Below are 115,343 nucleotides of genomic sequence, written 5' to 3' on the forward strand. Positions count from 1 at the left end.
CGAGCTGGTGCATATTCCTCCCAGTCCGCAGCGCCTTGGCGGCGATTCCGCCAAAGGCTATCAATACCTCACTACCGGCGATTACGTAAAAGGTGGTATCCCATTCAGTGTTTTTGTGATGGGGATGGGAAAAGACAGTCGCAATTATCTCCACCGGGAAGGAAAGAATGAAAAGCTTAGTCACGAATACACTGCCATCAATGCCGGTAACGGCGAAGTATTGGTGGCGCCCAATTGTTTGCAATGTCACGCACAGGTGATGGATGATCAGTTGTACATGGGACTTGGTAATTCGCTCATCGATTTTACGCAGAATGAGAAACTGAATATCAGGAACCTGAAAAAAGTGGAGGCCTGGCTCAAACTCACCGCTCCTAAAAAATACGAAGCCTCAAGATCATTCATTGAAATCACGAAAGCCATCGGTCCATATTTATCAACAGAAGTACGTGGCGTGAATGCTGCGGATCGACTGGCTGCATTGCTGGCTGCTCACCGCGATCCCGTCACTTTCAAATGGATCGATACACCTGCTCTCGAAATACCCCAGCAGTTGATCCCTACGGATGTGCCTGCCTGGTGGTTGCTGAAGAAAAAGAATGCGATGTTCTACAATGGATTTGGAAGAGGTGATTTCGGAAAGTTCCTGATGGCATCCAACCTGCTCACCGTGAACGATACTTCAGAATCGCGCGAAGTGGATTCCCATATGCCCGATGTGCTGGCTTACATCTACTCATTGCAGGCGCCAAAATTTCCCGGGCCAATAGATGAAGCACTTGCTGCAGAAGGAAAGGTTTTGTTCGATGGTAACTGCAGTAAATGTCATGGCACCTATGGCGATTCAATTTCTTATCCCAACCTGTTGGTGCCGCAGCATATCATCAAAACAGATTCATTGTTGTTCACCAGCAATTACAGCAATCCGCAATTTGTGGAATGGTTCAACAACAGTTGGTTCACGAAGGGCGATCATCCTGCCAAACTGGAGCCCTACGCAGGATACATCGCACCGCCCCTGGATGGCATCTGGATCACTGCGCCCTATCTTCATAACGGTTCTGTTCCTGATCTCGAATCATTATTGAACAGTAAGCTGAGGCCGCAATATTGGTCGCGCGATTTCGATCAGCCGCAATACAACCACAACAATCCCGGCTGGGCTTACAAGCGCCACGACAAACCAGGAAAGAAAAATATCTACAATACCGATCTCCCCGGTTATAGCAACAAGGGACATTATTTCGGCGATAAACTAACTGACAAAGAGAGAAAGGCTTTGATCGGGTACCTGAAAACATTATAAGCTGTTGCTACATTCCACCATAGGATACCAGGTGATCCGGCGCTGGCTGGATGCCAAACAATTTGAGCCCTTCCCTTTCCAGGAAGAAGCCTGGCAGCATATTACACAAGGCAATAGCGGCCTCGTGAATGCACCTACCGGTTTCGGAAAAACCTATTCTGTGTTTATCGGCGCATTGATCGATTTCATCAACAGGCACCCCGAGAATTATCTTACCAAATCAAAGAATGGATTGCAGCTGTTGTGGTTAACACCATTACGCGCGCTGGCAAAAGATATTGGCCGGGCAATGGAAGAAGCCATTGCAGAGCTCGGCATGAATTGGAAAGTAGGAATCCGTAATGGAGACACCGATGTGAATGAACGGCAGAGACAAAAAAGACAGATGCCGGAAGTATTGCTGATCACACCTGAAAGTCTGCATCTGTTGCTCGCGCAAAAAGGATATGCCGAAGTTTTTAAAAATCTCCGCATCATCGCCGCAGACGAATGGCATGAACTGATCGGCAGCAAGCGTGGTGTGCAGGTTGAGCTTGCCATTTCACGCATCGTGCATGTACAGCATCAGCATTACGGCACATTTTGTAATGTATGGGGCATCAGCGCTACCATCGGTAATATGCAGGAAGCGCAGGATGTATTGCTTTCGCCTGTGCAGGCGCTGAGTGGCAAACAGGGTGTGCAGGTAAAAGCGCATTTGAAAAAAGAAGTGAGGATCGAATCCATTCTTCCTGATGAAATTGAAAATTATCCCTGGGCCGGGCATCTCGGCCTGAAGCTGGTGGATAAAGTATTGCCGATCCTCGATCAAAGTAAGACCACGCTTATCTTCATCAATACGCGCGGCATGGCCGAGCGATGGTACCAGACTTTGCTCACGGCTGCTCCTGAACTGGCGGGAGCCATCGCTTTACACCATGGCAGTATTGAGCAGGAGCTTCGTATCTGGGTGGAAGAAGCATTGCATACTGCCAGGCTCAAGGCCGTGGTCTGCACTGCCAGTCTCGATCTGGGTGTCGATTTCCGTCCTGTTGAAACCGTGATCCAGGTTGGTTCTCCCAAAGGAGTTGCCCGCTTTCTGCAGAGAGCGGGAAGAAGCGGACACCGTCCGGGTGAAGTCAGCACCATTTATTTTCTGCCCACGCATTCACTGGAACTGGTGGAAGTGGCAGCTTTGAAATCAGCCATCGCAGAGAATTACATCGAGAACCGCGATCCCATGTTATTGTGCTATGATGTGCTGATACAATACCTCTGCACACTGGCGATCTCCGATGGCTTCAGGCCCGATGAGTTGTATAGAGAAGTGACCTCCACTTTCTGCTACCGCGATATGACGGAAGATGATTTTCATTCTGTTCTTGAATTTGTGACCACCGGCGGCTCAGCGCTTCAGCAATATGATGAATACAAGAAAGTAGAGATCATCGATGGTATTTACCGGATCACCAGCCGTCGCATTGCGATGCGACACCGGATGCATATCGGTACTATTGTGAGTGAATCCATGCTCAAAGTGAAATTCGTACACGGCGGCTGGATCGGTATGATCGAAGAATGGTTCATCTCCAGGCTCACGCCGGGGGAAGTATTCACACTGTCTGGCCGAAACCTGGAACTGGTGGGCATCAAAGATATGACGGTACTGGTGAAGAAATCGAATTCCACCAAATCCATTGTTCCCAGCTGGCAGGGAGGCCGCATGCCTCTATCCGCCAACCTCGGAAAGAAACTTCGTGAACAATTCAACAGCGTTTTCAAAATGCAGCCCGATGGCAGGATGGTGCTGGCCCGCGCCAAGGACATCGAGATGCGTGTGCTGCAACCGTTGTTCAAGTTGCAGGAAGATCTGTCGCATGTGCCACGCGCCAATGAACTGCTGATTGAACATATCGAAACGAAAGATGGCTACCATCTTTTTGTTTATCCCTTTGAAGGCAGGCTGGTGCATGAAGCGATGGCAGCTGTGCTGGCTTATCGTATCAGTCGTATTATGCCGATCACCTTTTCTTTTGCCATGAATGATTATGGCTTTGAGTTGCTCAGTGATCAACCCATTCCAGTTGATGATGCCAATGTGTATGAGCTGTTCAGTCCGGAGAATCTTCTTACCGATATCCAGCGCAGCGCCAATTCAACGGAGATGGCCAAACGAAAATTCAGGGATATTGCCGTGATCGGTGGATTGATCTTTCAGGGCTATCCAGGTGAACAAAAGAAAGCAAGACACCTGCAGGCATCCGCGAGCTTACTGTTCAATGTGTTCTCCGAGTATGACAGGAATAACCTGCTCATCCGGCAGGCCTTCCAGGAAGTGTTCGACAGAGAGATGGAAGAAGCCCGCTTACGCAATATGCTGGAACGGATACAGCAAAGCAATATCATTATCAGGTTCCCGGAAAGATTGACACCATTCTGTTTCCCGATAAAAGTGGATAGTTTAAGAGAAAGTTTAACGTCAGAAAAGCTGGAGGACAGAGTGAAGAGGATGCAAGAGCTGGGAGGATGAGGGAAGATCAATAAACTCACATACATGCATAACCTAAATTTTTTATTTACTTAACAAGGCATGCATATACGAACAACTCCAGATTCAGGTTTTCAAAAACCTCCGGTTTTATTCCCGCTCAAAATCCATGGTTATCTCAGAATTTTTGTTATCAAAAGCAGTAAGAAATCAGCATTTTCTTCTCTTTCGCGGCCACTCGCATTTTCCCTAACTTTGCCCTCTCATGCAACCCCCTGTTCCATATTCCATCCAGCAGCAGAACCTCTGGCTTTCATCAGAACGGTGCATTTTCTGGGAAGAAGAAAAAGCACTGATCCTGGCAGACCTGCATTTCGGAAAGACCGGCCATTTCAGAAAATCCGGCATTCCTGTTCCCCAGGCTGTTTACAAACAGGACCTCCAAAGGCTGATCCAGCAGATCCAATACTTTCAGCCGCAACAACTCATTGTAGTGGGTGATCTCTTCCACAGCCGTGAAAACAAGGAACTGGAGCTGTTCCGAAAATGGCGGCACGATCTGCCGGACATCAATATCAAACTGATCCGCGGCAACCACGATATCCTGCACGATCAATGGTACCAGCAAAGCAATATCACTGTCACCGATAATATACTTGCACTTAACAACCTTTTCGGATTTGTACACGATCCGGAGGAAACTGACCTGCAAACCTACAGCGATCACTATTTCTTTACAGGTCACCTGCATCCCGGCATACGGATATCCGGGCAAGGCAGACAGTCCTTATCCTTCCCCTGTTATTATTTCACATCCACCCATTGCATCCTCCCGGCCTTCAGTGAATTCACGGGACTGGCCATGGTGAGCCCGGTTAAGGGAGAAAAAGTATTTGCGATCGTTGATAAAAAAGTAATGCAATTCCATTGATACGCATGGTTGCACCAACATTACATATCGCTTTCGATCCCATCTATGCACATCCCCTGCCGGAAGGTCATCGCTTCCCGATGCTGAAATATGAACTGATCCCGGAGCAATTAATGTATGAAGGCACCATCAGTTCTTCCAATTTGTTCAGGCCGTCGCCATGTGCGGATTCGATCGTTTTACATACGCACGAAGCTGATTACCTGCAACGATTACATCTGCAAACCCTTTCCGCCAAAGAGCAACGGCATATCGGATTCCAGCAATCTCCGGAGCTAACCCTGCGCGAACTGGTGATCACACAGGGAACTATCGACTGCTGTCATTATGCACTTCAACATGGCGTGTCTTTGAATGTGGCAGGTGGCACCCACCACGCGTTTGCCGATCGTGGAGAAGGGTTTTGTCTGCTGAATGATTTTGCCGTAGCCGCCAATTACCTGCTGCATGAGCAACTGGCCAAACAGATCCTCATTGTTGACCTCGATGTACACCAGGGAAACGGCACTGCCAGCATCTTTCAAAACGAACCCCGCGTGTTCACCTTCAGCATGCACGGCGCTCACAATTACCCTTTCCACAAAGAACAAAGCGATCTCGATATCGGCCTGAAAGACGGCACCAACGATGCACTCTACCTTGAATTGCTTCAGTCAAATCTTAATACGCTTCTTCACCAGGTGAAGCCTGATTTTGTTTTCTTTCTTTCAGGAGTTGACATACTGGAAACAGATAAGTTCGGAAAACTAAAAGTGACCATGCAGGGATGTAAACGAAGAGATGAAATCGTTTTTACTGCGCTGAAACAACAAGGCGTTCCCTGCACAGTAGCGATGGGAGGAGGCTACTCACCAGATGTAAGAACCATTGTGGAAGCACATTGCAATACTTTCAGGCTGGCAAAAGATATTTATGGATTGAATTAAGGAACCAGCTCATCTTCCGGCTCTGCAGCCTTTCTCCTTTTGTCTGTTAGCCAGGTGAAAACAGATGTAAGCACAAATCCCACCAGTAAAGTCAGATGGATCATTACAAACATCCATTCCACTTTATTATTTCCATGACTAAAAAAAGGGTGGAATGTTTCTTCCGTAAGAATTGTACCATCATTCAACCAGGGGAGGATATTCCAGATCACCAATATCCATAAGAATGAAAGAACAGATTTCAGCGCCTGATGTAACTGAAGTCTGTTCAACAATAAAACAAAAGGAGGGAAAAGCAGCAGGCATAGCACAGCATTGATGATATAAAACCAGAGAACATAACTCATGATCCCGGTACTCAACTGGTCATCAAGCGGCCGGCAAAGCCAAAATAGAAAACAGGAGATGGCTGTATTGAGTAAAACAAAACTGGCGGCCTTTTTCATGCTGAAAAGATAAGACTATTGCCTTATTTTCTTTTTCTCAACTGCTCATAATTGAGGAAGTAGATGAAACGCAAAGTGAATTCATTACCATGCGGAGTGGCAAACACGCGTTTGGCATTATCTGAATAACTGTGATAACGCGCTCCATTGATGTATTCTTCATAATCCCTGCCCAGCCAGTTCTTCCATCCCAGTATGATACGGCTGCCCAGTCTGAAATCCCAGGTATAGAACACATCCAGGTTGAAAGCATTGTAATTGATATTGTAATCCTGTGGCTCCAGGTCTGAACGTTCATCCCAGTATCCATCAGGTTTGATATGATAGAGATTCGTGTTCAGCAGCCTGTTCCAGAAATGACGTGCACGGAAAGTGATATTCATCCTCGGTGTGAAATTGTAAATACCGCTGAGCTGTGTGCTGATATCTGTGTATTGTCTTCTTGCCAGCAAAGGACTGTTATCAGATCCATCACGAAAGAATGCATAGCCCCACTGGCCGTTGTCGTACTGTTTCGAGAAACTGCCGGTGAGGGAGAACCTGTCGCTGAATCGGTAGCGGGCAGACAATTCGATCTTATGATAAGGGTCATTTGGAAGCGGTCCTTCTGCAAATCCCAGGCTCCAGCCCACGAACAATCTCTTCCGGCTGTCTGTGCTGCCATCTGTGAAAAACGAATAATAAGGCGCTTTCTTCAAAGGCTGACGGGGAGTAGACAACAGATCGTAAGGTGTCTGCATCTCGAAATAATCATTGTACCAGTGTGGCGCGATATCCACCGAAATCCGCAAGTCCCAGAAATTTTTAAAGAGCCAGAAACCAAATACTTCCATTTGCGTTCGCTCGTACAGGAATGGCTTGAACAGGTAACGCTGTTGAAATGACAAACCATAACTCTGATTAATGAACCATTTGCTGGCCTCATAAATATTGTAGCTTACTTCAGCCTTATTGGCAAAGCGGTTGGGCGCCGTGAGAAAGCCAAGATCATTGGGATCATATTTTGCCGTCTGCAATTCATTGCTGACGCTAAACTGCAGCTTACCGCTCACTTTTCCGAATTCCGCATAGTTGGAGAAACCATTGTAGCCGCCACTGGAATCGAAGATGGCGCTGAACCTTGGTTTCAAAACCAGACCGTACAAATTCTTTTTATCGTACAAAGCAATATCGAGAGCGCTCACATTGGCATCACGTTCATTCCCTTCACGAAGAACATTCGTATTGGTGAAAGTAATATAGGACCTGTTCTTCAATGCCTGGTCGAGCACTATGATATTGTAATTGGCAAAAGGTTCAGACAGAATGGAGGAATCCTTTCCGGTGAGCGGATTGCTCAGCCTCGCCTTCACCGGTTCTGTGATGGAATTGAAAATGCCAATACCCAGATTGCCATCGGTCCTACCAGAGAATTTAACGGCATTGTATAAGCGCGTAACGGAAGGGTTCTTGCGCAACACAAAGCCCGGATACTCTCCATAACGTGCATTGTATTTGATCTCTTCATACCTGTCCGGCACTTTACCGATGCGGCGGGAATAAAAGATCCCGGCCTTGTTGAACAACTCAGTGCCTTCCGTGAAGAAAGGTCTGTTCTCTCTGAATTCGATTTCAAACGGCGTGATATTGTTCACGATATCATCTGATATCACCTGTCCAAAATCTGGTATCAGCGTGGCATCCAGCGTAAAGCTTTCACTGATGCCATACTTTACGTCCATTCCGCCGCTCTTGAGTGTTTCGTATTGTCCGTTCTCTCCCAGTTGCGGCGTGGAGCGGTAACCTCCGCTCACGTAAGGCGAAAAGCTCAATCGGAGCGGTGGTCTGATCTCCTGTAAACCGGTCAGTTTTCCGAACTGCAATACAAATCCATTCACGTTCGGATTCACGGGATTCCAGAAAGTGGTTTCATTGTTACGGCGGCTGAAGCGAAGGAATTGAATGCCCCAGTCCTGAATATTTTTACGGGCAAAACGGATAGCGAAAAAAGGGATCTTCATTTCCACTACCCAACGGTCTTTCTCAAAACTCACTTTACTATCCCAAACGGCATCCCAGGTGAGATCGCCATAAACGCCGTAACCGGTGCTGGCATTGGGAGAGACCCTTGCATCACTTTGAACATTGCGTGTGGTGACCTGGAACTGGAAAGCATTCTGCTGATCATTGTAGGTATCGAAGAATACAGAGAAATAATCTACGTCGGCAGTTTGTGCATTGTCGCGCGCCGTGAACTGGCGACGGACTGCTGCCGGATCGTCATAGAGGTAAGCACCTATATAGATGGCCGTATTGTCGTACAACACCCGCACTTCCGTTTTGGAACTGGCGGGCAGCCCGAATACGGGGCCATTGGTGATAAAGTCGGTGGAAACGGGAACCTGCGCCCATTCAGGCTCATCGAGGGTTCCGTCTATATGGATACCTGCTGTAGACTTGACTGCCTGAGCAATTTTCTTCTGCGCATGCAGTTGCATACCTATGCAGGAGATGATCAGTATTGCAGTTAGTTCACGTCGCATGTTGGCGTTTGGGGGTGCAAAGTTAGCCGATCGATCGGAAAAATCCGCGTAAATCCCCCAATTCATGAAACGTTTATTAACCAGCAGACATATCGTACTATTACGAGACGCCGGGTTACGGACTATAGCAGATTTTCTCTTCGTTGGTAACGGTGACCAGTAAGCTATCAAGACAAACGCGATCTAAAAACTGCTGCTGCCTAATTCATTTTCTTCTTCATGGTACTCACCTGCTCCTGCAGGGTATTCACCATACTGGCAAGCTGATTCACATCCCAACGCTGCTGCTGATTGGCTTTGCCCATGATATAAGCCGCCTTCCATAACTCGAGAACATCCTCGGAGTTGATGGTATATGGTTGGTAAGAAGCGTTATCACTGATCAGGGTGAGCTTGTTCTTTGTGCGATTGCTCTTCATCACCCTTTTATATACGATACCTTCATTGCGGGTGACCACAATATAAGTGTTGTTGTTGCGCAGGTCATCGATCTCATCTACCTTTTCACAAACGATCACGGAGCCACTGGCTGTGGGCGCCATTGAATCCCCGATGATCTCGAAGGCGCGGTAAGAACCGGGAGAAAGCATGGGAAGTGTAAAGGTATTCAGCTCATCGATAAATTCAGGGTCTGCATATCCTGCCAGGTAACCGGCTGCCGCTTTTACCGGAACGAACTGGATCTCTGCAGTACCTGCTGCCATTTTCTGTGCGCGGCGCTTACTGAGGTAATTGCCCTTGGTATCTCCCAGATCTTTGAGCAAAAGATCATCCAGGGTCAACTTGAAAATATCACCCACCAGTTCAAGCACTTCGATGCGGGGCTCTGCCCTCTCCTCTTCATACGCGCCCAGCAGGGATCTCTTGATTCCCAGCCTGGTGGCAAATTCCTCCTGGGTCCATCCCCGGAGCTTGCGGAGATACTTGAGATTCTTACCAGCTTGAGACATAGACTAATAAATTTAGCGCTAATATACTAACTTTTTTATCAATACGCCCAAAACTTTATTTTCTTACCTTTGGCATCCTGTCAAATTGGCTAGTTATCAAAGCCTAGCATCTTTTTTGACAACCATATCCGGATTTCACCGGCTCCTCTGCCTCCCTCTGCGCAATTGGAACCCGTGTGAGGTTAAGGTGATTTCATTTAAATTAAACAATTAGCTATAACATGTTAGGTTTTATTTCCAAGATCTTCGGAGGCAGTAAGTCGGAAAAAGATATCAAATCCTTCCTTCCTCTGGTAGAAAAGATCAATCAGCATTTTAGCTCTTACCAGTCACTTTCCAATGACCAGCTCAGGAACAAAACCCAGGAGTTCAAAACCCGCATCAGCGACCATCTTCGTTCCATCGACGATGAGATCACCAAACTGAATGCAGATGCAGAAGCGCTGCCCTTCAGCGATATCAACGGAAAAGAGGCCCTCTACCAGGAAGTGGACAAGCTCCGCAAAGACCGGAATAAAGCCATCGAGGAAGTACTGAAAGAGATCCTCCCCGAAGCTTTCGCCGTAGTGAAAGAAACTGCCCGCCGCTTCAAGGAGAATACCCAGATAGAATCTACCGCAACTCAACTGGACCGCGACCTCAGCGTGAAGAAAGATTATGTGCGCATCGAAGGGGATAAGTCCATTTTCAATAATTCCTGGACAGCCGGTGGCAACATCGTTACCTGGAACATGGTGCACTACGATGTACAGCTCATGGGTGGTATCGCACTGCACCAGGGCAAGATCGCAGAGATGGCTACCGGTGAAGGTAAAACGCTGGTGAGTACGCTTCCCGCCTACCTCAACGCACTCGCAGGAGCAGGCGTTCACATCGTAACCGTGAACGATTATCTCGCCAAACGTGACTCCGAGTGGAATGGCACCATCTTCGAATGGCTCGGTCTCACCGTGGATTGTATCGATAAACACCAGCCCAACAGCTCTGCACGCCGCAGCGCTTACCTGGCCGATCTTACCTACGGTACCAATAACGAATTCGGTTTCGATTACCTCCGCGATAACATGGTGCACACACCTGAAGAAATGGTGCAACGCAAACACCATTACGCCATGGTGGATGAGGTTGACTCCGTATTGATCGATGATGCGCGTACACCATTGATCATTTCAGGTCCGGTTCCCAAAGGAGATGATCAGCAATACCATATTCTCAAAAGCCGCGTTCAGCAACTGGTGGAAGCTCAGAAACAGGTGACCAACAAATACCTGAACGAAGCCAAGAAGTTATTTGCCGATGGAGATGATGATCCAAAGAGCGGAGGTCTGGCGCTGATGCGCGCTTACCGCGGTCTGCCCAAGGCCAGCGCCCTCATCAAATTCCTTAGCGAGCCCGGTGTGAGAGTGAAACTTCAGAAATCAGAGAATTACTATCTCGCCGACCAGCAGAAACAAATGCCTACTGTTGACCAGGAACTGTACTTCCATATTGATGAGAAGAACAACCAGGTAGACCTTACAGATAAAGGTATCCAGGCCATCACAAGAGCAGGTGAAGATCCTGAATTCTTCGTACTGCCGGATATCAGCGTGAACCTGGCAGAGATCGACAGAAGCGAGGACTCTGCCGAAGAGAAACTCGCACAGAAAGAAGCTATCCTCAACGAATACACTGTAAAAGCGGATCGTATCCACACCGTTCAGCAATTACTGAAAGCCTATACCCTCTTCGATAAAGACATCGAATACGTGGTAATGGATGGTCAGGTGAAGATCGTTGACGAACAAACAGGCCGTATCCTGGATGGCCGCCGTTATTCCGACGGTTTGCACCAGGCGATCGAGGCAAAGGAAAATGTGAAGATCGAAGCGGCTACCCAAACTTACGCCACCATCACCCTGCAGAACTATTTCAGGATGTACCACAAACTTGCCGGTATGACCGGTACTGCGGTTACTGAAGCAGGTGAGTTCTGGGATATTTATAAACTGGATGTAGTAACCGTTCCCACCAATGTGAAAGCGGTCCGCAAAGACCAGGAAGACCTCGTATACAAAACGAAACGCGAGAAATATAAAGCGGTGATCGATGAGATCGAAAGACTGCGCGCTGAAGGCCGTCCCGTACTGGTAGGTACTACCAACGTGGAAGTGAGTGAGCTGCTGGGCAAGATGCTGCAGGTGAAAAAGATCCCGCACAATGTATTGAACGCAAAACAACACGCCCGTGAAGCGCAGGTGGTGGCTGAAGCCGGTTTGGCCGGAGCTGTAACCATCGCTACCAATATGGCGGGTCGTGGTACGGATATCAAGCTCGGACCTGGTGTGAAAGAAGCAGGCGGTCTGGCCATCATCGGTACAGAGCGTCACGAGAGCCGTCGTGTAGACCGCCAGCTGCGTGGCCGTTCAGGCCGTCAGGGCGATCCCGGCACCACACAGTTCTATGTATCACTCGAAGATGAGCTGATGCGTCTCTTCGGAAGCGAGCGTATCGCCAAGATCATGGACCGCTTCGGATACAAAGAAGGTGAAGTGATCCAGCACAGCATGGTAACACGCAGCATCGAGCGCGCACAAAGGAAAGTGGAAGAGAACAACTTCGGCATCCGTAAACGCCTGCTCGAATATGATGACGTGATGAACAAACAACGTAACGTGATCTACGAAAAACGTAACCACGCGCTGTTTGGAGACCGTCTCGCAGTTGACCTCGATGAAGCATTCTACGGCGTTTCACAAAGCATCGTGGGCGGCTTCAAGGAGCAGAACGACTATGAAGGATTCCGCATGTCGGCCATCATGGGCTTCGGTATCGACAGCACCATCACCTCCGAAGAATTTGAAAAAGGAAACGATCAGCAACTGTCTGATAAATTATACAATGAAGCTACCGCGCGCTACCAGCGCAAGATCACAGACCTGCAAACCCAGGCTGTGCCCGTGTTCCGCAATATCCGCCAAACGCAGGGAAGCCATATCGAGAACGTGGTAGTGCCTTTCACAGATGGTAAAAAAGGAATGCAGGTACTCGCCAATCTCGACAAGACCATCCAAACGGAAGGCCGCGAGCTCACCGGCGCACTCGAGCGCCAGATCACCCTGGCCGTGATCGATGATGCCTGGAAAGAGCATCTCCGCGCCATGGATGATCTCAAACAAAGTGTACAGACCGCTTACCTGGAACAGAAAGATCCGCTGGTGATCTACAAACTCACCGCCTTCGACCTGTTCAAACAAATGGGTAGCGAACTGAATAAAGACATCGTTGGATTCCTCGCTCACGCTACAATTCCTATCGAGCAGGACAATCCGCAGCAACAACAGGCGCAGATCCGCGAAGGTCGCGAGCAGAAGACAGACATGAGCCGAATGAAAGCCAACAAGGAAGAGATCGACGCCAGGGGCGATGATTATGCAGCGAATGAGAACGATTATTTCGATCCCTCCGGAGCAGATCCAAAACAGGAGCCTGTGAAAGTTGGACCGAAGATCGGAAGGAACGATCCATGTCCCTGCGGAAGCGGTAAGAAGTTCAAGAACTGTCATGGTAAGGATGCATAAGCAGACTTACTGTATCAAATAAAAAAACGGATGCACTTTACCAGTGCATCCGTTTTTTTATTTTGCACACTCTATGTTTATTCCATCATTTCAAGAATCCCTTCATTCTCTATGATCATCAAGGAAGGGCGACAACCGCTTCTGCTACATTACGCTTCAGCTCATTATAGGCAATATCATCTGTATTTGATAATTCGTCCGAGGGGCCAATTACCTGCAATACTTTCTGCTCAATCCCTTTTCTTTTCAGGAAATTGAATGCTTCATTGCTGGCCACCCGGTAGATCCAGGCGGAAGGATTTTGAATTTCTGTCAACTGGAAACGATGCAGCCAAACGGATGAATGTGTTCTGCACCAGTTCTTCCTCCGCTGTTTCAGATTTGGTGATCCCCGTAAGATAGGAATGTAAGCGGGGGCCAAACTGGTAGAATAAGGAAGCGAAAGCGGATTCGTCGCCCGAAGCGATGCGCTGAACCTGGGTAAGCAGATCGTATGTTTGGTTGGTTTGCAAATACAGTTGTTAGCAGAACTGCAAACTACAATAAAAAAATAATAAAAAAAGATGCACAACAAGGTGCATCCTTTCCATTAAGCCTCAACCATAAAAAAGGTATCAACTAGTTCTTATATATTTCAATAGCTATCTTTCCTTCAGCTGTTACCGTTCCCCTGTACATACCTTCCGTATTGAAAGGCATTGCCACATTGCCATTCACATCCAGTGCAATCAATCCGCCATCTCCGCCGAGCTTGCCCACTTTTGCAATTACAGATTTTCCGGCATCCTGCACAGTAAAGCCTTTGTACTCCATCTGTGCGGCCAGGTCATAAGCCACTACAGAACGGATGTAGAATTCACCCCAACCGGTGCAGGATATTCCCACTGTTCCATTGGCGTAAGTTCCGGCGCCGATGATCGGCGAATCGCCCACACGACCATATTTTTTATTCGTCATACCACCAGTACTGGTGCCTGCCGCAATGAAGCCACTCTTATCCAGCACCACACAACCCACTGTTCCAAATTTGTTATCTACATTGATGGTCCCGGCTTTATGATAGCTATGATCCAGCTTTGCTTTCTGTTCATCTTCTTTGATCGCTTGCTGCAATTGTTTCCAACGCTCTTCTGTACGGAAGTACTCAGGTTTCACGATCTCCATACCTGCTTCTTTGGCAAACTGCTCTGCACCGGCTCCTACCATCATTACATGTTCTGATTTCTCCATCACTGCGCGCGCCGCAGAGATTGGATGGCGCAATGTTTTCACACCGGCAACGGCCCCTGCCTGTAATGTTTTCCCATTCATTATCGAGGCATCCAACTCATTCTTTCCATCATGCGTGAATACCGCGCCTTTACCTGCATTGAACAAGGGATTATCTTCCAGCACACGAACGGCTGCTTCCACTGCATCCAGTGCCGGCGCTCCTGTTTTCCATTTTGCATAGCCCGCTTCGAGTGCCTGTTGTAATCCTTTTTTATAGGCCGCTTCTTTTTCAGGAGTCATTTTACTTTTGAGGATGGTGCCGGCGCCGCCATGCACAACAATTACAAATTTATCTGCGGGGCTTTGCTGCCATACACCTTTATCTACCCACCACCAGTACCAGGTACCGCCTTTTGCTTTGGCTGCATCAAAGTCTGCAACAGAGAATGATCCGGCTCCTGTTGCGCTGCCCTGGATCTCATACACGCGGATCGCTTTTTGATTGGCCTTCCATTGTAGTGATTCGCCGGCTTTCACCTGTTCAGGCGCAGTGGCAGCATCAGTGATGAGGAAATAGGCTTTGCCTTCTCCTATCACTTGCGCTTTACCGTTATCATCGATGCAAACAGCCGTTCTTTCATCAGGCGCGATGCCTTTTGGAAATACTTTCCAGTCGTTGATGATCCGGCTGAGAAATGTTACATGCCTGCCCTGGCGTCTGCGTTGCGTATAGTGTTGATCCGTGAGAACATTCTTCAGGTAAGGAGGCTGCAGGAAATCGTTATTGTAAAGTGTTACATTTTTATCGAAAGGATCATTCAGTATGTCGGCAGTAGCGCTGCCGGTCTCACCGCTGTAATAGAATCCACTGAGTACGGCACAACCTGCGCTGGTGCCACCTACAGGCACTTTCTTTTGGTTGAGCAGGTAGTTGATGGCTTCGGATGTTTTTGTATTTCTCCAGAAGTTCATGTAATTGCTCTGATCACCGCCGGTAATGAATAACATCTCTGCATTACGGATAGTGTTGGCTACTTTATCATCATTGGCAACATCGCGGGAATTGATCAGTAAAGTTTCCACGGAGTTCACTTTTCCCAGTTTGGCGATATCATCGTTATACAGATAATCACCTGAAGCTCTGATCACCACTACATCTCCTCCACCGCTTCTGTCGATCATCCATTTGAAAGCACCATCCACATTGCCACCTCCGCCGATCAGTACCACACCGCCTCTGGTGGGAGTGGTAATATCTGCGGGATCGCCAGTGATTTTCAGAGAAGGATTCGATTGTGCATAAACGTTACAGGCTGCCAGCAAACCTGCTGCAGCCTGTAAAACGTATTTATTCCATTTGGTACGTATCATGATCAATAAAAAGGATTTTGTTTCAGATTTGGGTTTACCCGGAGCTCGGAGTTGGGGATCGGCCACCTGTACTGTGCTTTGGAGGGAGGCAGGTTCACTGCGCCCAATGCATTCACTGCATCCTGCGGCAGCCTTGTGATAGGCAGGTTCCATCTTCTCAGATCGTGGTGACGATGGCCCTCAAATGCCAGTTCCTTGAATCTTTCCTTTTCGATGGCATCCAGGAGAGCTTCTTTGTTAGCAAAGGTCTGATCAACATAACCACTGATCCTGGCGGCACGCAGATCATTGAGATCATCAACGCCAAGGCCCCACTGACCGTCGCCCGCATAGGCTTCGGAACGGATCAGGTACATTTCTCCGGTGCGGAATAATTTAATATCTACCAGGTTACGGTTGGTGGTTCCGTTGTTGGTGTATTTGATCACAGCATTGGGCATTTTTCCATCAGCCAGTCTTTGCGGATCGATCACGATATAGGAAGAGAAGCGGATATCATTAGCTTTATCGAAAAGATCAGTGAGCTCATGAGAGGCAGCATAATAGATCCTGGAGCCTGCGGGATTGGTGAGGAATGTTTCTTGCGTGTACACATTGCCCAGCGGTGTTTCCTCATCGGAAGGCACTCTTTTCAGCTTCCAGACCACTTCAGCGGGCGCTTCTTCATGCCAGATCTTTGGGAAATTGGCCCTGGAAGCAAGTGGCATGCCGTTGATCACTTCTGTAGCGTATTTAATGGCATTGGGCCAGTTCTTTTCATACAGGGCAACACGGGCCTGCATAGCCGAAACTGCCAGTTTCGTGATCCTGGTATTATCATCAAAACCTGAAGGGATCAGGTCCTTTGCCGCTACCAGGTCTGCATTGATCTTTAACATCGTTTCCCCAAAACTGAGACGCGCAGGTTTGGTAAGCTCAGACTTTTCCATATAGATCACTCCCATCGAATCTGCCACATAACCGGAAGCAAAATTCCTGATCAGCTCAAAGTGGCAATAGGCGCGCATCGCCAGCAACTCACCTTTATACTGTGCTTTCAATTCGGTTTCTTCACCGGGTAATGACTCGATCCCATCGATGGCAGCCAGCACGCGGTTTACCCTGTCGATAGCCTTGTAATTATCGTAGTATGCATCATGCTGGAAGCTGCCGTCATATTGCCAGCGGTAGGTTGCCACGCCACTGCCGGTGCTGTTTTCAGACGGAAGCATCACTTCATCTGTGATACGGGTAGTATAAAAGATGCTGCTGAAATAATTCAATGTACTGTATGCACCCAATAGTCCCGCATTCACATCTTTCACATTCCTGAAGGCTTTTGATGGGTCGATATCATCTGAAGGCTTCAGATCAAGTTGCTTGTTACAGGAACTGAGCGCCAGTAATGCAGTAACTGAGCCCAGTATGATATTTCTATAAAAAGTTGTATTAGTCATGATCAGGGCAATTAAAAGTTAACATTTAATCCTACAACATAGGTTCTCGGTGAAGGATAGCTGAACCTGGCATATTCATTACCATTCTCAGGATCGAAGCCTCTCCATTTTGTCCAGGTGAGCAGGTTCTGCCCCTGCAGGTTGATCTGAACACCGGTAATGAATTTCCATTTACTGATCAGTGATTTGGGCAGGTTATACCCGATGTTCACATTTCTGAGACGCACGTAAGATGCATCCTGAATATCCCTGGAGGTATAGTTCCTCGGTGCATCGATCCTGGGAAGGATGGCATTGTCACCGGGCTTTTTCCAACGGTCATACAGGAACCTTACTGATTGGTTGCTGGTAGTGAAGCTGGGATTTTCATTGAAGTAGTCTTCATTGTTATAGCGCATCACTTTCGCATTGAAAGAGAACAATGCATTGAAGTAAAAATCCTTCCAGGTAACAGCCGCATTGAAGCCACCGGTGATCACAGGAATATAAGTACCGAACTCGGCCACACTAAGCGTATTGGCATCATAGTTAGTTGTGATCTGTCCGTCGCGGGTATAATATTGAGGGTCGCCATTGGCAGGATTTACACCAGCCCATTTTGGCGCATAATGGGCGCCGTAAGGAAGACCGGGCCTGAGAATACCGGTATACTGGAACTCCATTTCTGTTTCACCACCCAGCTCAAGCACAGTGTTTTTGTTGTACCCCATATTTCCACCCACCGTTACTACCAGGTCCCTGTTCTTCACAACGTCTGCCTGCAGATCGATCTCCACACCACGGTTCCGCATTTTTCCGGAACTGACAGACAGTTCTGTGAATCCTGAAGGAGCAGGTATTTTCTGATCGAGGAAAAGATTACTGGTGATCCTGTTATAGTATTCGGCAGTCAGTCTGATCCGGTTCTGTATCAAACCAAGGTCAAATCCGATATTCAGCTCTTTCGCATACTCCCAGTCGTAATTAGGATTGCCCATGGTAGTAGGTACAATGCCATTTTCACCACCATAGGTAGCAAGACCGTAAGTAGCCAGGTAAGCGAAATCCAGGGGAAACGGACTGGCCGTAGTACCATAGCTGGTTCTGAAGCGCAGGTTGGAAATCGCATTCACATTGGCGAGAAAATCCTCACGCTTTGCTTCCCAACTCACACCAAAGGAATAGAAACCATGCCAGCGGTTATGTTCAGGCAGCGTGGAAGATCCGTCATACCTGTAACTGGCATTCAATGTGTATTTATTCATGAAAGTGTAACGGGCCAGACCGATCAGGGAAGACATGGCATTCTCCGTTCTGCCGCCACCAAGTGTTGGAGTGTAGGTAGAAGGATCACCAATGCCTGCCGGCGTATGAGGCAGTCTTGAATCCAAACCAAATCCTGTATAGTTGAACCTCCTGTATTTATTGCTCAGGAATTCATACAGGGCCGATACTTCAATATCATGATCATCATTGAATACATTATTATAGGTAAAACCTGAAGTTGATACCAGTGAAGTACGACGGCTGATACCTTCTCCGAAAGAACCAAGTCTTCCATTGGACACCCTTCTGCCTGCATAGGAATCGGGATTGATCCACTGTTCAGAAGTGATATCCCGGTAATCAACGCCCAGCCTTGTTTTGGCAACCAGTCCTCTTGCGATGGTATAGCTTAAAGACATGCTCATCACCGTTTTCAACTGGTCCTGCTTGTTGGTGGTATTCAGCATGCGTGCATATGAATCACTTCCTTCACGAAGATCGAAAACCGGATACTCATCTCCATCCTCGGTAGTTACCAGCTTGCCATCGGGCGCATAGGGGTACTCGTAAGGCAGTGCATAATAAACTGCAGACAGCGGGTTATTGGCGCCGGTGCCGTTCTCATTCTGAATGAGATTGGATTTTGAGTACCCAATGTTCAGGTTGAGGTTGGCAGAAAATTTTCCATAGGTGAAATCGAGATTGTTTTTCAGCGTGTATCTTTTCAGATCGGAAACTTTTACAAGCCCCTGCTGATCGAAATAATTGAGCGAGGTATAAAAGCGGATATTCTGATTACCGCCACTGGCGCTGATCTGTTGTTCCATGAACTTACCATTACGCATGAAGAGATCGCGCCAATCGGTATTCATGTGGAGGAGACTATCTACGATACGATCTGCCGCCGCTTGTTCAGCAGGAGATTTTCCGGAATAATCAGGATTCAGTTTTGAATAGGTCCAGAAAGGTCCGGCTTCAGATCCGGTTTCAAGGCCGATCTCTTCTTCGAACTGTTTTCTTTCCGCAGAGTTCATCATCCTGAACTTGGTGGAAGTAAGTGCAGACACTCCGTATTGTGACCTGTATTCCAATGCAAGCTTTCCTGCTTTTCCTCTTTTGGTGGTGATCACAATCACACCATTGGAACCGCGGGAACCGTAGATGGCTTTGGCAGATGCATCTTTCAGTACAGTCACTGATTCGATATCACCAGGGTTCAATGCCATGAAAGCCCCTGATTCAATGGGCACTCCATCCATCACATACAATACATCATTATTGCCTGCAATGGAGCCTACACCACGCAGCAACACCCTGGCGCTGGTTCCCGGCTGACCTGATATGGAAGAAATATTCAGGCCGGGAACACGCCCCTGCAAAGCCTGCTCGAAAGTGGCCGCAGGCACATCGTTGATCTTATCGCCTCCTATTGTTGTAGCAGCGGAAACTGATTTATTCCTTGAATAACTGGTATAACCTGTCACCACCACTTCATTGAGATTGGTAGCAGACAATCTCATCGTTACATTGATCACTGGCTTGTTGATCGATACCAGTTCTTCAACATAACCAACCAGTGTAAACTCCAGTGTTTTCGCTTTGTCGGGAACCTGAAGACTATAATTACCATTGGCATCGGTAGTGGTGCCTGCGGATGTTCCTGTTACAAGCACCGATACGCCGGCGAGCGGCTTGCCATCAGGACCGGTTACGGTTCCTTTTACAGTTTTATCCTGCGCAGGATTTTGAGCAGTGGAAAACACTACCACCAGGTTGTCTTCTTTTACAGAATAATTCAGCGGCAGTCCTTTGAAAGCCTGCGACAGTACCTGGTCCAGGTCTGCATCCCTGACGGAGATGTCGAGTTTTTTATCTGCCGGCAATGTACCGGTATGATACACGAACCTGTACAGGGTTTGCTTTTCCACCTCATTCAATAATTGTTTGAGTGTGGCCTTGTGCAGCTTGAGATTGATCTTTTGCTGGGCGAATCCATTGGCCTGTACCTGCATACAGACCATCACCAGTAAGAATGTAGTGAGCTTAACAAAATGTGATAACGGCCTCAACGAGATTCCCGGGCCGGTTGTATGGGCAGTCTTCATAACACAGTTTGGTTTATGATGATCAAATCAATGGGGCGAAATATCGATGCAAGCACCCGTTATTTACTGATAACGATACTGTCTTTCCGGATGTCGAAATTGAATGGATACGATAATTGCAATGCTTCAAGCGCTTTCAGCACAGATTCGCTTTCGAAAGTGCCTGAATAACGGTATGCTTTTACTTCTTCACTGGCAAAGCCGATCGGGATACCGTACCATTGCTGTAACCGGGCTGCAATCACCTGCAGGGGTTCGTCTTCTATCTTGAGCCGGTTCCTCACCCAGGCAATTTCTTTGGCCTTATGGTTCACGGGATCAGGGAGCATGCTCAGCACCTGGAATGGTTTGTTCTTATCTCCTTCAGTCTTATTTTCTTTATGTGTGAACACGATCTTCTGGCTGGGTGAGAGGATCACTTTATCTTCCGGATGTCCATTCCTGGTAACAGCTACTTTTCCCCTGAACAATGCCGTTTCTGTTGAATCATTGCCGGGATAAGCACTTACATTGAACACGGTTCCCAGTACCTCGATATTCACTTCTTCGGTATGTACAATGAAAGGCCTGTTTTGCTGATGGGCCACATCAAAAAATGCTTCGCCGGAAAGATGCAATTCACGGGACGATGTATTGAAATCTTTTGCCAGCACCAGTTTACTGTTGCTGCGAAGGGTTACAACAGAACCGTCTGGCAATACCACCGTTTTGCGGGGCTCATTGCCAGATACGATTCCTGTTTCGGTTGCTATGTGTTTGAAAGTTGCAGAGCTATCTGGTTTGGGGGACGAAGGTTTGAAGAAGAAATAACCGGCCGTTGCCAATGCAAGCACAGATGCAGCGATGCCGATGCGCCACCTGAACCTGTTGGGATGGATCTGGCGAACAGACTCCTGCACAGGTTCATCTTCTTTTGCCAATGCCACTTTGAGCATATCGAACCGGCGGATGCCATCTTTCAAATGCTCCAGCTGAATTGAGAGATTGCCTTGTTTGGCGCTGATGACTTCAAAAAGCCGGGCAGCCTCCTGAATGATTTCTTTTTGCTGTGGGTTCTCCCTGATCCAGGATTCCCAGAATTGAGTAGCCGAGGGATCCTTGCCCAGGCAATAGCGCTGAAAGGATTCATCGCACACAAGATCTTCAACAGTGTAGTTTTGATAATCCATGAAGGAGCCCTTTTATATACAGAGGGCGCATTCCCGGATTTTTCCCTGAAAAAAATGGAATATTTTTTTAGAATCTTTATTAGGGAAGCTATTTCAATACTTTACGCAATATTTTGATGGCGTTGTAGATGGTATTGTAGGCTGTTTTGATGCTTTGTTCCGTAGTGGCGGCCACCTGCTCATAAGTATAGCCTTCAAAGAACATGAGTCTGATCAGTTCCCTTTGTTTGGGCGTGAGTTGTTCAATGGCCTTGTGCAGTTTTTGTTTCAGCTCTTCATCATGCTGCACGCGGATAATGATCTCTTCATAAGGCAGTTCTTCGATCAGCTCTTTTTCCGTGAGTTTGTGAATAGCAGCATCGGTTTTGGAAAAATAGACCAGCTTATCTATCAGTGATCTTCGAAGTGATGTAAAAAGATAGGCCCGCACCTGCTTTACTTCATTGAGGCGTGCATGTTTATCCCAGAGCTGAAAGAACAACTGGGTAACACAATCCTTTACCAGCTCATCATTGGCCGTTATCTTCAGACCGAATCGAACGAGATGGAAATAGGTATTATTGTACAGATCGAAAAGGGCCTGCTTGTTGCCCTTCCTGATCTCTTCCCAGTAAATTATGTTCTGTTCATCATCTGTCATTCGCAGATAGTTTCGATTGGCGGATGGCTTCTTCGAGTTGCTGGTCCTGTCCCCTGCTTACCTTCCCATATTCGTTCATTACGCGTATATCCGGCTCTGTCTGGTAGTTTTCCAAATACTTTCCCCCATTCGTTTTTACGCCCATGGTTGGTACGCTGAAGCTGAGTGTTGGGTCAAGCAGGGTTTGTCCTGTCATCCAGGTACAACTGCCGGGCACCGGCATTCCGATCAGTTTGCCCATATGAAGATATTGATAGTCGTACACAAAGCAGTGACCATCGCTGTAATTTGATTCTCCTGCCAGCACCAGACTGGGTTTGGTCCAGCGGAAACCTGGCTCGATACCGGCAAGGAAATGATCGTTGGTATTGGTCCTGGTTCTGGTACCGCTCAGGAAAGTGATCAGCTCCGGAGCCAGATCGCCGCCACGATTGAAGCGGGTATCAACAATGATGCCTTTACAGTGATTGTATCTGGACAGTATTTCTTCATACACGTTACGGTAGGCTGCATCATTCATCCGGTAGAGATGAACATAACCCCATTCGCCATTGGTGCTTTTTTCTGTTTCAAGGCGATTGCGCTCTACCCATCTTTTGTAGAGCAGATCGGCTTCTTCCGAAGGCGTGAGTGCTGTTACAGTAATATTGCGAACTTTCCCTCCGCCTTTCACTTGCAGGTTTATTTGTTTACCTGATTTTCCTGTGAGATAAAAATCAATGTCTTTATCTGCTTCTATCGTTGATCCATCAACGCTGATAATGATATCACCGGGCTTTACCTCTAAGTCAGACCGTGAAAGCGGAGAATTAGAAATAAGTTCTCCGATCTTCATACCTGCCCCTTCATATTGCTGGTCATAGAAAATCCCGAGTGATCCCGTTATTTCAATATCCTTTCGCTTGTTGTTGAATGCTGCGCCGGTATGGCTAACATTCAATTCACCCAGCAACTCATTGAGCATTTCAGCGAAGTCGAAATTATTATCGATGCCGCTAAGGTATTTCCGGTAATCAATGCCAAACTGTTCCCAGTTGGCGCCGTGGTAGCCGGCAGTATAGAATGTCTGTGCTGTTCTGCGCCATACATGATCGAACATTGCTGCTCTCTCTTTTGCAGGATCGATGCTGATTTCCGTTTTTATATTCACTTTTTGTTGCGAGGCTGTTGCGGGATCGATGCGGATCACATCACCATCCGCAAGCAGGTACAACCATTTTTGTTCTTTGTCCCATTGCAGGCTTCCTCCTGGCACTTTCAGCTGTAGCAGTCTTTTTGTTTCTTTTGTACGGAGATCTATTTGCCACAGATCATAATTCTTTTCCAGTTTTGCGAGATAGAATAATGTTTTTCCATCATCACTCAGCACAGCATCCGATAATATGGCGGATGCGTTGGTAAGCCTAAGCTTTCTTTCGTTGATCCTTTCCCAGGATGCAGTTGGACCGTTGGTTGCAGACTTTACGTTCAACGTATCGGCTGAAGGAACGGAGGCATCCGCTTGTTTAATTTCATTGAAATTTCTCCAGTCCTTCTCATCGGGGAACAAGGCAAAAATATCGGTTTGTGCTGTGCCGCTGTTATCGAAACTATGTAAACCGAAACGGTCACCAGAGAAAAGGACCATCTTTCCATTCATCATCCACTTTGGTCTGGCTTCATTGAATCCGCTTTTTGTCAGATTGATAAGTCGGCCATTGCCAGAAGCGTCGATGATGCCTACTTCATCATTGCCGGCACCCTGTTCTGAAAATTGAACCAGCAGCCAGTGGCTATCCGGGCTCCATTCAAAATACTGGTCATGGTCGCGCCTGCTCACCAGTTGCTCTGCCGACAATATTTCGCGGGACTTTCCAGTTGCGATATTGTAAACCCTGAGTGTATTCCTGTTGGCGATAAAAGCGATCTCTTTCCCATCGGGCGACCAGGCAGGTTGATAATTTTCCTGGTCATTGCCGATCAATTCTTTTTCTACTATTTGCCTGGCACCGTAAAAATTCTTTCCAGTCGGCATTGCAGCCTGCATGATCTTCCAGTTACCTGAATTTTCGCTGGCATATAACAGTGAGTTGCCATCAGGAGCAAAGCTCAATCCCGCTTCCTCTCCCGGCGTTGTTGTAATTCGCCTGACATCTTTTCCAAGAATATTGCTCACAAAAACTTCGCCGCGTGCAATAAATGCCATTTCCTTTCCGGAAGGAGAAACTGCAATCTCACTGGCTTCTGTGATGGATACCTGTTTAAGTGACTGTTGTGGGGAGGCCCGAATTCTGATCAGTACTTTCTTCGGTGCAGCATTATTCTTTTTGATCCAGATCTCCCCATCGTATCCAAAACAAAGGGTATTGCTTTTTGCAATGCTGAGAAAACGAATGGGATGGTCTTTGAAAAAGGTTAATTGCTTTGGCTCGTCTTTTCCTGAAATTGAAGATTGAAAAACATTGAAGCTGCCGGACCTTTCGCTCAGATAGAAAATGGTTTGCTGGTCGTTGGAAAAAACAGGGCTTCTGTCTTCTCCTGTAAATTCACTGAGCTGACGATGCGTGTCAGTTTGTTGATCATAGACCCAGATATCTCTTGCGGCGGAAGAAACCTGGTGCTTACGCCAGGGATTCTCTCTTGCCTTTCGGTCGTGATAAATGATGATATTTTCATCTGCACTGAGTTTGGCGTCTTCAGCAGGAGTGGTCAGCAATTGTTTTACCCTGCCGCCCGCAGCGGGTACGGTATACAATTCAGGCAATGATTCGGAAGGAAATTGCCGGCACTCAGGAGCATCCATTCTTGCTGCTGAGAAAACAACGGCGTTTCCATCAGTAGTAAAATCTGAAGGGAATTCATCGGCAGCATGCCAGGTGAGTTGCTTTGCTTCTCCACCTTTGGCAGGAACAATATACAGATCAAAATTACCGGAACGGTTGCCGGCAAAGCAAACATGTTTCCCATCCTTACTCCAGACCGGCATCAGCTCCTGCCCATTCAGCTGTACCAGTAGTTTTGCTGTTCCTCCAGATGCCGGAACAGTGTAAAGATCCCCATGATAAGCAAATACAATCGTTTTTCCATCTGGTGAGAGTGCAGGGTATCTTAACCAGCTGGGGCTGTTTTGTGCCGTCAGTATTGAATTACACAATACAGAAATCAAAATCAGAACAACGCCTTTCATGTGGGACCATGCATTGATGAGCGGGTAATTTACAAAAAGGCGCTCAAAAAAAATGCCTTTAAAAACTGATACAGCTTTTAAAGGCATTCCATTATTATATTATTGCATGGACTATTTTTCTGCCTTGATAAGACCAAATTTCACACGAGCGTTCATGACTTTACTTTTATTCATCGGTGACTAAAACATTTCCACTCCCGATCATTTCAAGAATGCCTTCATTACGGATGATCATCATACCCTGTCGGTCTTCCGTGATCCCTTGCTCCAGCCGGTAGGTATACTTCGGCCTGGATCCTTCCATGATGGTAGGCAGGAACCTGAACTGTATATTGGGCGTGGCTTTCAATGCCTCTCCCACTTCGATGATATGAGTAGATACAACAAACAGGCAATCGGCATATTCCGCAAAGGCTTCCGTTACGGAGAGTGTGCCATCGTAAGCATCCTTCACATTCGTACCCTTGAACAGCTCGTCGAACATCAGCATCAGCCTCTGTCCGCTGGCAGCGGCTTCCGCAGCTTGTTTTACTCTCACCACCTCCGCATAGAAATGCGAATAACCAAGACCGATATTATCCGCCACATTGATACTCGAATACAATCCTTCACGAACGGAAAAATCAAAACGGGCCGCAGCAACGGGGAATCCCATATGCGCGAGATACAATCCAATGCCTAATGATTTCATCAGCGTAGACTTCCCGGCCATATTGGCTCCCGTAAGAAAAAGCACATTGCTGTTCTCTTTCAGCACCAGGTTATTGCCGATAGCTTTATCGATACAGGGATGCCGGAGATCATTTACAGCAAGTATATTTTTTTCAGGCGCTAACGCAGTTGCATAGTTGAATCCTTTAACAGCCGCAACATTACTCACTGCCATATTCAGATCGAGCTGATAGATGAAGGATAAAACAGCTTCCATCTCTTTTTGCATTCTGTTCTTGAGCAGGTACTCGTAGAATGCCAGTGTTTTCAGCGGTAAGTCCTGATAGATATCTGTATCCGCCAGTTTTTGCAATTGCGGCTGTGCAAGTATTTTCCTGATCTCCTCCACGCTGGCAGCAAATGGTCCGCCCAGATTACACAGCAACTCAACAATAGCAACAGTTTTTTTGATGGTAACGATAGTTGCCTGCAGACCCTGGATATTCTTTTTATACCGTTCATCTCTCGTGAGGCTCGCCAAAGTTTTTTTCACCACAGTGGAGAACAAGACCATTGCGGCACTTTTGCCGCTGGAAGTATCGATATATTCACGCATGAGATTGATCTGCTGCACATCAAATGGAAAGGCCAATGCCTGTTGCTGGAAGAACCGTAAGATGCTGCTTCGCTGGTTGATCTGTTCTGCATTGGTGAGCGGGTTGCGGAACATCTCGTCCAGCAATTGCTCCCCCCCTCTCGTTTTCACCTGATTGAACAAATGGTAAACGGATCCCTGACGGAATTTTCCGAGTAAATTCAGTTCCTCCAGCGTTTGCCTGTCTATTTTGAAACTCATAACATTTATTTTTACTCATGGTGTGGCAGTCGCTCGCCGGGAGGCGAGCGACTGCCACACTCCGATTAATTTTTACACAGCGCGCCTGCGGCCACTCTTCAGTATTTCAAGTATCCCTTCATTCCTGATAATGATCATCCCGTGACGGTCATTGGTAACGCCTTCCTCTAACGTATAGGTATATTCGGGAATATTACTTTTCATCTTCGTTGGTAAGAACCAGAATCCGATGGAAGGATTTTTCGCCAATTCATCCGCCGCTTCCACGATATGGGAAGAAATGATGAAGCGGCTGTTCTTTCTTTCCGCAAAAGCCAGCGTAATGGCCACCGTAGCTTCATGCGCATCTTTCACATTGGTGCCGCGGAAGAGCTCATCGAAAATGACAAATACAGATTTACCGGATTTCAGTTCCGCCGCCACTTTCTTCACCCGCAATACTTCCGCGTAAAAATGACTGGCTCCGATACCCAGGTTATCCGGCAGATTGATAGTAGTGTACATGCCATCCATCACGGAAAACTCCATGGAAGTGGCTGCCACGGGAAACCCCATATGTGCGATGTAAACGGCCGTTCCCACTGATCTCAGGAAGGTGCTCTTACCGGCCATGTTGGCGCCGGTAAGAAACACTACTGTCCTGTTTTTGTTCATGGCTATGTCATTAGGGACGGGATGCTGCAATTCAGGATGGTAAAGCCCCTCGATACTCAATTCCCCTGTTCCTCTTTCCAATGCTTTGGGGAAGATGAATGTCCGTTTGGCTGCTACTTTCGCAACAGAGATATACACATCCAGGGTATAGATATACGATAGCAATCGCTCTACTTTTTGCCTTTCACGCACACGAAGCAATACATCAAATGCCGTTATAGCGGCATAAGCTATCTTTCCTTTACTTTTCTCGCTAAGCACAGGTACAAAAACCGGATCGGCCAACAGGCTCTCCATCAATCCTCTTTCCTCTTCGTACGCAGCGATGTTACGTATACTACTATCTTCAATGAATTGCTTTGCCTGCTGCATCAGGGCAATAACAGCGGTAACGCCATTCTGTATATCTTTTTCACTCAGAGTCTGCTGCATTCCGTGATTCGACTGCTCATTCCTGTTAGTCAGGTATTTTTCCGCCATATCGAAAGTGGAACCTTCAAACGGGAACAAAGTATTAAATTGACAGAAATGCCCGATGATACTGCTACGCCGGTTGATGGCCTGCTTATCTGCCAGCGGCATCCGGAACATTTCCTGCAATAGCAATTCACCCCCACGGGTATGCGTATTATTATAGAGATCAAAGATGCCGGCTGTATCACGCTTGCTGAATAATCTCAGGTCATCGATGGTTTGATCGTCTGTTTGTAAGAACATGTGTTGCGTTTTTTATTTTCTTTTTCTTCGGACCAGGATCACAATTCCCAGTAAGAGTAACAGAGCAGGTAATATCCAGATGAAGAAAAACGATTGCGTTTTCGCCGCCTTACCTGAGATGGTAAAGAGTTGATCAGCAGGATCAGGCATCGGCGTATAAACAGGGAACCTGTTAGTATCCAACCAGCTAAAGAAAGAAATATTGATGGGCTTAACTCCGCCCCTTAACCTGCTCAGGCAGTCCGCATCTCCGGCAATGATGATACGTTGCTGCTTATTGGCCAGATCCCTGGTGAGCCGGGCCATCACGGTAAAAGGCGTTTTTTTCACATCGCCTTCTGCAGGGTTGAATCCCGGAGCTGTTGAATCCACCACCAGCCGGCCTGCTTTATTGAAAGTGCCCTCCCTGGTAAGCAACAGTGGTCTGTAGGTGTACGAGGTTTCACTGGTAGCCTGCACGGCTGCAGCGCCATGCATCACTTCCCGCACGGTGTCTTTGTATTTCGGATTATTCAACCGCGCCCTTAGTTTTGGCATACCCTGGGCATCTGACATGAAATACAGGTCTGATGTAAAATACGTGGGCAGTACGTTCGGTACTTCATGTTTAGACACATACACAAGGCTGCCGTTATCCAAAGCTGTGCCGAGGTGGGATAATAGCGGATTGAGCATTTCCTGCTTACCGGGTTCGCCGAGGATGAACGCATTGCCTCCCTGATCCAGGTATTTTTTTATTCTTTCTTCTTTCAACGGGCTCATCCGGGTTTTAGGATCGGCCAGTATCAGGCAGGAAATTCCTGCAGGTATATCACGGAAGTCCGGAGAGATGGTGTCTGCATCGAAACCAACGTTTATGAGCGATGTTCTGGTTATTTTACTGAATGCGTGTGAATAGTATTCCCGCTCCCCCATCTTGAAAATATCCCTTTCCAGATTACCAGTTGTATACAAAACTTTTGGCATCTCTTCAACCTGTAATCTTTTGAATGCGGCTGAAACCTGAATTTCATGAGGCCAGAAATCAGTATCGGGGAAAGTCCGCAACCAGGTGGTTCTGCCTTTGTATTTCAGCTCCATCACGGCCCGCATGTCTTCCGGCTGCAGGTCAGCCATCTTTCTGATCTCTTCCGGCGTTTTGAACCTGGAGAGATCAGCTTCTTTTCCTTCAGCCTCGATCGCAGCAATTTCTTTCAGCGTTTTTTTCGGATATCTCCGGAATAAACTACTGTCTCCATCCACCACATCATAATAATAAACATATCTGAATTTGATATCAGGCTTGAAGCGCAGGTATCTTTCCCAGAGTGTCCACATATAATCGTTGCGTGCTGCGGGTGAAGTTTTGCCGTAACTGTTATCGAGCAGATTGCTGTACAATGTTACTTCCAGTGGCTCTCCTTTTTCAAAATCATTGAGTACTTTTTGTGTATTCGGATGGATCGTGAGCAAATTATCACGTGTGGTATCCCAATAACCGATCATACCGGGTCTTGAACTGATATATCCAACGAATAAAACCACGGCTATTGTCAAAACATAACGCAGGGCTTTTCGATACCAGGGTAGAAACTCACGGGTTCCTTTCAGTTTGAGTACCGTAAATGTCAGGAACATTCCGGTGATGAGCAGGTAATAGATCACATCGGCCGTAGTGATCAATCCAACAATCATTTTGGAGGCCCTGTTACCCATCGCCAGAAACCAGGTAAGATCACGCACCAGGTCGTATTGTTGCCAAAGTCCGCCGATCCTGTTCAGGATAAAGATCACCAGAAAGGTAGCGATCGCACTCACGATCTGGTAGGTAGACAAACTGCTCATGAAAATACCGATGGCGCCGAAGGCACAGGTGATCAGGAAAAATCCCAAAGTAGCCGACAATACCATGCCTGTATCTACATTTTGGATATTGAGCATACCGGTGATCATGAAAATGCCTATCACTGCAATCAGCATGAGGTTGTAGATCAGCAGCGCCAGGTATTTTCCGAACACGATATTTTTTGTTTTCACCGGCGATGAATACAATAATTTGATGGTGCCATTGTTCATCTCTCTGCTGATGATGCCCATCGTGAGCAGAGGAAGAAAGAGATAAAGGTTATTGATGGCGCTGGAATAGATCCCTTCGCCGTTGAGAAAAACGAGTTGGGTAAGCGAACGGTTGAAGCCTTCGAAATCCGGACTGTTCTCCAGCATCAGCGATTGCCATTTGGTGAACTCCTGTACAACACGACAATAGAAATACGCGCATTGCACCAGGAAGGCCACGAATAAAAACCAGGCCACAGGGGAATAGAACAGATTACGGAGCTCTGTCCGGGCGATCTTGAAGATCAGTTTCATATATCAGTCTTTTAGTGGGATTGTGTAGATAACTGCTTGAACACATCTTCAAGCAATCCTTTTTCAAGGTTGATCTCGCGCAGTCGCCATCCATGTTCCATGCTGGCAGCGATGATCCTTTCGGTGATCTCCTGATCACCATCGAAATAGAGACGTACTTTCTTTTCGGTCAGAAACTCGGCCCTGGTAGCACCTTTGATGGCTTGCAATACATCGGGTGTTGGTGGGTTTTCCATACTCATCAATACACTACTGGCCTGCATGTAATTGTTGAAAGCATCCATCGTATCTGAGAAGATGATCCTCCCTCCTTCGATCATTACCACTTCGCGACAAAGCAGGTGGATCTCACTCATCACATGGGAAGAAAGCAATACGGTGCTATCCTGCCCGATCTCCCTGATCAGTTTTCTCACTTCAATGAGCTGGTTGGGATCGAGCCCATTAGTGGGCTCATCCATCACTACCAGACTGGGTTTGTGAATGATGGCCTGCGCAATGCCCACGCGCTGCCGGTAACCACCGGAAAGATTTTTGATAAGCCTTCCACTGAAATGTGATATCTGACATTTCTCTTTGGCTTCTTCCACTGCCGCTTTGATTTTGGAATTATCCATCAGGCGAAGTTCAGCAGCATAGCTGAGGTATTCATCCACTGTGAGATCGGTGTACACAGGAGGATTCTGGGGAAGAAAGCCAATTTTTTTCCTGGCTTCTTCTGGTTTGAGGCGGGTGTCGAGCCCATCGATGAATACATGACCTTCGGACTGGTTCAATACGCCACACACGATATTCATGGTGGTGGATTTGCCGGCTCCATTGGAGCCGAGCAATCCGATCACACCTGTCTGGTTTAACTCAAGGTTGATATCCCTGATAGCCCAGGAGGCGCTGTACCTGTGTGATAAGTTTTCAATTTTTAAGATACTCATGTTAAGCTTTTTTTCTGTGCTCATCCATTAATTCAAACACGTGCATAATTGATCTTTATAATTTTGGGCGCAAGCACACCAGTAGCACCATTTACTCCCACCAATGCCAATGCGAAGTTTTTATAAACCCAGGCATTGGCAATCAGCTTGCCGTCATTGGCAATACCGGTTGTAGTATAGGTAGCCAGCACCACACCGGTATTGGCATTGCGGAATTCAAAAACATAATCGGCTACCGTACTCTTCACTTCATATTTTTTGAAACTGGTGACGCCTTTGAAAGGAAGGTTCATGGCTTCAGAACCCTCTTCCTTTGTGGTGAGATTGATGCTTACAGGAATATCACCGTTCATCAGGTTCACAAAGCGAATGCCCATAGCGCTATCGCCTCTGGGAAGTGGCAGTGGCTCATCTTTCACCAACACATAATCAGGAGCGTCAGGTGTTCCTGTCAGGAACAGGCTATGCATCGATCCTGCCGGCAGGTCGAGCTCCAGTTTAAAAAGTGGCTCAGCCTTGGGCATGGTGTCAGGCAACTGATACAAATGCAGCGGCACCTTACCTGCCACCGGCGCCTGGATATTAGCCATAGGATGAAAATTGGCATAGGTAAGATTGTTCAGCAAATAATAAAATGCAGGTGCTGTGTCAGAAAAAGATGTTCTCAGGTTATTGGCTCCAGCCACGCCATGGAATAACACAAGCGATGTTGAACCAGGCCGCACGGGCTCTTGTTTGGAGCAGGCGATGAACAACATCGACAATAAGATCCCAGATATGATTTGTTTCATTTTGATTCGATTGATAAAGTGAAAGAATGATCTGCTTACCTGATATAGCCGTTATTCTGCAGGATATTCCTGTTGGCTTCGATCTCCGGAACGGGGATCGGATACAGGAGCTGATAATCTCCTTCCCAGGGCTGTTTGGCAGGCATACTGCTTAAAAGAGCGCTGGCCTTTCCTGTTCGTTTGAGATCGAACCAGCGGTTTCCCCCTTCAGCAAATAATTCGATCTGACGTTCATGGGCAACCGCTTCTTTCACAGCCTCTATATCCAGGCCCATTGAAAGGCCGTCCAGTCCCGTTCTCAGGCGAACAGCATTCAGGTCTTCAATGGCTTTGGTATGACCACCATCGGCTCCATTGGCCCTGGCTTCGGCCCTGATCAGGTACATTTCTGCCAATCTCAGCACCATCGTATACTCAGGTGAAGGCGCATTCAACACGGCATTGTACCTGCCTGTTTTGTACTTGGTAGGATACCATACTTTAAGGGTAGTTCCGGTATTCGACTGCATGGTACTGTCTGTCCATATTTCCCAGCGTTGGTCACCTGCTTCAAAAGCACTGATCAACTGATCGGTCAGCCATAGTTGAGCACCGTCTTTATAGCGGTCATTGGGAATAAAAAAGAATCCCTGCGGCGTGGCATTGCGGAAATCGGTTCCCTGGTTGGTCTGCTTCAGTTGAAAAATGGCTTCCTTACTGGGGGCCAGAAATACATCCGACAGGGGCACCATTTGAAATGTTCCTGGCTGGGCGATCAATTCCGATGCTTTGGCAGCAGCCTGCGGATAGTTCCCCATATACAGGTGCACTTTCGCGAGCATGGCTTTGGCCACCCATGAATTGGCACGTATCCTTTCCATTTTACCAGCTTCATAATGAGCGGGCAGGTCGCGTTCTGCATCCTGCAGGTCGGAGAGTATCTGTGCATATACTGTCTGCACCGATGACCTGGCAATGCTCTTTGTTTGGTTGAAATCAGTAGTAAGGGCTATTGGCAGTTCACCGAAATAATTTACCAGATTGAAATAACAAAATGCACGCAGGAATTTCGCTTCGGCTGTATACTGCACTTTCACACTGTCGCGCATGGAAGAATTCTTTGCGTCGGCAATTCCTTCAATCACAGCGTTGGCGTTGTAAATGGTATGGTAGGCCGAGTTCCAGATTCGGGTAACAAAATCATAATTCGTCAACGTGACCTTACTGATGGCCAATGCATAGGCTGGTTTGTTCGCTGAACTGACATTGAATTCGTCTGACGATAAACCACTTGTGTAGACAGACAAGCCCGCAGCAAAGCTGTTGAGAAAAGGATCTGGTCTGGTACCATAACCATTGATCAGCTCGTAGTACACGCCAGCGAGAGCAGTCTCTGCCTGCGTCTCATTCTTGTACATTTTTTTTGCCGTGATGGAGTCGATCGGTTCATCTACCTCCACCAGTTTATTACAGGAAATGGCCGACACAGCCAATAACATATATATTGAAGACCGGAGTATAAGATTTGATTGTTTTCGCATATCCGTTCGGTTTATAAAGTGATACTTAAGTTGCCAACAATGATCGTTGGCATGGGCATGAATGAGCCAGACCTGCTGGATGGGTCCATCTTATGCCTGGTGATCGTAAAAATGTTGGAAGCTCTCACAGAAAAGTTACATGCCTGCAAACCGGCCTTCTTCGTTAATTTTTCCGGCATGGCATAGCTGAACTGTACAGCAGTCATACGCAGGTAGGATGTGTTTACAAATTCTGTTCCGCGGGCATCCGTGATCATACTGAATTTCGCATACTTCACCACGTCGCCGGGTTTGCGCCAATGATTGGCCAGCATATCCTCTGGCAGAATAAGATTGGCCATTCCTCCGGGATTGACTCCCACATAAGCGGGGGGGCCGATTTGATTCGAGTAGGCAAAGTTCAACGAAAGGCTGTATCGTTTCCAGGAGAGATCGGTACCGAAGCCTCCAAAAAATTTCGGATTGAGGTCGTATGCAAGCGACCTGTCATCATTCCCTGTTCCCGGAAATACATTGTAATTCTCTACGATCTGTCCGTCTTTATTATGATCTTCAAAACTATACTCTCCGGTGAGTGGGTTAACGCCGGTGACTTTTTTGATGTATACCATGTTCAACGATTCTCCGATCTTCAGCCTGGAGGCAAAGGGAGAGTTTTCCAGTCCGGGATAAGCGATCAGGGTATTGGTATTCCTGCTGATATTTCCGAATACTGTAAGCCGCAGGTCTTTTTTACGGATAATATCTGCTCTCACGGCAGCTTCGATACCCTGATTCCGCACAGTAGCTTCCCAATTGGCTCTCACTCTTGAAAATCCTGTGTACAGAGGAGTGGGTAATTGTGTGAGCTGGTTGCTGGAACGTTTGTCGTATGCGCTGAGATCGAGCGTGATCCTGTCATCCATAAAACCCAGGCTAAGCCCGGCTTCCAGCGAACGCAACGCTTCCCATCTGTATTGCTGATTCACGGGGATGATAGACACATAAGCCTGCACATCGCTGTAGGTGAACATCCGGCGGGTAGCACCTGCCGACGAAGTTGAATACCTGGGCAGGTATTCATAATCGCCTACATTGTCGCTACCAGTAATCCCATAACTGGACCTGAGTTTGATGAAGCTGAACCAGGATGGTAAAAGTTTTTGCAACCATTCTTCTTCTGTGGCAATCCATGAGGCACCTATCGACCCGAAATTGCCGAACCGGCTCCCTGGCGCAAAGCGGGAAGAACCGTCACGTCTTGCCTGCAGATTCAGGATATATTTCTGGTCCCAGTTGTAATTGATACGGGTGAATAAAGCTGCATATTTATAGTCGAATGCAGTATTGGATATTTCAGTAAAATTTGCCTGTGACACACTTTGCATCTGGTCGTCATTGGGAAAGTCCGCAGCCTGGACTGTGTTTGTTGTAGTGCTGGTAGTTTGCATGGTGGCTGCCAGCAAAACCGAAAGCCGGCCTTTGGCAATGGAGCGGGTGTAATTGAGTTGCGGCTCAAACGCCAGGTTATTATTTTTTGTACCACTGAACATGGCACTGCCTTTAAAGAAAATTCTTGCCCGGGGATCTTCAGCAGCGTATGGCTCCAAAATATCGTTGGTGTTCTGCATGTTCTGGTAGCTGAGACTTCCAGTCAATGTCAGTCCTTTGAACAAAGTATAATTGAGCGATAGATTGCTGTTGAGCACATTCGTTTTCTGCGTATTGATCTTAAGCAGTTGACTGAAAGGAAAATTATTGATATCCGGATTGGGATTGTAGGCCAGGTAGTTGAATTTGCCTGTTTCATCGAAAATCGGTGGTGCATTGGGAGGATTCACGAATCCGGCAGCAATATTATTGGTAGCCTCCACTTTCGATGCTGTGTAAGCAGTGGTGATACTGATACTAAGTTTCTGATTGATGCTGGTATGCCGCAGATTCAAATGAAATGTTGCCCGTTTATTACCACCTGACCTATTGAGTTCATCCTGTTGGGTGTAACCTGCGCCCAATCTGAAACTGGTGCGCTGATCGCCACCATTGAGAGACATAGACAGGTCGGTATTCTTACCCGGACGAAGCAGTTCTTTGATCCAGTTGGTAGAGCGGGTAGTGTCCCAAAACTTAAGATCCGGTGCATTATCCACGGTAGGAGTAATACCATCGTTCCTGAATGCTTCATACCGCATGTCGAGATATTCGCGCAGACTCATCATTTTCGGCATACGTGACACCATCGTTATCCCCTGTTGTAAATCCACGCTCAGCGACGTTCTTCCGGCCTGCGCTTTTTTTGTGGTGATGAGGATAACACCATTGGCCGCACGCGAGCCATAAATGGCCGTGGCATCGGCATCTTTCAGCACCTCTATGCTTTCGACGTCTCTCGGATTGATATTGAAGAACGGACTCTGTCCCCCGGTAAAATTCTTAATCCCGCTCTGCACATAACCATAAGAAACGCCGGTAGTATTGTTCAGTATGATGCCAGATTCCAATACCGTCTGCGGAATGCCATCGATCACATATAAAGGTTCGCTGATCATATTCGCATTAATAGAATTTCTTCCCCTGATCTGGAGCTTGACGGGAGAGCTGGCATTAGGTTCCATATAAGAAAATTCAAGACCAGTTACTTTTCCCTGCAGGGCTGCCATGGGATTCATAACGGGTTGACGCCGGATTTCCTCGCCACTTACCCTGGTGATATTTCCGGTAGCCAGTCTTTTGCTGGTGATGCCGTAAGCCTGCACCACGGCCTGATCCAGTTCATTGGTGGCTACTTTCATGGATTCAAGAATGCTGGTAGCATTTTTGGAGATCTTCACCACCTTTTTTTCATAACCAATACTGGTAAGTGTGATAGTGAAATCACCCTCCATACCTTTCAGGATAAAGCCTCCCTTTTCATCGGTCTGCGTGGCTTTGTTGGTGCCATTCACGGTAATGGTTACACCGCGGATAGGCGTACTGGTCTTTTCATCGAACACAAATCCTGTTATGTCCCTGCCTGCCGGCGCGAACAACTGAATGGGTGGTGGTAATATTTTTTTAGGCGAAAGCACAATGGTAGTGCCTTCTATGAGGAACTCGAAGGGTTGGTCTTTCAACACGGCGTCGAGAAATTCAGCCAGCGGCATTTTGGTAGCGGAGATGCTTACCGGTTTTGCATCATCGAGTGTGTTCCTGTTGGCGAACACCACATAGCCGGTTTGTTTTTCGATGGCAGTGAATACCTGCTTCAACGGAACATCCTTTCCGGAAAAAGTAACTGACTGTGAAAGACCGGTGGCAGCGGCACAAGTCAGCATGGTGGTGAGTAGTACGATTGTCAGCTTCATCGCAAGTAGCAGTTTGGTCAGGGGCCGGTAACCTTCATGAACGCTAAAAGGCAGCGCCACACCGGATTCCGGCCGGAATGCAGTTTTTAACATAAATTGCGTCAGTTTTACCGCCTGCTCATAATCAGGCGGGAGTTGTGAAAAAATGAACAAGGATTCTTCTGATCAACTCAAAAACACAGCCGGAGGTGTTGCAACCACTTCCGGCTTTTTTAAGCCGATCACCAGGAAAGGTTGATAATGACAGGTAAGGTTAATGATCGCAGATAAGGTTGGTCAATTACCCTGGAGCACTGTCAGCTTCCTTCCATCCAGTCGGAACTGCACTCCGGTCTTTTCAAGAATTTTCAATAGTCCTGCAAGATTGGTCTCCCGGCTGATCTTGCCCGAGAACCAGATATTGGGGATCCCATTTTCATATGCTACATCGATATCGTACCAACGCTCGAGTTGCAACATGGCATCAGCGAGACTGACATTTTCAAAATTGAAGAGGCCATTCTTCCAGGCCATCACTTTGCCCAGGTCTGCATCCTGCACGATGATCCTTTTGCTGCCATCGTTTTTCAGGGATGCCTGCTGACCAGGTAACAACATGGCCGTTTGTGCAGGCTCTTCATTCGTTCTCACCCTTACCACACCTTCTGTTAATGTGGTATTGATAGCTTTTTCGTTCGTATATGCATTCACGTTAAACTGCGTACCCAGCACTTCCACATCCATTTGTTTGTTCACGTTCACCACAAACGGGACCTTGATGGCAGGCCTTTCATTGAAAGCTGGCAGTTTGAGGCTCTTCACATGGAAAAATGCCTCGCCTGTTACCTCTACCCTTCTTTCTGTTGAATTGAACTCCACCGGAAAACGAATGGAGCTTGCTGCATTCAACCAGACTTCGGTGCCATCAGGAAGCGTGATCATGAACTGGCGCCCACGCGGAGTAGTCATGGTATTGTACTGTATTTCTTTATTGGCAGATTCCAGTTGGGTGTATTGGAGTTTTCCATTTTTCAGCGTCACCTGTGCGCCATCTTCCATGGCAACAATGCCATTACCAAGACTGTCCAGCACCATTTGCCTGCCATCTGCAAGGGTAAGTACAGCGCCATCTTTACCCGGAGCGATTTCCTGTTGTGTTGTTGCAACAGGCGGTGGCGTGGATTTTTTATTGGTAAAAAGATAAAAGGTCCCAGCTGTCAGTAATACCAGTACTGCTGCGGCAGCCCATGTCCATTTACGCATGCGATAGATCCTGCCAGTTTGTATTTCTTCCTTTGCATTCGCCTCAGGTTGATCCAGGCTCAGAATGCGCGCCAGCACCGGCTTCCAGGGCTGCATATCGAAATCCCCGGAAGCTTTCATGGCAAGCATCTCTCCTTCCATCAGTTGCTGCAGCAACTGCCTGGTTTCCGGCAATTCCATTGTCTGCTCCCATTCAGCATTTTCTGCTTCTGAAAGTTCACCGGCCTTGAAGCCCTGCAACAATTGTTTTATCCTGTTTTCGTCCATACGGGTAATAATAGAAACGCGGGTAAATGGATAGTACCATCGGATCTTAAAAAATTCCAAGAAAAGTCCAGAACACAACGGCAGGGATAAGGATGCCGTTATTCTTCAGATGCTCGCGGATCAGTTCCAGACTGATGCCCAGCGTATTCTTGACGGTCTGCACAGACAAGCCCAACTCCTCTGCGATCTCGGAAACAGGTCTGCCCTGCAGACGGCTCATTTCATAGATCTTTCTTCTTTGAGGCGATAATTTATCGATGGCCTGTTGCACCAGTTCCCGGGTCTGATGGAATTGTGTATCTGTTTCGATACCTGATTGTGAGGGAGCAATTTCCTGCCATTTGTCCAGCGCTTTCTTTTCCGTTTGTTTGCGCCGGAGCATATTGAGACATTCATTGACGGCGATACGGGTGATCCATGTCCGTGGAAATTCAACATCGGTCAGTTTATCCCGTTGCAGCCAGATGCGGATGAAGGTATTCTGGATAGCGTCTTCAACAGCCTGCTCTGATTTCAGCATGTTCAAAAGGTAAGGTTGCAGCAGGGGGACGTATTGATTGAACAATTGCTCAAAAGCCTGTTCATCTCCCTGACTGATCAGCAGCAGCAGCTCTTTTTCATGATATGATGTGGGCAGCGACAATAGTACGGAAGCTAAGTTTAGGTCTTGCAAACTAGGGAAAAAACAAATGGCAGCGGAAATAATTGTCGCGATTTTACAATTTGGAGCGATGGGGAATCTTTAACTTGAAGCGTATATACTTTAAAATGGTAAGTTTAAAAACTTTCCGTCAGTTGGCGCTTGCATGTCCGGAGACAGTGGAGCTGCCTCATTTCGAAAAAACATCTTTCAGGGTGAACAAGAAAATATTTGCCACGCTCTCTGAAGAGAAGAACCTGGGCATGATCATACTGACGCCTGAAGAACAATATGTGTATTGCAAATTCGACCCCCTATCTTTTTCTCCTGTTCCGGGGAAATGGGGATTGAAAGGTTGCACGCATGTGAATTTGAAGAAGGTGAATAAAGATGTTTTGAAAGAAGCGATGGATGCGGCTTATGAAGGAAAGCTAAGCAAGAAAAGTAAATGATGAATCTTCGCCTGGAGGCGAAGAAGTAGAAGCGACTGGGCACTGCGAAATAAAAAAGAGGCACACTGTGAAAAGCATGCCTCTACTCTTTTTTGAAGATGAATTATTTGATACCGTATTTGTGTTTGTAGCGATCAGACAATTGTTTGTGCTTGTCTGTAAGTTCAATTTGTCTGCCCTGGATGAAAGCAAGACTGATCACGTTGCCGCTCATGTCCAGGATATCACCATCAGCCACAACTATATTCGCTTCTTTCCCTTTCTCGATTGATCCTGTTTTATCAGCAACTCCAAGAATAGTAGCAGCATTCAGTGTAATGGCAGACAAAGCCTGCTCCCTGGTTAGTCCGTAAGCCGCAGCAGTACCGGCATTGAAAGCCAGGTTGCGCTGACGTGTATTGCCATCATCATCATTAATGGAAAACAATACACCGGCTTTTTGCAAAATGGAAGGTGTTTTGAAAGGCTGGTCCACATCATCATCGGCCATCACCGGCAGATCATGCAACTGGTTCAGCACAACAGCAATATTGTTCTGCTTCAGGAGGTCAGCAATCTGCCAGCTATCGGCAGCGCCCACCAATACTACATTGAACCCGAACTCTTTTGCAAAATCGATCGCGATCAGCATTTCCTTCACAATATTGCAATGCACGAAAAGCTTTTTGGATTGATCGAACAATCCTTTAACCGATTCAAACTTCAGATTGGTGGCTTCATGTTTGCTTTCTGCATAATAAGCTTTTGCTTCGCGGAAGAATGCTTTCACTGATTCGATCTGCTCCAGTCCGCGTTTCACCGGATCACCGGCAGGTTGCTGTGCAAACTGGAATCCCCGGCCACCGCCCCTTCTGTTCAATAAGGAAGGCATCCTGAAATGGATACCATTGTCTGCAGACACAACAGCGTCTTCCCAGTTCCAGGCATCGAGCTGCACTACTGAGGAAGAACCGGAGATCAGTCCTCCCTGCGGAACGATATTGGCTAAAAGAATTCCATTGGTGCGCAAAGTGTTGGTCACTTTTGAATCTGTGTTATACGCTACAAGACTCCTGATATTGGGATTGAGTTCGCCCAGCTCATTAACATCTACAGTGGCGCGAACGCTGCCCACTTCCACCAGTCCGAGATTGGAAGAGCTCAGGATCAGTCCGGGATAGATATGCTTGCCTTTGCAATCATAGATCTTAACATCCGCGATGGCGGCATTGGGACGTACATCCACGATCTTTCCTCCGCTCACTACCACCATTCCGTTTTCGATCACCTGTCCGTTACCGATATGCACCGTGGCATTAGTAAGGGCGAAGGTAATGGTCTGTGCAGGCGCAGGATACACGGTCTCCTGTGCAGAGAGCGCTCCCATCGATAACACAGCACTTATGAATAAAAAGATTCGTTTCATTTGTTTCAGTTTTCTGTTTGATTACTCGTTGATATTGTCTACGTCGATGGCCAGGAGACCGTGGCTGTGGAAATGGTCCATACAGGTATGGATCAGCTCCATTCTCGGCCTTGCGCGCTGGAACTGAGCAGCGCCTGCAGGTCCGGCAGTTCTTTTGGCTGCAGCCAGCTTTGCGATCAGCCTTGTTTTTTCAGCCTGGATCTGCTTGCGCAATTGTGCATCGCGCTCGCGATCGAAATAAACAGTACCATCTACAATCGTTTTCTCTGCAACGGCATAAATGGTGAGAGGGTTATGGCTCCAGAGAACGAGGTCTGCATCTTTACCCACTTTGATGGAGCCCACTTTATCATCCACATGCAGCATCCTGGCAGGATTGATAGTTACCATATTCAGCGCATCGATCTCACTCATTCCTGCATACTTGATACTCTTGGCTGCTTCCTGGTTGAGGCGGCGCGCCATTTCGGCATCGTCTGAGTTGATGGCAACATTCAGTCCCACCTTGCTCATGATGCTTGCATTCTGAGGGATGGCATCCACTACTTCCATTTTATACTGCCACCAGTCGGAGAAAGTACTGGCATTGGCGCCATGTGCTTTCATCTTGTCAGCCACTTTATAACCTTCAAGAATATGCGTAAAAGTATTTACCGGGAAACCGAATTTCTCCGCTACGCGCATGGTAGCGGTGATCTCGCTTTGCACATAGGAATGACAGGTGATGAAACGTTTTTGTTCATGATCTCAACCAATGCGTCCAGCTCCAGGTCGCGGCGAACAGAAGTGGAAGATGCCACTGGTGTTGCTGTATTTTTTTTGCCTTTTGCAGGAGCAGCAGCTGGTGCAGCGGCTTTCAGTGCAGCCTGGTAATCAGATGCACGCTGGAATGCATCGGTGAGCACCTGCTCAACGCCCATACGAGAATCGGGGAATCGTACATTCTGTTGAGAAGAGGAACGTTTTACATTCTCACCGAGGGCAAACTTGATGAAAGGATCAGCCCCCTGGAACTTCAGTCCTTCTGCATCCGCACCCCAGCGCAGTTTGATCAATTGTGTTTGTCCACCAATGGTATTGGCCGAACCGTGAAGGATATGCGAAGTGGTAACACCGCCGCTAAGCTGGCGATAGATATTGATATCCTCGGGATTGATATTATCACCGATGCGCACTTCGGAAGTAACGCTTTGCCCGCCTTCATTGATGCTCATCGCAGCAATATGTGAGTGTTCATCGATGATACCGGCTGTGAGATGCTTGCCTGTTCCATCTATCACGCGCGCGCCAGCATCGGAAAGATTTTTTCCGATGGCTGCGATCTTTCCATTTTTCACCAGCACATCAGTGCCTTCCAGTTTTCCATCTTTTTCAGAAGTCCATACCGTGGCATTCCTGATCAGGATGGTTTCCTGTGCGGGCATGGTCTCAAATCCATAACCTATAAAAGGATAGGTGACTTTCCCGAGATCCGGTGCAGGCTTTGGTTTGGCAGTATCAGGTTTGGCAGTGGCCTCTTTTGAGAAACTGGCCGTCCAGGTGAATGCATTGCCTGCACCATCCCTGCCGGAGCCGTTCCACACATTTCTATGAGCAACACCACTCATAATGGTTTCAACGGCGCGTGGTCCGCGGCCTTCAGTGAAACTGAGTTTCACCAGTTTACCATCATAAGAATATTTTCCTGTGAGTGTATCATTAGCGATGAAAGCAGCTGTGCCGCCATCTTTCAGCTCGAGTGTAAAACTCTTTGCATTGCTGGCAGTGAACTGATAAGTTCCTTTCACATCAAACCAGTTCTCATCTTTCACATTATACCTCGCGCCCTGCACCCAGTTTTGCAGGATCACCGTTTTGGCATCGAAAACATTTCCGGAAGTGATGATGAAGTTGGCGAGTTTGCCGACATCGAGGCTTCCTACTTTTTCGTATACACCCAACAGTGAGGCCGGAGTTTTTGTGAGCGCTTCCAGCGCCCTGGTTTCGCTGAGACCATATTCGATGGCTTTGCGAAGGTTGGCGGTGAAATCTGAAATATTGGAGAGGTCGGAAGTGGTGAAAGCGAAAGTCACGCCTGCTTTTTCCAGCGCTGCCGGATTGGTGGGCGCCAGTTCCCAGTGCTTGAGATCATCCAGCCCCGTGAAGCGGAGCTCATTGGGATCATCCGCGTCCATGGGCGCCGGGAAGTTCAGGGGAAGGATGAAGGCTGCTTTGGTGGCGGCGATCTCGCTTACGCGCTGGTATTCGTTGTTACCGCCCTTGATGATGTATTGAACGCCGAACTCTTTTGCGATGCGGTCTGCACGGAGATCGGCCCATTTATCGCCGGCTTCGAAGATCTGTGGCAGTGATTGTGTTTCGTTGAATGATTTGAGTGAGATATTCACACCTTCTTTCACGGGAGCAGTCTTGTACCACTGTGCATCCAGGTAGGTCTGGCGCAGCAGCGCGATGGTGCCCATCAGACTGCCGGGATAGCTTTGTGTGCTGGATCCTTTGCTGAAAGAATAATGGGCAGATGCTTTTTCCTTCACCATTACCAGGTTCTCTTTCTCATTGGCCAGTGTTACCACAGTGCCGGTACCGCGGGCGATACCATCTTTGGAATGCGTGAGCACGGTGCCGAAACCGAGATCACGGAGTGGCTTGGCTTTTGCATCATCTGCATTGAAGAGTTTGTCGCCCTCCACATCCGCGCGGATGGCCTGGTTCCAGCCGAATGCTCCTTTCTGGTTGCTGGTGAGCTGTTGCGGGCCAAAGAAATTGAAACCGCCTGCAGGACGTTGCGGGATGGCAATGCCATAATCACTGTAGATATCGATGAAAGAGGGATAAATGAATTTCCCTTTACAATCGATCACTGTTGCATCGGAGGGAATACTCACATTGGCCCCGGCCGCTACGATCTTTCCCTCCCGTATCAACAGCGTGGCATTGGGGATGGTGGTTTGTGCGTCGCGAACGAGTGTTGCATTGGTGAAGGCATAATGACTGGTCCTCGGATCAGCCACGCCGTTTACAGGCCAGGTGGTTTGTGCAGTGAGACTGACATGGAATAAACATATCAGCCACACCAGGAATAAAGGTTTCCCTGGTGGGTAGAACCCGGATTTTCTCATGACGTTAATTTTAGATATGAAAGATGAAGAACCAAATTACTCAAATGAAGTAATTTAGTCGGGTAAAAATTTGCTTAACCGGTCAATAGAATACATGAACATAGCTCCGTATATCGATCACACAATGCTGAAGCCTGTTATGACGTTGGAAGATGCGCGCAACTTGTGCGCAGAAGCCACTCAATATGGCTTTGCGGCTGTTTGCCTTCCACCGCCATTGGTGCGGAATGCAAAAGCTTTCCTGGATGGCAGTTCCGTAAAAACCGCTACAGTGATCGGTTTCCCTTTCGGTTACTCCGCAGCGAAAGCTAAGGTGTTTGAAGTGCAGCAGGCCATTGAAGACGGTGCCGATGAACTGGACATGGTGATCAACCTTGTTGCACTCAAGAACAAAGCCTGGAGCTACCTGGAAGGAGAAGTGAAACATATTATAGAAGCCGTTCATAAGAATGACCGCATTCTGAAAGTGATCATCGAGTCCGGTGTACTCACCGATGCAGAGATCATCGAGTGTTGCAAATTATATGGCGGCATGGGCGTGGATTTTTTAAAGACTTCCACCGGTTATGCAGAAAAAGGCGCCACACTGGAAGCCGTGCAACTGATGAGGTCTCACCTGCCGTCATCCATAAAGATCAAGGCTTCCGGCGGTATCCGCACGGCACAGTTCGCCCGGCAATTGATCGGAGCCGGGGCAGACAGGCTGGGATGCAGCGCCAGCGTGGCAATTGTTAAAGAAGAACAGGGCACTGAAGGCTATTAAAACATTGTTGTACTTTAGCGGCACAAATCGTCTCCTATATGAAACTGATTGGCGGCATACTGATACTGTTCATTTCATTGAACGCCACTGCACAGACCGATACCGGTACTGTGGTAGTGCATAAAGATCCGCGTATCGAATTACTGGTGAAGAAACAGATCGAGATCAATGAATTCACCACGCGCAATGCACGCAGGTCCGCGCCGGGATTCCGTATCCAGGTAGTGAGTACCAACGATCGTAACAAGGCTTTCACCGCCAAGTCCACCATCTACCAGCAATTCCCGGAACTGAAAGCATACCTGTTGTATCAAAGTCCTTTCTATAAACTCAAAGTAGGTAATTTCCTCAAGCGCGAAGACGCTGAAGAATACCTCACTGCCATCAAACAATACTTCCCTACCGGTGTATATATTGTGCGCGATGTAATTGAAGTAAACCCCGAGAAGAATACGGAACTGGAATAAATCACCGGTTTCTTTATATTTTTGACCCATGAGTACGCTGAAAGAAAAGATCCATAGCCTGGCAAAAGCCTTTGCACCTGATTTCATTTCCATAAGGCATCACCTGCATGCACATCCTGAGCTCAGCTACCAGGAGTTTGAAACTTCAGCTTTCATCCAGCAAAAATTACGTGATTTCGGTATCCCATTCTCAGTAATGGCAGAGACCGGGGTGGTTGGTGTAATAGAAGGAAAGAATCCCGGAAAGAAAGTGATCGCGCTCCGCGCAGATATCGATGCACTTCCTATCCAGGAAGAAAATGATATTCCCTACAAATCAACACGTCCGGGCGTTATGCATGCCTGCGGCCATGATGTACATACCACCTGCCTGCTTGGTGCAGCAAAGATCCTGAATGAACTGAAGAATGAATGGGAAGGCACGGTGAAACTCATCTTCCAACCCGGCGAAGAACGCAACCCCGGTGGTGCCAGCCTTCTCATCAAAGAGGGTGTGCTCACCAAAGCGCCCGTTCCGCAAGCGATATACGGACTGCATGTGCATCCGCAACTCGCCATCGGGCAACTCAGTTTCCGCGGTGGACAGGTAATGGCCAGCGCCGATGAGATCTATATCACTATTAAAGGTAAAGGCGGTCATGCTGCTGCCCCGCACCTCACTGCCGATACTATCCTTATTGCCTCACAGCTCATCGTGAGCCTGCAACAGATCATCAGCCGGAACAGGAATCCGCTGAACCCTTCTGTACTCAGCATCTGCTCCATCCAGGGTGGACATACCACCAATGTGATCCCGAGCGAAGTAAAACTGATGGGCACTTTCCGCGCACTGGACGAAGAGTGGCGCTTCAAAGCACATGAGCTGATCAGGCAGCAGGCTACCGGTCTCGTACATGCGATGGGCGGAGAGATCGATCTGCATATCGATGTAGGCTATCCTTCTGTATACAATAACGAAGCGCTCAATGCAGTAGCCCGCAACCTGGCGGAAGATTATGTTGGCAAAGAAAGAGTGGAAACCACTGAAGTGAGAATGGGAGCCGAAGATTTCGGTTATTACACGCAGCATATCCCCGGCTGCTTCTACCGTCTGGGTGTGATGAACGTGGAAAAGGGCATCACTTCCGGAGTGCATACCCCTACTTTCAATATCGATGAGAGCGCTATCGAAACCGGTATGGGAATGATGGCCTGGCTCGGAAGCCAGACCACCGGTTCGTTCTAAATTATCCGCGTTCCTTTCTTCTTGCAATATTCCAGAAGCCGAGCAACAATGCCGTTGCCGCACCTGCCAGCGAATTCCATTCGTGCGTGGCCAGGCCTTTTACCTGTCCTGCCTTGAAATAAGTCAGCGCCGGGTAGGCATAAGGGTAATACACCACTTTATCCCATTGCAAAATGATGAAGGCAACAATGGTAAGCCCGATGCCCAGCCCCATGCTGGTGATAAAATTCCTGAAACGAAGACTGAACCAGTATTGAATGGCTGTGATACAGAGTGATGCGATGTACATTCTCGCTGTTAATCGCAGCATCATTTCCAGCGGCGGCGCTTTTTGGAAAAAAGCATAATTGGAATGGAAAATATTCGCGATATAGCCTGTGGCCAGAATTGCCAGGTTGTAGAGCAGCAATGAAGCAAGCAGCAACAACTGGATCACCACGAATTTTGAAAAGAAAATATCTGCATGGCTGCGCGGCTGCATGTACACCATCTTCCAGGTATTGTTCCGGTACTCCGTCTGCACAACAAGGCTCGCGAGAATGGTCACATACATCGGGAAGAAGGCAGCGCCAAACTGCCAGACATTTTTCATATGGAATTCCCAGGGAATACTGGCCAGCTCATTAAATGCTCCGGGCTTAAGGATATAAGCGATCATGAAGAGCACCGGCATGGCAACGCCGGCAATGAATGCTACCCTGTAAGCGAGCGTACGCCTGCTTTTCAGGAACTCTGCTTTTGTATTGATCAGAAAACTGGCCATAACTATTGATTGGTGATTTGAACGAAAAGGTTTTCAAGATCGTGCTGCGCCACAGATACCTGGTACACATCAATGCCCTGCTGCACCAGCGCTTTATTGAGTTGTGCAGTACGCTCCCTGCTTTCGAAGCTCACGGAGAACTGCGTGCCGTTCACCTGCTGTACGGGGAATTCAGACAAGAGGGCGGCAGCTTTCTTTGCATCGCTCACTTCCACAGTGATCAGGGCTTTGTTGGCCTGCAGGCGTTGCAGTTCCTGCATCGATCCCTGGAATAACAATGCACCCTTGTGAATGATGCCGATATGCGTGGCCATCTTTTCCATCTCAGTCAACAGATGGCTACTCACAAGAATGGTCTTGCCCTGTTCCTTGTTCAATGATTTAATGAGTTCCCGGGTTTCGATGATGCCGCTGGGATCGAGGCCATTGGTGGGCTCGTCCAGCACCAGCAGTTCGGGATCGTTCAACAGGGCAACGGCAATGGCTAATCGCTGTTTCATACCGAGCGAGTAAGCGCCGGCTTTTTTGCCTGCGGCATCGGTGAGGCCTACGATGCGCAGGACCTCACCGATGCGGTTTCGCGGGCTGCCGGAACTGAGGCGGAACAGTTCCAGGTTCTCCTTTCCGGTAAGATGAAGGTAGATGGAGGGCGATTCTATCAACGCTCCGATCCGCTTCATGACAGGGATCCGATGGGTGGCTATACTTTCCCCGAAGATCTTTATGTTGCCTTTTTGATTTTTCAGTAAGCCCAGGATCAGCCTGAGCGAGGTGGTCTTTCCCGCTCCGTTCGGGCCGAGAAAGCCGTAGATACTGCCTTCAGGCACCTGCAGGTTCAACTGGCGGAGGATGGGTTGTCCGGACCGGAACGTGTAGTCCAGTCGCTGGGTTTCAACAAGAATGTTTTGCATGCTATTTCTTTTGGATGACGCTTTTTAGTTGCTGACCGCTGAGATGGATGGAAGTGCTGGAATCCGCATTCAGCAGCAGGTTGCCGATATTACTGTTGCTTATATCCAGGCTTGACCTGTTCTTCAGGCTCAGGTCCATTTCTCCTGCCTGGAAGTGGGAGCCGAATCCAATCAGAGACCTGTCACCAGTGATGGTAAGCTTACGGAAACGAACACCCGAACTATCTTTAATATCATCGTTAATGGAACTATTGATGAGTTGCAGGCTGATTCCTTCCGGCTCAGCTTTCTTACTATCTGCGCTAAGCGTTACCCCGCAATTTTCGATCAACGCGGTGTAGGCTGCGGGCAGGTAGAGCCAGACCGAATTCTGCCTGCGCTGATATTCCTGCTCATTATTCCGTGGATCGTTTCCGTTGAACCGGACACTATCAGCGTAGATCAGTACAGCATCTCCCTGGATGCTGAATTTCACGGGCTGATAATTTTCGTTTGTTGTGATTTCTGCATAGAGTGAATCCGATGGAATGACATACAGGTTTCGCAGATCCCTGAGGGTAATATTCTTTATTCCAGGAAAAGTTTGGGTGATCATGCCAGACTTTACATCCAGCCTGGTGAAATTCCCTGACTTGTATTTAATAATGATCGTGGCCACCACCAGCGCAGGAATGAGAATGAGGAGGCCGAAGATCAGCGCGATTATTTTATTACTCGTTTTCATGCGAAGTGTTGTTTCTTGTAATGATCAAAACGGGGTTTCAGTTCTTCCGTATTCATACCCAGGAGGTACATATTGCGGAATACCTGCGGCAGTTCTTTTTCCAGGAAAGCATCTTTCCGGTAATGGAGCGCCTGTTGCAATGCTTCCGGCGCAACAAAATAGCCGATGCCCCGCTGGTTCTGAATGATCTCCTGCTGCTGCAGGAAATCGTAGCTGCGCATGACAGTATTGGGATTCACTTCCAGTTGCACGGCCAGTTCGCGCACGGATGGCACCCGCTCGCCGGGTTTCCATTCCTTCAGCAGGATACGTTCGCAAACGTAGTCCGCAATCTGGAGGTATATAGCTTGTGATTCTCGGAATTGCATGATGAATGTTTTAAATCCTCAGATCTCTTTTTCTTTGAGCCTGTGAAAAGATGCCAGCCATAACAATGGCGGAAACCCATATTGCAGCAGGTATTTGCCGGTGTAGATCAGCCAGGCAGGCAAAGTGATCAATGCTTCACCGGAAGCATCAACAACTTTGTAAGCCAACAGTCCCTCATCTGCAAAATCACCTTTCGGTACCAGGTTGGTGGCTGTAAGGAAAATGCTGAGCCAATAAAGCAACCCAACTACCAGCAAAAGGATGAAAGTTTTGATGAAACTGAATTTGCTGAAGAAGATGGAACCCGCCATGAAAACGGATTGTACAGCAAAGTAAGCCAGGAGAACATAATAAAGGAAAGTGATCGGCACAGGCTCTCCCATGAACTCCTCCGAGCTGAATACATTGGCCAGCTTCACCCAATTGTACTCTCTGCCTCCTGAGGCAGCAACGAAATTACTTTTGGCAATGGGGTTGAAGATCTGCAAAGTGATGATGTCTACCACATAAAACACCAGGGTGTAACTGATGAAGAACAATACCACCGAATAAAGAATGGCCACCAGCAGCTTTTCCAGGTGCGATGCCGGCACACTCAGATAATTAATACCCCTGCCCTTGGAACCCAGTGAGCTGAAAATGGTACTGGCATATAAACAGCCGCTGGCAAACAATACAAAGTAATAAGTGCCGGTCTGAATCTGAGTGGGAACAGCGGATTCTCTTCTTTCCATCAGGAATAAAAAGATAAACCATAAAAGCACCAGGCCGCCAATAGCACTCAGGCTTAGAATATACCGTTGCCGGTTCTCCACCCAGTGCCTGCCCACCAGCAACCTGAATCTTGAAAAATCGAATACCTGATTCATGAATAATTTTTTCTTGGTTGAACAATGTTGATCAGGCGGCGAATGCCTGCTGTACCTGCTCACGGTTAAGGATAATCGCTTTATACAATAATTCCAGATCCAGCCTGCTCTCTTCTTCCCCGTCATTTTTCAGGATCACGGAATGCCCGCGCAAAGCGGATTCAGCATAGATAGCGCGTTTCACTTCTTCAGGATCGAAGCTCACGGAGAACTGGAGCTTACGGCTGATGTCCTCAATGGTCTGATCAAACAGGATACGGCCTTCGTCGATGATGGTGATGCGGTCTATCAGGCTTTCCAGGTCTTTCACCTGGTGTGTGCTGATCACCATGCATTTGTTCTCATCCAGCGCGCCGGCCATCACTCTGCGGAACTGGCTCTTGCTCATGATGTCCAAACCATTGGTGGGTTCGTCCATCAACAGAACAGAGGCATTGGAAGCAAGACCGAAACTGATCAGCACTTTCTTCTTCTGTCCATAACTCATATTGTGCAGGCTGCTGTCTGTTGGTATTTCGAACTCCTGCACATATTTATTGAACTGCTCCACACTGAAGCGGGGATAAAATGGAGCATGGTATTTCAATAAATGCTTCAGCGGAACATCACTGAGATAGAATTCTTCGGGAACCATGAATACTTCCTGTAAGAACGCCGGGATCCTTTTGCCGGGATCGAAACCAAGTACATCTATCGAGCCCTGGTCAGGAAATAGTAACCCTGCAATATTGCGAAGCAAAGTGCTTTTGCCTGTTCCGTTCTTACCCAGCAATCCGTAAATATGGCCGGACTGCAATTGAAGGTCGAGTCCGGAAAACACTTTCCGTTTCCGGTAGGAGAAATGCAGATTTTGGACCTTGATCATTGCTTGTGTTTTAGTGTACTACTTCAATAGTACACCCAAACATAAAATAGTTTTTTGGTTCCTGCAATTTTTTTTTCGAAGATTTTATTGGCGGTTCAACACGGGTTTATTTTTTACGCAGAAAAAGCGGGATGAACGGAATGACGTACATTGCAAACCTGTTTTTGGCAGGGTGCACTGGTTGAGGAAATCTCTTATTAAACCGCATTGTCATGTACTAAACTCGCCAGCGTTCCGTTAACTGCCTGATTAAAAGAACTTTATGAAAAAAGAACTCATCAGGGAGCAAGCCCTGGAATACCATTCCAAAGGAAGACCGGGCAAAATAGAAGTTGTACCAACCAAAGAAGCAAAAACCCAGCGCGACCTTTCGCTGGCATATTCACCAGGCGTAGCAGAGCCCTGCAAAGAGATCGCCGCCAATCCCGAAAAAGTTTATCAGTATACCGCCAAAGGCAATCTCGTTGCTGTGATCAGCAATGGAACAGCCGTTCTTGGTTTGGGCGATATCGGTCCCGAAGCCGGCAAGCCCGTGATGGAAGGAAAGGGTGTACTCTTCAAAATATTTGCAGACATCGATGTATTCGATATCGAGATCAATGAGAAAGACCCCGAGAAGTTTGTACAGATCGTAAAAGCACTGGAACCTACTTTCGGAGGCATCAACCTGGAAGACATCAAAGCGCCCGAGTGCTTTTACATAGAGCAGAAACTGCGCGAAGAGATGAAGATCCCCGTGATGCACGATGATCAGCATGGCACAGCCATCATCTCCGCTGCTGCACTGCTGAATGCGCTTGAAATACAGAAAAAGAAAATAGAAAAAGCTTCTTTCGTGGTGAATGGCGCCGGAGCCGCAGCCATGGCCTGCGCCAAACTCTACGTGAGCCTGGGCGCACGTCCTGAGAACTTCCTCATGTTCGACCGTAAAGGCGTGCTGCATAAAGACCGTGCTGATCTGGATGGCGACAAGAAACAATTTGCCACTACTGATAAGGCAGGGATCACACTTACAGATGCAATGAAAGATGCCGATGTGTTCATCGGCCTGAGCGTAGGTAATGTGGTAAATGAAGAGATGGTGAAGAGCATGGCGAAGAACCCTATCGTATTTGCGATGGCCAACCCTGATCCGGAGATCGCTTATGATGTGGCTACTGCTGCGCGCAAAGACATCATCATGGCCACCGGCCGCAGTGATTTTCCCAACCAGGTGAACAATGTACTCGGCTTCCCCTTCATCTTCCGCGGAGCGCTGGACGTACGCGCCACGCAGATCAACGAAGCCATGAAACTGGCCGCAGTACGCGCTTTGGCAGAACTGGCAAGAACGCCGGTTCCTGATATCGTGAACACCGCCTACAACGAAAAGAACATCGTTTTCGGTCCTGAATACATCATTCCAAAACCTCTTGATCCCCGGCTCCTGGCCACCGTATCTCCGGCAGTAGCGAAAGCCGCCATCGAGAGCGGGGTGGCGCAGATCACCATTCCTAACTGGGATGATTATGCGATTGAACTCAACAAACGCCTCGGGCTAGACAACCAGGTGATGCGCGTACTCGGCAGCAAGGCCCGCAAGGACCCAAGACGTATCGTATTTGCTGAAGCTGACAATCTTAAGATCCTCAAGGCGGCTCAGATCGCCTATGATGAAGGTATCGCCTTCCCTATCCTGCTGGGTGATGAGAAAAAGATCAAGAGCATTGCGCTGAGCAACAAGATCGATATCGACGAACTACCGATCATAGATCCACGCAGTGATGACCAGGAAGAAAAAAGAAAAGAATACGGCGAGCTCTTCTTCAAAAAGCGCCAGCGCCGTGGTATCAATAAATATGAGTCTGCCAAAATGATGAAAGACCGTAACTATTACGGTTGCATGATGGTGGAAACCGGCGAAGCCGACGGTATGATCTCGGGACTTACCCGTAATTATCCTGATACCATTCGTCCTGCCCTGCAGGTGATCGGCACCGAAGAGAATGTAAAGAAGATCGCAGGCATGTACCTGCTGCTCACCAAGAAGGGACCATTGTTCATGGCGGACACCACCGTGAACTTCAATCCCACTGCAGAAGAGCTGGCAGAGATCACGCTGATGGCGGCCAAGGAAGTGCGCAACTTCAACCTCACTCCGCGCATCGCATTGCTCAGCTATTCCAACTTCGGCAGCAGCGACAGCCCTGAAGCCAGACTGATGAGCAAGGCCCGCGAGATCATCAAACAAAAAGATCCCACCCTGATGGTGGATGGTGAAATGCAAGCCAGTGTGGCATTCAACCAGGACATCCTTCGCGAGAACTATCCGTTCAGCGAGCTGATCGGACAGGAAGTGAATACCCTCATCTTCCCCAACCTGGCTGCCGGAAACGTGGCATATAATTTACTGAAGGAAGTAGGTGGCGCCGATGCTATCGGGCCAATCCTGCTTGGACTGAAGAAACCAGTGCATGTTCTGCAACTGGGCAGCAGCGTGAGAAGTATTTATAATATGGCGTTGGTGACAGTGATAGATGCACAGCTGAAATGCGGCAAGAACCCGGAAGACGCAGTGAGGAAATCTCCCTGGTGGAAGCGGAACAAAAAGTAAGCTTGGCAATAAATCACTAATTTTAGCCGGTTATTGCTGTTGACACCTGTATAGAATTGTAGCTATGACGTTATTTACAGAATTTGGCCGTTACCTGCTGATGATCAAAGGCATGTTTTCCAAACCGGAAAATGGCAAGATGTATTGGAAAGAGCTCATGCACCAATGCGTTGAAATTGGCATTGGTTCATTGGGCATCGTGGTGATCATCTCTTTCTTCATGGGTGCGGTATCCGCACTCCAGACCGCTTACCAGCTGGTAAGCCCGGTGATTCCCAAGAGCACCATTGCACAGATCGTACGCGATACCGTGATCCTGGAATTCTCCCCCACCCTGGTTTGTATCGTACTGGCCGGTGTGGTGGGCAGTAAGATTGCCAGTGAACTAGGGAATATGCGTGTGAGCGAGCAGATAGATGCGCTGGAGATCATGGGCATCAATACCAAATCATACCTGGTAATGCCGAAGATCCTGGGAGCCCTGATCATGATCCCTTTGCTGGTAGTGATCTCCATGGCCCTCGGTATTTATGGCGGCCGTATTGCCGGTGTTGCATCCGGGGTACTTTCTGCCGCCCAGTACGATAAAGGTCTGCTTGGCAGTTACCAGCCTTACAATGTATTCTTCGCGCTGATCAAAGCCTATACATTCGCTTTCATCATTTCCAGTATTCCTGCTTACTACGGATACTACGTGGAAGGCGGGGCCCTGGAGATCGGGCGCTCCAGCACCAAGGCTGTGGTAGTGAGTTGTGTGGCCATCCTGTTTGCTGATTATGTACTGGCAGCACTGCTGTTACAATAAATTTCCCCGGCATGATCGAAGTAAAAAATCTAAAGAAAGGATTCGGTGATAAAACGGTCATCAATGATGTGAGCGTGGTGATGCAGGCAGGCAAATGTAACCTCATCATCGGCGCCAGCGGCAGCGGTAAGACGGTTTTCATGAAATGCCTGGTAGGATTGTTTTCGCCAGACAGTGGCGAGATCCTTTATGACGGACAGAATTTCACAGACATGGACGATGAGGCGCGCAAGGAAGTGCGTAAACAGATCGGCATGCTCTTCCAGGGTTCTGCACTGTTCGACAGCCAGACGGTAGAACAAAATATCATGTTCCCTCTCAATATGTTCACCAAAGACAGTTACCAGCAGAAACTGAAACGGGTGAACGAAGTTCTCGACAGGGTGAACCTGAAAGACGTCAATAAGAAATTCCCCGCCGAACTCTCAGGCGGTATGAAAAAAAGGGTGGGCATTGCCCGGGCCATTGTGCTCAACCCGAAATACCTTTTCTGCGATGAGCCCAACTCCGGCCTCGATCCGCAGACATCACTGGTGATCGACAAACTCATCAATGAGATCACCAAGGAATACAATATCACCACCATCATCAACACCCATGATATGAACTCCGTGATGGAGATCGGGGACCATATCATCTACATGCACAAAGGCGTGAAGGAATGGGAAGGAAGTAACAAAGAGATCATATTCAGCAAAAATGAATTGCTGAACGAGTTCATTTTCGCTTCCGAGTTCCTGAAAGATGCCAAGGACATGCGGATGCTGGAACAGACCGGCAAGATCGATAACAACAGGAATATGGACGACCTGATCAAATAACCCGTCCCTTCCTTTCCATCTTGACCCATTTCCCTTACTTTTGCCCAACTTTTAAATACCCGCTATGAGCATTTTAGTGAATAAACAATCCAAAATACTGGTGCAGGGCTTTACCGGTACGGAAGGAACTTTCCACGCTGTGCAGATGATCGAATACGGAACCAATGTTGTGGGCGGTGTTACCCCCAATAAAGGTGGTACAACCCATCTCGACAGGCCTGTGTTCAACACCGTAGCTGATGCCGTAAAAGAAACTGGCGCCAATGTTTCTATTATTTTCGTTCCGCCTGCATTTGCAGCAGATGCTATCATGGAAGCAGCAGAAGCAGGTATCGGCCTCGTGATCTGTATCACGGAAGGCATTCCTGTTCAGGACATGGTGAAAGCCAAACTGTACCTGCAGGGAACCAAAACAAGACTGATCGGTCCCAACTGTCCTGGTGTGATCACAGCGGGCGAATGCAAAGTAGGTATCATGCCTGGCTTCGTATTCAAAACCGGTAAGATCGGTATCGTATCCAAATCAGGAACTCTCACATATGAAGCTGCAGACCAGGTGGCGAAAGCCGGACTGGGTGTATCAACTGCAGTAGGTATCGGTGGAGACCCCATCATCGGGACCACTACCAAAGAAGCGCTCGAACTGTTCATGAACGATCCCGAAACTGAGGCCGTTGTGATGATCGGTGAGATCGGTGGCGGCATGGAAGCTGAAGCAGCACGCTGGTACAAAGAGCAGCCCAACAAAAAACCTGTGGTAGGTTTCATTGCTGGTCAAACCGCTCCTCCCGGACGCAGAATGGGCCACGCAGGCGCCATCATTGGCGGTGCAGAAGATACTGCTGAAGCCAAGATGACCATTCTTGCAGAATGCGGCATCAATGTAGTGAAAAGCCCCGCCGACATCGGCGCTACCATTGCAAAAGTGATCAAGAAGTAAGCGAAAGCTGAACCCGATATTGAAAAAAGGATGAACGCACTGTTCATCCTTTTTTCATGTACATATATCACGCCGGGCCGCTCATATACAGCCGTTGTTGAAAAATCTTCGTACATTCGGTTACTCCCGGCGCAGATTCCGCGCCAAGCTCCACTGTAGAATATCTCCATTTACTATCATTCCTTCTGCTGATCACACATTCGCAGATGTACACTTCGTGTCCGGATTTTCATTGCTTATCACTAATAACCTGATATATGAAAAATCGCTACACACCACTGTTTCTCTCCCTCTTCCTGGGAGCCAGTATCACTTTACATGCGCAATGCCCGCGACTGGCGGGAATTATGGTAGATGCCTGCGCCACCGGTAATACTGAAAGTCGTAATGAATTTATTTTCTGCGTGAATGGAAATACAAATTTGAATGTGGATGATCTCCGTTTTACCTTTCCAACCGGAGCTGCTATTGGCGCAGGAACAACAGACTTTGCTCCCAATACAGGCCTTGCCCCCATCGGCACCTGCCTGACTGTGCTGGATGATGGTGATGTGATCCCTGCCAATGCTCCTTTCATCATCTTCATGTCGAGCAATGTGGCGGTGGCTTACGACTTCAGTTCCTGGTGCACGGAATTTGGCCAGGTTTATCTATTGTACAAAACCAATCCGGCTCCGGTCCCTCCCGCTTTTCTGAATGAGACCAGTGTAGTGGGTGGTGAGCAACGCAGCGTAACATTCAATGTAAACGGCTCACCTGCCTGCGGCGCTACGTATACTTACGATGTTCCTGTGGGAACGGGCGTTTCAGTGGATGGCAATTTCTTTCGCTTCCCCGAGCCCACTGCAGGCGTGAGCCTGAGCCCTGGCTTTGTCAACAACGGATGCGCCTCTCCTCCCTTTGAGCTGCTGCCGGTTACCCTCGAAGGCTTTACCGCCAGTTACCGGAACAATAATGTGCAGCTCTCCTGGTCAACCGCCACGGAACTCAATGTCAGCCATTTTGAAATACTTAGAAGTTCCGATGGCATTCACTACGCCACTATCGGCACTGTTGCCGCCGCAGGCAATACATCTTCGATTACACGGTACAGTTATAACGATAATAATCCGTCTCCCAGCAGGAATTATTACCGCTTGAAGATCGTTGACCTGGATGGCAGTGCTGAATTCTCGAAGATCATTAGTATCCGCGCCAATGCCAGCGGCATTACCCTGAACAGTCTCTATCCCAACCCGGCCAATGAAGAGCTGGTGATCGAATGGAATGGGATCAGCAATCTGAAAACACAGGTATCGGTACGAAACCTTCAGGGACAGTTGCTCCAAACCCAAACAGTAACAACCCTTGCAGGCTTCAACCAATTGAAACTAAACACCAGTAAGCTGCCTGCAGGACAATATTTCCTCACACTTGATTTCGGCACAGATAATATGGTGCAATCATTCCTGAAACGATGAGGAACAGCAAAGTTGGACTGAACATAAATAAATTGAGAAGCCCCACGCATACTTTACGCTGGGGCATTCTCTTTTCCGCCCCACAGAGTGCCCTGTCGGAGCGGGGGTAAGGCAGAGCGGTCTTGAAAATAAAAGCGATAAAGCCTGGCTCTCCAATACAGCCCAATCCTCACCACAACCTCCAGCCTTCATTCTCCCGCGCCGGTTTATTTTCTCAACCGCAAAGCCTTACCCCTCCGACAAATTCCCCCTCCGGCAAAGGAAAAATCGTAAATTACAGTTACCCCCTCCTCCCTGGTCCCGCAACTAAATTTATTGTGTATGAAACATGTCTACCTGCTTCTCTTCATAGCATGTTACGCCCCCCTGATCCTGCCAGCGCAGCAATGCCCGCGCATTGTAGGCATCATGGCCAACGGATGCGGCACCGGCATCCAGGAAAGCCGTAATGAATTTATCGTTCTGGTGAACGGAAATGTGCCGTTGAACGTGAACGATCTCAATATCATTCTTCCCGGCAACGGCGCTATCACGCCCAGCAATGATGATGATTTTGCCGCCAATACCGGAGCAGTGCCTACCGGTGGCTGCATCTCAACGGTAGATGATGGCGCTATCATTCCGCCCAATACACCTTTTGTGATCTTTATGTCTAACCTGGTGGATGTAGTGTATGATTTTTCGTCACTTTGTGAACAATACGGCGCCGTATACCTGCTGTACCGGAACCTTCTCGAACCCCCACTGCCAACTTTTTTGAGCCAAAGCAACGCTGACACCATTAAAACTGTCACACTCGCGGTAAACGGTGTGGCTGCCTGTTACGCCAATTTCATTTGGAAGCAACAGGTAAAAGGTCAAAGCTCCAACGACGGCGATTTCTACCGGTTCCCGGAACCAGTAGATGGCAAAAGCGTAAGCAATGGATTTGTGAACAACGGTTGTGCATCCCCGGTACTGTACCAGAACTCGAACCCGCTATCCGGCTTCACAGCCACTTATGCAGAGCCAAGCGTACAGCTCAACTGGACCACCGCCATGGAGCTGGACGCCGCTTACTTTGAAGTGAACAGGAGCATCGACGGTTACAATTTTGCCAACGCAGGTACTGTTCAGGCGCAGGGAGCGGCAGGATCGGTTACCCGGTACAGTTATAATGATCCCGGGCCCGTACTCCGAAGAACTTACTACCGGCTAAGGGTCATCGACAGACAGGGCAATTCCGTCTACTCCCGGACCATCAGCGTACGCGCGGGGAACAGTGGCATAACACTGAACAACCTGTACCCCAATCCTGTCAGTGATGTGCTGATCGTTGACTGGACGGGCACCAACAGTGTGAAAACACAGTTGTCTATCCGAAGCCTGGGAGGAAAGATCCTTCAAACCAATACCGTAACCACTGTACAAGGCTTCAACCAGTACAGGCTAAACACTGCACAACTCAGTCCCGGCCAGTATTTCCTGAGCCTGGACTATGAGAATGATAACATAGTAGAGGTTTTCCTGAAGCGATGATTCGCTGAAGCTTAACCAGTCGGCAAGTCATATGGCCCCATGTTTGTACTGTAACAGCATCTCACATGGGGCCATAGGCTTTTTTTAACTTTTTGACGGTATGCAATCCTTTTTCATACCGCATCCCTTTCACGGAAATAAGAACCAGAACCATCGAAATTTGACGACCGGTAGTTCTGATTAGATTTAATACCTTGATTAAAATTTGAATGCATGTTGCTGAAAAAAATCCTGTTACTTATTCCATTATCCTTTTTATTGGTCCTAACCACTACAGCACAAAAAATGAATGCTTACGACAAACTATGGAAAAAAGTGGATTCCCTTCTCAACAAGAGCGGGCTTACTGAATCCGCACTCAAAGAAGTGAACCAGATCTATGCATTGGCCAAAAAAGAGAAGAATGAACCGCAGCAGATCAAAGCGCTTACCTATCGCATAGCACTCGACAGGGAAAAACAGGAATCGGAGCAGGCCGCTACTGCTGCTTTTGCCGCCTTCGATAAAGAGATCGCCGGCACTACAGGCAATACAAAGGCCATCCTGCAAAGCATTGCCGCAGCCAACTACTGGCAGTATTACAATAACCAGCGCTGGCGCCTCCGCAACCGCACAGCTACCGTTAACTTCGTGAAAGATGATGTGAACACCTGGTCAGCGGATGATTTTCATAAAAAGATCACCGAACTTTTCCAGGCATCACTCTCCAATGAAGCGCAATTGCAGCAGACAAAACTTAGTGGCTATGACGCCATCATCCGCAAAGGAAATGTACGCGAGCTTCGTCCTACCCTTTTCGACCTGCTGGCTCACCGTGCACTCGACTATTTCAAATCAGACGACCGCAATATCACCCGCCCGGCTTATCTCTTCGAGATCAACCAGGCAGAAGCACTGGCAGATGTGAACAGTTTTGTGTCGGCAAAATTCCAGACAAAGGATGAACTGTCCAACCAGTTCAAAGCGCTTCAGCTCTTTCAGCGCCTGCTGAAATTCCATCTCAACGATGCAAAACCAGAAGCACTGGTGGATGCCGATATCGAACGTATCGAATTTGCCAACACTTACGGCACCATGTCCAATAAGGATGAACTGTACAAACAGGCGCTGGAAAAGCTCACGGCAAAATATGGCCGCCAGCCCTTTGCAGCACAGGCATGGTACCTGCTGGCCAGTTACTATTCCGGCCTGGCAGGAAGGTACAATGCGCAGGCGGATACAGCCCATCGCTATGAATATGTAAAAGCAGTATCCATCCTTAACCAGGTGCTGGAAGACAAAACCCCATCTGAAGGAAGGGCCAATAGTTACAATCTCCTGCAACAGATCAAACAACCGGTCCTTGGACTGCAGGCAGAGAAGGTGAATGTACCCGCTCAAAACTTCAGGGCCCTGGCCACTTTCAGGAATATTTCCAATTTACAGGCGCGCATCATCAAAGTGAATGATGACGAGCTCGATGAAAACCGCTGGGATGATAAATACTGGAACAAACTCATCAAACAACCTGCATTCAAAACATTCGTGCAACGCCTGCCCGACACGAAAGACTATCAGCAACATACAACCGAAATTCCCATAGCCGGCCTTCCCGTTGGTAAATACATCCTCCTGGTAAGTCCCGATGAATTCTCCCTCACCAGGCCGATGGCAGCACAGCATTTCTATGTTTCCAATATCGCTTACATATCAAGTGAGCACAATCACCATGTATTGAACAGAACAACCGGCGAACCCATCGCCCGCGCTGCCGTTCAGATCTGGAACAGGTATTATGATTACAAGGCCAGCAAGTACCAGGACAGGAAGGGCGAGCAATTCGTAACCGATCAGTACGGCGCCTTCACCGTGTCCCGTTCAAAGACAAGGGATGATAACCAGTACCGGATCGAGATCAGTGCAGGAGAGGATCGCCTTGCCATCCAGGACTATCAATACAACGGCTCCTACAATCCGAATGACAATATTCAGAAAGAGACCAACAGCACCTTCCTCTTCACAGACCGCGCTATCTATCGTCCTGGTCAGATCATATACGTGAAAGGGATCATGGTGAACAGGAATAATTTGGGCAACAAATCATCCATCATCACCAATCGCGCCACTGTGCTGGACCTGATGGATGCAAACGGACAGAAGGTGAGCAGCATCCCCGTAACCACCAATGCTTACGGCTCCTATTCAGCCCGCTTCACATTGCCCACAGGTTTGCTCAATGGCAATTTCAGGATCGTGGACACTTTCACTAAATCCGATGTCAACTTCAATGTAGAAGAATACAAACGCCCGAAATTTGAAGTCACCGTTGATCAGCCAACCGGCACTTACAGACTGAATGAAACCATTACCGTGGAAGGAACTGCCAAAGCCTATGCCGGCAATAATATCGACGGAGCCAGTGTGAGCTATCGCGTAGTTCGCCGGAATATCTATCCTTTCTATGATTATTATTTGCCCAAGATCTGGCCTCCCGGCAGAATGGATGAAGTGGAGATCACCAATGGCACCACCACTACAGATGCCAATGGTAAATTCAAGGTTAGCTTCAGTGCATTACCGGAAAGCAATGCAGATAAAAAATCGATGGTCAGGTTCATTTATCAGGTAAGCGCAGACGTTACTGATATCAATGGCGAGACCCGAAGCGGCAATACCAGCGTGAGCGTGGGTTTCCAGGCTTTGGTGCTTAGTGTGGATGCTGAAAATGAATTGCCTGTTGACAGTCTTGCTACTATCCGGGTCAACAGTACCAATCTCAACGGCGCATTCGAAAAAGCAACCGTAACACTGAATGCTTATCCTTTGCAAGCGCCCCAGCGCCAGTTCCGCAGCCGTTACTGGGAGCAACCCGATGAATTTGTATTGACGGAAGAAGAGTACCATCGCCTCTTCCCCAATGATATTTATAAAGATGGGAACCAGCCATCCAAATGGCAACGCGGCGCCAGTGTACTGAACATTACAGACACAACCAGCACCGATGGTAAATTTGCTACAGGCAAACTGAAACTGCCCGCAGGATGGTATGTGATCGAAGTGACCACCAAAGACAAGTTCGGAGAAGAAGTGAAAGCACTCAAATACCTGCTGCTTTCCGCCGCCACTGATCTCCATCCGGAAGCCTACTTCGCCATCGATTCGAAGAAACAGCCCTATGAACCGGGACAGACCATTCAGTATACCATCAAAACCAACCTGGGCAAGGCTTTCATCATTCGAGACCTGGTTCGTAAAGATGAAAAGTATGTAAAGGACTTCATCACCCTCACACAAAACAAACAATCCTTCACCATTCCCGTTACCGAAGAAGACCTCGGTAATATTGGCGTAACGATGGCTTTTGTGAAGAACAACAGGTTCTATACCGCCAGTGACATGTTCGCAGTTCCTTACAGTAATAAGGAACTGAAAATAACATACGAAACCTTCCGCGATAAAACGCTTCCCGGCAGCCAGGAAAAATGGAAAGTGAAACTGAGCGGCTCGAAGAATGAAAAAGTAGCGGCAGAAATGCTAACAGCCATGTATGATGCGTCCCTGGACCAGTTTGTGGACCATAGCTGGAATAAGCCTTCGCTCTATCCACAGCTTTATATGAACAAATACTGGAACGGCCGGGCCAATTTCGCATCTGTTCAGGCAGACAGGAAAAATATCAATACAGACTATCAAAGTTTCCGCAAGGAGTATGATGAGCTGGAAACGGGAGTTGATGTAAATGGATATTTCGCGGGAGTTGGAAACGAAAGACTGATGTACATGCGCAGTGCCGCGCCGGCAGCAGCAAAGAAGGAAATAACGCTTGCAGATGGCGTCCCCGTTGCACTTGAGGCGAGTGCAGAAGCAGGCAACAGCAAAGATGAGGCTTTTGCTCTTGCTGATTCAACAAGCAGCAAATCTGCTCCTGCTCCTTCACCATCCGTTCGCACCAATCTCAACGAAACCGCCTTCTTCCTTCCAGAGCTTCAGACAGATGCCGATGGCAATGTTGAATTCTCATTCACTATGCCTGAAGCCCTCACCACCTGGAAATGGATGATCATGGCGCATACCAAAGAGCTGGCCTTCGGCTATAGCACCAAGAACATTATCACTCAGAAGGAGCTGATGGTTCAACCCAATGCGCCCCGCTTCCTTCGCGAAGGAGACCGCATCGATTTCAGCACCAAGATCGTGAACCTGAGCGGTAAAGAGCTCACCGGACAGGTACAGCTGCTGCTCGTCGATCCATCTACCAATCAATCCGTGGACGGCTGGTTCAACAATGTAATGCCGAATCAGTATTTCACAGTGGCAGCCGGACAAAGCACGCCCGTGAGCTTTTCCATGCTGATCCCTTATCAATATAACCGTCCGCTTACCTACCGTATAGTAGCTGAAGCCAAAGGCGGAGAGCAGAGCCTTTCCGATGGAGAGCAAGCCATCCTGCCCGTAGTGAGTAATCGTATGTTGGTCACCGAAAGCCTGCCACTCCCGATGCGTGGCAATGGCAGCAAGGATTTCAGCTTTACCAAATTGTTGCAGAGCGGTGGCAGCGAAACACTGGGCCATCAATCCCTCACTGTTGAGTTCACCACCAATCCTGCCTGGTATGCAGTGCAGTCGCTGCCCTACCTGATGGAGTATCCTTACGAATGCGCAGAACAATTGTTCAATCGCTATTATGCCAATGCACTTGCCACCAATATCGCCAATTCAACCCCAACATTGAAAGCCACTTTCGAGCGTTGGAAGAATGCGGACACCAGCGCCCTCCTGAGTAACCTGATGAAGAATGAAGAACTGAAATCAGTACTCCTGCAGGAAACGCCCTGGGTATTGCAGGCGCAGGATGAAACCAAACAGAAGAAACAGATCGGTCTGCTCTTCGATATGGTTCGCATGAGCACCGAGCTGCAATCATCCCTCAATAAACTGCTGGACCTCCAGAGCAGCAATGGCGGATTTGTGTGGTTCAAAGGCGGTCCTGACGACCGCTATATCAGCCAGTACATCGCAACCGGCATCGGCCGTTTAAGGCAGCTCAATGCATTACCGAAGGATGCGGAAGGTATCACCGGTTTGATCGAAACCATCGTTCCCTATCTCGATAAAAAAATAAAAGAGGATTACGATTACCTGGTGAAGCATAAAACAAAGCTCACTGATAACAATCTCGGCTATACGCAGATCCAGTATCTCTACATGCGCAGCTTCTTCCCCGAGATCAAGGTTCTGGCTGCCAGCAAGACTGCCTACGATTATTATCGCAAGCAATCGCAGCAGTTCTGGCTGAAGCAGAACCGTTACATGCAGGGCATGATCGCCATTGCGCTGAACCGCACAGGCGATAAAACTGTGCCCAAAGCCATCATGGCTTCCCTGAAAGAAAATGCGATCAGGAACGAAGAGATGGGCATGTACTGGAAAGAGACCAATACTGGTTACGGATACTACTGGCACCAGGCGCCAATCGAAAAACAGGCACTGCTCATCGAGGCATTCAAGGAAGTAAGCAACGATACAAAAGCAGTGGAAGACGCCAAAACCTGGTTGCTGAAACAAAAGCAAACACAGAATTGGCGCACCACCAAAGCCACTGCCGACGCGGTTTACGCTTTATTGTTGCAAGGTAATAACTGGCTCGCATCAACACCGGAAGTGCAGGTTACACTCGGCAGTCAAACGCTCCGCAGCAATGAAAAGAACCAGGAAGCAGGCACCGGATACTTCAAGGATGCGATCGAAGGCAGCAAGGTGAAACCTGAAATGGGCAATATTAAAGTGACCGTGAGCAATGCAGCCAACAGCGCCGCTCCCAGCTGGGGCTCTGTATACTGGCAGTATTTCGAGGATATGGACAAGATCACACATGCAGCCACACCGCTCAACCTGCAGAAAAAATTATTCGTTGAAAGGAATTCAGATCGCGGACCGGTTCTCCAGCCCGTGAACGAAGGCGATATCCTCAAAGTTGGAGACAAAATAAAAGTACGCATAGAACTGCGAGTTGACCGTGATATGGAGTACGTGCATATGAAAGACATGCGCGCAAGCTGCATGGAGCCCGTGAACGTGCTGAGCGGCTTCAGATACCAGGGTGGCCTCGGTTACTACGAAAGCACCAAAGATGCCAGCACCAATTTCTTCTTCGGATATCTCCGCAAGGGAACCTGGGTGTTCGAATACCCGATGTTTGTAACCCATACCGGTAATTTCAGCAATGGCATTACCACCATCCAGTGTATGTATGCGCCGGAATTCACTTCACACTCCGAAGGAGTAAAAGTTGTAGTGGAAAAATAGAAAGGGCGACATAATTTTGCCCTCATGCAAATCGACATCCTCATCATAGGCCAGGGCATTTCAGGAACCTTCCTCAGTTGGTATCTCCAACAGGAAGGTTTCTCTTTTTTGGTGATAGACCAACCACAATCCAATACAGCCTCCAAAGTGGCGGCAGGAGTTATCAATCCCGTTACCGGCCGTCGCATCGTCAAAACCTGGATGATCGATGAAGTATTGCCCTTTGCATTGAACGCTTACCAGTTGCTAGGTGAAGCAATCGGCGTAACGGCCATCGAACAGAAGAATGTGATCGACTTCTTCCCAACTCCACAGATGAAGGTGAGTTTCGATAAAAGATTTGAAGAAGACCAGCAATACCTCGCGAAGCCATCAGACGAGAACAATTTCCGCCCCTGGTTCAATTACGATTTCGGATACGGGGAAATACAACCTGCTTACCTGGTAAATCTCCCCGGTATCCTACCTGCTTACCGGCAGCGTCTGCTCAATAACCAGCAGCTCCGCGAAGAATGGTTCAACCATGAACAATTGCAAGTGAGCAACCACAATATTCAATACAAGGATATAACGGCTACGCACATACTATTTGCAGATGGTATCACCTCCGCATCGTCTCCTTACTTCAACGCTTTACCCTTCGCTCCCAACAAAGGTGAAGCCCTCTGGCTGGAGATCCCCGGCCTCCCTGATACGCACGTATTCAAACGCGGCTTCAGCCTGATCCCCTGGAGCAGGGATGTGTTCTGGCTTGGCTCCACCTATCTCTGGGAATTTGATAATATCGATCCCACGCCCGGCTTCGGACAGTTTGCGGAGACCTGGTTGAAACAGACAGTGAAGCTACCTTACAAACTGCTGGACCATAAAGCCGCAGTTCGTCCGGCCACCCTGGAACGCAGGCCATTCGTGGGCTTTCATCCGGTTCACTCACAGGTGGGGATCTTTAATGGAATGGGAACGAAAGGATGTTCACTGGGTCCCTTCTTTGCCCAACAATTGGCAAAGCATCTGCGTTATGGAACCAGCATTACGCCTGAGGCGGATGTTCAAAGGTTCAAAAGGATCCTTTCCAGGTAAGACAATTCAAAAGATCACTATCGCTGTTCCTGCAATGCCGTAGGCGCATAACCGAACTGCTTTTTGAAAGCGAAAGAAAAATGGGACAGGTTTTCAAATCCTACTTCATAGCATACATCCATTGGCTTCACCTTCTTTTGTGATAACTGGAAATGCGCCAGCTCCAGCCGTTTCTGCGTCAGCCATTTTTGCGGAGTGGTTTGAAATATTTTCTTGAAATCCCTTTTGAAAGTGGTGAGGCTTCTGCCCGTGAGATAACCGAATTTTTCCATCGGCATATTGAACATGTAATTCTTCTCCATGAATCCCAGCAGGTCTATTTTCCCGGGCTCTTCAAAATTACCCAGCACTGCATCGATCTTCTTATCGATGGAACGCAGGATGGTAATGGCTTCTGTGATCTTCAACGAAGCAATATCTTCCGGAAAAGGATCTTTCATTTCAAAATAAGGGATCAGTGAAGCAAGGCAACTTTTCAATAACGGATGCTCTTCAAAACTCATGATCCTGGGCTGCGGTGCAGCCGCTGGTTTGAAATGAATATTATCATAGAATCTTTTCAGCCTTTCAGTAGTCAGGTGCATCACCACTGTTTTGTGAGGCAGACCATCCTTTGGATAATTGATGATGGTGGCCAGTTGATTCCTGGGGATGAGAAAAATATCCCCGGCCCTGAAAATCCTTGTGCCATCGGGTTGCACAATTTTGGTTTCTCCCGATATGAACCAGATCAGCATATGATGTTCGAAAGCGATCTCCGATTTGAAGAATTTGTCATCATAACAGCTCAGCTTGATATCCGGTGTAATGTATTGCGCCTGGTACTCCATGATAAATAAGATTCAAAAGTTACGTAAAGTTCAGAAGAAATTTTCGCGTACGCTTTGTTGAGGAGACCTAATTTCTTTGTTGAGAGGAGCAGGTTTTTGCGCAGGAAGAACTACTTTATGGAGCCGGCCCAAACAGGTCAGCTCCATAAAGTAGTGTTGGTTCACTTGAATTTATCCAGGTAAAACATGATTGAATAGATACTACATCCGATAGTTAACAAGTAGTATAAGAACAAATGAAATTTACCTGGTGGTTTATTAAGTTCAAGTTTTGCAATGATCGGCCAGGTACTCACTAATCCTATCAACTTCAGGATATGAGTAATTACCACAAATCCCAGCAGAAGGACCATGAAACCTTGAGCAATGTAGGATAGCATATTCAAAGTATTTTATAGTAACGAATTGTTATGGATTTGGCGGGCCACCAGGACCGGGACCGGGGCCGGGCACAGGGCCGTCATCATATGATCCGGCTTCACTAAAATAATCTTCTACCCAGGCTGTGCCTATGACCGCTGGATCTCCCCCGCAGGTATATACCATTTCAACTACTTGCTCAGCAACCAATTGACTCATGCTTTGTTTTGTCATCAGATAATTAATGATGTCATTCTTATGCTGATCAAAGAATTCCCGGTCGCTATTGAAAAAACTATGTGGAATATAACTAAAGCCGGAACCAGCACCAGAACCGCTACCAGGATTGGGATTAGGCGTAGGCGACGAAACAAGCGGCGGTGGCGGAGGAGGTTCTTCAACACTTGGCCAAAAGCACTTAATAACATTATACACCATTATTGCAACGTTTACTACTGTTGCCACCCTTCGGCCAATCAATTTCACTGCCGCTATTACAGTTTGCCTTGAAGCTCCGGCAAGGACTGATCTATAAAGAGCTTTTGCGTCAGCTATTCCAATAACTGCTGAAATAGCACTTAAAACACAATCCATAGGGTCACCGGATGGTGTTAAATAATATTCTGGAGCAGGAAACTGATCGTAAGTACCAATAGTACCTCCTCCCTGGATATGTCTTTCTTTCGCAACTTCAAGTAATCCAAACAGGAGAATACCAATATTGTCTGTGCCGAATTCCAGTTCCAGATCAATGTTGTGCTTCACCAGTGCAGCATATTTGATTTCTGACAAGGTAGCGTTTACAACTGCCAGTGCTGACTGATTACTTGGATTTGTTGTTATGATTTGAAGGTATCCCTCATATTGGCCGATCGCATTGGCAAAGATGGGTGGTGGTGGATTGAGCAATGAATTTTTAGCGCCTGAAGAAACCGGGGTATAATCACCAGTTTTTGAACAACCCACAAGAAAAATTATGATACAGATTGTAATCGATAACTTGGAAAATTTCATAGCGGTTTAAATTTTGGAAGGACTAGAATAGGTTTAATTCATTTGATTACTATCAAATACTTCGAATATCCATTAATTAATATAAGAAGAAATCCCAGGATACCCAACAAAAAACCAGGAGCTATCCTTTCGGACATTCCTGGTCTCTGATAAACTGTATTCTCAATAAAATGTAGAAAAGTAAAATCTATTCGCTAGGCAGCAATTTTATTCATATTCAATATTACCAGCGGATCCTGCTTCAGCAGTTTACTCATAGCCGTGAAAAGCGCAGGCAGTTCTTCGCGCATGCGAAGCGGGTTCTCAAAGAACACTTCCACGCTCACGGCCCAGAACTCGTGATAGTTGGTGCCGGCATAATCTCCGAGAATATTCTTCTCTCCCCTTTGCATACCTTCAAAAATGGGGCGCGCAACCTTGGAGAAATTTTTGAATTCCTTTTTGAAATGTTTGTCCTCTTCCGTTTGTGTGATGAAGTTCACATACGTCAGCGCATGCCCCATTTCATGAAGGCCCACATTGCAGTTGGGCATTTCGCCACTCACGCCTTTCATGAAATTATCCCAGCTGAGATAAATGCCGCTATGGTCCACATGGCCCTGGAAGGGACGCGAATAAAATCCATAGTGATAATCATCTTTCAACACATAGATATCGCGGAAATAGTTGAGCAGGAATTTATCGAGCCCGAAAGTCAACTGCACAGAAACGGCACTGATCAGGATCGGCATTTCGCTGCTTTCCTGTACTTCTATATAATGAAAGCGCTTGGCCTTCCGGAACAGGAAAGTGCGGAACAGGAATTTGCGCTGCTCCTCCAGCGTGAGACGATTGTAAAATTTCAGGTGTTGGGAAACAATAGAATGGTAGAAGGGTTCCTGGGCAAGGAACGATTTGTGTTGCCGCTTTACATAAAACCGGTTAAAGCACTCGGTCACCGGTCCATGAAGCAGGATAATAGCAATCACCACCAGGGAAATGACCAAAATTTCCATAAGGCTCATTTTTCTTTTCGTGAATAGAGAGGTACGTTGCGTCAACGGTGGCTTTCACAAAGAATGGATTCGTTACGGTGGCGTTTCAGGGGAGGTGGAAGGAGAGTTTTTAGTAACTGAATCGGGAACAAAATAGAAAGAATAATTTGAAAATGGAAGTACCCCCACACAAAATTATGAAAGCATTACCTTTGCCTCCCCCACTGCTCCCAAAGCATTGGTTTACCATTGATATTATAAAAAATCAACATAAGCATGTACAGAACTCATACCTGTGGCGAACTGCGCATCGCACAACAGGGCCAGGAGGTTACGCTGGCCGGATGGATACAGAGCGTTAGAAAATTCGGAAGTATCACATTCGCCGACCTGCGGGATCGATATGGCATTACACAACTGCTTTTTGGAGAAGAACTTAACCAGCAGCTGGATCAGCAACCACTCGGAAGGGAATTTGTGGTACAGGCAAAAGGTACAGTTACCGAAAGGACCAATAAGAATCCCAATATCCCTACAGGTGATATCGAGATCAACATCACATCTTTTACCGTTCTCAATAAATCAGCAGTGCCTCCCTTCACCATCCAGGATGAAACCGATGGGGGGGACGATCTGCGTATGAAATACCGTTATCTCGATCTTCGCAGGAATATCGTAAAGAAAAACCTGGAGCTGCGTTTCGCCGTGGCCAAAGCCGCCCGCGAATACCTGAACAATAACCATTTCATGGATATCGAAACGCCCTTCCTCATCAAGTCTACTCCCGAAGGAGCGCGCGACTTTGTAGTGCCTTCCCGCATGAATCCGGGTCAGTTCTATGCACTTCCCCAAAGCCCGCAGACCTTCAAGCAACTGCTGATGGTGAGCGGATACGACCGTTACTACCAGATCACCAAATGCTTCCGTGATGAGGATCTTCGCGCTGACCGCCAGCCTGAGTTCACTCAGATCGACTGTGAAATGAGCTTCGTGGAGCAGGAAGATATCCTCAATATGTTCGAAGGCATGGTGAAACATATCTTCAAAGCCGTCAAGAATATCGACTATACAGAACCGGTAGCCCGCATGACCTGGGAAGACGCCATGTGGCAATACGGCAACGACAAGCCGGATATCCGCTTCGGCATGCAACTGCTCAATATCAAATCCGCATTCACACTCAATAATGAACTGCCTGCAAAAGGACAATTGCTGGAAGGCACAGACTTCAAAGTGTTCAACGATGCAGAAACGGTGATCGCTATCGCCGTTCCGGGCTGCGCCGAATACACCCGCAAACAAACCGACGAACTAACGGATTGGGTTAAGCGTCCGCAGATCGGTATGCAGGGACTGGTGTATATCAAATGTACTGCCGGTGAAAATGGAGCCATCAGCTACAAGAGCAGTGTAGACAAATTCTTCAACGAACAACAGCTGGGCGCCATTGCTACAGCCGCAGGCGCCAAAGCCGGCGACCTGGTGCTGATCCTGGCAGGCCGTGAAGAACGCACCCGCAAGGCAGCCAGCGAGCTCCGCCTGGAAATGGGTGAACGCCTCGGCTTCCGTAAGAAGGATGAATTCAAATTACTCTGGGTAATGGACTTCCCGCTCTTCGAATATGCAGAAGATGATAACCGCTGGGTTGCCCGCCACCACCCGTTCACAGCGCCCAAGCCTTCCCATATCCAGACCATGATCGATAATGATCCTGTGATCCACGATGCAGCCAAATACCTGGAGCATCCTTACAATCATATCAAGGCCAATGCCTATGATATGGTGCTGAACGGAAACGAGATCGGCGGCGGCTCCATCCGTATCTTCCAGCGCGAACTGCAGGAGAAGATGTTTGCGGCACTGGGCATGAGCAAGGAAGAAGCCCTGCACAAATTCGGATTCCTCCTCGGCGCCTTTGAATATGGTGCACCTCCACACGGTGGTATCGCATTTGGCTTCGACCGTACCTGCGCCATCCTCGGTGGCAGCGAAAGTATCCGCGACTTCATCGCTTTCCCCAAGAACAACAGCGGCCGTGATGTGATGCTGGATGCACCCGCCTCCATCGATGATAAACAATTGGATGAATTGTCCATCAAACTGGATGTGAAATAAGAAGCTTCAAACTCTTTAAATATAAGGCTGCTCTAAAGGGCAGCGTTTTTTTATGGAATTTTATAACCCAGAATCAGTTAAATTAGTAATAGAGATCAGATGATCATTCCCCTTTCCAAAATCATAACGCCCATGAAAAGTTTTTTTTCCCTGATTGTCCTCGTTTTACCCTTGACGTTATTGGCCCAAAAACTGGTGGTTACCATTACACCCGACACAACGCAGGTTTCTCCTTTCCTGTTACTAGCGCGCGACTTTGCTTCCGGTGAAAACGATACCCTGCTGAACTTCTCCGGCAAACAGGGAAAAACAATTGATACGTCCATTCAGATCAGCAGAGTATTTGTATTGACGATGGAAGATCCCAACTTCCTGATTGGACCATCCGACTCCATTGCTTTCGCCTATGATTACCAAAAGAAAAAATACAAACTGCTGGGCGGAAGTTGGCCGGAGAACTACTCTATCTTACAGGATATAAAAAACCTGCTCTTACCATATAAGCGGTACAATCCCGCGGGAGACAATTACGAAGAGTATGTCCGGGCCCTGGACTCAGCCAGCTTTGCCAGGCTCAGCCTGCTTGATAATAGCATGGCTTCCGGTAAACTTTCCAGTGATGCATTCAATTACATGAAGCATTACATTCGATATGTACATGTAAATTCACTGATGCGTTTCACCAATTCACGATCTTTCAAAGCCAGGTACCCCGCCACTTTCAGTAAATTATCAGACAGCCTGTCCATCACAAGTTTCGATAAGGATAAAGCTGAGATCTTCTACGAGCCCATTTATCAGATGTCGCTGCTAAGATCCCTTACCCTTCAATTCCGGAAACAGGACAGTCTGAATTTCCCCCAAAATGCCATTGACTACGTGCTGAACAAATACAAGGGAATTGAGAAAGGAACCCTGCTGCATCTGTTACTTGTCAACTCGCCCAAACTGGCTGCTGATCTCGATCTCAATTATTTCGGCAATCTGGTTGCCAGCCTTCCATCGCAGGATATTCCGGAACGATATTCCCGGCCGGTGAGGGAGGCTTACAAGAAAAGGATAGTTAATGGCAAGATGATCCCCGCAGATATCATGCAGCAGGCTCAGTTGAGAACAGCGGAAGGAACTGTTCACCGCCTTGATTTGCTACTGGAACAATACAAAGGGAAAAAGATATTGATCGATTTCTGGGCAAGCTGGTGTGGTCCCTGTATTGCTGCTATCGCTGAGGTAAAGAAAATTGAAAAGCAATACGAAGACAAGAATTTGAAAGTGCTGTATTTTTCGCTGGACACCAACGAAAAGAGCTGGAAGGCTGCCGCATCGAAGCTGGGCCTGGGAACATTCCAGTACCTGCTGGAAAGTGATTTTTCAAGTTCACTGGCTACTTACTTCAATATACAGGGCATTCCTTTCTATCTGCTACTGGATGAAACGGGCAGGGCTCAAATACTGGAGCCATACGAACTGCACAATCAATTTTGAGCATGCAGTAATACCTGTTCCTTTTTTAATATCGTTCATCAGTCCATTTTTTCGCATCTTGCAGCCTGAAAAACACGAACTGATGAAATCATTGCTCCTGTATCGTATCCTCAGCTATGCGTTGATCCTGGTAGCCGGCTTTCTTTCGCTGATGCTTCTGGCTGTGATCCCTGCCGCCCTGGCCAATCCCGTGCTGCTGTTGTTCGTGTTCCTCATTGCCTGCGTGATCATTTACAGCTATACCAGTTTCCGTTTCCTGACACGCGGCATCGACCGCAGGATGTACTGCAAGCCACAATTGCGCGACCTGATGAAAGTGAACAGCTACTTCACAGTAGGCATCGCTGTACTCTTCATCATGCAATCCATCACTTTGCTGGGAAATCCACACCTGGCCGATGAAGCAGCTACCCAGGCCCTGGATAATATGCCTCCCGAAGCCAATTTCGGAAAAGAAGATATCATCAAAACACTGCGGTTCATCGAGCGTTTCTTCCTGATCTACGGCATTGTGCTGCTCACTCATATTTTTATCACTTACTATTATCTGAAATTGTTCAAAGGGGTTTTCGAACAGCATACGGATAATCCTGAATAAGGCTGCAGCTTACCAGTTCTCCGGCCGGGCCCACTGGCCTTACCCTGTTTTTTTGCCATTTCATTAGCTAATATTTTTAGTAACTTCGCCCTTCCTATGGCAGCTACATCCATTCCTTTGGCGGAGCGACTGAGACCTGAAAGCCTCGATGAACTGGTGGGACAACAACATCTCGCCGGCAAAGGCAGCATACTGCGTACTTCTATCGAGCAGGGCAAAGTACCCTCCATGATCCTCTGGGGCCCGCCCGGCACCGGTAAAACCACTATTGCCAATATCATCGCGCATACCCTGCAGCTTCCCTTCTTCACCCTCAGCGCCATCAGCGCCGGTGTAAAGGACGTTCGTGAGGTGATCGATATTGCAAAGCGAACAGATAAAGCGATCCTCTTCATCGATGAGATCCATCGTTTCAACAAAGGACAGCAGGATGCCCTGCTCGGAGCAGTTGAAAAAGGCACTATTACGCTGATCGGTGCCACCACCGAGAACCCCAGCTTTGAAGTGAACAGCGCCCTCCTCAGCAGGAGCCAGGTGTATGTGCTCAAATCACTGGATGAAGCAGACCTGGTGAAACTCCTGCAACATGCCATGAAGGATGATGAGCTCCTCAGTCAAAAGCATATCGATCTCAAAGAAACTGCAGCTCTCATCAATATCTCAGGCGGCGACGCGCGCAAACTGCTTAACCTCTTTGAACTGGTGATCGATACACTCAGTACCGGGAATGCAGGAGATGCGGATCATCCCATCGTAGTCACAGACAATGCAGTGATGGAAATTGCCCAGCAACGCATTGCCATGTACGACAAAAGCGGCGAACAGCATTACGATATCATTTCCGCTTTCATCAAATCCATCCGTGGCAGCGATCCTAACGGTGCCGTATACTGGCTCGCGCGCATGATCGAAGGAGGGGAAGATGTGAAGTTCATCGCCAGAAGACTGGTGATACTGGCCAGTGAGGATATCGGCAATGCCAATCCCACCGCACTGGTGATGGCCAATACCACTTTCGATGCCGTGAATAAGATCGGCTATCCCGAATCAAGGATCATTCTCAGCCAGTGTGCCGTGTACCTTGCCTCATCACCTAAAAGCAATGCTTCCTATATGGCCATCAACGAAGCCATTGCTGCTGTACATCAGCATGGCGATCTGCCGGTACCACTGCATATCCGCAATGCTCCCACCAAACTGATGAAGAACCTCGACTATGGCAAGGGTTACCAGTATTCCCACAGTTACGAAAATAATTTCGCTCAACAGGAATATCTCCCCGATGCTCTCGCAGGCCGCGCATTCTACACTCCCGGAAAAAATGCAAGGGAAGAAGAACTGCGCCGTTATCTGAAAAATCTCTGGAAAGACAAATACGGCTATTAAACATCATCAAACTTGCATCATGTCATCCACTACCTGGTCAGTTAAACCATTTGCAGCACTCACACCCGCTGAACTCTATGCCATCCTTCGCCTGCGCAGCGAAGTCTTTGTTGTAGAGCAGCAATGTGTTTTCCTGGATATGGATAATAAAGACCAGCAATGTTTGCATCTCATGGGATGGCAGGGAGAATTGTTGGCTGCATCCACCCGGCTGGTGCCACCGGGAATTTCCTATGAGCTTCCTTCAATCGGTCGCGTGGTATCCTCACCGTTAGTTCGCGGCACAGGAATAGGAAGAGAACTGATGCAAAGAAGTATCGATGAGGTAAAATTACGATGGGGAACATACGATATCAAGATAGGAGCTCAACTATACCTCATGCAATTCTACAACTCACTTGGGTTTGAACAATCCAGTGCAATCTATATGGAAGACAATATCGAACACATAGAGATGATACGTTATAACTCACGCTGAGCAAGCTTTTCCACAATTCCTTCACAACAATAATTTTTTTTGTGCGTCACACACAAAAATGAACAATTCTGCGTTTATACTTCGCATAGCGGTGTTATTGATGATATAACACATGATCCATTGACCGTCTGAAAACTAAAAATCTAATATCTCATGAAACAGCATCTACGCTTTTCTGTAGGGAAGCGCTGGGTATTATCGCTTGCGGTTCTCTGTGGTAGCCTGCCCGCATTCAGCCAGTATGGAGAGAAGTCTTCTTCCTGGGAAATCGGAGCAACCATCGGCCCTTCCAACTTTTTGGGTGACCTTGGTGGTAACGCAGGAAAGGGAACCACCTTCCTCAAGGATAATAACTTCCCGATGACCAACCTCACCTTTGGTCTTTATGTAACCTATCAACCCACCGAATGGCTCGGATTCAGGCTGGCAGGGAATTTCGGAAAGCTTGAAGGTGATGACGCCATCATCAAGGGCAAGGGCGGATATGAAGAAGCCCGTAAGAACCGGAATCAGAATTTCAAATCAAAATTCACTGAAGGCTTATTGCTTGCGGAAGTGTATCCGACCGTATTCTTTGAATATGATCAGTCAGACACATGGCATAAGATCCGCCCCTATGGCCTGATTGGCGTGGGTATGTTCAAGTTCAATCCCCAGGGTCAGGATCCGCTGACCGGCAGATGGGTTGACCTCAACCCGCTGAGCCTGGAAGGACAGGGATTTGCAGAGTATCCCGACCGTAAAGTAGCCAAGCTAACGCAGATGAATATCCCAATGGGAGTTGGTGTGAAGTTTTTCCTGAATGAAAAAGTGAGCCTCAGTGCAGAAGTGATCCACAGGAAAACCAATACAGACCAGATCGATGGCGTGAGCACAACTTATATCGATCCTGCATTGTTCTATAAATATTTCCCGGTAGCAAAAGCACAACTGGCAGCAAGAATGGCCAACAAGGCCCTTGATCCGGTAAACCATGCTCCAGGAAGAAAAAGAGGAACCGAATCCAACAACGATGCCTATTATACATTCGGTATCAAGCTGGGCATCAGGTTAGGCAGTGGTGAAAGTTATAACAACTCAACCCGTTGTCCGATCAGGTTCTAATCCGAAATAAATTTTTAGTTGATCCGTACCCTTTAATAATTGCGCTGTTCAATTAATGATATGCCTATGCAATTATTTGTACCCTACAGAAAACATCGATCGTTTCATATTGTATCAGCCCTGGCGCTTTCGATAACGCTGGCAACAACATCCTCCTCTGCCGCAGCACAACCAGCTTCACCGCAGGCTGCCACGCGCGACTCCATTGTTGTTCAGAAGAAAGTGACCAGTAAAAAACATAAGGTAAAACTCTTTCCAAACGCAAAGCACGAAGCCTTGTTCTTCAATGCTGAAGGCGTGGAAGGCAGAGTATACCAGTTCTACCTGTTCAACGTGGAAGGAAAACTCGTTAAGCAGGCGAATATCAAAAACAATCAGACCACTATTGTGCGCAACTTAGAAAAAGGTAATTACCTGTTTGAAGTGTTCAGTGATGATGAGCGGATCGAAAACGGGCAGGTGATCGTACTATAAGATAGTTCTTTGCTTTTCCATAACTAATAACCAGTAAGCAGCAGGGAAATTAGTAAAATCCAATAATCCGGTTGAGTCAAACCTGATCCGTTCCCTATATTTTCAGTACCCAAATCAAAAAAGATTTTATTGATCACTCCCTGCTCTTGCTTATTGGGAAAAGCAAATAAAGTTCTTCTGGTTCTTCCAGTATCCTCAGTGGCCGGCGATGAGTAATTGCCGGCCATTTGTTTTTTTATTAAGCGGGTATTTTTCACAGGAGGGCATTGGCCACTTCTTCCCAGTTATGCAGCCTTTCATATTCCTTCACATCTTTGTTATGCGCAGCATCGAAAAGATAAGGTTTGCCGGCAAAATGCACCAGGTTCTTCGTATGATCATCAATGAGATAATCTCCCACACAAAGACGCTTGTCGCCACAAAGCACAACCTGTTTCCAACTGATGAAGGAGAAATGATCTCCCAGCCAGTCGATCTTATCTTTCAGTGAATTGGGAAATTCCGTAGCAGCTGATACGATGAAGAGTTCATACTTTTTATTGATCTCAGCCAGTACGCGCTGGCTGTTTTTCATCACCGGCAAATGGCGGAAGAAACCGGGTTCATTCAATCTTGCACGGATCAGGTGCTGGTGCTGTTCCGGGAATCCGTTTGCCCAGGAGCCTTTCATTTTCGTGTAATCCACATCGAGACCATATTCTTTCCTGTACCAGTTGATCATTGCAGTCATCGGATCTGCAATCACCTCATCCATGTCAACCAAAACTCTTTTCATAATTATCGTTCGTCTGAATTTATAGTTCGTCTTTCAGGAATTTGCCGGTGAAACTTTCTTTTACAGTCACCAGGCCTTCAGGAACTCCTTCATATAGAATACGGCCGCCGCCATCACCGCCTTCCGGGCCAAGGTCGATCAGGTGGTCAGCTACTTTGATCACGTCCATATTGTGCTCTATCACCAGCACTGTATTACCACGCTCTACCAGTTTGTTGAGCACGTCCAGCAGGTGCTGGATATCTTCAAAGTGAAGCCCTGTAGTGGGCTCGTCAAGAATATAGAAGGTTTTACCAGTATCACGCTTGCCGAGCTCCGTGGCCAGCTTCACACGCTGTGCTTCGCCACCACTAAGGGTTACAGCCGATTGTCCAAGTGTGATATAACCCAGTCCTACTTCTTCCAGCACTTTGATCTTGCGATAGATGTAAGGTACATTCTCGAAGAATACCACGGCATCTTCCACCGTCATGTCCAGCACATCGCTGATGGATTTGCCTTTGTAACGGATCTCGAGGGTTTCCCGGTTGTAACGTTTACCCTGACATTTTTCGCAGGGCACATACACATCCGGCAGGAAATTCATTTCAATCACACGCATACCGCCGCCTTCACAAACATCACATCTTCCTCCTTTTACATTGAAAGAGAAACGACCTGCGTTGTATCCGCGGATCTTTGCTTCTGGCACAGCTGCAAATAAAGTTCTGATATCTGTAAAGAAACCACAGTAAGTGGCGGGATTGCTTCTGGGTGTACGTCCGATGGGCGACTGATCGATCTCGATCACCTTATCGATATGCTCCAGTCCTTTTACGGACTTATAAGGCATTGGCGTCATGCGGCTGTTGTACGCATGTTTGCTGAGGATGGGATATAATGTTTCATTGATGAGCGTGCTCTTGCCACTACCGCTCACACCGGTCACCACAATGAATTTCCCCAGCGGGAATTTCACACTCACATCTTTCAGGTTATTGCCTTTGGCTCCTTTGATCTCCAGGAATTTTCCGTTTCCTTTCCTTCTTTCTTTGGGCACTGCAATGCCGCGATGTCCATTGAGGTAAGAAGATGTAAGGGTATCCAGTTTCAGCAGGCTCTGCGGATTGCCCTGCGCCACTACTCTTCCGCCGTGATAACCGGCTTTGGGGCCAATGTCTACCAGGTGGTCCGCAGCCATCATAATATCTTTATCGTGCTCCACAACCAGCACACTGTTGCCGATATCCCGGAGGTTCTGCAAAGCAGTGATGAGGCGCTGGTTATCGCGTTGATGCAGTCCGATACTGGGCTCGTCCAGAATATAGGTGATACCCTGCAATTGTGATCCGATCTGCGTGGCCAGCCTGATACGCTGGCTCTCTCCTCCGCTCAGGGTGCGGCTGGCGCGGTTCAGCGTGAGATAGGTCAGGCCCACGTCAAGCAGGAACTGTACTCTTTCACGGATCTCTTTGAGGATATCTTTCGCAATCACATTTTGTTTATCGCTCAGTCTGTCTTCAATATTATTGAACCAGACCATGAGTTTATCGAGATTGAATTCGCTGAGTTCGGAAATATTCTTTCCGTCCACTTTGAACCAGAGACTTTCTTTTTTCAGCCTGGCCCCATCGCAGGTGGGACATGCTTTCAATTCCATGAACTGCTCTACCCATTGGCGGATGGCATCGCTGGAACTGGCCGCGAACCAGCGTTTGAGCTGGGGCACGATACCTTCGAACTCCGTCATGTATAAGTTAGCCTCAGTATCCACCGTATCAAAATCGAGGTGCTCATCTTCTTCCGGGCCGGTTTCGTTGCCGTACAACAAAATATTCATGGCTTTGGCGGGAAGGTCCTTTACCGGCACATCCATTTTGAATTTATGTTTCTTCGCCAGTTGCTGTACCTGTTTAAAGATGGTGTTCTCCCTTTCTTCGCCCAATGGTGCGATACCGCCTTCATTAATACTGCGTTCAGGATCCGGTATGATCGCGTCCATGCTTACCTGGTAGACTACCCCAAGTCCTTTGCAGGTGGGGCATGCTCCGTAAGGACTGTTGAACGAAAATGAGTTGGGAGAAGGTTCTTCGTAACTGATGCCTGTGTCTTCGCACATCAGTTGTTTGGAGTACTGGATCACTTTATCGCTGTCGTTCACCAGGAGGAACATCAGGTCTTTGCCGGTCTGCAAGGTTTTCTGAACACTCTGGCTGAGGCGGAGTTTCATATCAGGTGTAACAGGGAGTCTGTCTACCACTACTTCGATATCATGGATCTTGTAACGGTCAACCTGCATCTTCGGCACCAGGTCTTTCACTTCACCGTCTACCCTCACCTTGAGGTACCCTTTCTTACGGATATCTTCAAACAGCTCGCGGTAGTGTCCCTTACGGCCACGCACAAGTGGAGCCAGGAGGGTGATCTTTTTTCCGGTGAAACGCTGGAACACGTTGCTCACGATCTCCTCTTCGGAGAACTTCACCATTTTTTTCCCGGTATTGTAACTGTAAGCTTCGCCGATACGTGCGTACAGGAGACGCATGAAATCGTATACCTCGGTGATAGTGCCTACGGTTGAGCGCGGGTTTTTATTGGTGGTTTTCTGTTCGATGGAGATAACGGGGGAAAGCCCGGTGATCTTATCTACATCCGGTCTTTCCATATCGCCGATGAACTGTCTGGCATAAGCGCCGAAACTTTCCATGTAGCGGCGTTGCCCTTCGGCATAAATGGTATCGAAGGCGAGGGATGATTTTCCGCTGCCGGAGATACCTGTGATCACCACTAATTTATTTTTTGGAATACTGATGTCGATATTCTTGAGATTGTGTACCCGGGCTCCAAAGACATCGATCATTTCCTGCTGTGTGGTTCCGTTATTTTGTCCGTTTTCACCTGACACTGCCTTGTTTACTTTCACATTTGCCATAATTGCAGAGGCTGTATTTAAATTTTTTCCGGGATGAGGTTTTAGTGAGATATATACACAAATTGCAGTCCCAACCGGGAAAACATCAAAGATAAGAACAAAAGGCGGGCGGAAAAGTTGTAGAAGTCTTACTACTTTTTAGCATTCAGGTTCAATGAGATAGGTGACAAAATGGGAATGTGGTACAAAAATTGAAAGCGCAAGGATGAGTTTTCAAGATCAGGTGGATATTCTGATTTTCGGATTGTAACTAATTTTGATGAGTTTTGCAGCATCATAAAGCCCGCTCTGATAATTAGCGAACACTCAGTTCATTAGAAAGTTACCTTGATTACATTAAAAAAAAAGACTATGAAATTACTTAAAAACACCCTGACAGGACTTATGGCAGCATCAGTTTTATTAGCTGGCTGCAGCAGCATGAACAAAACTCAAAAAGGAGCAGTGATCGGAACGGCAGGTGGCGCCGCGGCAGGTGCCATCATCGGTAAAGTGGCAGGTAATGCGGCACTGGGCGCTATCATTGGTGCTGCAGTAGGTGGTGTAACCGGTACTGTGATCGGTAAGAAAATGGACAAACAGGCTGCTGAGATCAAGAACGAAGTACCAGGTGCTACCGTTGAGCGTGTTGGCGAAGGTATCGTTGTTGAGTTTGCAGACAAGAATGCCGTATTGTTCGGTTTCGACAAGGCAGACCTCACTCCTGCAACAGAGAACAGCCTGAACAAACTGGTTCAGATCCTGAAAGAGTATCCTGATACCAATATCGAGGTTCAGGGGCATACTGATTCAAGAGGTACCGATGAGTACAACATGCAGCTTTCCCAGAGAAGGGCAACTTCAGTGGCCGGTTACCTCACCAGGAATGGTGTTGCTTCAGGCCGTGTAACTACCAAAGGTTATGGTGAATCAGCTCCCGTGGCTACCAATGACACAGACGAAGGCCGCGCACAAAACCGTCGCGTGAACTTCCTGATCACAGCCAACGAGAAAATGAAATCTGATGCCAAGAAAGAATCGAACAATTAATTAGCATATTATACGTTTTTGCATATTGTGCTTATTAACATGGGAAAATTGAAATTAAACAGGGCATCCGAGATCAATTACTTATTTATAATCCAGCCCTAATTTCAATTCTTAAATAAAAAAACCAAAAAATGAAAAGGAAATTTTTGGCTCTTAGCGCAGTTTTAGCTCTGATGGCAGGTGCAGCAACCGCACAGAACAAAACCACTTTCGGTGTTCGTGCAGGTGTGAACTTCACTAACTTGAATGGCGAGATTGGAGGAAATGATCTAGATCTCAAAATGAAAGCTGGTTTCCACGTAGGTGTGAACGCTGAAATTCCTCTTGCAGATGAATTCTTCATTCAGCCAGGTGTTCTGTTCAGCACAAAAGGAGCGAAAGCAGACGAAGGCGATGGAAAAATCAACATCTCCTATGCTGAAGTTCCTGTGAACTTCCTGTATAAACCAGAAGTTGGAACAGGCAGGCTTCTCCTTGGTGTAGGCCCCTATCTTGGAATCGCTGTAGGCGGTAAATTCAAAGGAGATGGAGATGACATGGATATTGAATTCACCAATGATGTTGAGAATGAGAATGAATATTTGTATTCAATGAAACGTCTCGACTTCGGTGGAAACCTTTTGTTTGGTTATGAATTTACCAACAAATTCTCAGTTCAGTTGAACGCTCAGTTGGGTATGGCAAACCTGTCCCCAAAATTCCAGGGCGAAAAGCTGGATGACACCAAAATGAAAAATACTTCATTTGGTGTATCTGTAGGCTACAGATTCTAATCGGTCTCATTCCGCCGTAATAACAACCTGGAGACTTCGGTCTCCAGGTTTTTTTGTTTATTTCGATTTGCTCATTATCTTTGCACCAGTTCTTTTTACATCTCTTATCAAGAAAGGCAGAGGGAAATGGCCCGATGAAGCCTTGACAACCTATTCTTTACGACAGCAATGCCGGAAAGAAAAAGGTGCCAATACCACCGTTTAACAACGGACTGATAAGTCAGATAATAGCTTCAAACAATACGACCTCAAAACATATTGAAAAGCTCTTCCTGACTATCGGAAGAGTTTTTTTTTGCCCCTACCGGCACGCTTGCCAGCTCCGGTATCTCCGCAAATCAACGCTCTCCGATCGTTCTCCACTCTTGATAATGGCTGTCGCAGAACACTGTTTATTCAACAATCATCAACGATGGTGCTGACTGAAAAAACACAACAACAAAAGCACTCATCACAAAAACTGTTTATCATGCAAGCGACAACACAACTCATTCACAGCATCCCCGTTGATCCATTGACCGGAGCTGTATCCGTGCCCATCTATCAGACTTCCACCTTCGTGCAGGATGCACCGGGTGTGAATAAAGGGTACGACTATGCGCGCAGCGGTAATCCCACACGCGCCACACTGGAATCACTGATCGCGCAGCTCGAAGGCGGCGCAACCGGCCTCGCATTCGCATCAGGTCTCGCAGCCATCGACGCCGTTGCCAAACTTCTCAAAACAGGAGACGAGATCGTTGCTGTAGATGATATCTATGGCGGCGCCTACCGCCTCTTCACACAGGTGTATGAACAATTCGGTATCAAGATCAATTTTGTTGACACATCCGATCCCGCCAAAGTACTGGATGCCATCACACCAAAAACAAAACTGATCTGGCTGGAAACACCTACCAATCCCACTTTGAAGATCTCAGACATCGAAGCCATTGCGAAGATCGCCAAAGCAAGCAATGCCTGGCTTTGTGTTGACAATACTTTCGCTACTCCCGCCCTGCAACAACCGCTGTTGCTCGGAGCCGATATTGTTGTACACTCTGCCACAAAATATCTCGGAGGCCATAGCGATCTGATCGCCGGACTGGTAGTAACCAAGGATCCCGAGCTCGGCGCACGCATCAAATTCTATCAGAATGCAACCGGTAATATCCTCGGGCCATTCGACAGCTGGCTGGTGATCCGCGGCATCGAAACATTACACCTCCGCATCCGCCAGCACAGTGAAAGCGCACTCGCAATTGCAAAATACCTGGAGCAGCATCCTGCAGTTGACAAAGTGTATTATCCCGGCCTCGCATCACATCCCAATCACGCAACAGCTAAAAAGCAATCTAAAGGTTTTGGCGGTATCGTAAGCTTCTCACTGAAGCAGGACCATCTCGATGCAGCCACTGCACTGGTTACATCCACTAAATTATTCAAGCTGGCCGAAAGCCTCGGCGGCATCAAGAGCCTTGTGAGCCATCCGGCCAGCATGACGCATAAATCCATCCCCGCTGAAAAGCGCCAGGCGGCGGGTGTTTCAGACAGCCTCATCAGACTCAGTCTCGGACTCGAAGATGTTCAGGACCTGATCAGCGATCTCGATCAAGCATTCAATACCAGCGCTGCCAAACTCGAAAAATCAAATACTCATCAAGTAGCAGCCTGTTAAGTTTCAAATATTATGAGCCAGGAAATAATCAAAACGTACAAAGACATCGACCGGACCATTTTGAAAGGCATCCCGAACCCTACAGACCAGGCGTACGAGATCAAGATCAAAATCCCCGAATTCACCTTCCTCGGTGTAAAAGAGCAACCGGACTTTGCAGTGATCTACCTCACCTTCTATCCCGGAAAAAAAGTGATAGAACTGAAATCACTCAAACAATACATCTTCCAGCTGCGAAACATCGTTGCCTCCTACGAGCGACTGATCAATATCATTTATGATGATCTCCAGGCAGCTTACGAACCAGCGCGAATGCGGCTCGTAATGATCTGCAATCCCAGAGGCGGCATCAGCTCCAAGCTGACTATCGACTCAGACTGGAAGATCCGCGGCGGAAAAGAAGCCTTCAATGACTGGAAACTCATTGAAGACGAATGGGAAGTAACCATGTAATCTGTATCTAATAAAACACTCAATATATAATCATCAACGATGGACGCACACAAACAATTGACGATCGGCTTATTCGGTTTTGGCGTAGTGGGCGAAGGACTTTACAAAGTGCTGCAGCAAACGCCTTCACTGAAAGCCAGCATAAAGAAGGTATGTATCAAGAACCCGGAAAAGAAACGCAACGCACCCGATTCTCTCTTCACAACAGATAAAGACGTTCTGCTCAATGATCCCGAGATCAATGTGATCGTGGAAGTGATCAATGAATCCGAGAATGCTTTCCATATCGTTTCCACTGCTCTGAAGAATGGAAAAGATGTTGTAAGCGCCAGCAAGAAAATGATTGCAGAACACCTGCCTGAATTGCTGGAACTGCAAAAACAAACAGACCGCTCCTTCCTCTGCGAAGCCGCCGCCTGTGCGTCTATTCCCGTGATCCGCAACCTGGAAGAGTATTACGATAACGATCTCCTCCATTCTATCAAGGCTATCGTGAATGGCTCAACCAACTTCATCCTCACCAAGATGTTCGAAGAAAACCTGAGCTTCCGCGATGCTCTCATCCTGGCGCAACAGCTCGGCTTTGCTGAATCCGATCCCACACTGGATGTGGAAGGATATGACGCCGTGAACAAATGGGCCTTCCTTCTCACGCACGCTTATGGCATCATCGAACATCCCGACAATATCGTGTTCAATGGTATCCAGAACGTACAGGCAGGAGACGCCAATGTTGCCCGCGAAAAACATTACGATATCAAACTGGTAGCCCAGGCAAAAAAATTACAGAATGGAAAAGTGGCGGCCTTTGTACTGCCACAATTCATCAAACATGACGACCACCTCGCTTTCGTTAAGAACGAATACAATGGTGTGGTGATCGAGAGCGGATTTGCCGACAAACAATTCTTCTACGGCAAAGGCGCAGGCAGCTTCCCTACAGCATCCGCTGTACTGAGCGACCTCTCCGCACTCCGCTACCAGTACAAATACGAATACAAAAAACTCTACCACCATACTCCGCAGGAACTCACCAACGATTTCTACGTGCGCGTATACGTTAGCTTCGACGACTGGAAATACATCCCCAAAGACAAGTTCGAGTGGATCGAAGAATGGCATGCAGAAACCGATCGAAAATACCTGGTTGGCGTGCTGAGCTTCGATGAGCTGCGCAGCAATAGCTGGTGGAGAGAAAACAATACTTCATTGATCCTTTCGCCGGATGCCATCATCGAAGATGTGGAGATCAGGAAACTGAAAAAGAAAAGCCTGGAACTGGCAGGGATCGTATAGTGATGTGATCGAATGATTGAATAATAAAAGCCGGCAAGTTTTGCCGGCTTTTATGCTCTTCTCAATTAATCACCGTACTTTTTTTTGTAGCCTTTGATCTGTTCGATCTGTCTTTCAATATTGGCAGTTGGTTTTCCTTCGCGTGCCATATAATCTTTCCACTCATGGCAGACAGCAAGGGCCTTTTCCCAATGATGATTCCTCCACAGGATATAGATGTATGTGCTGAAGTATTGTGGATTCCGGTTCCTGCTCAGCAACTCTTCCATCCATTGAATGCCTGCCAGCCCCTGGTCCTTTCCTCCGGTGTAATTGCCGAGCATACTTGAAAGCGAAACGGTGTAGCTATCATTTTTCTTTCCATATTTGGCAAGGAATGCCGATCCCCTTTTCATGTATTCATTGATGTCATCTTTTCCATTATTGTCCTTTGCATCGAATACATTATAGAATTCCGCATACTCATCATAGTAAGGATAATTCTTTGCTTTGAATTTCTTCATTTCAGCATTGAACTTTGTAAGATCCTTATTGATAAGCCCTGTATACTGAATTCCTTTGAAATACCAGAGATAAGTGGAAGCCAGAAAGCTGTCGATTGTTACCTGACCAACGGACTTGTAAAAATCTTTCTTATTGTTTTCCATATACTCGAAAGGAACAGAGAAAGGCGCACTCTTCACCAATGCAAGCAAATCAAAAGTATTTTTTGCAGCCTTCTCCTTTTTAGCCAGCGTTTTGAACCAGGTTTCAAAATCAGCAGTAGCTTTTTCGTTCCGGTAAGCCTTCTTCATTGTATTGAAGTAGTTCACCAGGAATGCATGCTCCCTATTGCCGTTCTCCCATTCATGTACCAGGGAAAGCTGATTGTTGTTGGGGTCCAGCGCTGTTTTGCCCAATTCGATCAACCCTTTGCTATCCGGCGCACCAGCCATGGAATGGATATTGTTGCCTTCCGCATCCATGAACATCAAAGTAGGATATGCGTTGATCTTATATTTTTTCCCAACCAATTCTCCTGCGCCTTTATCATCACACTGCACTTTGCAGTTGATGAAATTGGAATTATAGTACGTTCCCACTTCAGGCAAAGGAAATACGGTAGTTGATAGTATTTTGCAGGGAGCACACCAGGAAGTATAAAAATCCACAAATACCATCTTCTTTTCAGACTTTGCTTTCGCCAGTGCGGAATCGAGGTTATGCATGAATTCAATCCCCTGCGCATTTGATGCTGAGGAAATGAAAAGCAAGCTTGCTAAAAAAGCCAGCCTGCATTTTATGAAGTTGAAAGTAAGATTCATCTAATTCTCTTTTTACTTGTATGCTTCGTTCTGTTCCAGTTTAGGGTTTGCCATGATCTCGAGGCCTGGTATGGGGAACCATACATCACCGGCCTTCCAGGTGTTTGGCGGCGACACAGGTTTCAGTACAGCTTCTGCTTTATCCGTTCTTTTCAGATCGAACCAGCGATGACCGAATTCTGCAAAGAATTCAACACGGCGTTCCTGTTCGATAGCATTCAGCACTGCAGCCTGATCAGCAGCGATAGCAGGAAGCAGACCTGCACGTGTACGCACCACATCGAGATCCTGCTTTGCCGTCAGTAATTTCCCTGCACCCTGCCTTGCCCTCGCCTCACTGCGGATCAGGTACTGCTCGGCCAGTCTGAACATTACATAATATTCAGTTACTGCTCCGGTAGCAGCCTTATACTTTGCCGGGAAGGCCCATTTGGGATTATTCACGGGATCACTGAAGCCCACCCATTCCTGTTTGCGATCATCATCCGTTTCAAAAGCATCGAGCATTGCCTGGGTGAGCTCGTAATTGGGACGGGTTGCACCCACTACCAGGAATTGCGAGCCCTCGGCAGTATTGAAATTGGCGCGTACCGGTTGCAACTGCCAGATGGCTTCAGGACTGGCTTTTTTGAATACTTCATTCAAGGCAGGCAATCCTGTTCCGTATTTACCTGACTCAATGATCGCATTTGCTTCCATCTCTGCATCTTCCCATTTACCGAGATAGAGATAAGCGCGCGACAACAGTGCAGTGGCTGTATAAAGATTGGGACGCAGCCGCTCCGCAGTTGGATAAGTTTCTTTCAGCAAAGCTTTCGCATCTTTCAGATCTGTGATGATCTGTTCCCACACTCTTGCAGCGGGTGTTCTTGGCAGCAACATGTTTTCCTGGTAATTAGTCTGCAGTACCAGTGGCACATCTCCAAAGAGGTTCACGAAATAGAAATAACAGAAAGCGCGCATGAATTTCGCTTCTCCTTCCAACTGGGTTTTCACAGCATCGGTCATACCTGTTGCATTAGTCAATCCCTGCAACACTTCATTGATACGATAAATATACCTGTAGCCATCTTTCCAGATGGTATGTACATAGATATTCTCCGGTGTCAGTTCATGATCTGTGTATTCCTGGAAAATGGGAGCCGTGGTATTGCTTTGTGTCCAGATCATTTCATTGGCCGACATGCCGGCGAGTGAGCTCATGGAGAAGCAAACGAAAGAGCCTGCATTACCATATTGATCGTTCATGATATCGATATAAACCGATAACATGGCGGAGGTAGCGGAATTATCGTTGGTGAATACCTTCTCTTTTGTAAGCTGATGCGGAGGGTCTTCCACTGCTACGAACTTCTCACAGGAACTGAGCAGCATTCCGGCAGCCAGGCAGGCAGCAAGCAGCCTGTTGCCGGCTCCGGAAAAAATATTATTGATGTTTGATGCTATTCTTTTCATAATTGCAACTTGAATGGGTCTGATTAAAAAACAACCTGTACGCCAACAGTGATCAGTCTGATGGGAGGCATACTGGAAAGGTTCATCGTTTCAGGATCACTGATCTTGTATGATGTGAAAGTGAGCAGGTTCTGCCCCTGAACATACACTCTCAGATCCTGCGCTTTCATTTGCTGCACAATGGATTTATTGAAGCGATAGGAAAGCGAGAGATTCCTCAGTCTGATATAGGAAGCATCAACGATACGCGCTTCGGAATAGTTAGCATAATAGCTGTAGGTTGTTACAGCAGTGCCGGTTGTAGAGTATTTCTGAACATCAGTATTGTCGCCGGGCTTTTGCCAGCGGGCCAGCATTTCAACCGGCTGGTTGGTGCGGCCGCCCGGAGCCTGGAACAGCAGACTGCTTCTTCCTTTCTGTTTGTTGAAATGGAAAAAGAAGTCGAGTGAGAAACCTTTGTACTCGATGGTGTTCTGCAATCCTCCGTAGAATTTCGGCGCCATATTGTTGATGGCCGTCTGGTCCCTGGGGGTTGACATACCTGCTAATTTATAAATGCCTGTTTCCGGATCAACACCATACATTGGGATCGATTTGTTGATAGTGATGGGCAAACCAATTACCAGTGAATTTGCATAGGAAGTATTCTCAAGTCCCGGATAAGCGATCAATTTATTCTTTGGTAAGGAGATATTGAAAGATGTTTTCCAGCTGAAATCTTTTTGCCGGATATTGGTAGTGTTCAACATCAGCTCCCAGCCATTGTTCTGGATGATGGCGTCCCTGTTGGCAGTGATGTTCAGAAAGCCAACCTGTGCAGGCAGCACAAGACCTGTCAACTGATTATCCGTTCTGTTGAGGTAGTAGTCGGCACTGAAGAAGATCCTGTCCTGCAAAAATGATAACTCGATGGCTGCTTCCCATTTCCTGTTCCGTTCCCAGGCAAAATCAGGATTGTATAATTTTGAAGGGAGCAATCCATTCAGATTTTGATAAGGAATAGCTGCAGTAGTAGCGCTCCATAAAGGCAGATACTGATAATCTCCGATACGGTCGTTGCCGGTAACACCCATACTTGCTCTTAACTTACCGAAATGCAGGAAATGGATATCTTTCATGAAGCCCTCTTCTGTGAAAACCCAGGCTGCGCCAACAGCGCCAAAATTACCGAACTGCTTGCCCGGACCGAACCTGCTGGAACCGTCGCGGCGGGCTGAGAAATTGAGCAGGTATTTACTATCCCAGTTGTAGTTGATACGTCCGAACAATGCTGCATAATGGTATTTGCTGAAAGAATTGGAAACTGCTTTGGAAGAAGCGAGTCCGGGGAATTCCATCAGGTCATCATTGGAAAAGCCTGTGGCGGTAATGGAAGTACCTTCATTCAATTGTTCCTGGAAACTCGCACCTACCATTACCTGCAGTTTTCCCAATCCCAGTTTCTTAGTGTATTCTGCCTGTGGCTCGATGATCCAGTTCTTGTGGATCTGATCATAAAAATCAGCAGAGCTGGTAGGGTTAACGCCATAAGGACTTTGTGCTTTCAACGGATTGGCCGTACGCTGATCCAGGGTCATTGCTGTGTAACCCGCATCCAGCCTCAACTGCAGACCTTCCATCACATTGTACTTCAGGTTCAGGTTACCGATCAGGTTGTCCGTTTTTCCAACATAGGTCTTATAGAGATTGGCCATCGGATTGAGGAAATTGATCCCTTTATCTCTCCAAACCAGATTGCCCTGCTCATCATATGGTTGAGGGGAATTGGGCAGGGTATTGAGTAACTGCGTGAGATCAGTTGTGATGATATTATTCTTGTCTGAACTGTAACCAACATTGAAAGCAACCTGGAACTTATTATCCTGTGAACGATGCTGGAAATTTGAACGGAAGCTAACCCTGTCGTCGTGCATATTGCCGGTAAAAACGGGAGATTCACGATGATAGCCTGCCGCTATGGAGAATTGCGTTTGCTGGCTGCCGCCTGATAATCTCACCTGAGCATCTGTGCTTCTTGCTTTATTGCCCAGCAATGTTTTGCTCCAATCTGTATAGCGTGTAGTATCCCAGAGCGTGAGATCCGGTGCATTGGTTTCATTGGGTGTGAGATTATCATTCTTCAAAGCTTCCAGCCTCATGGCCACATATTCTTTTGTGTTCATGAACTCCGGCAGCCTGGTGGGCCTTCCCCACCCCGTATAGAAACTGGCATCTACTGAAGCCTTCCCGGATTTCGCTTTTCTGGTTGTGATCAATACCACACCGTTGGCGCCTCTTGAGCCGTAGATGGCCGTAGCATCGGCATCTTTCAATACTTCAATACTTTCAATATCTGCGGGATTGATAGCAACGAAAGGATTGGTACGAACATTGGCATTGATCAAACCTCCGAGAGATTGTGCAGTAATGCCACTGGCGAATGTTACACTGGAAAGCGAGTGGGCAAAGGGAACTCCATCTATCACATACAATGGATCGGAAGACGCTCCCAATGAATTCTTACCACGGATCACCACACTAACGGGAGCCCCTGCCAACCCGCCTGTCTGTGCAATCTGCACCCCGGGCAATCTGCCACCCAGGGCCAGCAATGGATTGTCTACAGGCTGTTTGCGGATATCTTCCCCTTTCATTTTGGCAACAGTACCAGTATTCATTCTTACCGTGGTAGTTCCATAAGCGATCACCTGAATTTCATCGAGCTTTGAATTGCTCAATGGCAGTTGAAAAGTGAGATCAGCTATTTCAGTTGCCGGGTCTTGTTTTGCTTTTTCGATAATCGCCGCAGATATTTTTAACTCACGGGTATCGTAGCCAACGAATGACACCAACAATACATCACCCTCTTTCACCTGGATCCTGAATCTTCCTTCCGCATCGGTCATTACCGATGATTTTCCATTCTTAACCATCACGGAAGCGCCGCCAAGCGGTTTACCATCGGCAGATAATACGCGTCCGGAAACAGGCTGCAGGTCCTGCACATACAGGAGTTCAGAGATCGGAGAACTGATCACAGGTTTTGCAGAGATGAAAATACTATTTCCTTTGATGATATACTTGAGGGGCTGGCCGCGGAATACATCAGCCAGGAATTTGTCGAGAGGAGTATTCACAGCTTTGATGCTTACAGGTTTGGCTGTACGCAACAATTGTTCAGTATACATGAATACGAAGCTGGTCTGCTTTTCAACAGAGCCGATCACTTTTTCGAGAGAAACATCCTTACCCGAAAAACTGATCTGTTGCGAAACGGCATTCGCAGCAACAGACATGATTCCAGCCATTAGAAAGAATGCAGTTAGTTTCATTACTAACAGAAATTTGGTGACGCGCCGATACCTCCAGCAGGTTGCCGGCATGCAAATCGAGACATTTTGCATAATTTTGCAATGTTTGGGTGATGAATAAGCAGTCCAGAAGACTATATATGAGTTGCCCAACCGCCGGCCAGAGATGTGACAGCATTTCTGGCTTTTTGTTGAACTACTGTTCTAACAACATTATTTCAAGGGATGGTATAATGATTACTTGTTGTCCTTTGCGGACACGATCAGTTGCTTTCCTTCCAGTCTGAACCGGAGGCCCATTTCCTGCAGCACTTCCAGCACATCGGCGAGATTTACGTTCCTGTACATTTTTCCTTTGAAGGTGAAAGCTGGCAATCTGCCTTCATAAGCCACCGTGATGCCATACCAGTATTCGAGCTGGCGCATCACTGCAGGCAGATCTGATCCTTCGAAATTGAAAAGACCATTCGTCCATGCCAGCACCTGGTCCATATTGGGATCATCAACCAGTGATACAGTTGAGCTATTGGTTACAACAGTTGCCTGCTGGCCTGGTTTCAGCATTAGCCCCTGCCCTCCTGCATTCACCATAACTGATCCTTCTACAAGCGTTGTACGGATATAAGGTTCTTCTTTGTATGCATTGATATTAAAAGCAGTGCCCAGCACCGTTATAGCCGTATTATTCACAGTCACCACAAAAGGCTGAAGCTGATCCTTTGTTACATCGAGAAAAATCTCTCCTGATACAGTCACAGCGCGTGTTCTACCTGTAAAAGCCGCGGGGAATGTGATGGAGCTGCCTGCATTGAGCCTTGCCTTTGTACCATCTGGCAGCGTAACCTGGTATTGTCCACCCGCCGGTGTACTGATGGTATTCATCATTATCTCCTTATTCTTTCCTGCTTCATATACCAGTTCACCATTTCCATTCTTCAGGATCTGTGTATTCCCCTGGCTGGCCAGCATTCCATCACCAGCGCTATCGAGCAGGATGATGCTTCCATCGGCCAGTGTCAATACAGCTTTATTACCGCCGGGTGCAAATTCACTGGCAGCCAGTGGTACAGAATTGTTGTTTTGCAGTTTTGCTGTACTTGTTCCTTCCTTTTTATTTCCCTGGCGCCACAAAAAAGTGGCGGCGCCTGCAAGAACTATCACCGCTGCGGCCCAGCCTGTTCTGCGAAGCCATTTCAATCTTCTCACCCTGCCACTATCCTTCTGCATTGCTGACGACAAATGCAACTGGCTTTCCAAGCGCTGATAACTTTTGCTTTTCAGTTCTTCGTCCTCTTCCCCAATCAACGACCTCTGGTTGATATATTCTTCAATAAGCATCTCCAGTTCTCCCTCATAGCCTTTATCCTCCAGCATTTTGCGGAAACCGACCTTCTCTTCCGGAGAAAGGGATTCGGACAGATACCTATCTAAAAGCTCACGAAGCGATTGTTGCATATTGCAGTGATTGACGGGAAAAATGAACCTCCCGGATTGAAGACGCAAAATATTCCGGGTACACCCGAAAAAAAATAAAGTATTTTTAAAAGGCTACATAGAGACGATGAAGTACCCTACCCCGGCCAGCAGGAGTTCATTTTTATAGAGCTGTTTCCTGATCAGCGCCAGAATAATAGTGATAGTATTGGACACTGTTTTCTTAGACAGATTCAGCCGGGCGGCAATGTCATCATGACTAAGTCCTTCTTCCCGGCTCATCCTGAAGATCTGTTGCTGTCGGTCTGGAAGTTTTGAAATGGTTTTCGAAACGAGGCTGATGGCTTCCTTCACCTCCGGAGCAATCGAGTGCAATTCAACCGGATTGGCCGTATTGATGAAGGCCTGAAGGTCTTTTTCCTGTTTTTTATTTTTTCTCAGAGCAGATATCAGTTGGTTCCTGACCATTATCCTGAAAAAGGCGTTGAAATTTTCTACATGACCGAGTGCATCCCGCTTCATCCACAATCTGATAAATACTTCCTGCACCATATCTTCTGCTACCTGGGGGATTTGGTGAATGCGATTGCCAGGGAGTATACCTCGTTCCAGTACAGATCGTGCAGCTCCCTGAATGCAGCTTCATCTCCGGCAGCTATCAGGGAAAGCAAAGTTCTTTCTTTATGGTGGGTACAGGAAGCAATTGGCTTTGGGTTCTGCGGTAAAACTAGAAAAACTTTGGGAACTAAACGCTGAATAGGTTTTGCCGCTAAAAAAAGAAAGGCCAGCCCTGCGGCCAGCCTCTTCGTTTCCATAGCAATACCTTTCAATTATTTTACAAACAGTTCATTGAGCTTCTGTTCTATTTTTCCATTTCCATTTTTATCGAATCCGATCTCTTTCATCAATATCTTTCCTTCCGGACTGATCAGGTATATGGTAGGAACACCTGTTACGGCAAACTCACTGATGTAGATCTTTTTGGTGTCCAGCAGCTGCGGCCATGGCAGTTGTTGCGTGTCCAGCTCTTTCAGCCAGGCATTTTTATCTTCATCGATCGATATGCCGAGGATCTCGAATTGATCGCTTCGATATTTCTTATATACTTCTTTCATGTGAGGAAATGATGCTTTGCAGGGACCGCACCAGCTGCTCCAGAAATCGATCAACACATATTTCCCGCGAAAACTGCTGAACGCGATCGGTTCATCCTTCGGCGTATTCAATGTAAACTCGCCTACCTGATTTCCTATAACGGCTTTCCTCATTCCTTCCAAGCGAATGGCCACAGATGCTCCGGCAGCAGAATTCTTTTGGTCAGGACCCAGTTTGTTATACAATCTTTCCAGTTCATCCGATGCAATTACCGGCTGATAACGGGCAAGTATAAAGGTGCCGATATATGACCCGGCATTGGCATCCACAAAACGGCTGATATAGGGCATTAAGCACTCACGCGTCATTTCAAGATATGCCAGATTCCAGGCTGTATCAAGCTTTCCTCCACCTCCCTGCTTACGCGCGTCCATCACGGCTTTTATGGAATCCCTGAGTTTTACCCTTCCATATTCAAAATTTTGAAAAGCCATAGCAGAACGGCTTCCACTGATCTTTCCTGCATTAAGCCCCTTCGTTACATCGTCCAGTTTTATGTGAACAGTTCCAGGACCATCCACCACTACAGGGAAGGAAGGAGGACCCTTTCTCAGTTTTGAATCGTATTCGGAATAAATATAGGGAACTGCATCCTTTACCCAGGGGAAACTGATCTCAAAACGGCCATTCCTGATCTCAACAGAATCCTGTTCCATATTATCACCAAATACATACACTTTCTTACAATCTTTCAAATCTCCCTTTATGGTTCCTTTGATAATAACTTTCGGTTGTGCTATTACGGTAGTAACAGACCCTGTCAGTAAAAAGATCGATAATAGTTTTCGCTTATTCATAGGGTATCAATTAAAATGGACGGGTATCGAGCGGAATACCCCAATTCGGATTGAACTTCAGTACAACATTGCTGATGGGCAGAATGAAATCTTTTGAATCGATCGTACCTGTGTAACTCTGGCCTCCAATCGTATGTGTGATCTGTGTTTTTGACCAGGGTTTACCAGCATCCAGCGTAAAACGTTTGAGATCGAGGAATCTTTTGTAACCGCCCATGGGCAATTCACGTCTTCTTTCTTCCAGCACCCATTTGATCACTTCATCCTGCGTGCCGGCGGTCAAAGGCGGAGTACCGGTCTTGAACCTGTATTGACGAAGGGTATTGAGATCAGCAATAGCCAGGCCGGTCTCATTCATTCTTGCATAAGCCTCTGCCCTCATCAGCAGCACTTCAGGCCAGGAGAATCCTTCTGTCATTTTCGTTTTGCGGAAGCGATAATTGCTGATACGCATGCCATCATCGTACCCGCCGCCCAGTGGCGTTTTGTAGCCTGCTGAATTCAGGTAGAATAAATTGAATCGGAGATCTGTTGCCTGATCATACAATGCAATCAATTCGGCAGAAGGATAGGAAAGCGATCCGCCGATTCCAGCATCCTTGTCGGTTCCCCGGAAGAACAGGATCTCCCTGCTGTTCACAGCGTTTGTATAGGTATCCTGCGGCGATAGTAAAAGTGTAGTTGTTCTCTTTGAGGGAGTTGAATCAGCCAACTTGTATTTATTGTAATCATAGATAACATTCGAGGCATTACCCACAGATGCCAATGCCAGATTTGTATAATGCAACACGCTATCGTACTTGCGGGTGAAAAGATGGTAATAGGCCAGCATAGCTTCACCCGTGGCCTTATTGGCGCGTGAAGGCCAGCCCGCTCTTGCAGGAAGATAAGGCAACGCTTCATGCAGTTCCTTCAATACTTTGTCAAACACTTCCTGAGTGGTTGACAGATTGGGAAGTTGCTGATTGATATCTGTTCCCAAAAGGTAAGTGATCGTTTTAGCAGAATTGTCGGCGCCAGGTTTGTAAACCGGTCCATAGATCATACTGGCATTGAAATAACACCAGGCTCTTGCTACCAGCGCCTGCGCAATGGATCTTTTACCCGCCAATTCCTCTTCCTGTGTTTTCTGGCCAATGCCACGAATGCCTTCAATCAGGTTATTGAAATAAGATACCTGTGGATAGATGCCCAATACGCCTGAGCTCCAGAATTGATCATGGTTGTTGGGGTCTTTATATGGCTGACGGAAAATGTAGCCATAATACCGCTCAACATTGGGATGGCTGTTGAGAATAAAGCCCACTTTGCCCTGTCCTTCGGTAATCTCGATATTGTCACCAAGGGAAGTGAGCATCGAACCCTTATTATGGTCCAGGAAATTGGATTCAGCAGTATTCGTATTATCGAGCAGTTTATCAAATTCAGCTATCGTTGAGGGAATCAACCTCCCTTTAGGTTTTACATCCAGATACTTTTTGCAGGAACCCAGCATGAATGCTGCAGCGATGAATATATAATATTTTCGATTGAACATAATAGTTAGATTAGAGGTTTACAGAAAGTCCGATGTACAGTTCGGGTCTGAGAGGAAGCTGCCTGTTGACAGAGAATCCGGCACCCTGCGCGATCGTTTCAGGGTCCACTCCCACTTTATTGGCCGTTACCGTTAAGAGATTGCGACCCTGGAAATAGATCCTGGCATTGTTAAGTCCGGAATTGCCCCATAATTTGTTATCGAGCCTGTAGGAAACTGTCACATCCCTCAGTTTCAGGAAGTCGGCTTTTTCAATCATCACATCAGAGTAAGGGAAGTACCAGGCGTCTGTACTGAATGCCGCCAGTTTGGGAAAAATTGTATGCGCTTCATCTCCGGGTTTTCTCCAGCGATTGGCTACATCTTTATGCTCGATATTGTCGCCATTGAAACCATCCCTGCGGAATACAGCTCCCAGTTGAGAGATCATCATGAAAGAGACGTCGAATCGATCCAGGGTGAATGTATTGGTAAGGCTGAGAATGAACTTAGGCCGGGCCGTACCGGAATTCTTCATATCATTTACTGCCAGATCGTTTCCATACACCTTTTTATTCTCTGAAGAAAAATACTGAGGCGTACCGGTATTATCGAGCCCCGCAAAACGATGAGTGAATATTGCGTCCAGCGGATAGCCTGTTTTCAGCACTGCTCCTGCATTGCTGCCCAGTACTGAAGCCGATGTACTGAAGGTGAGGAAATTTGGATTGAGATAATCATAATTGAACTGCAGCACTTTGCTCTTGTTGTAGCTTCCGTTGAAGAGTACATTCCATCCAAAGTTCCTGTTCCTGATGATGTCTGATTCCAGTGACAACTCAATACCTGTATTCCTGGCAGATCCTGCATTCCTGGTAACGGTGAACCTTCCGAATGTTGGATCGATGAAGTCAGGGGCCAGCAGGTCTTTGCTGAGTTTATTGTAGAAGTCGAGCGTAAGATTGAGCTTACCGCCGAACAGGCCCAGGTCTGCACCGATATTGGTAATGATGGTACGCTCCCATCTCAGGTTATTATCGGGCAGTGAAGCAATGGTATAGTTGATAGCTCCGATAACAGGTGAGAATACATTGCCTGCCGATACCAGCAGAAAAGGTCCCTGCGTAAAGGAAATATTTCCGTTGATGCCATAAGACCCACGGATATTCAGTTTATCGATCCCGGGAATATTGAAGAATTTCTCCTGGCCCAGTTTATAAGTACCGCCTACAGACCAGTTGGGTTTGTACCTGTATTTGGGATTGGTGCCGAACAGGTTGCCCTGATCCATACGCACACTACCACTCAGGATGAAACGGTTATCGTATTCATAGGAACCATTGGAGTATACAGAAACAAACCTGTTATCACGTAATGAATAGCTTCCATTGATCACGGGCATCATACCATCCGGGAAGAGGAAATCAGGATAATAGGCCATGCTGCTGTAATCTCCATAATTGAAAGGCGAAAAAGTTCCGGCCTGTTCATTGTACCCCACTCTTGTTGGAGAAGTGTTGTTATCGATCAGGTCTTTGTTGATCTCACCTCCTGCAATAACCGAAATTCTGTGTATCCCGTTGAAGGTCTTTCCATAATTGGCCTGAGCCCTCAGGGTGTAAGCTTCGTTCTGGGCGCGGGACTCATACACCATGGCGCCATCAGGCACATAGTGCTTTCCGGGAGTGGATACGGAAGAAGAGGCATTATAAAGTGAGCGTACATAGAAGGAATTGGCATCACGCAGGCTGCGGGTAAGACCGCTTCCTCTTGTCCAGGAGCCGCCTACTTCTGCCGTCAGTCCATCGATGATGTTCACAGAAACACTCGCGCCAAGTCTTGCCAGGAAGTTCTGGTTCTTCGTCATATTCAATCCGAGATCGTTAAGCGGATTGTACTCCATCGATTTGAGGCCGCCGTAGTTGGTATAAGTTTCGATCAGGTCTGGTCTTACTGTTGGAATATTTTGCGCGTTCCCATGCTGGTCAACGATATTGTAGTAGGGCTTCATGATGTCCCAGTTGGAAAAACTCAGCATATCGCTTCCTTCCATGGGCGTGGAGCTGTTATTGAAATTGATATTGGAGAACATTTTTACAGTCACTCCATTCAGTGGTTTCCAGTCGTTCTTCAGATCGAGGATCATCCTGTTATCGCTGTTGTTCACCATATTGTTCTGATTGGTGATATAGCGAACCGCCGCATTGGTAGCGAACTTCTCTCCGCTGGCAGAGATAGAAAAATTGTGTTGCTGGGTGAACCTGCTTCTGAACAAATGACGTTCCAGCTGGTTGAGAGTATTGTTACTTCTCAGCTGATCAAGCTCTGCATTCACTTCCTCTTCTGTAAGCAGGCCCTGGTCCTTCATTACCATCAGCTGCGTTACACGGCCATAGGTTGCATAAGATTCATAGTCCCAGGCTACATTGGCGGCGTCACTGTTATAATAATCCACTTCCGCGTCTACATAATCTTTGGCGCTTGCTTTATTGAGGTAAGACAATTGTGGACGAAGTTGTACACCTGTACTTCCCTTATAGCTCAACTGGAGTTTTCCTTTTTTCGCATTTTTGGTAGTGATCACGATCACGCCGTTGGAAGACCGGGCGCCATAGATCGAGGCGGCCACGGCATCTTTCAATACGGTAATGCTTTCTATATTGTCGATGTTCACAGTTTCAAGTCCTGCAGTAGTGGGAAAACCATCGATTACCAGCAAGGGATCTCCATTGGCAAGAAAGGTGGACCTTCCGCGCACTTCTACCCTTCCATCTTTTGTAACACTTACACCGGCAGCCTGTCCTTCCAGTGCAGTGAGTAAACTTGGCTGCAGTTTATTTTCGAGACGTTTTGTTTGAACAGAAGAATAGGAACCCGTCATCCTTTCCCTGGAAATGGTCTGGTAGCCTGTATTTACCGTAACGGCTACTTCTTCCAGTTTGGTTGTGATTGGGGTAAGCATAACTGTGAGAGGTTCTGTTCCTTTTACCATTGCGGCAGTAATGGTAATAAGCTGTGGTGCGTATCCAACAAATGAGAAAACGAGAATATCCCCTTCATTGGCGGGAATGGAAAAGCTGCCATTAGTAGTGGTGACAACTCCTTTGGAAGTACCTTTCACCAGGATATTCACGCCTCCCATCGGCGTACCATCTGTGTCCGTCACCTTGCCGGTGATGGGAGCAATTGATTGAATGATGCGCAATTCAGGTACAACGGGAAGCTGGGGCTTGCGGCTCAGGATAATGGTCTTACCCTGGATCACGTAATTAAGTCCCTGGTCTTTCAGGATCAGGTCAAGCGCATCTTTCAAGGGGCTGTTATTGACGGAAACAGAAACTTTGCCGGCTCCTGCAAGCAGTTCCTTATTGCTGAACAGCACATATCCTGTTTGTTTCTCGATCACAGAAAAAGCCTGTTTCAGTGTCAGGTTTTTTCCTGAGATGGTTACGGTCTGGGCATTGCCAGAGGCGTGGGCCGACATCATCGCTGCAAAAAGAAAGATCGATAGCAGTCTCATCACTCTTGAAATTTGTGCAGGCAACCTGCATCCGGCCAGGGCACGGAGATACAGGCAACCATTCGCAGTTTTTTGCATAACTTGTGAACTGTTTTGGTTGTTAATAAAAGTGGTTGCGAAACCTTTTAGGATCAACTGAAATTTCAGCCGGCAACGGGGCCAACCGTTACCGGCCTTTTTATGTACATAGGAACCAAGGCGGATAAGTTATTTATTGTATCAGGGAGTAACGATAAGTGTTCTTCCTTCGAGGCGGAAATGCACGTTTGATTTTTTCAGTGCAATCAGTAATCCGTTCAGGGGAATATCACGGGTCATTTTTCCAACGAATTCAATGTCAGGAATACCGGATTCATACTTCACATCGATATCATACCAACGTTTGAGCTGGCGCATCACTTCGTCGATCCTGGCATCTTCAAAATCGAATACGCCGTTCTTCCAGGCCATCACCTTTCCGGCATCTGCTTTTCGAACGATCAGCTCACGGCTTGCACCGGCCTGGGTTTGCAATGATGCCTGTTCTCCCGGTTGCAGTACCACTTTCTCTCCACTGCGCGTACTGGTAACCGCTACCTTTCCTTCCAGCAAAGTGGTATTCAATACGGGTTCATCGGTATAGGCATTCACATTGAAATGAGTGCCCAGCACTTCCACTTCAAACCTGTTATCAGCATTCACCACCAGCGGCAGCTTCTTTCCGTTACGCATTACAGTGGCTGCTTCAAAATATACTTCTCCTGTGATCTCCACCCTGCGGACATCTTTTGTGAACCTGGTGGGGAATCTGATTGAACTGGCAGCATTCAGCCAGGCCACTGATCCATCCGGCAGCATGATGCGAAACTGTCTTCCCTTCGGTGTGTTCAGTGTATTGTATGTTTCTTCTCCGGCAGCTTCTCCTGCCAATTTGTATTCGAGTTGTCCGTTCGAGAGCATCAGGTCTGCTCCATTCTGGTGAGACAGGATTCCATTGCCCATCGAATCCAGAATCATTTTCGATCCATCTGCCAGTGTGAGTACAGCTCCCTCCTGTCCTGCCGGGATTTCTATTGCTGGTTTCGGTTGTTCCGCTACTATTTGCGTTGTTTTTTGGTTGCTGTTGAAGAACCAGACTCCTGCAACCAGCACAACTACTGCCGCAGCCGCTGCCCACCAGAACCTGAACACCCTTGCAGGCTCAGGCTGAACGCGGCTTTGCAGCTCCCTGCGCATTGCATGGTAAGATTCCTCAAACTCTGCCTGCATTGCGTACCCCTGCTGTTGCTGCTCCTTCATGATAGCATCAAGCTGCTCCTGGTATTCAGGGAGCATCAGCAGTTTGCCCAGTTGTTTTCGACCCTCTTCATTTAAAGAGCCATCCAGCCAGGCGGTAATGATCTGTTTAAAGTCCACAGGATTCATATTTACATCAGTTGAGCATGCGCTATTGAAAGGACGCATGAAAAATGAAGGATAAGGGGTGTTGCCGAAAAAAAATTATTTTCTTCCCAGCCAGCAATCTGAGATGAGGAGTAAGGCGCTGAAGAGGCCCGGATAAGCGGCCAGTTTCGATTTCAAAAAGGATAATGCCTCGGTGATATGTTCGTTCACCGTGGATTTGGAGATCTGTAATTGTTCGGCAATTTCCTGGTGAGTGAGGCCTTCCTGCCTGCTCAGCTGGAAAACCTGCCGTCGGCGGGGAGGTAATTGATCGATGGCCTGCTGCAACAGTTCGCGTGATTGTTTGAAATCGAGCTGACTTACCGGTGTATCTCCCGGCATGGCAGCCAGTTCCGGAACAATGCCGGAAATACCATTATCTGACTCCTTCAATAATTTACGGAGACCGGAGATAGTGCGATTGCGTGTAACAACATGCAACCAGGGCTCAAAATCCTCTACAGTGGCCAATTTGGTGCGATTGAGCCAGATACCGAAGAAAATATCCTGGGTGAGATCCTCTGCCTGTGATCTGTCTTTAATGTAATTACGCACATGGGCAAATACCTGCAGCCAGTATTGATCGAACAACTGCGTAAACGCTTTTGTATCGTCTTCAGCAATACGGATCAACAGTTCCCTGGGGTTATATGCCATGTTAGTAGACAACTGCTGCAAACTAAAATAAAAAATGCATTGCGAAAGCAATTTGAATATATGAATGGCACCGGAGCAAAAAAATCAGGGCCGGCAAAATGCCGGCCCCGGTTATATTTTTAGCGTCTGCGGCTATTTCTGATCTGTTCCGCCCTGGGGAGCTTCGGGCGACTGCGGCGTTTCAGGAGCTTGTGCAACTTCGGCTACTGCCGGCACAGCCTCTGCTTCCTGAATATATTCTTCGGTTTGCTCTTCTTTCTTTTTGCGGAACCTGCTGAACAACCAGCCGCCGATGGCGATGATGCCCAGCACGATGAATTTGCCGAACTTGGCAATCACAGCCCAGAGGCCCACTTTGGTCAGGATCTTACCGGCAACCAGGCCGCCGATGGTCCAGGCAGCCACTTCATCCACATCAGGATTGAAATCGCTGTAAGTATTGCCACTGGTAAAATTGGCGATATGGATCACTTTCGGAATATCGGCTTTTACCAAATTGAGCTCATCCATGGTTGCCACTGCATTCAACACCAGAACACCTTTTCTTCCGAGGATACGAACACCATAATTCAATGTATGATCAGTGCTTGTTCCGAATTGCAGTTCTTTTGCCCAGTGAAGGATCTTGTTCTCTTTATCATAGAAAGGTTTGGAAGCCCAGCCGATCATGTGAATGGCTTCATAGCCTGCCTTTTTGCGTTCTTCATTCTCTGCTTTCTCTCCCTCGCGCAGATCTTTCAGGAGATCGTCATAATTGATCTTGTCTGCATCTTCATCTTTTACATAACCGATGGATTCATAGCTCACCACAAATGCGTAGCTGCCTTCAGTCATGGGACCACCGTTCTCCGGGAAGATCATTCCCAGGGTTTCCTTACTGGGAGGGTTACCCCAGAATTCAGTCAGTACTTTCTGGGATTGTGCCGCATCGAGGAATTTGAAACCGGCAGGAACTTTCAGTTCTATAGTGCCATCAGGCAGCTTAATGGTTCCGGTGCTGTATTTCATACTGGCATTGATAGAGTCGTACACTTGCTTCATCAATGCTTTTTCCATTGCCAGTGAATCTTCTTCATTTGCCCAAACGGCAATGGAAAAGAAGACGGCGATAAGGGATAAAATAGCCTTTTTCATATTAGTTTTTTCGGGTTTCGGTAAAAGAACAACCTTTTCCCGGTATTCAAAAATCCCGCTGCCTTATATTTTTCCACTTTTCAATAAACAGGAATGGCGCCCCATACTGAGACGCCATCCATTCATAACAAATCCATTTCTATCGTTCCACTTCCTGTTTCAATAACAATAATTGTGCTTTCAATTCTTCATAATTTTTATCTATCTGAACACTATGCTTCGGTAAATGCATCACTCCGCGAACCGCATCCGGCAGCGGAATATTGCTATGTATAACCGGTTCAACCACATCATAGAACTTAACAGGATGCGCTGTTTCCAGGAAAAATCCCTTATTACCGGGATGTTCCTGCAGGTATTGCTGCAAAGCCTTATATCCAACAGCCCCGTGCGGATCAGGAAGATAGCCGTAAGAGCTGTACACTTCCCTGATGGTCTTTTTCGTTTCCACATCACTCACGCTGTAGCTGGTGAGTACATTCTTCAATGGGCCCAGTTCCTGGTTGAAAAGTTCAAGCACACGAACGAAATTGCTGGGATCGCCCACGTCCATCGCATTGGAAATAGTTGCTACGGCAGGTTTCGGCTGGTATTCGCCCGTCTTGAGAAACTCAGGCACCACCGCATTGGCATTACAGGCTGCAATGAAATGTTGTACCGGCATGCCTGAAACATGCGCCAGCAGCCCCGCACAGATATTCCCGAAATTGCCGCTGGGTACAGAGATCACGGGAGGATTGCTTTTGTCCACCCATTGCTGCCAGGCAAAAAGATAATAGAACTGCTGTGGCAGCCAGCGCGCCACATTGATGGAATTGGCGGAAGTGAGGAACAATTGTTCTGTCAGCGATGTATCGGCAAATGCCTGCTTCACCAGTTTCTGGCAATCATCAAAACTGCCATTCACTTCCAATGCACGAATATTCTTACCCAATGTGGTGAGCTGTTTTTCCTGCACGGAACTTACTTTACCGGAGGGATAGAGGATCACCACTTCCACACCAGGCACATCATAGAACCCATGCGCCACTGCGCCACCGGTATCACCGGAAGTAGCTACCAGCACCACCACTTTTTCTGAAATGCTTTTGGAAAAATAACCAAGGCAGCGGCTCATGAACCTGGCGCCCACATCCTTGAAGGCCAGTGTGGGGCCATGGAACAATTCCAGCGTGCTGATATTTTCGTTTATACGTACCAGTGGTATGTCGAAGTTGACGGTCTCGCTCACGATCCTCCGGAGATCTGCTTCGCGAATGGCATCTCCAACGTATGGACTGATCACATTGAACGCAATCTCCTCTTTGCTGAAAGCTTCAATATTATCGATGAAGGATTTTTCAAACACCGGAATGCTTTCAGGGAAGTACAAGCCTTTATCGGGCGCTTGTCCCCTGATAGCTGCTTCTTTGAAGCCAACTGCCGGTGATTGCCTGTTGAGACTATAGTATTGCATGATGATTGATTAAGGTTGATGAACCGTTACAGGCGATACACGCACGCCTTCGTAACTGATACTGGTTACATAAGTTTTGAAATCGATGCCCAGTTTGGTATATACATCCTGCATCAGCTGCTCTACTGCATTGGCAGTGGATTCTTTCTCACTGAGCATGAAGATGGATGGACCGGATCCGGAAATACCACCGCCCAGTGCGCCTGCTTCGCGGCTCTGTGATTTCACGTCGTCGAAACCGGGAATGAGGATGCTGCGTACGGGCTCGATGATCACATCTTCCAGTGAACGACCAATGAGTGCATAATCCTGTTTGAGCAGTCCGGCAACCAGTCCTGCAATATTGCCCCATTGTTTGATGGCGCTCTTCAGTTGCACTTCCTTGCGCAGGATCTGCCTGGCATCTGCTGTGCGCACTTCTATCTGCGGATGCACAACAGTTACAAAGAGCGGAGGCCCGCTGAGCTGCACAATGTCCAATGGGAAAATGGAACGGATCAGGGTGATGCCTCCATAAATTGCCGGCGCGATATTGTCTGCATGCTTCACACCGCTGGCTACTTTTTCTCCGTTCATTGCGAATCGTACCAGGTCTTCATTGGAGAAAGGTTTGCCCAGTAATTCATTGGCCGCAACTACTGCACCGGCAGAGCTGGCTGCGCTGGAGCCCAGTCCGCTTCCGGGTTTGATTCGTTTATCCGTTACCAGGTGAAAGCCCGGAGGATGATCCAGCTCTTCCAGCATAGCCAGCAAAGCTGCGCCGGCCACATTCTTTTCCGGCTCTGTGGGCAACTGGTAAATATCTGTATGTTCGATGGTGATGCCGGGCTCTTCCTTCAGGGTAAGGGTCATTACATCATCCGGACGATGCAGCGCCATACCCAACACGTCGAATCCGCAAACGAGATTGGCCACAGTGGCGGGAGCATGTACCTGAACTGATTTACTCATGGGTTGTTTGTTTTAGATGTGTTAATGAGCTGCGCGAAGGATATCTGCAAATACACCTGAAGCAGTTACTTCAGCGCCGGCCCCTGCACCCTTGATCACCATCGGTTGATCAGGATAACGATTGGTGTAGAACAACACCACATTGTCTTTTCCATAGAGATGATACAGGTTATGCTCCGGCCCGATATGTTGCAATCCTACAGCTGCCCTGCCATTATCATAGCTCGCCACAAATTTTAGTTTCTTCCCTTCTTTGGCAGCTTTAGCGTACAGCGCCTTGAAATGCGCTTCCTGATTAGCCATCTCTTTATAGAAATCAGCCACGCTTCCTTCCATACAACTGGCAGGCATAAACGATTCATTGGAAATATCTTCCATTTCCAGTTGCTCACCGGACTCGCGCGCCAGGATCATGATCTTGCGCATCACATCGGTACCACTGAGATCCAGGCGTGGATCGGGCTCGGTATAACCTTCGTCCTGCGCCTGTTTCACTACTTCGGCAAATGGCTTCTCTCCATTGTAATTATTGAAAACGAAATTGAGGGTTCCGCTGAGCACCGCTTCGATCCTGTTCACCACATCACCGGTACGCTTAAGATCATTCAAAGTTCCGATCACCGGCAATCCTGCTCCCACATTGGTTTCGAAGAGGAAACTTGCATTGAACTCGCGGGCCAGGTCCTTCAGTTTGCGATAGTACTCAAATGAAGAGGAACAGGCCACTTTATTGCAGGCCACAACAGAAATACTTTTCGACAACAGCTGATCATAGACTGTTGCCACTTCACCATTGGCGGTAACATCCACAAATACGGAGTTGCGGAGGTTGCGGGCGCGGGCCTGATCAACAAATTGCTGAAGGCTCATGGGCTCTCCGGCTTCGAGCGCTTCTTTCCAGTTGGCCAGATCGATGCCTTCCTCTTTGAAAAGCATTTTACGGCTATTGGCCATTCCTATAACCCTCAACTGTAAGCGAAGGTTTTCCTGCAGGTATTTTTGCTGCTGTTGTAACTGTGCAATCAGTTTTCCTCCTACATTGCCGGTACCGGCCAGGAAGAGGTTCACCTGCTTGTAAGTGGTTTCGAAGAATTCCTCATGCAATACGTTGATGGCTTTGCGCACATCCGACGCTGCCACCACGGAAGTGATATTCCTTTCAGAAGATCCCTGTGCGATGGCGCGCACGTTCACACCGTTGCGGCCCATCGCTCCAAACATCTTACCACTTACACCGGGATGGCTCTTCATATTATCGCCCACCAGCGCCACTACTGCGAGGTCTTTTTCCACTACCAGCGGGTCCACTTTTCCTGATTGTATCTCAAAACGGAAAGTATCGTCGATTACCTGTTTTGCTTTTTCAGCCAGTGCATCTTCGATGCCCACACAGATGCTGTGCTCTGAAGAGCTTTGTGTGATGAGGATCACATTGATCTGTTCACTGGCCAGTGCTTCGAAAAGTCTTTTCGAAAAACCGGGAATGCCCACCATGCCGCCACCTTCGAGACTTAGCAGCGTGATCTTGTTGATGCTGGCGATACCACGGATATGATTACCATTGAGCATCACTTCCCTTTCAATCAAAGTTCCATAGGCGTCCGGATCGAAAGTATTCTTCACCCAAACCGGGATATTCTTTTTCATTACAGGCTGAATGGTAGGCGGGTAGATCACTTTGGCGCCGAAATGCGAAAGCTCCATGGCCTCCTGGTAAGAGATATGCGGTAATGCCTTTGCATGCGGCACCAGGCGCGGATCTGCGGTCATCATGCCACTCACGTCGGTCCATATTTCCAACAGGCCTGCATCCAGTGCAGCAGCGAAAATAGCGGCAGTGTAATCCGAACCGCCACGACCGAGCGTAGTGGTTTGACGTTCAGCATTGGAAGCAATGAAACCGGGAACAACAAAAAGCTGATCATTAACAGAAGCAAAGTATTGTTGTATTGCATGATCAGTTACATCGCGCACTACTGCTGCATTGCTGTAATTGGAATCGGTAAGGATCAACTCACGTGAATCTTTCCACACAGCACCGTGCTCGTTCATACGTGCAGCAATGAGATGTGAGCTCATGAGCTCGCCGAATGCTGCAATGCGGTCTTTGGTCCTTGCACTTAATTCACCGAGCAGGAAAACGCCGTTGCAAATATCTTCGATCTCATTGCATCGCTGTTTCATCCAGCTGAGCACACTGCTCTGTTTTGCAACGGGGATCAACGCTTTCACGGCTTCGAGATGACGCTGTTCTATAACCTGTAAAACATTCTTGTATTGTTCATCGCCTGCGGCAGCCAGGGCGCCGCTCTGCAACAGCAGGTCTGTAACGCCTCCCAGTGCAGAAACCACTACCACCGTTCTGTCTTTTTTCAGCGCCTCTTGAACTATACCCACTACTTTATTGATGTTGACGGCATTGGCTACTGAACTGCCACCAAATTTCAGGACCTGCATATATTGATTGTTGAAATGATTGAATGATAAATGAATAAAGAATAACCTTTTCGGTATCGATGTGTAGCTAAAAAAGCCCAGAAGGTAATATGGAATATGACAACCCTTAGCGGGTTGTTGTAATCGTAATAATAGTGGACGTAGCCGTGGAAGCTACGGAGGCAGAAGAGATGATATGGTTGATAATTGCCACTATTATTCTACTAGATAGGTCAAATATACAAAGGGCCTTTCATAACATCTGTTAGTTTCAAAAAATAATTTTCAGAGAAGGGCCGAATAAATTTTATGGCGTAATTTCAGCACCCATCAATTCTAAAATGCTTTAAAACATGGATCATCAGTCGTCGAGAGGGTTGCAGCAATTCAAGAACTATGTAGGAATCAAGTTCCAGTTATACAACAGCTTATTCACTTCACTGCCCTTTCACCGCATCGAAAAGACCGGTATTCTTCTTTCTCTCTTACTCAATAACTGTGAAGAAGGTTTCAAGCGAAAGCTGAGCCCTGTTCAGATCATCGACGAATTCTTCGAGAAACATACATCATACATAAAGGAACAGGAGAAGATCGATCTTCTCTTCCGATTCATTCAATATGTAGAACGCCAGGTAGTGTTGTTCGATGCATTGGAAGATGCGGCTTTCCGCGATGTGAACGATATGAACGGCATCGGTACACTCAAGCATCTCGAATCAGAAGTGTTGCAGGAAAATGCGCAGGAACAACTGGTGGAGAAACTGAAAGACTTCTCTATCCGCCTCGTGCTTACCGCTCACCCCACACAGTTCTATCCCGGCACCGTACTTGGTATCATCAATGATCTCTCCCGCGCATTGCAGGAAAACAATGCAGCACAGATCAATACATACTTACAACAGTTGGGCAAAACACCTTTCTTTAAAAAGAATAAGCCCACGCCGTATGATGAAGCCATCAGCCTGGTTTGGTATCTGGAAAATGTTTTCTACCAGGCAGCTGGCCGCATCATCAATTTCATGAAGCAGCAGTTCCCGGATGCAGTGCCTGGCCATAACCCCGTGATCACAATGGGCTTCTGGCCCGGTGGCGACCGCGACGGCAACCCGAATGTAAAAGTGGACACCACCCTTAAAGTAGCAGACGTGCTCCGCGGCAGCATCATCAAATGCTATTACCTCGATGTGCGCAAACTCAAACGCAGGCTCACTTTCAAAGGGGTTGACACTATCCTCAACGAACTGGAAAGACAACTCTATAACAATATCTTCATTCCCGGTCAGCGCACCGCACTCATCAAACAGGGCTTACTGGATGAGTTGTTCAAGATCCGCGATATCCTCGTGTATCAACACAATGGCCTGTTTCAGCATTTGGTTGACAGCCTGATCAACAAGATCCAGGTATTCGGTCTGCACTTCGCCTCACTTGATATCAGGCAGGACAGCTCCGTGCACAACACAGTACTGGAAGCCATTGCAGAAAAAGGCGACGGACTTCCGGAGAATTATGCATCCCTCAGCAATGATGAAAAAATGGAAGTACTAACGCATCTGAATACACGAAGCACCCCTTCCAACTATGAAGAAGGTGTTGTGAAAGACACACTCGATACCATTGCTGCTGTAAGAACTATTCAGGAATATAATGGACAGGAAGGTTGCAACCGCTACATCATCAGCCAGTGCAACAGCGTGCTGAATGTGTTGGAAGTGTTTGCACTTTTCAATCTATGCGGATGGGAAAAAGATAACCTGAGCATCGATATCGTTCCACTTTTTGAAACCATCGATGATCTGCAAAAAGCAGGAGATATCATGGTGGCCCTGTACAAGAACCCGGTATACAAAGCGCACCTGGATAAACGCAAGAGCCGTCAGACCATCATGCTTGGTTTCTCTGATGGCACTAAAGATGGCGGCTACCTGATGGCCAACTGGAGCATCTTCAAAGCAAAAGAAGAGCTTACGCGGCTCTCCAAAGAATATGAGATCGATGTGGTGTTCTTCGATGGCCGCGGCGGCCCCCCCGCACGCGGTGGTGGCAAAACGCATAAGTTCTATGCGAGTATGGGAAGGAATATCTCCAACCAGGAGATCCAGCTCACTATCCAGGGACAGACAGTCAGCTCCAATTTCGGCACCATCGATTCTGCGCAGTTCAATATCGAGCAATTGCTGAATGCAGGGATCTCCAATGATCTCTTCTCCACCAAAGAAAGAACGCTGGATGCTGCAGAAGAAGAACTGCTGAAAGAACTGGCAAGGGAAAGCCTTGATTCTTACAAGGAACTGAAAGACCATCCTGATTTCCTGGAATACCTGAGCCATGTGAGCCCGCTGAAATTCTACAGCGAGACCAATATCGGTAGTCGTCCTGCCAAGCGCGGCAGCGGCGGCAAACTTAGTCTGAAGGATCTTCGCGCCATTCCATTCGTTGGCGCCTGGAGCCAGCTGAAACAGAACGTAACTGGTTATTACGGCGTAGGCACTGCCTTGCAGGTGCTGGACAAAAAGGGGAAGACGTCAGAGTTACGTCAACTCTATCAGAATTCTCTTTTCTTTAAAACGCTTATAGATAACTGTGAGATGGCGATGAAAAAATGTTTCTTCCCGCTCACTGAATTCCTTTCACAGGATCCGCGCTACGGGGAGATCTGGAATAAGATCTACAATGAGTACGAGCTCACGCAACGTTTCATCTTCCAGTTGACCGGCAAGAAGGAGCTGATGGCAGATTATCCTGTTGAACAACTGAGTATCATGATGCGCGAGCGCATTGTATTACCACTGACCACCATTCAGCAATATGCGCTTTGCAGGATCCGTCAGATGGAAGAGGAATTAGCACCTGCACAACACCGTGAGATCCTGGAGAAACTGGTGATCAGAAGTGCATTCGGTATTATCAATGCGGGTCGGAATTCAGCGTAACAGACCTTAAAAAGGCACCACGTTTGCAGTTCCCCGATACCGGACTGATAAATTATTCCCTCGGGATACAAGCATATAAAAGAAAAGGCACCGGAGACCCGGCACCTTTCATTCTTAACAAAACAACACAAGAGATTTTAAGCAGTAAGTAGTGGTTGTTTTGTTAGTGAGCTGTAGTTGTAGTTACTATTACGTATCGTTAATCCATGTTTAGAATTTGTAGATCGCTGCGATCAGGAAACTGGCAGTTGATTTTGTTGGCGCCAGGTCTTTGTCAACAAAGAGGTCTTTATTCGCATTGTCGAACCTGATCTCGGGAATGAATGTGAATCCTTCCACTTTGAAATTGGCTGATAGTGTGGTTGCAATGATGGAGCCTCCTTCAGGAGAAGCAGCATACACTTTCATTTGGTCTTTATCATCGAAATATTCACCGCGCAATGTGAGACCAAACCAGGGTTTGGGATCCAGGTTCAGGTAAACAGCGGAGCCCCACCAGTTTTTGGCATCGATATTCTTTGTGCCATCCCAAAGTTTTGTACTGTTGTACGTTGCGTTGAAGCCTACATTGAATTTATCGCTCACTTTGGCCGTGGCTACAAAATCCACCTGGTTCACTTTGGCAGTATCCGGTCCTTTTCCGCCAACATAGTTGAGGAAGAACTTGATATCTTCTGTTGCAGCCAGGCTATATTGTGCAAGAACGAACTTCTTGTTGATCTGCTCATCCGGAGGAATACGATAGTCTGTTGCATTGGCAACACCGAGCATGAAACCATGTTTTCCTTTGGTGATTTCAGCTTTGAGGCCGGTATGTCCGAATGGTCCATTCGTGAACATATAGCTCATGCTGTAGTTGCGATTGAGATATGGGTCCAGCACTTCGTAGCCCACATGCGTGCCCCAGGTGCCGGCGCTGAACTTCAGCCAGTCTGTGGGCGCATATGTGATATAAAGCTGTTTTACAGCAGCCAGCAAAGTGCCTTTATCGTTGTAGGCGAATTCTTCGGCGCGTGGTCCAAAACCCAGATCAGCCACCACTCCTACTTTACCGGCAGTATGTTCCAGTTTGATGGATGCCATACCCAATGCAAAGCTGTTATGTGTGCCGGTGAAGGAAGTGAGGTTGTTATAACCCACAGCCTTTGTGGGTTTAGCGAAATTGTACCTGTAATAAACATCAGCATATCCTGAAATTACAGTTGCCGGCTTTGGTTCTTCCGGGGCGGAAGCAGCCTGCGTTGCGGGTGTGGTTGTGGGAGCTGAAGCTTCCTGTGCAATCGCAGGGATAAAACAAGCCATAGCAAGGCCTGTTGCAAAAAATTTTTGTAACATTGCGATAGATTTTAAGTGTTAAAGGAAAAGGGTACGGCGGTCAGCGTGTTCCAGACGCTGGTCAATCATCCGTACCTTTTTCTATTTTTAGTGAGCTTCTGTTTCGATGATTTTTTCTTCCTTGATATTTCCATTGCTGTGAACCAGCAAAGTTCCCTGCAGATACTTCTCGTTATGCTGAGTAGCATCCAGACCGAGCTCTTCTTCTTCAGAAGTTACACGAAGAGGGAGGATGAAGTTGATGAATTTGAAGATGAGCCAGGAAGCAACAAAGCTGTAGGTCACAGCAATCAGCATTCCTTTCAGCTGCGTGAACAGGAAAGCGCCATTGCCGAGCCAGAGGCCATCGGCGCCTGCGCCATTCACAGCCTTGGTAGCAAATACGCCGGTGAGCAGCATACCTACCATACCGCCGATACCATGACAGGGGAATACATCCAGGGTATCATCCAGTCTGGATTTCTGTTTGTAGTAAACAGCTATATTGGAGATCAGTGCAGCAACCACACCGATAGTGATACTTTGAGGGATTGCAACAAAACCTGCAGCAGGAGTGATAGCCACCAGCCCTACTACTGCGCCGATACAAAAGCCCAGCACAGAAGGTTTCTTACCACGAAGCACATCAAAGAACATCCAGCTCAGACCTGCAGCAGCAGCGGCTGTATTGGTAGTAAAGAACGCAGACACAGCCAGTGCATTGGCGGCGAGAGCAGACCCTGCATTGAATCCGAACCAGCCAAACCAAAGCAGCCCTGTACCGATCAATACATAAGGAATATTGGCAGGAGGAATTTCCTTGTGCTCCTTATGCACCTGGCGGCGCTTCAGCACAAGAACTCCAGCCAATGCGGCCATACCGGCAGAGATATGCACTACAGTACCACCGGCAAAGTCAAGTACGCCCATCTTGAAGAGGAAGCCTTCAGAATTCCAGGTCCAGTGTGCAAGCGGAGCATACACCAAAAGGCTGAAGAGCGCAATGAAAAGAATGTAAGAAGTGAAACGGATACGTTCAGCCACTGCACCTACTACAAGACCAGGTGTGATGATGGCGAACATGAGCTGGAATACAGCAAAGAGTGAACGCGGGATCGTTCCCCAGGGTTCACCCGAAGCAACTCCCTTGAAGAAGAAATGTGCAGTAGGGTCGCCGATGAATCCGGCGCCGCCGACACTTGGACCAAAGCAAAGACTGTAACCAACAACCACCCAGAGTACGCTAACCACACCTGCGGCAGCCACACTCTTGATCATGGTGGAGATCACGTTCTTCCTGTGCACCATGCCGCCATAGAAAAAGGCCAGGCCCGGTGTCATCAAAAACACCAATGCAGCAGCAACAAGTACCCATGTTGTGTCCGCAGCATTATACGCTCCCTTGGAATCCACGAAGTCGGGAACCGAAGGAACAAATATCGCAGCTATAGCCACTCCTGCAAGAACCAGGAATGGAGCTACCGATTTAATCGTGATCTTTTTCATACCAGTTGATTTTAGTGTTGTTATTAAGAATAATTATATGTGTGTTGTTTAGTTAAAAATACCGCTAAATCCTTTCGAAATCAAGCATACTATTTAAATAACAAATATTAATAATATTAACATTTATTAGTTTTTAATGCTTGAAAACAACGATCCTGTCTGAATTCTATAGATTTTTCAAAACAGAAAAGCAAAAACATGCAGTTATTGCATGCCTTCTAAAAAAACTTTTTTTCAACTATTTTTTTCACATGCCATTATTGGTGAATACGGGGCTCATGGCATTGAATGAAACCGCAGGAGCTGCGGTAACTGAATACGCCCTGGCGGGCATTTTTGTATGTATCGGGATATGAAAAGAGAAATGTAAACAATCTTCGGTGCGGCTCACTTCCAGGTTTTCATTGTAAAGTTTCCGCAATCGCATCTGGATATTACGGAGCCCTACGCCCCTCGTATTAAACATCAGGTTCAGGTCCTTATTCCGTACCAGGCCGGTATTACTCACCCTGATCAGCAGTTT

At 47.4% G+C, this 115,343-nt stretch carries 82 protein-coding genes and 1 riboswitch (2 of these 83 cut by a window edge); of the genes, 30 read left to right on the forward strand and 52 right to left on the reverse strand.

From position 1 onward, the window contains the following. The 4 genes from FSB84_RS01175 to FSB84_RS01190 all read left to right on the forward strand — a co-directional run. A protein-coding gene (locus FSB84_RS01175) for a c-type cytochrome (protein WP_158643737.1) crosses the window boundary here: on the forward strand, window positions 1-1,306 show its 3' portion. It extends 77 nt beyond the left edge of the window; 1,306 of the gene's 1,383 nt are visible here — the last part of the coding sequence; the start codon falls outside the window, past its left edge; the stop codon is at window positions 1,304-1,306. Window positions 1,307-1,310: 4 nt separating this feature from the next. Beyond that, complete coding sequence (locus FSB84_RS01180) at window positions 1,311-3,815, forward strand: ligase-associated DNA damage response DEXH box helicase (RefSeq protein ID WP_225979952.1); 2,505 nt, start codon at window positions 1,311-1,313, stop codon at window positions 3,813-3,815. A 223-nt stretch (window positions 3,816-4,038) separates the two neighbouring features. Next, the gene (gene pdeM, locus FSB84_RS01185) at window positions 4,039-4,704 is read left to right on the forward strand and encodes a ligase-associated DNA damage response endonuclease PdeM (RefSeq protein ID WP_130543392.1); all 666 of its coding nucleotides are present in this window, start codon (window positions 4,039-4,041) and stop codon (window positions 4,702-4,704) included. A gap of 5 nt (window positions 4,705-4,709) precedes the next feature. Beyond that, a complete protein-coding gene (locus FSB84_RS01190; protein ID WP_225979953.1) occupies window positions 4,710-5,630 on the forward strand; it encodes a histone deacetylase family protein in 921 nt (306 codons plus the stop codon). Here the strand turns inward: FSB84_RS01190 and FSB84_RS01195 are convergent. The 3 genes from FSB84_RS01195 to FSB84_RS01205 all read right to left on the reverse strand — a co-directional run bounded on the left by FSB84_RS01195 (window position 5,627) and on the right by FSB84_RS01205 (window position 9,548). After that, window positions 5,627-6,076 carry a hypothetical protein gene (locus FSB84_RS01195; RefSeq protein WP_130543391.1) on the reverse strand — a complete coding sequence of 150 codons (450 nt, stop codon included), beginning with the start codon at window positions 6,074-6,076 and terminating at the stop codon, window positions 5,627-5,629. The genes FSB84_RS01190 and FSB84_RS01195 overlap by 4 nt on opposite strands. A gap of 23 nt (window positions 6,077-6,099) precedes the next feature. After that, the gene (locus FSB84_RS01200; protein WP_158643738.1) at window positions 6,100-8,598 is read right to left on the reverse strand and encodes a DUF5916 domain-containing protein; all 2,499 of its coding nucleotides are present in this window, start codon (window positions 8,596-8,598) and stop codon (window positions 6,100-6,102) included. 200 nt (window positions 8,599-8,798) lie between these two features. After that, window positions 8,799-9,548, reverse strand: a complete 750-nt coding sequence (locus tag FSB84_RS01205) for a LexA family transcriptional regulator (RefSeq protein ID WP_130543389.1) — start codon at window positions 9,546-9,548, stop codon at window positions 8,799-8,801. 221 nt (window positions 9,549-9,769) lie between these two features. Between FSB84_RS01205 and secA the strand changes: the two genes are divergently transcribed. Then, the gene (gene secA / locus FSB84_RS01210) at window positions 9,770-13,108 is read left to right on the forward strand and encodes a preprotein translocase subunit SecA (RefSeq protein WP_130543388.1); all 3,339 of its coding nucleotides are present in this window, start codon (window positions 9,770-9,772) and stop codon (window positions 13,106-13,108) included. A 263-nt stretch (window positions 13,109-13,371) separates the two neighbouring features. Here secA and FSB84_RS01220 read toward each other — a convergent pair whose 3' ends face one another. The 16 genes from FSB84_RS01220 to FSB84_RS01295 form a co-directional block, all read right to left on the reverse strand. Further along, complete coding sequence (locus FSB84_RS01220) at window positions 13,372-13,620, reverse strand: RNA polymerase sigma factor (protein ID WP_130543387.1); 249 nt, start codon at window positions 13,618-13,620, stop codon at window positions 13,372-13,374. 106 nt (window positions 13,621-13,726) lie between these two features. Further along, window positions 13,727-15,691 carry an isoaspartyl peptidase/L-asparaginase gene (locus tag FSB84_RS01225; RefSeq protein ID WP_130543386.1) on the reverse strand — a complete coding sequence of 655 codons (1,965 nt, stop codon included), beginning with the start codon at window positions 15,689-15,691 and terminating at the stop codon, window positions 13,727-13,729. A 2-nt stretch (window positions 15,692-15,693) separates the two neighbouring features. Continuing rightward, window positions 15,694-17,127, reverse strand: coding sequence for a RagB/SusD family nutrient uptake outer membrane protein (locus FSB84_RS01230; protein ID WP_130543385.1), 1,434 nt, complete (start codon window positions 17,125-17,127; stop codon window positions 15,694-15,696). An 11-nt stretch (window positions 17,128-17,138) separates the two neighbouring features. After that, complete coding sequence (locus FSB84_RS01235) at window positions 17,139-20,477, reverse strand: TonB-dependent receptor (RefSeq protein ID WP_130543384.1); 3,339 nt, start codon at window positions 20,475-20,477, stop codon at window positions 17,139-17,141. A gap of 59 nt (window positions 20,478-20,536) precedes the next feature. Next, window positions 20,537-21,646: a FecR family protein gene (locus tag FSB84_RS01240; protein ID WP_130543383.1), complete on the reverse strand. Its 1,110-nt coding sequence runs from the start codon at window positions 21,644-21,646 to the stop codon at window positions 20,537-20,539. Between the two features lie 88 nt (window positions 21,647-21,734). Then, the gene (locus FSB84_RS01245) at window positions 21,735-22,286 is read right to left on the reverse strand and encodes an RNA polymerase sigma factor (protein ID WP_130543382.1); all 552 of its coding nucleotides are present in this window, start codon (window positions 22,284-22,286) and stop codon (window positions 21,735-21,737) included. Next, window positions 22,276-25,452: a S41 family peptidase gene (locus tag FSB84_RS01250; protein WP_130543381.1), complete on the reverse strand. Its 3,177-nt coding sequence runs from the start codon at window positions 25,450-25,452 to the stop codon at window positions 22,276-22,278. Before FSB84_RS01250 ends, FSB84_RS01245 begins: the two co-directional genes overlap by 11 nt. Window positions 25,453-25,618: 166 nt before the next feature. Next, complete coding sequence (locus FSB84_RS01255; protein WP_130543380.1) at window positions 25,619-26,959, reverse strand: MutS-related protein; 1,341 nt, start codon at window positions 26,957-26,959, stop codon at window positions 25,619-25,621. Between the two features lie 72 nt (window positions 26,960-27,031). Further along, window positions 27,032-28,330, reverse strand: coding sequence for a MutS-related protein (locus FSB84_RS01260; protein ID WP_130543379.1), 1,299 nt, complete (start codon window positions 28,328-28,330; stop codon window positions 27,032-27,034). 12 nt (window positions 28,331-28,342) lie between these two features. After that, a complete protein-coding gene (locus tag FSB84_RS01265; protein ID WP_130543378.1) occupies window positions 28,343-30,679 on the reverse strand; it encodes an ABC transporter permease subunit in 2,337 nt (778 codons plus the stop codon). A gap of 11 nt (window positions 30,680-30,690) precedes the next feature. Further along, window positions 30,691-31,611: an ABC transporter ATP-binding protein gene (locus FSB84_RS01270; protein WP_225979954.1), complete on the reverse strand. Its 921-nt coding sequence runs from the start codon at window positions 31,609-31,611 to the stop codon at window positions 30,691-30,693. Between the two features lie 32 nt (window positions 31,612-31,643). Beyond that, the gene (locus tag FSB84_RS01275) at window positions 31,644-32,402 is read right to left on the reverse strand and encodes a hypothetical protein (protein ID WP_130543376.1); all 759 of its coding nucleotides are present in this window, start codon (window positions 32,400-32,402) and stop codon (window positions 31,644-31,646) included. 35 nt (window positions 32,403-32,437) lie between these two features. Continuing rightward, window positions 32,438-33,922 (reverse strand): RagB/SusD family nutrient uptake outer membrane protein, encoded by a 1,485-nt coding sequence (locus FSB84_RS01280; protein ID WP_130543375.1) that lies wholly within the window; start codon window positions 33,920-33,922, stop codon window positions 32,438-32,440. 11 nt (window positions 33,923-33,933) lie between these two features. Continuing rightward, window positions 33,934-37,338 (reverse strand): SusC/RagA family TonB-linked outer membrane protein, encoded by a 3,405-nt coding sequence (locus tag FSB84_RS01285; protein WP_130543374.1) that lies wholly within the window; start codon window positions 37,336-37,338, stop codon window positions 33,934-33,936. Window positions 37,339-37,521: 183 nt separating this feature from the next. After that, a complete protein-coding gene (locus tag FSB84_RS01290) occupies window positions 37,522-38,754 on the reverse strand; it encodes a FecR family protein (RefSeq protein WP_130543373.1) in 1,233 nt (410 codons plus the stop codon). Between the two features lie 46 nt (window positions 38,755-38,800). Continuing rightward, the gene (locus FSB84_RS01295) at window positions 38,801-39,397 is read right to left on the reverse strand and encodes an RNA polymerase sigma factor (protein ID WP_158643739.1); all 597 of its coding nucleotides are present in this window, start codon (window positions 39,395-39,397) and stop codon (window positions 38,801-38,803) included. Between the two features lie 125 nt (window positions 39,398-39,522). On the opposite strand from FSB84_RS01295, the gene FSB84_RS01300 reads away from it, so the two are divergent. Next, a complete protein-coding gene (locus FSB84_RS01300) occupies window positions 39,523-39,846 on the forward strand; it encodes an MmcQ/YjbR family DNA-binding protein (protein WP_130543371.1) in 324 nt (107 codons plus the stop codon). A gap of 103 nt (window positions 39,847-39,949) precedes the next feature. On the opposite strand, the gene FSB84_RS01305 is transcribed toward FSB84_RS01300, so the two are convergent. From FSB84_RS01305 to FSB84_RS01310, 3 genes are read right to left on the reverse strand one after another with little or no spacing between them, the layout of a single operon-like run. Beyond that, window positions 39,950-41,251 (reverse strand): amidohydrolase family protein, encoded by a 1,302-nt coding sequence (locus FSB84_RS01305; protein ID WP_130543370.1) that lies wholly within the window; start codon window positions 41,249-41,251, stop codon window positions 39,950-39,952. 21 nt (window positions 41,252-41,272) lie between these two features. Further along, complete coding sequence (locus FSB84_RS30900; RefSeq protein WP_225979955.1) at window positions 41,273-41,959, reverse strand: amidohydrolase family protein; 687 nt, start codon at window positions 41,957-41,959, stop codon at window positions 41,273-41,275. After that, on the reverse strand, window positions 41,926-44,370 hold the full coding sequence (locus FSB84_RS01310) for an amidohydrolase family protein (protein WP_225979956.1): 2,445 nt from the start codon (window positions 44,368-44,370) through the stop codon (window positions 41,926-41,928). Before FSB84_RS01310 ends, FSB84_RS30900 begins: the two co-directional genes overlap by 34 nt. 94 nt (window positions 44,371-44,464) lie before the next feature. Here FSB84_RS01310 and deoC point away from each other — a divergent pair, with 94 nt between their 5' ends. From deoC to FSB84_RS01325, 3 genes are read left to right on the forward strand one after another with little or no spacing between them, the layout of a single operon-like run. Next, a complete protein-coding gene (gene deoC / locus FSB84_RS01315; protein WP_130543368.1) occupies window positions 44,465-45,133 on the forward strand; it encodes a deoxyribose-phosphate aldolase in 669 nt (222 codons plus the stop codon). Window positions 45,134-45,171: 38 nt separating this feature from the next. After that, on the forward strand, window positions 45,172-45,600 hold the full coding sequence (locus FSB84_RS01320; protein ID WP_130543367.1) for an SPOR domain-containing protein: 429 nt from the start codon (window positions 45,172-45,174) through the stop codon (window positions 45,598-45,600). Window positions 45,601-45,628: 28 nt separating this feature from the next. Further along, window positions 45,629-46,825, forward strand: a complete 1,197-nt coding sequence (locus tag FSB84_RS01325) for a M20 metallopeptidase family protein (protein WP_130543366.1) — start codon at window positions 45,629-45,631, stop codon at window positions 46,823-46,825. A 1-nt stretch (window position 46,826) separates the two neighbouring features. On the opposite strand, the gene FSB84_RS01330 is transcribed toward FSB84_RS01325, so the two are convergent. From FSB84_RS01330 to FSB84_RS01355, 6 genes are read right to left on the reverse strand one after another with little or no spacing between them, the layout of a single operon-like run. Further along, on the reverse strand, window positions 46,827-47,588 hold the full coding sequence (locus FSB84_RS01330; RefSeq protein ID WP_130543365.1) for an ABC transporter permease: 762 nt from the start codon (window positions 47,586-47,588) through the stop codon (window positions 46,827-46,829). Between the two features lie 2 nt (window positions 47,589-47,590). Beyond that, window positions 47,591-48,499 carry an ABC transporter ATP-binding protein gene (locus FSB84_RS01335; protein ID WP_130543364.1) on the reverse strand — a complete coding sequence of 303 codons (909 nt, stop codon included), beginning with the start codon at window positions 48,497-48,499 and terminating at the stop codon, window positions 47,591-47,593. Between the two features lies 1 nt (window position 48,500). Beyond that, window positions 48,501-49,223 (reverse strand): hypothetical protein, encoded by a 723-nt coding sequence (locus FSB84_RS01340; protein WP_130543363.1) that lies wholly within the window; start codon window positions 49,221-49,223, stop codon window positions 48,501-48,503. After that, entirely contained in the window at window positions 49,220-49,591 is a 372-nt protein-coding gene (locus FSB84_RS01345; RefSeq protein ID WP_130543362.1) for a GntR family transcriptional regulator, read from the reverse strand. The genes FSB84_RS01340 and FSB84_RS01345 overlap by 4 nt, the downstream gene beginning before the upstream one ends. A gap of 18 nt (window positions 49,592-49,609) precedes the next feature. After that, window positions 49,610-50,461: a hypothetical protein gene (locus FSB84_RS01350; protein WP_130543361.1), complete on the reverse strand. Its 852-nt coding sequence runs from the start codon at window positions 50,459-50,461 to the stop codon at window positions 49,610-49,612. Window positions 50,462-50,492: 31 nt separating this feature from the next. Continuing rightward, a complete protein-coding gene (locus FSB84_RS01355; RefSeq protein ID WP_130543360.1) occupies window positions 50,493-51,326 on the reverse strand; it encodes an ABC transporter ATP-binding protein in 834 nt (277 codons plus the stop codon). A 262-nt stretch (window positions 51,327-51,588) separates the two neighbouring features. Here FSB84_RS01355 and FSB84_RS01360 point away from each other — a divergent pair, with 262 nt between their 5' ends. From FSB84_RS01360 to FSB84_RS01395, 8 genes are all read left to right on the forward strand, one after another. Next, the gene (locus FSB84_RS01360) at window positions 51,589-53,919 is read left to right on the forward strand and encodes an NADP-dependent malic enzyme (protein ID WP_130543359.1); all 2,331 of its coding nucleotides are present in this window, start codon (window positions 51,589-51,591) and stop codon (window positions 53,917-53,919) included. 64 nt (window positions 53,920-53,983) lie between these two features. After that, a complete protein-coding gene (locus FSB84_RS01365; RefSeq protein ID WP_130543358.1) occupies window positions 53,984-54,724 on the forward strand; it encodes an MlaE family ABC transporter permease in 741 nt (246 codons plus the stop codon). 11 nt (window positions 54,725-54,735) lie between these two features. Continuing rightward, on the forward strand, window positions 54,736-55,545 hold the full coding sequence (locus FSB84_RS01370; RefSeq protein ID WP_130543357.1) for an ABC transporter ATP-binding protein: 810 nt from the start codon (window positions 54,736-54,738) through the stop codon (window positions 55,543-55,545). Window positions 55,546-55,609: 64 nt separating this feature from the next. Then, window positions 55,610-56,485: a succinate--CoA ligase subunit alpha gene (gene sucD, locus FSB84_RS01375; protein WP_130543356.1), complete on the forward strand. Its 876-nt coding sequence runs from the start codon at window positions 55,610-55,612 to the stop codon at window positions 56,483-56,485. Between the two features lie 257 nt (window positions 56,486-56,742). Beyond that, window positions 56,743-57,945: a T9SS type A sorting domain-containing protein gene (locus tag FSB84_RS01380; protein WP_130543355.1), complete on the forward strand. Its 1,203-nt coding sequence runs from the start codon at window positions 56,743-56,745 to the stop codon at window positions 57,943-57,945. A gap of 321 nt (window positions 57,946-58,266) precedes the next feature. After that, window positions 58,267-59,463: a T9SS type A sorting domain-containing protein gene (locus FSB84_RS01385; protein WP_130543354.1), complete on the forward strand. Its 1,197-nt coding sequence runs from the start codon at window positions 58,267-58,269 to the stop codon at window positions 59,461-59,463. Window positions 59,464-59,676: 213 nt separating this feature from the next. Further along, complete coding sequence (locus tag FSB84_RS01390; RefSeq protein ID WP_130543353.1) at window positions 59,677-65,748, forward strand: alpha-2-macroglobulin family protein; 6,072 nt, start codon at window positions 59,677-59,679, stop codon at window positions 65,746-65,748. Window positions 65,749-65,772: 24 nt separating this feature from the next. Next, a complete protein-coding gene (locus FSB84_RS01395) occupies window positions 65,773-66,828 on the forward strand; it encodes an NAD(P)/FAD-dependent oxidoreductase (protein ID WP_130543352.1) in 1,056 nt (351 codons plus the stop codon). A 17-nt stretch (window positions 66,829-66,845) separates the two neighbouring features. On the opposite strand, the gene FSB84_RS01400 is transcribed toward FSB84_RS01395, so the two are convergent. From FSB84_RS01400 to FSB84_RS01410, 3 genes are all read right to left on the reverse strand, one after another. After that, the gene (locus tag FSB84_RS01400) at window positions 66,846-67,658 is read right to left on the reverse strand and encodes a helix-turn-helix domain-containing protein (RefSeq protein WP_130543351.1); all 813 of its coding nucleotides are present in this window, start codon (window positions 67,656-67,658) and stop codon (window positions 66,846-66,848) included. Window positions 67,659-68,066: 408 nt separating this feature from the next. Then, on the reverse strand, window positions 68,067-69,032 hold the full coding sequence (locus FSB84_RS01405; RefSeq protein WP_130543350.1) for a hypothetical protein: 966 nt from the start codon (window positions 69,030-69,032) through the stop codon (window positions 68,067-68,069). 194 nt (window positions 69,033-69,226) lie between these two features. Then, window positions 69,227-70,027: a zinc-dependent peptidase gene (locus tag FSB84_RS01410; protein ID WP_158643740.1), complete on the reverse strand. Its 801-nt coding sequence runs from the start codon at window positions 70,025-70,027 to the stop codon at window positions 69,227-69,229. A gap of 255 nt (window positions 70,028-70,282) precedes the next feature. On the opposite strand from FSB84_RS01410, the gene aspS reads away from it, so the two are divergent. The 7 genes from aspS (at window position 70,283) to FSB84_RS01445 (ending at window position 77,646) form a co-directional block, all read left to right on the forward strand. After that, the gene (aspS, locus tag FSB84_RS01415) at window positions 70,283-72,121 is read left to right on the forward strand and encodes an aspartate--tRNA ligase (protein WP_130543348.1); all 1,839 of its coding nucleotides are present in this window, start codon (window positions 70,283-70,285) and stop codon (window positions 72,119-72,121) included. Between the two features lie 132 nt (window positions 72,122-72,253). After that, window positions 72,254-73,606 carry a TlpA family protein disulfide reductase gene (locus FSB84_RS01420; RefSeq protein ID WP_158643741.1) on the forward strand — a complete coding sequence of 451 codons (1,353 nt, stop codon included), beginning with the start codon at window positions 72,254-72,256 and terminating at the stop codon, window positions 73,604-73,606. Between the two features lie 82 nt (window positions 73,607-73,688). Next, window positions 73,689-74,204, forward strand: a complete 516-nt coding sequence (locus FSB84_RS01425) for a hypothetical protein (protein ID WP_130543346.1) — start codon at window positions 73,689-73,691, stop codon at window positions 74,202-74,204. 96 nt (window positions 74,205-74,300) lie between these two features. After that, window positions 74,301-75,590: a replication-associated recombination protein A gene (locus FSB84_RS01430; protein ID WP_130543345.1), complete on the forward strand. Its 1,290-nt coding sequence runs from the start codon at window positions 74,301-74,303 to the stop codon at window positions 75,588-75,590. 19 nt (window positions 75,591-75,609) lie between these two features. Further along, complete coding sequence (locus FSB84_RS01435) at window positions 75,610-76,068, forward strand: GNAT family N-acetyltransferase (protein WP_130543344.1); 459 nt, start codon at window positions 75,610-75,612, stop codon at window positions 76,066-76,068. Window positions 76,069-76,221: 153 nt separating this feature from the next. Next, a complete protein-coding gene (locus FSB84_RS01440; RefSeq protein WP_130543343.1) occupies window positions 76,222-77,172 on the forward strand; it encodes a DUF6089 family protein in 951 nt (316 codons plus the stop codon). 66 nt (window positions 77,173-77,238) lie between these two features. Then, window positions 77,239-77,646, forward strand: a complete 408-nt coding sequence (locus tag FSB84_RS01445) for a T9SS type A sorting domain-containing protein (RefSeq protein ID WP_158643742.1) — start codon at window positions 77,239-77,241, stop codon at window positions 77,644-77,646. Between the two features lie 23 nt (window positions 77,647-77,669). Here the strand turns inward: FSB84_RS01445 and FSB84_RS30600 are convergent, their stop codons facing one another. The 3 genes from FSB84_RS30600 to uvrA are packed head-to-tail and all read right to left on the reverse strand — an operon-like array spanning window position 77,670 to window position 81,332. After that, window positions 77,670-77,903: a hypothetical protein gene (locus FSB84_RS30600; RefSeq protein ID WP_158643743.1), complete on the reverse strand. Its 234-nt coding sequence runs from the start codon at window positions 77,901-77,903 to the stop codon at window positions 77,670-77,672. Then, the gene (locus tag FSB84_RS01450) at window positions 77,900-78,421 is read right to left on the reverse strand and encodes a 5' nucleotidase, NT5C type (protein ID WP_130543341.1); all 522 of its coding nucleotides are present in this window, start codon (window positions 78,419-78,421) and stop codon (window positions 77,900-77,902) included. The genes FSB84_RS30600 and FSB84_RS01450 overlap by 4 nt, the downstream gene beginning before the upstream one ends. A gap of 19 nt (window positions 78,422-78,440) precedes the next feature. Next, a complete protein-coding gene (gene uvrA, locus FSB84_RS01455; protein ID WP_130543340.1) occupies window positions 78,441-81,332 on the reverse strand; it encodes an excinuclease ABC subunit UvrA in 2,892 nt (963 codons plus the stop codon). Window positions 81,333-81,683: 351 nt separating this feature from the next. Here uvrA and FSB84_RS01460 point away from each other — a divergent pair, with 351 nt between their 5' ends. The 5 genes from FSB84_RS01460 (at window position 81,684) to FSB84_RS01480 (ending at window position 86,540) form a co-directional block, all read left to right on the forward strand. Next, window positions 81,684-82,361 carry an OmpA family protein gene (locus tag FSB84_RS01460; RefSeq protein ID WP_130543339.1) on the forward strand — a complete coding sequence of 226 codons (678 nt, stop codon included), beginning with the start codon at window positions 81,684-81,686 and terminating at the stop codon, window positions 82,359-82,361. Window positions 82,362-82,492: 131 nt separating this feature from the next. Then, window positions 82,493-83,134 carry a porin family protein gene (locus FSB84_RS01465; protein WP_130543338.1) on the forward strand — a complete coding sequence of 214 codons (642 nt, stop codon included), beginning with the start codon at window positions 82,493-82,495 and terminating at the stop codon, window positions 83,132-83,134. Window positions 83,135-83,235: 101 nt separating this feature from the next. Next, window positions 83,236-83,356: riboswitch (SAM riboswitch) on the forward strand. Between the two features lie 247 nt (window positions 83,357-83,603). Beyond that, entirely contained in the window at window positions 83,604-84,791 is a 1,188-nt protein-coding gene (locus tag FSB84_RS01470) for a trans-sulfuration enzyme family protein (protein WP_130543337.1), read from the forward strand. A gap of 12 nt (window positions 84,792-84,803) precedes the next feature. Continuing rightward, window positions 84,804-85,244 carry a preQ(1) synthase gene (gene queF / locus FSB84_RS01475; RefSeq protein ID WP_127126651.1) on the forward strand — a complete coding sequence of 147 codons (441 nt, stop codon included), beginning with the start codon at window positions 84,804-84,806 and terminating at the stop codon, window positions 85,242-85,244. Between the two features lie 39 nt (window positions 85,245-85,283). Further along, on the forward strand, window positions 85,284-86,540 hold the full coding sequence (locus tag FSB84_RS01480; protein ID WP_130543336.1) for a homoserine dehydrogenase: 1,257 nt from the start codon (window positions 85,284-85,286) through the stop codon (window positions 86,538-86,540). A 65-nt stretch (window positions 86,541-86,605) separates the two neighbouring features. On the opposite strand, the gene FSB84_RS01485 is transcribed toward FSB84_RS01480, so the two are convergent. The 15 genes from FSB84_RS01485 to thrA all read right to left on the reverse strand — a co-directional run bounded on the left by FSB84_RS01485 (window position 86,606) and on the right by thrA (window position 109,088). After that, window positions 86,606-87,844 (reverse strand): thioredoxin family protein, encoded by a 1,239-nt coding sequence (locus tag FSB84_RS01485; protein ID WP_130543335.1) that lies wholly within the window; start codon window positions 87,842-87,844, stop codon window positions 86,606-86,608. 12 nt (window positions 87,845-87,856) lie between these two features. Next, window positions 87,857-89,299, reverse strand: coding sequence for a RagB/SusD family nutrient uptake outer membrane protein (locus tag FSB84_RS01490; RefSeq protein ID WP_130543334.1), 1,443 nt, complete (start codon window positions 89,297-89,299; stop codon window positions 87,857-87,859). 23 nt (window positions 89,300-89,322) lie between these two features. Beyond that, complete coding sequence (locus tag FSB84_RS01495; protein WP_158643744.1) at window positions 89,323-92,610, reverse strand: SusC/RagA family TonB-linked outer membrane protein; 3,288 nt, start codon at window positions 92,608-92,610, stop codon at window positions 89,323-89,325. A 216-nt stretch (window positions 92,611-92,826) separates the two neighbouring features. Continuing rightward, complete coding sequence (locus FSB84_RS01500) at window positions 92,827-94,044, reverse strand: FecR family protein (protein WP_130543332.1); 1,218 nt, start codon at window positions 94,042-94,044, stop codon at window positions 92,827-92,829. Window positions 94,045-94,137: 93 nt separating this feature from the next. After that, entirely contained in the window at window positions 94,138-94,575 is a 438-nt protein-coding gene (locus FSB84_RS01505) for a sigma-70 family RNA polymerase sigma factor (RefSeq protein WP_147122009.1), read from the reverse strand. A gap of 8 nt (window positions 94,576-94,583) precedes the next feature. Beyond that, the gene (locus tag FSB84_RS01510) at window positions 94,584-94,838 is read right to left on the reverse strand and encodes an RNA polymerase sigma factor (RefSeq protein WP_147122011.1); all 255 of its coding nucleotides are present in this window, start codon (window positions 94,836-94,838) and stop codon (window positions 94,584-94,586) included. A 15-nt stretch (window positions 94,839-94,853) separates the two neighbouring features. After that, the gene (locus tag FSB84_RS01515) at window positions 94,854-95,975 is read right to left on the reverse strand and encodes a TlpA disulfide reductase family protein (RefSeq protein ID WP_130543330.1); all 1,122 of its coding nucleotides are present in this window, start codon (window positions 95,973-95,975) and stop codon (window positions 94,854-94,856) included. Window positions 95,976-95,985: 10 nt separating this feature from the next. Continuing rightward, window positions 95,986-97,512 (reverse strand): RagB/SusD family nutrient uptake outer membrane protein, encoded by a 1,527-nt coding sequence (locus FSB84_RS01520; protein WP_130543329.1) that lies wholly within the window; start codon window positions 97,510-97,512, stop codon window positions 95,986-95,988. Between the two features lie 10 nt (window positions 97,513-97,522). Next, complete coding sequence (locus FSB84_RS01525) at window positions 97,523-101,089, reverse strand: SusC/RagA family TonB-linked outer membrane protein (protein WP_130543328.1); 3,567 nt, start codon at window positions 101,087-101,089, stop codon at window positions 97,523-97,525. A gap of 141 nt (window positions 101,090-101,230) precedes the next feature. After that, the gene (locus tag FSB84_RS01530; protein ID WP_158643745.1) at window positions 101,231-102,415 is read right to left on the reverse strand and encodes a FecR family protein; all 1,185 of its coding nucleotides are present in this window, start codon (window positions 102,413-102,415) and stop codon (window positions 101,231-101,233) included. 75 nt (window positions 102,416-102,490) lie between these two features. Beyond that, a complete protein-coding gene (locus FSB84_RS01535) occupies window positions 102,491-103,090 on the reverse strand; it encodes an RNA polymerase sigma-70 factor (RefSeq protein ID WP_130543326.1) in 600 nt (199 codons plus the stop codon). A 132-nt stretch (window positions 103,091-103,222) separates the two neighbouring features. Continuing rightward, on the reverse strand, window positions 103,223-104,224 hold the full coding sequence (locus tag FSB84_RS01540) for a DUF2167 domain-containing protein (protein ID WP_130543325.1): 1,002 nt from the start codon (window positions 104,222-104,224) through the stop codon (window positions 103,223-103,225). A gap of 139 nt (window positions 104,225-104,363) precedes the next feature. Continuing rightward, window positions 104,364-105,680 carry a threonine synthase gene (gene thrC, locus FSB84_RS01545; protein WP_130543324.1) on the reverse strand — a complete coding sequence of 439 codons (1,317 nt, stop codon included), beginning with the start codon at window positions 105,678-105,680 and terminating at the stop codon, window positions 104,364-104,366. A gap of 9 nt (window positions 105,681-105,689) precedes the next feature. Beyond that, complete coding sequence (locus tag FSB84_RS01550; protein ID WP_130543323.1) at window positions 105,690-106,631, reverse strand: homoserine kinase; 942 nt, start codon at window positions 106,629-106,631, stop codon at window positions 105,690-105,692. Window positions 106,632-106,652: 21 nt separating this feature from the next. Then, window positions 106,653-109,088 carry a bifunctional aspartate kinase/homoserine dehydrogenase I gene (gene thrA, locus FSB84_RS01555; protein WP_130543322.1) on the reverse strand — a complete coding sequence of 812 codons (2,436 nt, stop codon included), beginning with the start codon at window positions 109,086-109,088 and terminating at the stop codon, window positions 106,653-106,655. A gap of 332 nt (window positions 109,089-109,420) precedes the next feature. Between thrA and FSB84_RS01560 the strand changes: the two genes are divergently transcribed. Next, complete coding sequence (locus FSB84_RS01560) at window positions 109,421-112,000, forward strand: phosphoenolpyruvate carboxylase (RefSeq protein WP_130543321.1); 2,580 nt, start codon at window positions 109,421-109,423, stop codon at window positions 111,998-112,000. Window positions 112,001-112,210: 210 nt separating this feature from the next. Here the strand turns inward: FSB84_RS01560 and FSB84_RS01565 are convergent, their stop codons facing one another. From FSB84_RS01565 to FSB84_RS01575, 3 genes are all read right to left on the reverse strand, one after another. Then, on the reverse strand, window positions 112,211-113,335 hold the full coding sequence (locus tag FSB84_RS01565) for an outer membrane beta-barrel protein (protein ID WP_130543320.1): 1,125 nt from the start codon (window positions 113,333-113,335) through the stop codon (window positions 112,211-112,213). A gap of 87 nt (window positions 113,336-113,422) precedes the next feature. Beyond that, window positions 113,423-114,820, reverse strand: a complete 1,398-nt coding sequence (locus tag FSB84_RS01570) for an ammonium transporter (protein ID WP_130543319.1) — start codon at window positions 114,818-114,820, stop codon at window positions 113,423-113,425. A gap of 247 nt (window positions 114,821-115,067) precedes the next feature. Further along, window positions 115,068-115,343, reverse strand: partial view of a sensor histidine kinase gene (locus FSB84_RS01575; RefSeq protein WP_158643746.1) — the end only. The gene runs 843 nt beyond the window's last position; only the last 276 of its 1,119 coding nucleotides appear in the window; the start codon falls outside the window, past its right edge — the gene reads right to left on this strand; the stop codon is at window positions 115,068-115,070.

Origin of the sequence: Pseudobacter ginsenosidimutans, assembly GCF_007970185.1 — a bacterium.
Lineage (GTDB): Bacteria > Bacteroidota > Bacteroidia > Chitinophagales > Chitinophagaceae > Pseudobacter > Pseudobacter ginsenosidimutans.

Bases quoted from the DNA above. Each gene is read 5' to 3' on its own strand.
- pdeM (WP_130543392.1), top strand. From the start codon at position 4,039: ATGCAACCCCCTGTTCCATATTCCATCCAGCAGCAGAACCTCTGGCTT.
- FSB84_RS01190 (WP_225979953.1), top strand. From the start codon at position 4,710: ATGGTTGCACCAACATTACATATCGCTTTCGATCCCATCTATGCACAT.
- FSB84_RS01195 (WP_130543391.1), bottom strand. From the start codon at position 6,076: ATGAAAAAGGCCGCCAGTTTTGTTTTACTCAATACAGCCATCTCCTGT.
- FSB84_RS01200 (WP_158643738.1), bottom strand. From the start codon at position 8,598: ATGCGACGTGAACTAACTGCAATACTGATCATCTCCTGCATAGGTATG.
- FSB84_RS01205 (WP_130543389.1), bottom strand. From the start codon at position 9,548: ATGTCTCAAGCTGGTAAGAATCTCAAGTATCTCCGCAAGCTCCGGGGA.
- secA (WP_130543388.1), top strand. From the start codon at position 9,770: ATGTTAGGTTTTATTTCCAAGATCTTCGGAGGCAGTAAGTCGGAAAAA.
- FSB84_RS01225 (WP_130543386.1), bottom strand. From the start codon at position 15,691: ATGATACGTACCAAATGGAATAAATACGTTTTACAGGCTGCAGCAGGT.
- FSB84_RS01230 (WP_130543385.1), bottom strand. From the start codon at position 17,127: ATGACTAATACAACTTTTTATAGAAATATCATACTGGGCTCAGTTACT.
- FSB84_RS01235 (WP_130543384.1), bottom strand. From the start codon at position 20,477: ATGAAGACTGCCCATACAACCGGCCCGGGAATCTCGTTGAGGCCGTTA.
- FSB84_RS01240 (WP_130543383.1), bottom strand. From the start codon at position 21,646: ATGGATTATCAAAACTACACTGTTGAAGATCTTGTGTGCGATGAATCC.
- FSB84_RS01245 (WP_130543382.1), bottom strand. From the start codon at position 22,286: ATGACAGATGATGAACAGAACATAATTTACTGGGAAGAGATCAGGAAG.
- FSB84_RS01250 (WP_130543381.1), bottom strand. From the start codon at position 25,452: ATGAAAGGCGTTGTTCTGATTTTGATTTCTGTATTGTGTAATTCAATA.
- FSB84_RS01255 (WP_130543380.1), bottom strand. From the start codon at position 26,959: ATGAGTTTCAAAATAGACAGGCAAACGCTGGAGGAACTGAATTTACTC.
- FSB84_RS01260 (WP_130543379.1), bottom strand. From the start codon at position 28,330: ATGTTCTTACAAACAGACGATCAAACCATCGATGACCTGAGATTATTC.
- FSB84_RS01265 (WP_130543378.1), bottom strand. From the start codon at position 30,679: ATGAAACTGATCTTCAAGATCGCCCGGACAGAGCTCCGTAATCTGTTC.
- FSB84_RS01270 (WP_225979954.1), bottom strand. From the start codon at position 31,611: ATGAGTATCTTAAAAATTGAAAACTTATCACACAGGTACAGCGCCTCC.
- FSB84_RS01275 (WP_130543376.1), bottom strand. From the start codon at position 32,402: ATGAAACAAATCATATCTGGGATCTTATTGTCGATGTTGTTCATCGCC.
- FSB84_RS01280 (WP_130543375.1), bottom strand. From the start codon at position 33,922: ATGCGAAAACAATCAAATCTTATACTCCGGTCTTCAATATATATGTTA.
- FSB84_RS01285 (WP_130543374.1), bottom strand. From the start codon at position 37,338: ATGTTAAAAACTGCATTCCGGCCGGAATCCGGTGTGGCGCTGCCTTTT.
- FSB84_RS01290 (WP_130543373.1), bottom strand. From the start codon at position 38,754: ATGGACGAAAACAGGATAAAACAATTGTTGCAGGGCTTCAAGGCCGGT.
- FSB84_RS01300 (WP_130543371.1), top strand. From the start codon at position 39,523: ATGGTAAGTTTAAAAACTTTCCGTCAGTTGGCGCTTGCATGTCCGGAG.
- FSB84_RS01305 (WP_130543370.1), bottom strand. From the start codon at position 41,251: ATGAAACGAATCTTTTTATTCATAAGTGCTGTGTTATCGATGGGAGCG.
- FSB84_RS01310 (WP_225979956.1), bottom strand. From the start codon at position 44,370: ATGAGAAAATCCGGGTTCTACCCACCAGGGAAACCTTTATTCCTGGTG.
- deoC (WP_130543368.1), top strand. From the start codon at position 44,465: ATGAACATAGCTCCGTATATCGATCACACAATGCTGAAGCCTGTTATG.
- FSB84_RS01320 (WP_130543367.1), top strand. From the start codon at position 45,172: ATGAAACTGATTGGCGGCATACTGATACTGTTCATTTCATTGAACGCC.
- FSB84_RS01325 (WP_130543366.1), top strand. From the start codon at position 45,629: ATGAGTACGCTGAAAGAAAAGATCCATAGCCTGGCAAAAGCCTTTGCA.
- FSB84_RS01330 (WP_130543365.1), bottom strand. From the start codon at position 47,588: ATGGCCAGTTTTCTGATCAATACAAAAGCAGAGTTCCTGAAAAGCAGG.
- FSB84_RS01335 (WP_130543364.1), bottom strand. From the start codon at position 48,499: ATGCAAAACATTCTTGTTGAAACCCAGCGACTGGACTACACGTTCCGG.
- FSB84_RS01340 (WP_130543363.1), bottom strand. From the start codon at position 49,223: ATGAAAACGAGTAATAAAATAATCGCGCTGATCTTCGGCCTCCTCATT.
- FSB84_RS01345 (WP_130543362.1), bottom strand. From the start codon at position 49,591: ATGCAATTCCGAGAATCACAAGCTATATACCTCCAGATTGCGGACTAC.
- FSB84_RS01350 (WP_130543361.1), bottom strand. From the start codon at position 50,461: ATGAATCAGGTATTCGATTTTTCAAGATTCAGGTTGCTGGTGGGCAGG.
- FSB84_RS01355 (WP_130543360.1), bottom strand. From the start codon at position 51,326: ATGATCAAGGTCCAAAATCTGCATTTCTCCTACCGGAAACGGAAAGTG.
- FSB84_RS01360 (WP_130543359.1), top strand. From the start codon at position 51,589: ATGAAAAAAGAACTCATCAGGGAGCAAGCCCTGGAATACCATTCCAAA.
- FSB84_RS01365 (WP_130543358.1), top strand. From the start codon at position 53,984: ATGACGTTATTTACAGAATTTGGCCGTTACCTGCTGATGATCAAAGGC.
- FSB84_RS01370 (WP_130543357.1), top strand. From the start codon at position 54,736: ATGATCGAAGTAAAAAATCTAAAGAAAGGATTCGGTGATAAAACGGTC.
- sucD (WP_130543356.1), top strand. From the start codon at position 55,610: ATGAGCATTTTAGTGAATAAACAATCCAAAATACTGGTGCAGGGCTTT.
- FSB84_RS01380 (WP_130543355.1), top strand. From the start codon at position 56,743: ATGAAAAATCGCTACACACCACTGTTTCTCTCCCTCTTCCTGGGAGCC.
- FSB84_RS01385 (WP_130543354.1), top strand. From the start codon at position 58,267: ATGAAACATGTCTACCTGCTTCTCTTCATAGCATGTTACGCCCCCCTG.
- FSB84_RS01390 (WP_130543353.1), top strand. From the start codon at position 59,677: ATGTTGCTGAAAAAAATCCTGTTACTTATTCCATTATCCTTTTTATTG.
- FSB84_RS01395 (WP_130543352.1), top strand. From the start codon at position 65,773: ATGCAAATCGACATCCTCATCATAGGCCAGGGCATTTCAGGAACCTTC.
- FSB84_RS01400 (WP_130543351.1), bottom strand. From the start codon at position 67,658: ATGGAGTACCAGGCGCAATACATTACACCGGATATCAAGCTGAGCTGT.
- FSB84_RS01405 (WP_130543350.1), bottom strand. From the start codon at position 69,032: ATGAAATTTTCCAAGTTATCGATTACAATCTGTATCATAATTTTTCTT.
- FSB84_RS01410 (WP_158643740.1), bottom strand. From the start codon at position 70,027: ATGGAAATTTTGGTCATTTCCCTGGTGGTGATTGCTATTATCCTGCTT.
- aspS (WP_130543348.1), top strand. From the start codon at position 70,283: ATGTACAGAACTCATACCTGTGGCGAACTGCGCATCGCACAACAGGGC.
- FSB84_RS01420 (WP_158643741.1), top strand. From the start codon at position 72,254: ATGAAAAGTTTTTTTTCCCTGATTGTCCTCGTTTTACCCTTGACGTTA.
- FSB84_RS01425 (WP_130543346.1), top strand. From the start codon at position 73,689: ATGAAATCATTGCTCCTGTATCGTATCCTCAGCTATGCGTTGATCCTG.
- FSB84_RS01430 (WP_130543345.1), top strand. From the start codon at position 74,301: ATGGCAGCTACATCCATTCCTTTGGCGGAGCGACTGAGACCTGAAAGC.
- FSB84_RS01435 (WP_130543344.1), top strand. From the start codon at position 75,610: ATGTCATCCACTACCTGGTCAGTTAAACCATTTGCAGCACTCACACCC.
- FSB84_RS01440 (WP_130543343.1), top strand. From the start codon at position 76,222: ATGAAACAGCATCTACGCTTTTCTGTAGGGAAGCGCTGGGTATTATCG.
- FSB84_RS01445 (WP_158643742.1), top strand. From the start codon at position 77,239: ATGCAATTATTTGTACCCTACAGAAAACATCGATCGTTTCATATTGTA.
- FSB84_RS01450 (WP_130543341.1), bottom strand. From the start codon at position 78,421: ATGAAAAGAGTTTTGGTTGACATGGATGAGGTGATTGCAGATCCGATG.
- uvrA (WP_130543340.1), bottom strand. From the start codon at position 81,332: ATGGCAAATGTGAAAGTAAACAAGGCAGTGTCAGGTGAAAACGGACAA.
- FSB84_RS01460 (WP_130543339.1), top strand. From the start codon at position 81,684: ATGAAATTACTTAAAAACACCCTGACAGGACTTATGGCAGCATCAGTT.
- FSB84_RS01465 (WP_130543338.1), top strand. From the start codon at position 82,493: ATGAAAAGGAAATTTTTGGCTCTTAGCGCAGTTTTAGCTCTGATGGCA.
- FSB84_RS01470 (WP_130543337.1), top strand. From the start codon at position 83,604: ATGCAAGCGACAACACAACTCATTCACAGCATCCCCGTTGATCCATTG.
- queF (WP_127126651.1), top strand. From the start codon at position 84,804: ATGAGCCAGGAAATAATCAAAACGTACAAAGACATCGACCGGACCATT.
- FSB84_RS01480 (WP_130543336.1), top strand. From the start codon at position 85,284: ATGGACGCACACAAACAATTGACGATCGGCTTATTCGGTTTTGGCGTA.
- FSB84_RS01485 (WP_130543335.1), bottom strand. From the start codon at position 87,844: ATGAATCTTACTTTCAACTTCATAAAATGCAGGCTGGCTTTTTTAGCA.
- FSB84_RS01490 (WP_130543334.1), bottom strand. From the start codon at position 89,299: ATGAAAAGAATAGCATCAAACATCAATAATATTTTTTCCGGAGCCGGC.
- FSB84_RS01495 (WP_158643744.1), bottom strand. From the start codon at position 92,610: ATGAAACTAACTGCATTCTTTCTAATGGCTGGAATCATGTCTGTTGCT.
- FSB84_RS01500 (WP_130543332.1), bottom strand. From the start codon at position 94,044: ATGCAACAATCGCTTCGTGAGCTTTTAGATAGGTATCTGTCCGAATCC.
- FSB84_RS01505 (WP_147122009.1), bottom strand. From the start codon at position 94,575: ATGGTGCAGGAAGTATTTATCAGATTGTGGATGAAGCGGGATGCACTC.
- FSB84_RS01510 (WP_147122011.1), bottom strand. From the start codon at position 94,838: ATGGAAACGAAGAGGCTGGCCGCAGGGCTGGCCTTTCTTTTTTTAGCG.
- FSB84_RS01515 (WP_130543330.1), bottom strand. From the start codon at position 95,975: ATGAATAAGCGAAAACTATTATCGATCTTTTTACTGACAGGGTCTGTT.
- FSB84_RS01520 (WP_130543329.1), bottom strand. From the start codon at position 97,512: ATGTTCAATCGAAAATATTATATATTCATCGCTGCAGCATTCATGCTG.
- FSB84_RS01525 (WP_130543328.1), bottom strand. From the start codon at position 101,089: ATGCAAAAAACTGCGAATGGTTGCCTGTATCTCCGTGCCCTGGCCGGA.
- FSB84_RS01530 (WP_158643745.1), bottom strand. From the start codon at position 102,415: ATGAATCCTGTGGACTTTAAACAGATCATTACCGCCTGGCTGGATGGC.
- FSB84_RS01535 (WP_130543326.1), bottom strand. From the start codon at position 103,090: ATGGCATATAACCCCAGGGAACTGTTGATCCGTATTGCTGAAGACGAT.
- FSB84_RS01540 (WP_130543325.1), bottom strand. From the start codon at position 104,224: ATGAAAAAGGCTATTTTATCCCTTATCGCCGTCTTCTTTTCCATTGCC.
- thrC (WP_130543324.1), bottom strand. From the start codon at position 105,680: ATGCAATACTATAGTCTCAACAGGCAATCACCGGCAGTTGGCTTCAAA.
- FSB84_RS01550 (WP_130543323.1), bottom strand. From the start codon at position 106,631: ATGAGTAAATCAGTTCAGGTACATGCTCCCGCCACTGTGGCCAATCTC.
- thrA (WP_130543322.1), bottom strand. From the start codon at position 109,088: ATGCAGGTCCTGAAATTTGGTGGCAGTTCAGTAGCCAATGCCGTCAAC.
- FSB84_RS01560 (WP_130543321.1), top strand. From the start codon at position 109,421: ATGGATCATCAGTCGTCGAGAGGGTTGCAGCAATTCAAGAACTATGTA.
- FSB84_RS01565 (WP_130543320.1), bottom strand. From the start codon at position 113,335: ATGTTACAAAAATTTTTTGCAACAGGCCTTGCTATGGCTTGTTTTATC.
- FSB84_RS01570 (WP_130543319.1), bottom strand. From the start codon at position 114,820: ATGAAAAAGATCACGATTAAATCGGTAGCTCCATTCCTGGTTCTTGCA.